The sequence below is a fragment of the Acinetobacter sp. P37 genome, from assembly GCF_057480965.1.
Genome location: NZ_JBLIYY010000003.1, coordinates 57,672 through 173,014, shown reverse-complemented (window position 1 = coordinate 173,014; position 115,343 = coordinate 57,672). Strand labels below are relative to the sequence as shown.

101 protein-coding genes, 1 tRNA gene and 1 pseudogene (1 of these 103 only partly in view) are annotated in these 115,343 nt (G+C 39.8%); 57 read left to right on the top strand and 46 right to left on the bottom strand.

All coding sequences use genetic code 11. From position 1 onward, the window contains the following. From AC25JC_RS04225 to AC25JC_RS04205, 5 genes are all read left to right on the top strand, one after another. A protein-coding gene (locus tag AC25JC_RS04225; protein WP_486923537.1) for an AAA family ATPase crosses the window boundary here: on the top strand, positions 1-143 show its 3' end. The gene continues 781 nt to the left of window position 1, outside the view; only the last 143 of its 924 coding nucleotides appear in the window; the start codon falls outside the window, past its left edge; its stop codon occupies positions 141-143. A 12-nt stretch (positions 144-155) separates the two neighbouring features. Further along, positions 156-1,061 carry a DUF58 domain-containing protein gene (locus tag AC25JC_RS04220; protein WP_486923514.1) on the top strand — a complete coding sequence of 302 codons (906 nt, stop codon included), beginning with the start codon at positions 156-158 and terminating at the stop codon, positions 1,059-1,061. A 3-nt stretch (positions 1,062-1,064) separates the two neighbouring features. After that, positions 1,065-3,077 (top strand): transglutaminase TgpA family protein, encoded by a 2,013-nt coding sequence (locus AC25JC_RS04215; protein ID WP_486923513.1) that lies wholly within the window; start codon positions 1,065-1,067, stop codon positions 3,075-3,077. Positions 3,078-3,109: 32 nt separating this feature from the next. Next, positions 3,110-3,186 (top strand) — tRNA-Val (locus AC25JC_RS04210). Between the two features lie 216 nt (positions 3,187-3,402). Beyond that, complete coding sequence (locus AC25JC_RS04205) at positions 3,403-4,368, top strand: DUF3644 domain-containing protein (RefSeq protein ID WP_078191825.1); 966 nt, start codon at positions 3,403-3,405, stop codon at positions 4,366-4,368. A gap of 429 nt (positions 4,369-4,797) precedes the next feature. Here the strand turns inward: AC25JC_RS04205 and AC25JC_RS04200 are convergent, their stop codons facing one another. From AC25JC_RS04200 to AC25JC_RS04175, 6 genes are all read right to left on the bottom strand, one after another. Further along, positions 4,798-5,091: a hypothetical protein gene (locus tag AC25JC_RS04200; protein WP_078191824.1), complete on the bottom strand. Its 294-nt coding sequence runs from the start codon at positions 5,089-5,091 to the stop codon at positions 4,798-4,800. Between the two features lie 115 nt (positions 5,092-5,206). Beyond that, entirely contained in the window at positions 5,207-6,229 is a 1,023-nt protein-coding gene (locus tag AC25JC_RS04195; RefSeq protein ID WP_078188633.1) for a fimbrial protein, read from the bottom strand. Beyond that, positions 6,226-8,805 carry a fimbria/pilus outer membrane usher protein gene (locus AC25JC_RS04190; protein WP_486923512.1) on the bottom strand — a complete coding sequence of 860 codons (2,580 nt, stop codon included), beginning with the start codon at positions 8,803-8,805 and terminating at the stop codon, positions 6,226-6,228. The genes AC25JC_RS04195 and AC25JC_RS04190 overlap by 4 nt, the downstream gene beginning before the upstream one ends. A gap of 65 nt (positions 8,806-8,870) precedes the next feature. Continuing rightward, positions 8,871-9,602 (bottom strand): fimbrial biogenesis chaperone, encoded by a 732-nt coding sequence (locus AC25JC_RS04185; RefSeq protein ID WP_078191821.1) that lies wholly within the window; start codon positions 9,600-9,602, stop codon positions 8,871-8,873. Positions 9,603-9,677: 75 nt separating this feature from the next. Then, positions 9,678-10,211 carry a fimbrial protein gene (locus tag AC25JC_RS04180; RefSeq protein ID WP_078189196.1) on the bottom strand — a complete coding sequence of 178 codons (534 nt, stop codon included), beginning with the start codon at positions 10,209-10,211 and terminating at the stop codon, positions 9,678-9,680. Between the two features lie 642 nt (positions 10,212-10,853). Beyond that, on the bottom strand, positions 10,854-11,282 hold the full coding sequence (locus AC25JC_RS04175; RefSeq protein WP_078191820.1) for an OsmC family protein: 429 nt from the start codon (positions 11,280-11,282) through the stop codon (positions 10,854-10,856). A 148-nt stretch (positions 11,283-11,430) separates the two neighbouring features. Between AC25JC_RS04175 and crp the strand changes: the two genes are divergently transcribed. From crp to AC25JC_RS04135, 8 genes are all read left to right on the top strand, one after another. After that, complete coding sequence (gene crp / locus AC25JC_RS04170) at positions 11,431-12,141, top strand: cAMP-activated global transcriptional regulator CRP (protein WP_180040591.1); 711 nt, start codon at positions 11,431-11,433, stop codon at positions 12,139-12,141. Between the two features lie 203 nt (positions 12,142-12,344). After that, the gene (locus AC25JC_RS04165; RefSeq protein ID WP_486923511.1) at positions 12,345-13,394 is read left to right on the top strand and encodes an NADP(H)-dependent aldo-keto reductase; all 1,050 of its coding nucleotides are present in this window, start codon (positions 12,345-12,347) and stop codon (positions 13,392-13,394) included. Positions 13,395-13,741: 347 nt separating this feature from the next. Then, entirely contained in the window at positions 13,742-16,321 is a 2,580-nt protein-coding gene (gene clpB / locus AC25JC_RS04160; protein WP_078191817.1) for an ATP-dependent chaperone ClpB, read from the top strand. A 231-nt stretch (positions 16,322-16,552) separates the two neighbouring features. Further along, a complete protein-coding gene (locus AC25JC_RS04155) occupies positions 16,553-17,383 on the top strand; it encodes a hypothetical protein (RefSeq protein ID WP_486923510.1) in 831 nt (276 codons plus the stop codon). After that, a complete protein-coding gene (locus AC25JC_RS04150; RefSeq protein ID WP_486923509.1) occupies positions 17,383-18,933 on the top strand; it encodes a GH3 family acyl-acid amido synthetase in 1,551 nt (516 codons plus the stop codon). The genes AC25JC_RS04155 and AC25JC_RS04150 overlap by 1 nt, the downstream gene beginning before the upstream one ends. A gap of 1 nt (position 18,934) precedes the next feature. After that, positions 18,935-20,101, top strand: coding sequence for a GNAT family N-acetyltransferase (locus tag AC25JC_RS04145; RefSeq protein ID WP_486923508.1), 1,167 nt, complete (start codon positions 18,935-18,937; stop codon positions 20,099-20,101). A 128-nt stretch (positions 20,102-20,229) separates the two neighbouring features. Continuing rightward, entirely contained in the window at positions 20,230-21,531 is a 1,302-nt protein-coding gene (locus AC25JC_RS04140) for a DUF945 family protein (protein ID WP_486923507.1), read from the top strand. 234 nt (positions 21,532-21,765) lie between these two features. Then, a complete protein-coding gene (locus tag AC25JC_RS04135; protein ID WP_180115114.1) occupies positions 21,766-22,188 on the top strand; it encodes a hypothetical protein in 423 nt (140 codons plus the stop codon). A 41-nt stretch (positions 22,189-22,229) separates the two neighbouring features. Here the strand turns inward: AC25JC_RS04135 and rlmKL are convergent, their stop codons facing one another. Then, positions 22,230-24,434 (bottom strand): bifunctional 23S rRNA (guanine(2069)-N(7))-methyltransferase RlmK/23S rRNA (guanine(2445)-N(2))-methyltransferase RlmL, encoded by a 2,205-nt coding sequence (gene rlmKL, locus AC25JC_RS04130; protein WP_486923506.1) that lies wholly within the window; start codon positions 24,432-24,434, stop codon positions 22,230-22,232. Positions 24,435-24,654: 220 nt separating this feature from the next. Between rlmKL and AC25JC_RS04125 the strand changes: the two genes are divergently transcribed. The 5 genes from AC25JC_RS04125 (at position 24,655) to AC25JC_RS04105 (ending at position 30,491) form a co-directional block, all read left to right on the top strand. Then, positions 24,655-25,011: a hypothetical protein gene (locus tag AC25JC_RS04125; protein ID WP_111884255.1), complete on the top strand. Its 357-nt coding sequence runs from the start codon at positions 24,655-24,657 to the stop codon at positions 25,009-25,011. A 369-nt stretch (positions 25,012-25,380) separates the two neighbouring features. Beyond that, on the top strand, positions 25,381-26,397 hold the full coding sequence (locus tag AC25JC_RS04120) for an aspartate carbamoyltransferase catalytic subunit (RefSeq protein WP_486923505.1): 1,017 nt from the start codon (positions 25,381-25,383) through the stop codon (positions 26,395-26,397). Between the two features lie 9 nt (positions 26,398-26,406). Next, the gene (locus AC25JC_RS04115) at positions 26,407-27,642 is read left to right on the top strand and encodes a dihydroorotase (protein ID WP_111884257.1); all 1,236 of its coding nucleotides are present in this window, start codon (positions 26,407-26,409) and stop codon (positions 27,640-27,642) included. A gap of 221 nt (positions 27,643-27,863) precedes the next feature. After that, positions 27,864-29,339 (top strand): OmpA family protein, encoded by a 1,476-nt coding sequence (locus AC25JC_RS04110; RefSeq protein WP_486923504.1) that lies wholly within the window; start codon positions 27,864-27,866, stop codon positions 29,337-29,339. Between the two features lie 123 nt (positions 29,340-29,462). Continuing rightward, positions 29,463-30,491, top strand: coding sequence for a DUF1311 domain-containing protein (locus AC25JC_RS04105; RefSeq protein WP_180172161.1), 1,029 nt, complete (start codon positions 29,463-29,465; stop codon positions 30,489-30,491). Between the two features lie 49 nt (positions 30,492-30,540). Here the strand turns inward: AC25JC_RS04105 and AC25JC_RS04100 are convergent, their stop codons facing one another. After that, complete coding sequence (locus AC25JC_RS04100) at positions 30,541-30,987, bottom strand: universal stress protein (protein ID WP_486923503.1); 447 nt, start codon at positions 30,985-30,987, stop codon at positions 30,541-30,543. 141 nt (positions 30,988-31,128) lie between these two features. Beyond that, positions 31,129-31,572, bottom strand: a complete 444-nt coding sequence (locus tag AC25JC_RS04095) for a universal stress protein (protein ID WP_078191806.1) — start codon at positions 31,570-31,572, stop codon at positions 31,129-31,131. Positions 31,573-31,883: 311 nt separating this feature from the next. Between AC25JC_RS04095 and AC25JC_RS04090 the strand changes: the two genes are divergently transcribed. The 3 genes from AC25JC_RS04090 (at position 31,884) to AC25JC_RS04080 (ending at position 33,879) form a co-directional block, all read left to right on the top strand. Beyond that, positions 31,884-32,891 (top strand): alpha/beta hydrolase, encoded by a 1,008-nt coding sequence (locus tag AC25JC_RS04090; protein WP_486923502.1) that lies wholly within the window; start codon positions 31,884-31,886, stop codon positions 32,889-32,891. Between the two features lie 81 nt (positions 32,892-32,972). Next, on the top strand, positions 32,973-33,317 hold the full coding sequence (locus tag AC25JC_RS04085) for an SMR family transporter (RefSeq protein ID WP_078188613.1): 345 nt from the start codon (positions 32,973-32,975) through the stop codon (positions 33,315-33,317). 1 nt (position 33,318) lies between these two features. Further along, entirely contained in the window at positions 33,319-33,879 is a 561-nt protein-coding gene (locus AC25JC_RS04080) for a TetR/AcrR family transcriptional regulator (RefSeq protein WP_168377764.1), read from the top strand. Positions 33,880-34,183: 304 nt separating this feature from the next. Here AC25JC_RS04080 and AC25JC_RS04075 read toward each other — a convergent pair whose 3' ends face one another. The 4 genes from AC25JC_RS04075 to aceR all read right to left on the bottom strand — a co-directional run bounded on the left by AC25JC_RS04075 (position 34,184) and on the right by aceR (position 38,303). Beyond that, positions 34,184-35,353 carry a benzoate/H(+) symporter BenE family transporter gene (locus tag AC25JC_RS04075; protein ID WP_472584734.1) on the bottom strand — a complete coding sequence of 390 codons (1,170 nt, stop codon included), beginning with the start codon at positions 35,351-35,353 and terminating at the stop codon, positions 34,184-34,186. 256 nt (positions 35,354-35,609) lie between these two features. Continuing rightward, the gene (gene leuE / locus AC25JC_RS04070) at positions 35,610-36,260 is read right to left on the bottom strand and encodes a leucine efflux protein LeuE (protein ID WP_486923536.1); all 651 of its coding nucleotides are present in this window, start codon (positions 36,258-36,260) and stop codon (positions 35,610-35,612) included. A 73-nt stretch (positions 36,261-36,333) separates the two neighbouring features. Next, positions 36,334-37,323 (bottom strand): transaldolase, encoded by a 990-nt coding sequence (gene tal, locus AC25JC_RS04065; RefSeq protein ID WP_180145372.1) that lies wholly within the window; start codon positions 37,321-37,323, stop codon positions 36,334-36,336. Positions 37,324-37,412: 89 nt separating this feature from the next. Then, entirely contained in the window at positions 37,413-38,303 is an 891-nt protein-coding gene (gene aceR, locus AC25JC_RS04060) for an HTH-type transcriptional regulator AceR (RefSeq protein WP_427988526.1), read from the bottom strand. 117 nt (positions 38,304-38,420) lie between these two features. On the opposite strand from aceR, the gene aceI reads away from it, so the two are divergent. The 4 genes from aceI to AC25JC_RS04040 all read left to right on the top strand — a co-directional run bounded on the left by aceI (position 38,421) and on the right by AC25JC_RS04040 (position 42,779). Next, entirely contained in the window at positions 38,421-38,846 is a 426-nt protein-coding gene (aceI, locus tag AC25JC_RS04055; protein ID WP_078191799.1) for a chlorhexidine efflux PACE transporter AceI, read from the top strand. Between the two features lie 204 nt (positions 38,847-39,050). Next, the gene (locus AC25JC_RS04050) at positions 39,051-40,151 is read left to right on the top strand and encodes an OmpW/AlkL family protein (RefSeq protein ID WP_180023488.1); all 1,101 of its coding nucleotides are present in this window, start codon (positions 39,051-39,053) and stop codon (positions 40,149-40,151) included. 595 nt (positions 40,152-40,746) lie between these two features. Continuing rightward, entirely contained in the window at positions 40,747-41,058 is a 312-nt protein-coding gene (locus tag AC25JC_RS04045; protein WP_486923501.1) for a hypothetical protein, read from the top strand. A 38-nt stretch (positions 41,059-41,096) separates the two neighbouring features. Then, positions 41,097-42,779 carry a hypothetical protein gene (locus AC25JC_RS04040; protein ID WP_486923500.1) on the top strand — a complete coding sequence of 561 codons (1,683 nt, stop codon included), beginning with the start codon at positions 41,097-41,099 and terminating at the stop codon, positions 42,777-42,779. A gap of 63 nt (positions 42,780-42,842) precedes the next feature. Here the strand turns inward: AC25JC_RS04040 and AC25JC_RS04035 are convergent, their stop codons facing one another. Then, the gene (locus AC25JC_RS04035; RefSeq protein ID WP_486923499.1) at positions 42,843-44,363 is read right to left on the bottom strand and encodes an acetyl-CoA C-acetyltransferase; all 1,521 of its coding nucleotides are present in this window, start codon (positions 44,361-44,363) and stop codon (positions 42,843-42,845) included. A 241-nt stretch (positions 44,364-44,604) separates the two neighbouring features. Between AC25JC_RS04035 and AC25JC_RS04030 the strand changes: the two genes are divergently transcribed. From AC25JC_RS04030 to dnaX, 6 genes are all read left to right on the top strand, one after another. Further along, positions 44,605-45,996, top strand: coding sequence for a 3-oxoacyl-ACP reductase (locus AC25JC_RS04030; protein WP_486923498.1), 1,392 nt, complete (start codon positions 44,605-44,607; stop codon positions 45,994-45,996). A gap of 167 nt (positions 45,997-46,163) precedes the next feature. Next, positions 46,164-47,018, top strand: a complete 855-nt coding sequence (locus AC25JC_RS04025) for a MaoC family dehydratase (protein ID WP_486923497.1) — start codon at positions 46,164-46,166, stop codon at positions 47,016-47,018. Positions 47,019-47,093: 75 nt separating this feature from the next. Further along, positions 47,094-48,380 (top strand): serine hydrolase domain-containing protein, encoded by a 1,287-nt coding sequence (locus AC25JC_RS04020; protein WP_486923496.1) that lies wholly within the window; start codon positions 47,094-47,096, stop codon positions 48,378-48,380. Positions 48,381-48,464: 84 nt separating this feature from the next. Beyond that, complete coding sequence (locus AC25JC_RS04015) at positions 48,465-48,917, top strand: copper resistance protein NlpE N-terminal domain-containing protein (protein WP_486923495.1); 453 nt, start codon at positions 48,465-48,467, stop codon at positions 48,915-48,917. A gap of 79 nt (positions 48,918-48,996) precedes the next feature. After that, entirely contained in the window at positions 48,997-49,728 is a 732-nt protein-coding gene (locus AC25JC_RS04010) for a hypothetical protein (RefSeq protein ID WP_180010374.1), read from the top strand. Positions 49,729-49,788: 60 nt separating this feature from the next. Then, positions 49,789-52,008 carry a DNA polymerase III subunit gamma/tau gene (gene dnaX, locus AC25JC_RS04005; protein WP_486923494.1) on the top strand — a complete coding sequence of 740 codons (2,220 nt, stop codon included), beginning with the start codon at positions 49,789-49,791 and terminating at the stop codon, positions 52,006-52,008. A 21-nt stretch (positions 52,009-52,029) separates the two neighbouring features. Here dnaX and AC25JC_RS04000 read toward each other — a convergent pair whose 3' ends face one another. Continuing rightward, a complete protein-coding gene (locus AC25JC_RS04000) occupies positions 52,030-52,461 on the bottom strand; it encodes an acyl-CoA thioesterase (RefSeq protein ID WP_180093557.1) in 432 nt (143 codons plus the stop codon). A gap of 36 nt (positions 52,462-52,497) precedes the next feature. Continuing rightward, on the bottom strand, positions 52,498-53,658 hold the full coding sequence (locus AC25JC_RS03995; RefSeq protein WP_486923493.1) for an iron-containing alcohol dehydrogenase: 1,161 nt from the start codon (positions 53,656-53,658) through the stop codon (positions 52,498-52,500). Between the two features lie 118 nt (positions 53,659-53,776). Between AC25JC_RS03995 and AC25JC_RS03990 the strand changes: the two genes are divergently transcribed. Genes AC25JC_RS03990 through AC25JC_RS03975 form a run of 4 tightly spaced genes read left to right on the top strand, consistent with a single transcriptional unit; the run spans position 53,777 to position 57,543 of the window. Then, a complete protein-coding gene (locus AC25JC_RS03990) occupies positions 53,777-54,292 on the top strand; it encodes a low molecular weight protein-tyrosine-phosphatase (RefSeq protein ID WP_111884272.1) in 516 nt (171 codons plus the stop codon). A 9-nt stretch (positions 54,293-54,301) separates the two neighbouring features. Further along, positions 54,302-55,339 (top strand): UDP-N-acetylmuramate dehydrogenase, encoded by a 1,038-nt coding sequence (murB, locus tag AC25JC_RS03985; RefSeq protein ID WP_486923492.1) that lies wholly within the window; start codon positions 54,302-54,304, stop codon positions 55,337-55,339. 21 nt (positions 55,340-55,360) lie between these two features. Continuing rightward, positions 55,361-56,500: a YdcF family protein gene (locus tag AC25JC_RS03980; RefSeq protein WP_486923491.1), complete on the top strand. Its 1,140-nt coding sequence runs from the start codon at positions 55,361-55,363 to the stop codon at positions 56,498-56,500. Continuing rightward, the gene (locus AC25JC_RS03975; RefSeq protein WP_111884274.1) at positions 56,500-57,543 is read left to right on the top strand and encodes an alpha/beta hydrolase; all 1,044 of its coding nucleotides are present in this window, start codon (positions 56,500-56,502) and stop codon (positions 57,541-57,543) included. Before AC25JC_RS03980 ends, AC25JC_RS03975 begins: the two co-directional genes overlap by 1 nt. Positions 57,544-57,996: 453 nt before the next feature. On the opposite strand, the gene AC25JC_RS03970 is transcribed toward AC25JC_RS03975, so the two are convergent. Further along, positions 57,997-59,667: an FMN-binding glutamate synthase family protein gene (locus AC25JC_RS03970; protein ID WP_078193977.1), complete on the bottom strand. Its 1,671-nt coding sequence runs from the start codon at positions 59,665-59,667 to the stop codon at positions 57,997-57,999. A gap of 565 nt (positions 59,668-60,232) precedes the next feature. Next, complete coding sequence (locus tag AC25JC_RS03965) at positions 60,233-61,231, bottom strand: helix-turn-helix transcriptional regulator (protein WP_078193976.1); 999 nt, start codon at positions 61,229-61,231, stop codon at positions 60,233-60,235. A gap of 374 nt (positions 61,232-61,605) precedes the next feature. Here AC25JC_RS03965 and AC25JC_RS03960 point away from each other — a divergent pair. The 4 genes and pseudogenes from AC25JC_RS03960 to AC25JC_RS03945 all read left to right on the top strand — a co-directional run. Further along, a pseudogene (locus AC25JC_RS03960) lies at positions 61,606-63,039 on the top strand (circularly permuted type 2 ATP-grasp protein); the annotation flags it as partial. A 22-nt stretch (positions 63,040-63,061) separates the two neighbouring features. Further along, complete coding sequence (locus AC25JC_RS03955; RefSeq protein WP_180035275.1) at positions 63,062-63,664, top strand: hypothetical protein; 603 nt, start codon at positions 63,062-63,064, stop codon at positions 63,662-63,664. Next, the gene (locus tag AC25JC_RS03950) at positions 63,661-64,440 is read left to right on the top strand and encodes a transglutaminase family protein (protein WP_180133136.1); all 780 of its coding nucleotides are present in this window, start codon (positions 63,661-63,663) and stop codon (positions 64,438-64,440) included. Before AC25JC_RS03955 ends, AC25JC_RS03950 begins: the two co-directional genes overlap by 4 nt. Positions 64,441-64,457: 17 nt before the next feature. Continuing rightward, positions 64,458-65,192, top strand: a complete 735-nt coding sequence (locus AC25JC_RS03945; protein WP_180023501.1) for a proteasome-type protease — start codon at positions 64,458-64,460, stop codon at positions 65,190-65,192. 94 nt (positions 65,193-65,286) lie between these two features. Here the strand turns inward: AC25JC_RS03945 and alr are convergent, their stop codons facing one another. The 12 genes from alr to ppsA all read right to left on the bottom strand — a co-directional run bounded on the left by alr (position 65,287) and on the right by ppsA (position 78,132). After that, positions 65,287-66,360 carry an alanine racemase gene (gene alr / locus AC25JC_RS03940; protein ID WP_180133137.1) on the bottom strand — a complete coding sequence of 358 codons (1,074 nt, stop codon included), beginning with the start codon at positions 66,358-66,360 and terminating at the stop codon, positions 65,287-65,289. A gap of 48 nt (positions 66,361-66,408) precedes the next feature. Next, positions 66,409-67,848, bottom strand: a complete 1,440-nt coding sequence (dnaB, locus tag AC25JC_RS03935) for a replicative DNA helicase (RefSeq protein WP_078188586.1) — start codon at positions 67,846-67,848, stop codon at positions 66,409-66,411. 238 nt (positions 67,849-68,086) lie between these two features. Further along, positions 68,087-68,533 (bottom strand): 50S ribosomal protein L9, encoded by a 447-nt coding sequence (rplI, locus tag AC25JC_RS03930; protein WP_078188585.1) that lies wholly within the window; start codon positions 68,531-68,533, stop codon positions 68,087-68,089. Positions 68,534-68,542: 9 nt separating this feature from the next. Next, positions 68,543-68,770, bottom strand: coding sequence for a 30S ribosomal protein S18 (gene rpsR / locus AC25JC_RS03925; protein WP_004278792.1), 228 nt, complete (start codon positions 68,768-68,770; stop codon positions 68,543-68,545). A gap of 12 nt (positions 68,771-68,782) precedes the next feature. Further along, positions 68,783-69,169: a 30S ribosomal protein S6 gene (gene rpsF / locus AC25JC_RS03920; protein ID WP_004696436.1), complete on the bottom strand. Its 387-nt coding sequence runs from the start codon at positions 69,167-69,169 to the stop codon at positions 68,783-68,785. Positions 69,170-69,687: 518 nt separating this feature from the next. Further along, positions 69,688-70,566 (bottom strand): heme o synthase, encoded by an 879-nt coding sequence (gene cyoE, locus AC25JC_RS03915; protein ID WP_180107476.1) that lies wholly within the window; start codon positions 70,564-70,566, stop codon positions 69,688-69,690. A 10-nt stretch (positions 70,567-70,576) separates the two neighbouring features. After that, entirely contained in the window at positions 70,577-70,903 is a 327-nt protein-coding gene (locus tag AC25JC_RS03910; protein WP_078188582.1) for a cytochrome o ubiquinol oxidase subunit IV, read from the bottom strand. Further along, complete coding sequence (cyoC, locus tag AC25JC_RS03905) at positions 70,903-71,523, bottom strand: cytochrome o ubiquinol oxidase subunit III (protein ID WP_078188581.1); 621 nt, start codon at positions 71,521-71,523, stop codon at positions 70,903-70,905. The genes AC25JC_RS03910 and cyoC overlap by 1 nt, the downstream gene beginning before the upstream one ends. Positions 71,524-71,527: 4 nt before the next feature. Beyond that, the gene (gene cyoB, locus AC25JC_RS03900; protein ID WP_078193968.1) at positions 71,528-73,516 is read right to left on the bottom strand and encodes a cytochrome o ubiquinol oxidase subunit I; all 1,989 of its coding nucleotides are present in this window, start codon (positions 73,514-73,516) and stop codon (positions 71,528-71,530) included. Positions 73,517-73,519: 3 nt separating this feature from the next. Next, the gene (cyoA, locus tag AC25JC_RS03895; RefSeq protein WP_486923490.1) at positions 73,520-74,587 is read right to left on the bottom strand and encodes a ubiquinol oxidase subunit II; all 1,068 of its coding nucleotides are present in this window, start codon (positions 74,585-74,587) and stop codon (positions 73,520-73,522) included. A gap of 301 nt (positions 74,588-74,888) precedes the next feature. Further along, positions 74,889-75,671 carry an RDD family protein gene (locus AC25JC_RS03890; protein ID WP_180093567.1) on the bottom strand — a complete coding sequence of 261 codons (783 nt, stop codon included), beginning with the start codon at positions 75,669-75,671 and terminating at the stop codon, positions 74,889-74,891. An 82-nt stretch (positions 75,672-75,753) separates the two neighbouring features. After that, positions 75,754-78,132 carry a phosphoenolpyruvate synthase gene (ppsA, locus tag AC25JC_RS03885; protein WP_111884281.1) on the bottom strand — a complete coding sequence of 793 codons (2,379 nt, stop codon included), beginning with the start codon at positions 78,130-78,132 and terminating at the stop codon, positions 75,754-75,756. Positions 78,133-78,285: 153 nt separating this feature from the next. Here ppsA and ppsR point away from each other — a divergent pair, with 153 nt between their 5' ends. Continuing rightward, on the top strand, positions 78,286-79,122 hold the full coding sequence (gene ppsR, locus AC25JC_RS03880) for a posphoenolpyruvate synthetase regulatory kinase/phosphorylase PpsR (protein ID WP_078193964.1): 837 nt from the start codon (positions 78,286-78,288) through the stop codon (positions 79,120-79,122). 981 nt (positions 79,123-80,103) lie between these two features. Here the strand turns inward: ppsR and AC25JC_RS03875 are convergent. The 5 genes from AC25JC_RS03875 to AC25JC_RS03855 form a co-directional block, all read right to left on the bottom strand. Further along, complete coding sequence (locus tag AC25JC_RS03875; protein ID WP_180115133.1) at positions 80,104-80,676, bottom strand: NAD(P)/FAD-dependent oxidoreductase; 573 nt, start codon at positions 80,674-80,676, stop codon at positions 80,104-80,106. Positions 80,677-80,939: 263 nt separating this feature from the next. Continuing rightward, the gene (gene yiaA / locus AC25JC_RS03870; RefSeq protein WP_180007913.1) at positions 80,940-81,416 is read right to left on the bottom strand and encodes an inner membrane protein YiaA; all 477 of its coding nucleotides are present in this window, start codon (positions 81,414-81,416) and stop codon (positions 80,940-80,942) included. A 233-nt stretch (positions 81,417-81,649) separates the two neighbouring features. Next, complete coding sequence (locus AC25JC_RS03865) at positions 81,650-82,657, bottom strand: LLM class flavin-dependent oxidoreductase (RefSeq protein ID WP_486923489.1); 1,008 nt, start codon at positions 82,655-82,657, stop codon at positions 81,650-81,652. 177 nt (positions 82,658-82,834) lie between these two features. After that, on the bottom strand, positions 82,835-83,362 hold the full coding sequence (locus AC25JC_RS03860) for a hypothetical protein (RefSeq protein WP_111884284.1): 528 nt from the start codon (positions 83,360-83,362) through the stop codon (positions 82,835-82,837). Between the two features lie 289 nt (positions 83,363-83,651). Next, positions 83,652-84,080 carry a glycine zipper domain-containing protein gene (locus tag AC25JC_RS03855; RefSeq protein ID WP_078193959.1) on the bottom strand — a complete coding sequence of 143 codons (429 nt, stop codon included), beginning with the start codon at positions 84,078-84,080 and terminating at the stop codon, positions 83,652-83,654. A 367-nt stretch (positions 84,081-84,447) separates the two neighbouring features. On the opposite strand from AC25JC_RS03855, the gene prfA reads away from it, so the two are divergent. Both prfA and prmC read left to right on the top strand, forming a co-directional pair. Continuing rightward, entirely contained in the window at positions 84,448-85,536 is a 1,089-nt protein-coding gene (gene prfA / locus AC25JC_RS03850; protein WP_486923488.1) for a peptide chain release factor 1, read from the top strand. Beyond that, positions 85,536-86,354, top strand: a complete 819-nt coding sequence (prmC, locus tag AC25JC_RS03845; RefSeq protein ID WP_111884285.1) for a peptide chain release factor N(5)-glutamine methyltransferase — start codon at positions 85,536-85,538, stop codon at positions 86,352-86,354. Before prfA ends, prmC begins: the two co-directional genes overlap by 1 nt. Before the next feature lie 113 nt (positions 86,355-86,467). Here the strand turns inward: prmC and AC25JC_RS03840 are convergent, their stop codons facing one another. The 4 genes from AC25JC_RS03840 to AC25JC_RS03825 all read right to left on the bottom strand — a co-directional run bounded on the left by AC25JC_RS03840 (position 86,468) and on the right by AC25JC_RS03825 (position 90,172). After that, entirely contained in the window at positions 86,468-87,298 is an 831-nt protein-coding gene (locus AC25JC_RS03840) for an ABC transporter permease (protein WP_486923487.1), read from the bottom strand. Position 87,299: 1 nt separating this feature from the next. Beyond that, positions 87,300-88,268, bottom strand: a complete 969-nt coding sequence (locus tag AC25JC_RS03835; protein ID WP_486923486.1) for an aliphatic sulfonate ABC transporter substrate-binding protein — start codon at positions 88,266-88,268, stop codon at positions 87,300-87,302. A gap of 315 nt (positions 88,269-88,583) precedes the next feature. Then, positions 88,584-88,937, bottom strand: coding sequence for a hypothetical protein (locus AC25JC_RS03830; protein ID WP_486923485.1), 354 nt, complete (start codon positions 88,935-88,937; stop codon positions 88,584-88,586). Positions 88,938-89,137: 200 nt separating this feature from the next. Continuing rightward, positions 89,138-90,172, bottom strand: a complete 1,035-nt coding sequence (locus AC25JC_RS03825; RefSeq protein WP_486923484.1) for an AraC family transcriptional regulator — start codon at positions 90,170-90,172, stop codon at positions 89,138-89,140. Between the two features lie 141 nt (positions 90,173-90,313). On the opposite strand from AC25JC_RS03825, the gene AC25JC_RS03820 reads away from it, so the two are divergent. The 3 genes from AC25JC_RS03820 to AC25JC_RS03810 all read left to right on the top strand — a co-directional run bounded on the left by AC25JC_RS03820 (position 90,314) and on the right by AC25JC_RS03810 (position 94,493). Beyond that, positions 90,314-91,084, top strand: coding sequence for a 3-hydroxyacyl-CoA dehydrogenase (locus AC25JC_RS03820; RefSeq protein WP_180133147.1), 771 nt, complete (start codon positions 90,314-90,316; stop codon positions 91,082-91,084). A gap of 318 nt (positions 91,085-91,402) precedes the next feature. After that, complete coding sequence (locus AC25JC_RS03815) at positions 91,403-92,539, top strand: acyl-CoA dehydrogenase family protein (protein WP_078193952.1); 1,137 nt, start codon at positions 91,403-91,405, stop codon at positions 92,537-92,539. 310 nt (positions 92,540-92,849) lie between these two features. Next, the gene (locus AC25JC_RS03810; RefSeq protein WP_180173440.1) at positions 92,850-94,493 is read left to right on the top strand and encodes an AMP-binding protein; all 1,644 of its coding nucleotides are present in this window, start codon (positions 92,850-92,852) and stop codon (positions 94,491-94,493) included. A gap of 162 nt (positions 94,494-94,655) precedes the next feature. Here AC25JC_RS03810 and AC25JC_RS03805 read toward each other — a convergent pair whose 3' ends face one another. Beyond that, entirely contained in the window at positions 94,656-95,171 is a 516-nt protein-coding gene (locus AC25JC_RS03805; protein WP_180023516.1) for a pyridoxamine 5'-phosphate oxidase family protein, read from the bottom strand. Positions 95,172-95,833: 662 nt separating this feature from the next. On the opposite strand from AC25JC_RS03805, the gene AC25JC_RS03800 reads away from it, so the two are divergent. The 7 genes from AC25JC_RS03800 (at position 95,834) to AC25JC_RS03770 (ending at position 100,288) form a co-directional block, all read left to right on the top strand. Beyond that, the gene (locus tag AC25JC_RS03800) at positions 95,834-96,562 is read left to right on the top strand and encodes a HesA/MoeB/ThiF family protein (protein ID WP_180172176.1); all 729 of its coding nucleotides are present in this window, start codon (positions 95,834-95,836) and stop codon (positions 96,560-96,562) included. Between the two features lie 58 nt (positions 96,563-96,620). Further along, positions 96,621-97,919: an ABC1 kinase family protein gene (locus tag AC25JC_RS03795; RefSeq protein WP_078193949.1), complete on the top strand. Its 1,299-nt coding sequence runs from the start codon at positions 96,621-96,623 to the stop codon at positions 97,917-97,919. Positions 97,920-98,002: 83 nt separating this feature from the next. Beyond that, on the top strand, positions 98,003-98,383 hold the full coding sequence (gene folB, locus AC25JC_RS03790) for a dihydroneopterin aldolase (protein WP_111884985.1): 381 nt from the start codon (positions 98,003-98,005) through the stop codon (positions 98,381-98,383). Beyond that, the gene (locus tag AC25JC_RS03785) at positions 98,340-98,789 is read left to right on the top strand and encodes a 2-amino-4-hydroxy-6-hydroxymethyldihydropteridine diphosphokinase (RefSeq protein ID WP_111884984.1); all 450 of its coding nucleotides are present in this window, start codon (positions 98,340-98,342) and stop codon (positions 98,787-98,789) included. Before folB ends, AC25JC_RS03785 begins: the two co-directional genes overlap by 44 nt. A 162-nt stretch (positions 98,790-98,951) precedes the next feature. Beyond that, positions 98,952-99,155 carry a DedA family protein gene (locus tag AC25JC_RS03780; RefSeq protein WP_257224238.1) on the top strand — a complete coding sequence of 68 codons (204 nt, stop codon included), beginning with the start codon at positions 98,952-98,954 and terminating at the stop codon, positions 99,153-99,155. A gap of 6 nt (positions 99,156-99,161) precedes the next feature. After that, the gene (locus AC25JC_RS03775) at positions 99,162-99,530 is read left to right on the top strand and encodes a DedA family protein (protein WP_486923535.1); all 369 of its coding nucleotides are present in this window, start codon (positions 99,162-99,164) and stop codon (positions 99,528-99,530) included. A 77-nt stretch (positions 99,531-99,607) separates the two neighbouring features. Next, positions 99,608-100,288, top strand: coding sequence for a hypothetical protein (locus AC25JC_RS03770; RefSeq protein ID WP_486923483.1), 681 nt, complete (start codon positions 99,608-99,610; stop codon positions 100,286-100,288). A gap of 69 nt (positions 100,289-100,357) precedes the next feature. Here AC25JC_RS03770 and coq7 read toward each other — a convergent pair whose 3' ends face one another. Together coq7 and AC25JC_RS03760 are read right to left on the bottom strand one after the other, a co-directional pair. After that, on the bottom strand, positions 100,358-100,993 hold the full coding sequence (gene coq7, locus AC25JC_RS03765) for a 2-polyprenyl-3-methyl-6-methoxy-1,4-benzoquinone monooxygenase (protein WP_180004953.1): 636 nt from the start codon (positions 100,991-100,993) through the stop codon (positions 100,358-100,360). 3 nt (positions 100,994-100,996) lie between these two features. Further along, entirely contained in the window at positions 100,997-102,316 is a 1,320-nt protein-coding gene (locus AC25JC_RS03760; RefSeq protein WP_486923482.1) for an MFS transporter, read from the bottom strand. A gap of 177 nt (positions 102,317-102,493) precedes the next feature. Here AC25JC_RS03760 and AC25JC_RS03755 point away from each other — a divergent pair, with 177 nt between their 5' ends. Continuing rightward, the gene (locus AC25JC_RS03755) at positions 102,494-105,235 is read left to right on the top strand and encodes an autotransporter assembly complex protein TamA (RefSeq protein WP_486923481.1); all 2,742 of its coding nucleotides are present in this window, start codon (positions 102,494-102,496) and stop codon (positions 105,233-105,235) included. A 21-nt stretch (positions 105,236-105,256) separates the two neighbouring features. Next, positions 105,257-109,777, top strand: coding sequence for a translocation/assembly module TamB domain-containing protein (locus tag AC25JC_RS03750; RefSeq protein WP_486923480.1), 4,521 nt, complete (start codon positions 105,257-105,259; stop codon positions 109,775-109,777). A 73-nt stretch (positions 109,778-109,850) separates the two neighbouring features. On the opposite strand, the gene xseB is transcribed toward AC25JC_RS03750, so the two are convergent. From xseB to AC25JC_RS03730, 4 genes are all read right to left on the bottom strand, one after another. Further along, the gene (xseB, locus tag AC25JC_RS03745) at positions 109,851-110,045 is read right to left on the bottom strand and encodes an exodeoxyribonuclease VII small subunit (RefSeq protein WP_078188551.1); all 195 of its coding nucleotides are present in this window, start codon (positions 110,043-110,045) and stop codon (positions 109,851-109,853) included. Further along, positions 110,035-111,315 carry an exodeoxyribonuclease VII large subunit gene (gene xseA, locus AC25JC_RS03740; RefSeq protein ID WP_486923479.1) on the bottom strand — a complete coding sequence of 427 codons (1,281 nt, stop codon included), beginning with the start codon at positions 111,313-111,315 and terminating at the stop codon, positions 110,035-110,037. Before xseA ends, xseB begins: the two co-directional genes overlap by 11 nt. A gap of 136 nt (positions 111,316-111,451) precedes the next feature. Then, positions 111,452-112,747 (bottom strand): Y-family DNA polymerase, encoded by a 1,296-nt coding sequence (locus AC25JC_RS03735; RefSeq protein ID WP_486923478.1) that lies wholly within the window; start codon positions 112,745-112,747, stop codon positions 111,452-111,454. A 15-nt stretch (positions 112,748-112,762) separates the two neighbouring features. Beyond that, positions 112,763-113,410 carry a LexA family protein gene (locus AC25JC_RS03730; protein WP_486923477.1) on the bottom strand — a complete coding sequence of 216 codons (648 nt, stop codon included), beginning with the start codon at positions 113,408-113,410 and terminating at the stop codon, positions 112,763-112,765. 298 nt (positions 113,411-113,708) lie between these two features. On the opposite strand from AC25JC_RS03730, the gene AC25JC_RS03725 reads away from it, so the two are divergent. The 3 genes from AC25JC_RS03725 to AC25JC_RS03715 all read left to right on the top strand — a co-directional run bounded on the left by AC25JC_RS03725 (position 113,709) and on the right by AC25JC_RS03715 (position 115,180). Beyond that, the gene (locus AC25JC_RS03725; protein ID WP_111884976.1) at positions 113,709-114,143 is read left to right on the top strand and encodes an I78 family peptidase inhibitor; all 435 of its coding nucleotides are present in this window, start codon (positions 113,709-113,711) and stop codon (positions 114,141-114,143) included. A 111-nt stretch (positions 114,144-114,254) separates the two neighbouring features. Beyond that, the gene (locus AC25JC_RS03720) at positions 114,255-114,614 is read left to right on the top strand and encodes a hypothetical protein (RefSeq protein ID WP_078193938.1); all 360 of its coding nucleotides are present in this window, start codon (positions 114,255-114,257) and stop codon (positions 114,612-114,614) included. A gap of 296 nt (positions 114,615-114,910) precedes the next feature. Beyond that, complete coding sequence (locus AC25JC_RS03715; RefSeq protein WP_078193937.1) at positions 114,911-115,180, top strand: hypothetical protein; 270 nt, start codon at positions 114,911-114,913, stop codon at positions 115,178-115,180. Positions 115,181-115,343: the final 163 nt, after the last annotated feature.

Sequence of the window (115,343 nt, the reverse complement as noted above, 5' to 3'; positions counted from 1 at the left end):
CGCAAGCCTATGCGCTGATTGAGCAGCGAAATTATGTGAATCCTGACGATGTGCAAGCGGTGTTTACAGCGGTAGTGTCTCATCGAATTGGGCTGTCAGATCTTGAAGCCTTTAAGCTTTTAGAACAAGTTTCGATTCAATAAAGGAGTTGAACCTTGGCTTCAATGTGGCAGCAATGGATTGAACGTCGATTTAAAATTGATCAGCATAAACAGCTGACCCAAAAAGACGTCTTGATCTTTATCTATCAGCAAGGCTACTTGTATTTGGTGTTAATTTTCATCACCTTTATTGCAGGTGTGAATTATGCCAATAATTTGATTCTAGGCTTTTGCTTTTTAATTAGTGCTGTACTGTGTATTAGTTTCTATATTACTTTTAAGCAGCTTCATGCGTTACAGATTCAAATAAATGTTGTTGATACACCGCAAGCAGGTGAATTACTTTCGGTCGATATTTACTTTAAACAAGAGAGCGAGCAGGCGCGATATTTGTGGATTAAAACGGAAAATCAGCTACATAAATTATTGTTCAATACGCAACAGCATGAGTTTCAATTAAATTTTATAACCAGTCAACGCGGTGCTTTTCAGATTCCACCTATACAAATTTATAGTGTTTATCCCTTTGGTTTGGTTCGGGCCTGGACGTATTTGTACGTACAGCAACCAGCGTGGGTTGCACCTCAAGCCAGTTGGCATTCCGTTGAAAATAAGCAACAACAGCAAAACTTTGAACCTGATCTTGATGAATTTCGCGAATTACGGAGTTTTCAGACGGGGGATTCACTTCATGCGGTGTCTTGGAAACAAGCAGCAAGAGGACAAGGCTTATATGTGAAAGTCTTTGAACAATATGAAGATCTAAAGAAATTGGAGATTCATTATCACTATATGCCAGCTCAAAGTCATGAAGAAAAACTTAGCCTTATGATGGGTTTGGTCGAGCAGGCTGAGCAAAATCACGATCAATATGCACTGTATTTACCTAATGCTGAGTTAGCATCAGGCACTGGAGCACTGCATTTTTCCGAAGCTAAACGGTTATTGGCGCAGGCTTGATTTATGATTGAAAATACCATACGCCGCTCCATACTACTCACTTTAGCTTTGGTGCTCATTGCGCAAATGCTTTATATACCAGTGGTGACATCATTAGTATTTTTAGTCATTTGGCTTTTTTTATTACTCAATACCCGCGCCAGTAAAAAACCATTTTCTAAAATTTTAACCTATGTGCTGACATTGATAGCTTTATTCAGCATTTACATAAGTCATAAAACATTTATTGGTGTTGATGCAGGGGTTACAGTACTTAGTACATTTTTATTTGCTAAATCTTTAGAAACAAAAACACGTCGTGATGTAATTATTTTATTTAACTTTGCGATGTTTGTGATTGCCAGTAGTTTTTTGTTTAGCCAGTCTTTTGCCATGGCATTGGTCATTTTGTTGGCGTTGTTGAGCTGCTTTATTGGATTATACCGTTTACAGACCTTTGGTTTTAGCCAAAACTCAGTCGGTGAAGTACAAGCGATTAAACAAGATATTGGGCATGTGGGAAAATTTATTGCCTTAGCTGTTCCATTCTTTATTTTACTGTTTCTCTTTTTTCCACGCCTGCCGCCGCTATGGCATATTCCTATTCCTGAAAATAAAGCCACAACAGGAATCAGTGACAGCATGTCTCCGGGCGATATTGCTGAGTTATCACAGTCGAGTAGCTTGGCATTTCGTATAATCGGTGATATTCAAGCCTTGCCACCTCGTACAGAGCTATATTGGCGGGCGATGGCTTTAGATGAATATGATGGTTCTAAATGGACAAGTCATTTTTTTAACCAGAACGTTATACAGCTGAATCCAGACGATTTAAAACCCAAGCGGACATTGAATTATCAATATTTGGCTGCCGACCCAACTGTGATGTGGATTATGTCGTTGGAGCAATCCGTTCCCAATGAAGCACGTTTTGCTTTAGGTCAAGATGGTCGAATTACACCCTACCGATTAACAGCACGTACAGAGCCGATTCAACTGAAATGGTTAGGAAGTGCAGAGCCGCCACAAATAAAAAATGTGGCTTTACTTGAAAAATTAAACACTCGCTATGTTGAAAACTTGGATGTTCAATCACAGCAATTGGCCCAAACTTTATGGCAGCGAAGTCATCAAAATCCTGAGCGTTATATTGCCGAAGTTTTGCAATGGTATAGACAAAATCGTTTTGCATATACCTTAAGCCCAGGTGTATTGGGGCAAAATCGGATAGATGATTTTTTATTTGGATCAAGACAGGGCTTTTGCGAACATTTTGCTTCGAGCTTTGCAATGTTGATGCGCTATGTGGGTGTTCCATCGCGTATTGTTGTGGGATATCAAGGTGGTCAATTAGCACCAGATGGAAAAAGTTGGGAAGTTCGTCAACTTGATGCACATGCGTGGACAGAGGTTTATGTCAATCAACATTGGCGTCGTATTGATCCGACGGCCATGATCGCACCGCAGCGTATCGATGGTGGGATGCAGGATTATATGGAACAAGATCGGACAATTTTTGGGAGCCAGCAGTCGACTTGGGCCTATCAACAATTTTCGATGTTGAAAAAAGTCCGTGTATGGAGTGATTATGCGAGTTACCAATGGCAAAGCAAGGTGGTGGGTTATAATGCTGAATCACAGCAACAATGGTTTAAAAAGCTCGGGGTAAATTCTGCTTATGCAGTTGTTTTAATTCTTATTTTGAGTATTGGTGGCATTGTAGCATTATATTTTATATGGATTTTGTGGAAAAAAAGAAAAAGTTTAAGCCCTCTTGAAAGAGAAATTACCAATTTCGCAAAGAATTTACCCTTGAGCCAGCAAAAATTGACTTCTGAAAGTTTTCGGCATTGGCTACAACGTTTGGCTGAAAATGTACCTGAACAGGAAAGGGCGGCATTTGAACAAGTTATAATGTTATTTGAGCAGGAAGTATATGTTGGTACTGCGCTAAGTTCTCAAGATATTCAATGTTTTAAGTTGTTGCTCAAAACTTGTACGCAAAGTTTAAAAAAGTCAGAAAAGAGCTTGTCATAAAAAATAAAAATGAATATGATTCTACGCATTCTAGGTTTATAGCTCAGTTGGTTAGAGCGCTACGTTGACATCGTAGAGGTCACCAGTTCGAATCTGGTTAAACCTACCAAGATATCAAGGACTTATAAGTAAATCAGATGCTTATAGGTCTTTTTTTATGCCTGTTTCTTACTAAACTTATAACTTAAAATTGGGAAAAACCTCCAAAAACGCCAATTTCCCAAAGAAATGCGTCAAAAAAACGCAAAATAACAATTTGTTGGATTAGTTTTTGAACTAGTGTTTAAATTAGAAAGATTGAATAATTTTAAATATTTAGAGAGTTATGACAAGATTAAGACAAATAGCCTCTGTAAAAGGGGAATTAGTTAAGAAATCAAGAGAAGCCGCTTTAGCCGCGGTACAAATATTCAATAATCCTAGTATGTCTTTTAAGGCAGAGTCTTACATAGTGTTAATGAATATTGCATGGACTTACTTATTACACGCATATTTCAGAGCCAATAAAATTGAATATCGTTATTTTGATAATGCTAGGGGCAGAAAAAGATTTCATAGAACCAATAAAGGCGCTTATAAATACTGGGAGTTGGAAAGATGCTTAAATTGTACCGAGAATCCAATCGATCAAGATACAGCAAATAACCTTAGGTTCTTAATTGGATTGAGACATGAAATTGAACATCAAATGACTAATAAAATTGATGATCTGCTTAGTGCTAGATTTCAGGCTTGTTGTTTAAATTATAATGAATATCTTAAAGACTTTTTTGGCAGAGAGTTGGGTATAGAAAACCATCTTTCATTTAGTTTGCAATTTTCATCAATTGATACAGAGCAAAAAGAAATGTTAATGGATCAAGATGGGCTACCAAAAAATATTGCTTCTTATATTATGGATTTCGATAAATCTTTAAATGATGATGAGTATGCGAATCCTAGATATGCATATAGGATACTTTTTATTCCTAAAACAGCGAATCGTCGTGGTCAGGCCGATAAGGTGATTGAATTCGTTAAATCAGATTCTCCATTAGCAGTTGGTCTTAATAAAGAGTATGCCGTTATTAAAGAAACAGAAAAGGCAAAGTTTCTACCCAGCCAAGTGGTCTGTAAGATGAAAGAAGAAGGTTTTGATAATTTCACAATGCATAGCCATACTCAGCTTGTTAAAAAATTTGATGCAAAAAACCCAGCAAATGGCTTTGGTACAATGGTTGCTGACAAGCACTGGCATTATTATGAGAAATGGATTCAATTAGTACGAACAGAGTTAAGTGCTAATCTATAATGCGACAAGTATGCGTCAAATTGATATTAAAATATTGATATAAATCAGTTAAATCTGACTTTGACATCGTAGAGGTCAGCAGTTCGAGTCTGCTCGTATTTATAAGTATATTCAAATTCTTACAATAAAGTAGACGTTTGTAAGCTTTTTACACATTAAATAAATATTAAAATTTATCGTTAGTTCTAATAGAAGGGGATACTGAGTTTAAGTATTTTTTTTGTTAGATAGCCTTAAATACTTATGATATATCTTATTAAATTAATTAAGCCAATTAACATGTCAGAGCACTATAAAATGAAAAAATAAAATTTAAAGTGATTTTTATATATATTATAAAATTGTTAATTATTTTAATTCAAAAGATTGGAATAGATATTGCAAAGCCCAAATCAATTATTCAGACTTTGCGAATTAAATTGAATCTGATCAATGATAATTAATAACCATTACTTTACGGTTTTGATTTTCTGTGTTCTCAATAGAAATATCCGCAGTCTTGGATGTTTGTTTGTTCAATGCAGAATTCGCACTAGAATCTTGTTGAATCTTCAGTTTTATAATTGCTTTATTCAAATCTAAACAAGCCTGTTCTGTCGACTGCTGTGCACAGGTAAATTCTGAAATTGTTCCGTTAAAATTGATTTGCTCAGCATGGCAAAGCGGGCCAACGCCACAAAATACAATTGAACCAATTAAAGTTATATATTTATTTAACTTCATCTCTTTTCCCCATTATTGAGATGTTTAGTTAAATAAATACACGTCTATATTGTTAATAACAAGAAAAATTCATTCAATGCATAAAAAAAACTTATAAAGAGTGATTTGCATCAAATTAATCATATTCAATTGTGACGGTTGCCATACCTCGAACTGTTCCAGGTGAAACAGTTGGCTCAGTTTGATAATAGCGCGCCTTCATTGGCACATTATATTGCAGCGTTTGATTAGAACTTAGTGTACCAAGCGCTAGTTTATCGCCTTTGGCAATGACCTTGTTTTGATTTTGATAATTCCAAAGTATTTGTGTACCGACACCGCGTGCACGGGTATTTGCAGGTGCATCATTATTAATGACTTGATTATTGGTATTTGCCGCAGCATTGTAATCAAAGCTTAAACTGATTTTATTGCTTTCTTCATATCCTGTTGGGTTTTTACCGCCATTGCACAGAATATTTAAATCAAATGCTTGTTCACCTTGAGTAGAACCTACACCTTTAAAGTCTGCTTTATTAACAGTAGGTAATTGGACCACTTTATTTATGTTGCCTTGGATTTCACATGAAGAAGAGGCAATGGTAATCGCATTACCATAAACTGTACTGGTCAGTAGTGGCTGGTTCGCATAGCCATTTACATAATAGCTGCTGTATTGACCAGGGACTAATGTGCCAGAACCTGTTGTAGGTGCAGTTTTTACAATTTCGACCACAAAATAGCCATTCGCTAAGTTGTAAGTAGTATTTCTAGACAAAGCGCGTGAATACGGATAGTAGCCTGAAAATCCTGAAGCACCTTCAGCTTCACGATAGAGCCGAATGCCAATGCCGGGAATATTAGTATTGTAAATAGAGTTGCCAGATGGACTGAGTGTAAAGCCCTGACTTAACACAGCATTGATTGTAGATGCAGTACCGCTATCACATCGGATGGTAGATCCATTTGAAGATATTGGAAAAGTGGCTTTTCTTAATATTGTACCCACCGCATCACTTGGACGAACAACAACTCGGCCGACAGACATACTGACATCTTGCGATCTGAATCCAGATTGTGGTGTACACGCAGCATAAGCTTCAGACAGACCAGCCGTTCCAGCGAGCAGCAATAGGGTATTAACAATTTTCATTTTCATTGGCATACACCTTCAGTCGTGATCATGGTGAGATTTTTATCTTCTGCTTGTTTTGTCACATCGTATTGAATGCGGCATTGCTCAGTATCTTCATCGCCCCATTTGATGGTGACAGTATCCGCTGTTTGGTTGGTACGCAAATAAACCATGCTACCTTGTGCAACCATGCCGACATTTTCACCTTGAGAGCTATATGCTTCAGCTGCAAATGGTAGGGTTTTACCTTCTGAGGTTAAACCATGAATATAAATAGCTTTACCGGATTTTGTTGCAAAGCTAACTTGTGAAATTGCACCAGCATACGGCGCGATACGTTGGCTGGTTTCTTCTAATTCTACATTGGTCGACATATTTTGTGGATCAAGCGTAATGTCATTTAAACGGTATGGTGTTACATATGGAATAACTGCATAGCCTGATTTATTGATACTTAATCCTGTTGCGTTATTTACTTTAGCACCTGCTGCTTCAGGTGCGTAAACCAAGACCATGGTTTGCCCTTGGTCTGGGCCAAACAGTACACCTTTAGAATGTGCAACTACATTACCGCGTGCAGAAAGCATTGCTTGCTGATACTGATCAGAAACACTGTATGAACCACCCACAGTAGCAAAGTTAGTGCGGTACTGAGCGTTGACGTTCATGCTCGGATTACTACCATAAGTATCTGAAACAGAAGTACCGTAATTGAATCTGTCACCGACCGTACCGCTCATGCCAATAGTTGTGCTGTCTTGTGTGGTAATTGAGTTGAAATTGACTGAATTTTTCTTAAATGTCCAAGGCAAGGACAGCGTCAACATATACTCTGTATCATTGGTAGTGCGCTTAGTTGCTGTATCTTCGACCACACGTTTAATCGCAGATAAGCCATAAGTTAAACTGCTATAAGTATTGCTGTAGCCAATTTGGTATTGGCGAGTTGTTTCCTGACGGTTCCAATAGTCTACCCAAGAGCCAGTGGCATAAACGTTGCCCCATTTGTCTGGCAAGCCTTGGTTTAAAGTAATTTGAAATTCACTTCGCTGCTTACCAACATGACTTGAACTGATACTTTTATCGTCCAAATCTTGGATCATTAAAGCATCGCGCAGTTTATAAAAGTTTTCAGTCGAGTAGCGGTAAGCGGCTAAAGTTAAGTTGGTATTCGTTGGCGTAATAAGTTTACTGTAACTTAAACGGTAACTTTGCCCACTTTCGCTATCACGTTTTTTGAAATCAGCTTGAGAATGGGTCACGTCCAGTGATATTGCACCAACAGGTGTAGCGAAGGCACTGCCCAAGGTCAGAGCAGTATAGTCTTCTGCACTTTGTACACCAGTAAAAGCCGTAATGTAGTTGTTTAAACCCCGCTGATATTTTGCCTGCACAATCCAAGGATCAAGATCAATGTCTTTATCACGGAATTGACCAGCAGTGATCGAATAACGGCTCATGCCCGGGCGCAGCATTTGTACAACAGATGCATAAGGAACGTTAAAACGCTGAATTTCACCGCTAGCTTCCAAGATAGCAACTTCAAGTTCACCGCCAAAACCTGTAGGGTAGAGGTCATTAATTTCAAAGTTGCCCGGCGCTACAGTTGTTTGGTAAATCAGCTGACCTTGCTGGCGTACTTCCACTTTTGCATTGGTTTTTGCATTGCCTCGAATACGCGGTGCATAGCCAATCATGCTGTTTGGCAGCATACGGTCATCACTGGAGATATCTACACCGCGATAACCGAATGAATCGAAAATTTCGCCATCGGTATAGCTGTCACCTAAAGTCAGTACGGCTCTATATTTAGGAAATGCGCGCTGTACATAAGTGCTGACAGCATCATAACTGCTTTGGCTTTCGGATGGATTTTCATTGTTACTTTGGTCGCCATCCTGCCATTGCCATTGTCCGTTATGTCGAAATTGCCAACCTGCAAGATTGGCGCCTGCATTTATAGAGGTAAACGCATTTGTGCGTTCTTGACGGCCTTGCATGCGGTCAAATGTTTTGTAAGCGCTGGCATTGTATGAAAGAAAAGCAGCATTGATTCCACGATCCCATACACTTGGATCTACATAACCTTGCGCATTTTTTTGCATGGCAATTTGTGGAATTGAAATATCAATACGCAGGCGAGAACTGTCATATTCATAATAGGCATCATCAATCCATTGCTCAATTTTTTGACATGGCGCTACATTCGGAAGTGCATCAGCTGTTTTTTTTAAAGCATCAGGCTTTACGCCATATTGAATCAGGCTATTTTCAGAGAAACAGGTAAAGGCAGTTTCTTTATTATCTAAGGCTTTAAATACGATACGATGCTTGCCAAACCAGTTTCCATTGACATAGACATCAAGATTATATTCGCCAGGCAAAATTGGATTGCCAAATTTAAAACGCTCAACATCGATTTTTTTTGCGTCGCCAATTAAAAAAGCTGAGTCAAACTCTGCTTCTTCAGCAACAGTTGGCTTTACTTCGGTTTCAGCTGCATGAACAAGAGCAGGCATGCTGAGTGTAATAACGCCGCAAGCAATATAATAGCTGATGTGACGTTTAACCCATTTTAGACTTTGTTTTTTTTTTTGCATGAAACTGTCCGCCTATTCATTGGAAATAGGTGCTTTTAAATGAATTTACTTTTGTTTATTTGAAGCTATTGCACTTTAATTGGTAATTCCACACGTCCACCGTAGTCATTAATACTGGTGAAAACCATTTTTGAAGTATTCGCTGTTTTTAGTGCTACATGGTCTTCAGAAAAAGGTTTAAGCATCAAGCCTTCATTAATTAAGTCAATACGTTTACCTGCATTGTCTTGATTAATTGAGGTCAGCGTAATATGAAATGGTGTCGGATTTTTCACATTTAGCTGATTACCTTGTACAGACCATTGAAGCTTAGATGGCGCAGTGCTTACATCATCTTTTAGCTCACTCGGACGGTAAAAGAACTTGATACGTGAACGGATTGCCAGTTGTAAAAAGTTTTCTGGTACATCATTTACATTTTTTGCAGTCGGTTTTGGTGGAATATCTAAAATATTCAACCAATATAAAGTTTCTTGGGTTTTACTTAAGCTGCCTGCTTTAGGTAAGGCAGAAATACGTAAAGTTTGCCCTTTTTGACTATCTACCCGTGAAATAGGTGGAGTAATCATAAAAGGAGCTTGTGATTGGTCAGGGGTACTTGAAGCATTTCCTTCATCAATCCAAGCCTGTACTAGCGACGGTTTGTTGCCATTGTTACTCACTTGCAAAGTAATTTCACGCGCATCTGAAGGGTAAATGACACGTGTGCCGTGAATAATAATTTCGGCATTTGCAGCAGTAAAAGGGAACAGCCCAGCTAAAAGTGCAGTTTTGAAAAGGGAAGGCTTAAAGCGCATAACTTATTCTCACAAAGGGTATTTAATGAGTGAGCTGATGCAGCGAACTGCATCGGCTCTCAGTTGCAATAACGATTATTGGTAAATAATGGTGTATTGAACAGAAGTTGTTACTTTACCAGCAGTAGAAGCGTCAGTTGCGTAGTATTCTGCATAGTAGTTCAAGTCAGCAGAACCTTGGTCAGCAACGTCAACCCATTGTGAGTTTGTTTGCGCGCCATTAGCACCAGCTGCAAGAACTGGAACGAATAGATTGTTTGAACCTAAAAGTTGTACTTGAACGTTTTTCGCGCCAGCAGCATCTTGGTTGTTTAAGCGGCCTGAAGCAAAATCAACAGTTGCACCTGGTTCAAAATAAGTAGCAACTTTACCTTCTGAACAGTTTGCTAAGTTGATTGTGAACGGAGTACGGCCAGCAACATCACCTGCTTTAGCAAGAGTTTGCTTAGACACAGTAGGTAAAGTTACAGTGAAATCTTTACCTTGAGGGGTAACGATGTCACAAGTTTTATCTGTAACTAAACCATTGATAGTGATAGTGCCATCAGCAGCATTTGCAGCGCTGATACCTAGAATTGTTGTAGCAGCAATTAGAACGATCTTTTTCATTTTACTTTTCCCGAAAAAATAGGCTTTGTTTGTGATTGGTGGTGTACCGCTTTGGTAACAGAAGATTAACCGCTGATTTTAAAAATGTAAACCACGTCACATTAAATTTAAATTATGTGTTTTTATTGTTGAATTAAACTACAGTTGTATAGTTAGTTAATTTATAATTTATTATTATTTAAAATAAATGCTTATGAAGCCTTTTAATAAAAATTAAGAGTTTAATTAAGTGAAAAGTAATTTAAATATTTTTGTAAATTTACAGAGTGAATGGTCAAATCAACAAATTGATGACAGATTTATTAAAGTTTTAATTAATTAAAGTGTTATCGAGAATATGGTTGAATCAAATCTACTTATATGAAAGGTATTAACCGCGATCGTTTCCAATCGTAATTTAGCCTAATATAGACTCATAGGGGGAGAGTCGTAAATTCATCATGAGATGGAATTGGATGTAAATGCATCTATGTGCAAATACATCAATTTGGATATTGATTGTTTAAGTGATTAAGCCAAACTTCTTTGGCTCATATTTCTGCGTTTATGACTATATAGCAGTGCTTTATACAATGTATGCTATAGCGGATTATTTGAAACAAAAAAGCCGCATTCTATGCGGCTCTTAATTGAACAAATAAATTATGCATCTTCAGTTTCTAAAATTTCGAAGTCATGGGTAATTTCTACACCACCATCCATCAGCATTTTGCTCGCAGAACAGTATTTTTCAGCAGAAAGTTCAACCGCTTTTGCAACTTGCTTTTCCTTCACGCCATGACCAGTGACTACAAAGTGCAAATGAATTTTAGTGAATACAGCAGGAATAGTGTCGGCACGTTCTGCATTTAATTCACAACGAACATCAGTAATGTCTTGGCGTGCTTTCTTTAAAATCGTCACAATATCGAAAGATGCACAACCACCAAGTCCTGTTAAAATTAGTTCCATTGGGCGCGGACCACGGTTTTCACCGCCATATTCTTGTGATCCATCCATCATAACAGTGTGACCACTTTGAGTTTTTGCTTCAAAAGCAACATTCTCTAGCCAATGAACACTAGTTTGCATTGCAAGTCCCTAAAAAAAGCTATAAATTTACGCAGTACCTGTACACTAACATAAATTGAGTTGATAAGGAATTTCAACTCTTACGTGTGACAAGTTCACTTTAGGTCTTGTGCGATCTATAAATTATCCATATTCGGAAACTGTTAGCATGACTTCAAACTTTTCACAACTTAGCACAGATGCGCTATCTCCGGGGCAGTTACCTGAGTCGGTGAAGGCATTATTAAAACGTGCATATATTAATCGTTACCCAAAACGTACAACAATCGTTGATGCGGGCTCAGAATCTAAATCTTTGTATTTAATTCTTAAGGGTTCAGTATCTATCATTTTACGCGAAGATGATGAGCGTGAAATTGTGGTTGCGTACTTAAATGCGGGTGACTTTTTTGGGGAAATGGGTCTATTCGAAGCAAATGCACAGCGTACTGCAGAAGTGCGTACGCGTGATGTATGTGAAATTGCTGAGATTACCTATGAAAACTTTCATGAATTAAGCAAACAATACCCAGACTTAAGTTATGCGGTATTTGCACAGCTTGTACGCCGTCTTAAAAACACGACGCGTAAAGTAACTGACCTTGCGTTTATCGACGTATCAGGTCGTATTGCACGTTGCTTAATTGATTTATCTTCACAACCTGAAGCAATGATTTTGCCAAATGGTCGTCAGATTCGTATTACTCGTCAAGAGATTGGTCGTATTGTGGGTTGTTCCCGTGAAATGGTTGGTCGTGTTCTAAAAACACTTGAAGAGCAAGGCATGATCGAAACTGATGGTAAAGCGATTCTAATTTTTGATGCATCGCTTGAAGATAAAAGCCAATTGGCTTCTGACGATTTCGACGACGAAGAATAATCAGTCTTCCGAATCTAAAAAAAGCAAACTCAGGGGTTTGCTTTTTTTATGTCCATTCATTTCTCACTATTATAGCGGAAGCAACCTTTCTCACATTTTTTGACAAATAAACAGAAAATTATGATTTAAACAAAGCCGATATCTTATGTAAGCTACTTCATGACTTATATATTGATATTTAAAATAAAGAGGGAATTTGCGGCATGCAATTTAAACCATTGGCACATACAGGCATATTAGTTCCAGAAATTTGTTTAGGCACCATGACGTTTGGTGAACAAAACACCCAAGCAGAAGCTTTCGAGCAACTGGATTATGCTTTAGAGCGTGGTCTTAACTTTTGGGATACTGCAGAAATGTATCCTGTCCCACCGAAACCTGAAACCCAAGGTTCAACTGAAACTATTATTGGTAACTGGATTGCAGCTCGCGGTGGCCGCGATAAAATAATCTTAGCTTCAAAAATTGCAGGGCCGTCACAAGGCGGTAGTCATATTCGTGACGGGCAAACTAAATTTATTGCTTCGGAAATTGTGTCTGCTCTAGATCAATCTCTTCAACGCTTACAGACAGATTATCTTGACTTATACCAGCTGCATTGGCCACAACGTCCTACCAACTTTTTCGGTAAATTGGGTTATGGCAATGCCGAAGCGAACAGTACGCAAACTATTACCAATCTAGAAGAAACATTGGTTGCTTTAAGTCAGGAAGTGAAAAAAGGCCGAATTCGTTCTATTGGACTCTCCAATGAAACGCCATGGGGAACTTTAAAATTCCTACAACTTGCAGAAAAGCATGGTTTAGAAAAAATTGTCAGTGTGCAAAATCCATATAGTTTGTTGAATCGTACTTATGAAATAGGTTTATCTGAAATTGCACATTACGAAGGCGTGGGCTTATTGGCATATTCACCTTTAGCATTTGGTTATCTAACAGGTAAATTCCGTCATGGTGCACGTCCTGCCAATGCTCGAGTGACACTATTTTCACGCTTTAGCCGCTATTCAAATGCGGAGAGTGAATGGGCAACAGAACAATATGCACAATTGGCTGAACAGCATGGTTTAACGTTGACACAGTTAGCACTTGCATTTATTAAGCAGCAATTTTTTGTCACCAGTACAATTATTGGTGCGACAAATCTAGATCAGTTGAAAGAAAATATTGATGCGTTTGATGTGAATTTATCAGAAGACATTTTAAAAGGGATTGAAGATATTCATCGCCAGCAGCCAAATCCTGCGCCTTAAGCTGAACTTTTCAGTGGATTATGTAAAAGCCTGCATGTAAATGTGGGCTTTTTTGACATTTACGTGATTTAAGCTAGCGGAAAATTATTGAATTTTATTGTCAGAAAGTCAGTTGAGTTGACAAGAAAATTGCCTAAAAATACATATGTATTTAAACAACATAATAAAGTACTAAATTCTTCAATAAATGACTTGAAAAGTATTCTATTTATACCAATATTATAATTGAGATTTATCTTTATCTTAAATTTAACTCATTGAAAAATATTTAAAAAATGTATTTGAAATTTTAAATATGACTCCCATATATGCTTCAAGTACAGAATTTGTTGTGAGGAATAACAAGAATGCGATTCGAAAAATTCACAAACCGTTTGCAGCAAGCATTATCCGATGCCCAATCTTTAGCAATGGGGAAAGACCATACAGCCATTGAAGGAATCCATATTCTTTCGACATTGCTTGAAGAGCCGTCGAACCAAAACTTGTTACAACAGGCAGGTGCTAATCTTCCTGAGTTAAAAACCAAGCTTCAGCAAGCCCTACAGGATACTGCCACCATTGCTACGCCTACAGGGGACATCAACCTAAATCCTGAAGCAGTCAAGGCGCTGAATTTAGCCGACAGTTTCGCTCAAAAAGCGGGTGATGAGTTTCTATCTACAGATTGGGTGATTCTTGGCTTAGCTGAAACGGGTAAAACCAAAACCTTATTAAATAGTGTAGGCGTAACGACAGATAAATTACGTAGTGCAATTGAACAAATACGAGGCGGTGAACAAGTCATGAGTAATAACCACGAAGATCAACGTGATTCACTCAACAAATATACCTTAGACCTCAATGCACGTGCATTAGAAGGCAAGTTAGATCCAGTTATTGGTCGTGATGAAGAGATTCGCCGTACCATTCAGGTTTTATCACGTCGTAGTAAAAACAACCCGGTATTGATTGGTGAGCCTGGTGTGGGTAAAACAGCAATCGTTGAGGGCCTAGCACAGCGTATCGTCAATGGCGAAGTTCCTGAAAGTCTGAAAGGTAAACGTGTACTTTCACTCGACCTTGGTTCATTGCTTGCAGGTGCAAAATACCGTGGTGAATTTGAAGAACGTCTTAAAGCAGTTCTAAAAGATTTAGCCAAATATGATGGCGAGATTATTCTTTTCATTGACGAATTACATACGCTTGTTGGCGCAGGTAAAGGCGATGGTGCAATGGATGCAGGGAATATGCTTAAACCTGCATTAGCGCGTGGTGAGCTACGCTGTGTAGGTGCGACAACACTTGATGAATATCGTCAATATATCGAGAAAGATGCGGCTCTAGAGCGTCGTTTCCAAAAAGTGATCGTTGATGAACCGAGTGTGGAAGATACCATTGCGATTTTACGTGGTCTAAAAGACAAATATGCAACCCATCATGGTGTGCAAATTTTAGATTCTGCGATTATTGCTGCGGCAAAAATGTCGCATCGTTACATCACAGACCGTCAGTTGCCAGACAAAGCCATTGATTTGATTGATGAAGCTGCATCACGTATCAAAATGGAAATTGACTCAAAACCTGAGCCATTAGACCGTTTAGATCGTCGCCTAATTCAATTGAAAATGCAGTTAGAAGCGGTGAAAAAAGATGCAGATTCAGTCTCAAAAGCTGAAGTTGAGCACCTAGAGAAACAAATTGCTGAAGTTCAAAAAGAATATAGTGATTTGGAAGAAGTGTGGATTGCGGAAAAACGTTTGGTTGACGGCACGAATCAGGCTCAAATCGAGCTAGATAAAGCACGTACTGCCTTTGAAAAAGCACAACGTGAAGGTGATTTAGCAGAAGCCAGCCGCTTGCAATATGGTGTTATTCCTGAGTTGCAAAAACGCTTGAATGAAGAAGAAGTCGCCGAGGTGAACGAAGAACCGAAATTGATTCGTACTAAAGTCACAGAAAATGAAATCGCTGAAGTGGTAAGTGCGGCTACAGGTATTCCTGTTGCGAAAATGCTGCAAGGTGAACGTGAAAAACTCTTACACATGGAGGAGTTCTTACATAACCGTGTAGTTGGTCAAGATGAAGCTGTCGTAGCAGTGTCGAATGCGGTGCGTCGTTCTCGTGCAGGATTATCCGATCCAAACCGCCCAAGCGGTTCATTCTTATTCCTTGGGCCTACAGGTGTAGGTAAAACTGAGTTAACCAAAGCTTTAGGTAATTTCTTATTTGACAGTGATGATGCGATTATTCGTATCGACATGTCAGAGTTTATGGAAAAGCATTCTGTGAGCCGTTTAGTAGGTGCGCCTCCGGGCTATGTGGGTTATGAAGAAGGTGGTGTGTTAACCGAGGCTGTTCGTCGTAAACCTTATAGTGTAGTGTTGTTTGATGAGGTTGAAAAAGCACATCCAGACGTGTTTAACATCTTGCTTCAAGTGTTGGATGATGGTCGATTAACAGACTCACAAGGCCGTGTGATTGATTTCAAAAACACCGTGATCGTGATGACCTCGAACTTAGGTTCAACCGATGTTCGTGAATTAGGTGAAAACCCGTCGAAAGACGAAGTTCGCGCTGTGGTTATGGCTGCGGTATCTGAACATTTCCGACCTGAATTTGTGAACCGTATTGATGAGTTGGTGGTTTTCCACTCTTTACAAAAAGCGCAAATTCGTGGCATTGCGGATATTCAGTTGGATCGCTTACGTTCACGTTTGGCAGATAAAGATATGAGTTTGGCGGTTGAAGATAGTGCCTTTGAATTACTTATCGATGCTGGTTTTGACCCTGTGTATGGCGCACGTCCTCTGAAACGTGCTATCCAACAACAAGTTGAAAATACATTGGCACAGAAAATCTTATCAGGTGCTTTCCAACCGGGCGATACGATTGTCGTTCAAGCGGAAGGAGATCACCTAACTTTTGAAAAGTTAAAACTCAACTAAAAAGCACAAATCTGCTACATCTAGTTGTAAAAACAGAAACCCGGTTTAGGCCGGGTTTTTTAATTTTACGCTTGTCGTAATTTTCGTTTAAATACGTAAAGTTCATTGCATTTCATCATTTTCACCCACTAATATGACGTCCGCACACATCCAACGAGATGACTGTGTTCTGTAAAACAAAAACAATATCGCTCGTTCATCATGAATGAATGGCAACAGGGAATTATGATTATGATGGAATTTAAACTGCTTAGGCAGATCAAAAAAGAACCTTATAGTTTATATAAACGTACAGATGACATCACTGTTCAAGAACTCAAACGCATGTATGGTATTTACCAAAAGTATTATGCCAATACCCGTTATGAAATTTTTGAACGCGACTTCTTAGAAAAAACCGGTGTTTTTTTCATTATTGAACCGAAAAATAATCAAATTGTCGGATTCTCGACGGTTATGGAGCGTGACTTTATTGTTGATGGTAAAGCCCGACATGCTTTTTTCAGTGGTGATACCATTATTGAGAAAGAGTATTGGGGGAATCGTGCATTAACCCGAGCAATGTTCCGTTATATTATTAGTTTTAAATTTCGTCATCCAAGAACCCCTGTATATTGGATTTTAATCTCTAAAGGCTTTAAAACTTATCTGCTCTTAGCCAATAACTACTACAGCTACTATCCACATTATGGTGAGAAAAATGCCCATCTCAAAGACTTTGTCGAATCGTACTGTAAAGAATATTACTTAGAATACTATAACCATGAAACAGGTCTTCTGAATTTTGGCGAAGACTACCAGCCACTCAAAGCAGATGTTGCGCCAATCACCCATGAGATGCGCGAAAACAATACCAAGATTGCTTTCTTTGAAGACAAGAACCCAACGTGGGTCGATGGAACTGAACTACCGTGCATTGGTGAATTACGTTGGAGCGATTTATACCGTTATGTAAATCGATTCTTAACCAAGACCACCAGTGTGAGTAAACATGACAGCAAGTTACGTTATAAGTCTCGTACATTGCATATTGCGACAGGTTCAGACTCGAAGGTGGCCTAATGGGATTGCTTCTCACTACAGCACATCAAGTTTTGAATATTGCCTGCCGTAAAGCATTTCAACGCTATACACAGCAGGCAAATCAGCTGGAAAATGTGCAACGTAAAAAATTAAGTCATTTTTTAAAGCAGCACATTTCGCAAAATCTAAGCTATGAGCAATTTTCCAAAAAATATCCGCTTTCGCGTTATAGCAATTGGAAAAGCCAAATTGAACAATCCAGACAAAGTGGCAAAAATTGTTTGGGGCCTGAAAAAATTGTCCGTTTTCAACCGACCAGTGGGTCGAGTGAAGCAATTAAATTCATTCCCTATACTCAGGCTTTTTTAGATGAATTGGATGAAGCTATTGGGTTATGGCTCACCAATTTATACCGAACTCATCCACAACTTACAAATTCAACGCATTATTGGTCGGTTTCATGGTTGCCTGAAAGCCAGCGAAAGCTTTTAGAAAATAGTAATTTGAATGATGACAGTGCGCTGCTTAATCTGTCGAAGCGAGTGTTGAGTAAAATTACCCAGTCGGTACCGACTGAAATTGCGATGGCGAATTCAGCCGAAGATGCCATGTTTGCAACTGCGGTGTATCTCGTTGCAGATAAGCATTTAGGCATGATTTCGGTATGGAGTCCTACATTTGCTTTGCAATTGTTGGATATTATTCAAGAACATCAAGCTGAAATTGTGCAGGTCTTGAAAACTGGACAATGGCAACGTGAGGGATTGAGTTTTCTGCAAGTTCCTAAATCTTGTCAACAATGCTATCGCTTACAAGACTTGGATTTGACCCAAGCATCGGCGTGGAAAAAACTGTGGCCTAAACTCAGTCTGGTTTCGAGTTGGGATACAGCGAGCGCAGAGCAGTGGGCAGTACAACTCCAGCAACGAATTGCAGGTGTAGCATTTGAAGGTAAAGGTTTATGGGCAACTGAAGGCGTAGTAACGATTCCATTTGCAGAGCGTTTTACCTTAAGTTATCAGTCACATTTTTATGAATTTATTTTGCAAGACAGCCAAAAAGTGGTGCCATCGTGGCAACTGAAAGTAGGTGATATTGTTAGTCCTGTGATCACGACAGGTTCAGGATTAATTCGTTATGTGATTGATGATGAATTAGAAGTCACAGACTTTTATCAGCAAGTGCCATGTTTCAAATTTTTAGGTCGTAAAATGACGGTAGATTTGGTCGGAGAAAAGCTCGACCACAATGCTGCAGTTAAAGTGCTTGCAGAGTTTAAACAAGCGGATTATTTGCCGATTAGTATCTTGGGTATCGAACAATGTTCGGTTAAAAAACCGCACTATATTTTACTCAGTGAAGGCAATGTAGATAAACAACCATCCGCTCAAGCACTAGACCGTTTGCTTAAACATAATTTTCATTATGAATTGGCACGAGATCTAGGGCAGTTGGATGAACCTGAAGTGGTACATGTACAAGATGCTTGGGACTACTACAAAACACTAGCCATGAACAATGGCATGATTGAAGGGAATATTAAGCCTGAGCCGCTTAAGAAAATGAAAACAAAAATAATTGAGTATTGAGATGGATATCGATGTGTTAGATGCACCGTTCGATGAAACGGCGCTATATCATTCAAAGAATGAGACTAAGTTTGCGGTTCGAAATGCGACTGTCGAAGATGATGAGCAACTAATGAAAATTAGTGCTGAGACTGTGCCAAGTAATGGTATTACCTTATCTTATGAGCGTCACCCGAGTTATTTGGCTGCTAGCCATGCCCAATATAATCGACCAGATTTAAAAGTGGTTGTCCCTGTGGATGATCCATCTATTGTGATTGCGATGATGAATTTGGGATGGCGTTATTGTTATATCAATGGTCAGCCTGACCTAATGCGTTATGTTGCCGATTTAAGAATGAATCCAGCGTATCGTGGTGCTAAAGTCATGCGCTTATTAATGGACTATGTCCATGATGAAATCCCCCAAGATACGATTTTTGAAAGTGTAGTTTTAAACGCTAATACTGTTGCTGCTAGTATTTTACATCATGAAAGATCAGGTTTTCCGTTGCCATATTTTTATGACGAAATCCGAACCTTTACTGTTTCACAAGCAGTGAAACCAAAAGCTTTTAATCAATATCAATTTAAAATGCTGACTGCTGAACGTGTAGATGAAGCGAATGATTTCATTTTAAAAATGAAAGACCATTATAATTTTTTACCTAGCTATGATTTTAATGCGTTGGTTGATGGTCAAAATCCATTTTGGGGAGGCTTAAATCTGGACGATTTTTATTTGATTTATGATCAGCACAATCAGTTGGTTGGACTCTACGGATTATGGAATCAAAAGAGTTTTAAACAAACCCGCGTAATCGACTATTCGCGTCCATTAAAGTTGATGAAGCCTTTTTATAATGCCTACGCGAGTGTGCGTGGTGTGTTATCACTGCCAAAAATTCAGGGAACTTTTGATTATTTAATGTTGCATAGTCCACTATGTCATCCTGAACATCTGGATGTATTTGCAAGTTTGGTTTTTCATGCCAAGCAACAGACCAAGCGACGTGGCAAAGAAACCTATTGCATCACTTTGGCAGAGAAGGACCCGCGTATAGGATGGATGAAAAATACCACCTCTCACGTGTTAAAAGCCAAACACTATTTTCATAGTTTTAAAGGCAATCCATATGCAGCTTTTGATCGTAAACGTATAAGTTATTTTGAAGCTGGGCGTATATAGTTAAAGTGATAGTCATCAAAAAATCAATTAAAACTGCCAAATCAATCATTTAATATCATTCTAATTGTGTACTTATGTAACTGAGTTCTTCAGTATACTGCGCAAAGAATAATCAGAATGAGAAAGACATGTCAAAATTGATGTGGGGAATTGGCAGTTTAGCGGTGCTTTCAGCAGCTGTGGTGGGAGGAAATTTATATGCAGATAAATCTCTTGCCCAATTTTATACACAGAATAATTGGTCAGCAGCTGTACAAGATGTTGATGTAAAGTACAGCAATTATCAAATGGGTTTGATGGGTGGAACGGTCGATTGGGTATTAACCTTGAAAACAGACCCGTGTAAACCCAAAGAAGTGATCGTATTGAAGGGTACCGATCAGATTCAACGTGGGTTGAAAGGTTATAACATCAACTCGAACTTTAAGATTGTTCAACAACAAAGTACGTCCGAATATGCCAAGCTTTTTGGTACGGACTTAACGGCAAAAACTTTGGTCAATTGGATTGGTCAAAGTAAAACAGATCTACAGATTCCTGCATTTAAAACGACTGCACAAGGTGCAACGGTACAAGCTGATGCCAGCCAATTGCAAATTCGGATCAGTAGTCTACCGGGGCAAGCCACTAAGGTATCTGAGCTTTCAATCCATTTACCTGTGGTTCGGTTGAGTGAAGGTCCAATGCAAACCATGGTGCAAAATTTTTCGATGAAGACCAATCAAGGTTTAAATCAGAAAAATCTTGAAAATGGTTTTGTTGAAATTCAAGCGGGTTCTATCAAACGTTTAGATCAAAAGTTCTCAGGCGGTATGCGTGGTATGCAATTGCGTTGGGAGACCGAACTAAATAAACATGATGTGGACTTTGAAGGCTACTTAAAAGCTGATGAAATGGATTTCCCTGGTTCACCGGTCACTAAAGATTTCGCACTGAATTTGGCATTGCATAAAGTTAATTTAGATAAAGTTCGTGCATTTAGTGAACTTTTGCATCAGGTGGAAAATTCATGCGATGCAGTGGGTGAATCAAGTGAAGAAATGACTCAAGCATTCTTAGCAATCGCAAGCCAAGGTTTTGATTTTGAATCTAAAGATAACTCGATCAGTATTGGTGGAGGTAAAGCCTCTGCAAATGTCGTGGGGAAAGTCATGCCGGGTCACCATGCCTCAATGGAGTCTTTTATTAAAATGGTGCCGAGCTTACTAGATTTTCAAGCAGACTTAAGTTTTGATAAAAATATGATGACTGCAATCATGAATAACTTTTTGCAATTACAGGGCAAAAGTTTGTCAGGACAGGAAGCCGAAGCCATGTTTGCAGGCTTTGAAACATCAGGGCAAGGCAAGCGCGATGGCAATAATATGGTCATGAGTATGCAATATAAGTTTGGTCAAAAGCTTTTTGGTCAAGCTATACAAAAGAAATAAGCAACCAGTAGTGAGTAGTTAAGTTTAAAAAATATAAAACCGTCATAGATTGGCGGTTTTGTATTTTTGGCTACAGAATTATGATTTTCAGTTTATCGGAACACAGCGGCCTAGCCATTGTTGAATAGTTGAAAAGTTGCTAGCGTCAATGGGCAACTAGCCAATCAAAACAACAATAGGAAAGACACCATGTCACACGATTATTTTTTTAGACGGAAACTTATTCATTCATCCATGCCTAAATGTTCTTGGGTAAAACACAGTCTTATTAGTAGCATTTTTTTAATCGCTGTTCAGTCTATAGCTTTTGCGGGGACGTCAATTTCAGATCAACGTTTGTCGAATGAAACGCAAGGTAAAAAACAGTTTAGTGAAGAAACCTTAGATATTATTGAGAGTGAAGCAGCTAAACCCAAAGAAGAGCAGCAGAAAAATTCAAATCATAAATCTAATCGTAATAATAAGATCATTCAAGAAACCCAGCTTGAAGGCTCAACCATGAGTGATTATTTGCTTCAAAAGAAAAGGGCAGCGGATCAGGTCGGGTTAATACAATCTCCAGAAGTCGCACCGATTAACCGTATTGTGCTGCAAGAGCGACATGAAAATATTCGAGTAACGTATCCAGATGGAGTCGTGGTTGAAATGAAGCACTGACGTGCTTCATTTCATAGATCAGGAATTGCTAAAGTTAAACCTTAGATTTGTGGATGGGTGATTTTCCATGCACGATGAATTTTGCTGTTACGTTTAAAGTCTAGACCAATGGTTTCATTGCTGATTTCTTCAACATCAAACATTGCCATGATCACATCGTCCATCTCAAAACCACGGTAGTTGTTTGAGAAGTAAAGCGTACCGTCAGTGGTTAAACGGTTCATGGCACGTTTAAGTAAAGACATATGGTCGCGTTGGACATCAAACGTACCATAGAACTTTTTAGAGTTTGAGAAGGTTGGTGGGTCAATAAAGATCAGGTCATATTGCTCGTGACCTTCTTTTAACCATTCAAAACAGTCGCTAGAGAAGAACTGATGTTGTTCATCTGCATGATCTACAGTCAAACCATTCAGTACAAAGTTCTCTTTAGACCAGTTTAGGTAGGTATTTGACAAATCGACACTGGTCGTACTTGCTGCACCGCCAAGCGCTGCATGTAAGCTCGCTGTAGAGGTATAGCTATATAAGTTCAGGAAGTGTTTACCTTTGGCTTCTTTGGCAATACGTAGACGCATTTGACGATGGTCAAGGAACAAACCTGTATCGAGGTAGTCTGTTAGGTTCACCAAAATCTTAGCTTTACCTTCTTGAACGATAAAACGTTTAGACGCGGTACTTTGTTTGTTGTACTGATTTTTACCTTCTTGGCGGGCACGTGTTTTAATGAAAATCGCATCACGACCTAAGCCTGTCACTGCACGAATCGCTTGAAGTGCTAAGTTAAAGCGTTTTTTGGCTTTTTCAGGGTCAATTTTTTTCGGTGGTGCATATTCTTGTACGTGTAAACGATCACCATACAAATCTACCGCGACATTAAAGTCAGGCAAATCGGCATCATATAAACGTAGGCAGAAAATATTTTCTTTGACTGCCCATTTTTTAAGATTCTGCATGTTTTTTTGCAGACGGTTAGTAAAGTCTTCTGCACCTTCAATTTTTTCAAATTGTTGAGGTTCCCAATGCTCGAGGAAAGGCTTTTGAACTGCCGCAGGTTTGACTGTACCAAAACGGACGTAAATTGGTAGCTTACCATTCATCAAACGTAAAATTTGTGGATCATTAAAGGCAAGGACATCGGCCTGTTCAACTTGTGCTGCAATAATTGCAGCAGGCTGATTTGGGAAGTTCTTTTGTAATAATGCCGATAGACCTAAATATAGTGCGCGGTTAGAGGCTTTATCACCTAAACGCTCGCCGTATGGAGGATTAGTGACAACAAAGCTTTTCTTACCTGTTGCTTGGAATTCTGGCCAGTCTGCAAGTGTACGTTCTTCAATTTTAATTTGATCAAGTACAGATTCGAAACCTGCAGCAATAATATTTTGTTTGGTCGCTTTTACCGCTTCCCAGTCTGCATCAAATGCATAGAATTGTGGGAGAGGATTTTCAAGTGCAGCTTTATGACGCTCAGCCGCTTCGCCTTTAATTGACATCCAAAGTTCATGGTCATGACCATTCCAACCATTAAAACCAAAACGACGAACAAGGCCTGGCGCGCGGTCAGTCAAAATCATTAATGATTCAATGATAAAGGTCCCTGAACCACACATTGGGTCCAAGATAATATCGGGTTGATGTTGTTTAAGTTTTGCTTTCTGTAAGATAGCAGCCGCTAAGTTTTCTTTAATCGGTGCATCTGTCATGTAGCGACGGTAGCCGCGTTTATGCAGAGAGTCACCTGATAAATCTAAGCAATAAGTATGTTCAGTTTTGCCAGCTAATACATACAACGTAATTTCAGGTTGCTTAATGTCAATGCTAGGACGTTTGCCCACAGCTTCCATAAAGGAATCGACCACACCATCTTTAACACGTAAAGTTGCGAACTGAGAATTGACTTTAATGTCACGTTCGATGTGTAAACGCACGGCAAATGTACTTTGTGGTGCAAAAATAAGTGACCAATCAAAGTTTATTGCACCTTCATAGAGCTCTTCCGCTACATCACGTGCATCATGCGTGAACTCTAATTCATGTGTATGAATCGGGGTGAGTACACGTGAAGCCAAACGTGACCACATGCAAATACGGTATGCATCTTCAAGTGTGCCTTTGAATACAAGACGACCCGGGAACTGTTCAATATTTTGAACACCTAAACCTTCAATTTCCTCGCGGAGTAAGGTTTCCAGTCCATCTGCACAGGTAACCCAATATGTAGAAAGACGCGGTTTCGAATTCATGTAAATTTCCAAAGGCAAAAAGCAATCGCATATTTTAACGTATTTTCGGGGATTTGGGCGGACGATATTGCGCTGAAACGGGAGAAATATCGGTAGAATTGAAAGACTTTATCAAATTTATTCTGTGTACATTGTGAGAAATATCACTTAATGGTACAAAAATTGCTATAACCCTGATCAAAATTCGATCTTTATAATATTGATATCATTAGGGGTATTTATGACAGGGCTGGCAATCAATAGTCAATCAAACGCATTTTCAATCGCAACCTTAATCTATGCGCGTTTACGTCGTGTGTCAGGTCGGGTTATTGACGCATTATATGTAGTTGAAAATGTCGAATATGCACGCTTTGTTTCTAATTTGGCTTTGGCAACGGCTGATCCTGAATTATCTCGTTTAGTTGCACGTTTATATAGTGAGTTGAATTTGCATGAAGTTGCAGTTTCAGTACCAGAAGAATCAATGGTTAACTCAGTATCGCATGAAACAGCAGAAATTTTAATGAGCGAACCGACTGCGGAAGATATCTATAAAGCACAGGTTGCACATCGTTATATCGGCGCGTTGCGTTAATTCAATCCTGCTGTGAGCAGTAGGTATATTTTTCTTGCTGCGCACAGCCTGATGTATAAACCAACTTCCTTATTTCAAGAGTTCTTGAACTGCGCAGAAGGCGGCTGTTTACAGCTGAACTTTATCTGTTTGAAAGTATTCAATTCAATCAAAAATAAGGGTAGATGAAAGCCCTATTTGAAGGCTTTTTAAAAGGGGAAAGGTGAAGTTTAATTTAAAACGTTTAATTTATCTAATTGAAATGATAGATAGGAATTTGAAAATTCATTTTGAATAACATCATGCGTTTGCATTGAACGTTGAAAACTTCAACTGCCATTTGCCAAGATTCTCTGTATAATGCGTTAACTTAACGATAAGGAATCTCTCATGCACTTGGCGGCATTGCATACACCGAGCCAGATTCAACTCAACCAAGATGGTAACTTAAAACATTTCCTCACCATCGAAGGCCTTTCTAAAGAAACTCTCACAAAAATATTGGACACTGCACAGTCCTTTTTTAATGACCAAAATCAGCTGATTACCAACAACCTTTTAGAAGGTCGTACGGTAATGAACCTGTTTTTTGAAAATTCAACACGTACCCGTACCACTTTTGAAGCGGCAGCAAAACGTCTGTCTGCAAACGTATTGAACATTGATATTGCACGTTCAAGTACATCAAAAGGCGAGACACTGCGTGATACCTTGTGGAATTTAGAAGCGATGGCGACCGACATTTTTGTGGTTCGTCATTCATCGTCAGGCGCGCCGCACTTTATTGCCAAAGATGTTTGTCCGCATGTGGCAATCATCAATGCAGGCGATGGCCGTCATGCGCATCCTACGCAAGCCATGTTGGATATGTTGACGATTCGCCGTGAAACCAAAAAGAATTTTGAAGACATTTCCATTGCCATCATTGGCGATATTAAGCATTCGCGTGTTGCCCGTTCAGATGTCGCTGCATTACAAACATTGGGCTGTAAAGATATTCGTGTCATTGCGCCTAATACTTTGCTGCCTTACGGTTTTGATGATTATAGCGAAGGCATTCGTCTGTTCAACAACATGGAAGCCGGTATTCAAGACTGCGACGTGATTATTACTTTACGTATTCAAAACGAACGTATTGATTCTCCTGCGCTGTCATCTCAAGCCGAATTCTACAAAATGTATGGTTTGAATAAAGAGCGTCTGGCTTTGGCTAAACCTGACTGCATCGTGATGCATCCGGGACCAATGAACCGTGGTGTTGAAATTGACTCAAGTATTGCCGATGGCACTCAGTCAGTGATTTTACATCAGGTGACCAATGGTATTGCGGTACGTATGGCGGTACTGGCTTTGGCAATGCAAGGTCAGTTGCAAGATAAAGGTTTAATTGAAGCGATTGCGGTTTAAGGGATAGTCATGAGTATTGTTAAAGTTGAAAATGTACGTGTCTTAGATCCAATCAATCAAACTGACAGCGTACAGACAGTTTATATTGAAAATGGCCGATTGGTTGCCGAAAGCAATGCCGCTGAAACCATTGATGGTCAAGGCAAATGGCTGATGCCAAGTATGGTTGACCTTTGCGCGCGTTTACGAGAGCCGGGTCAGCAGCAGCACGGCACTTTAAAGTCAGAAGGTAAGGCTGCGCGTGCGAATGGTATTTTGCATGTGTTTACCCCGCCTGACTCTAAACCGATTGTGCAAGACAATGGTGCATTGATTCATGGTCTGGTGGAAAAAGCCATGCTAGATGGCGGCATTTATCTGCAGGTGATTGGTGCGCAAACTCAAGGCTTGTTAGGCAAGCAGCCGGCGAATATGGCAGGTTTGAAAAAAGGCGGCTGTACAGCAGTATCGAATGCCAATGCGCCATTTATGGACGATGATGTGGTGATTCGTACTTTGGAATATGCAGCGGGTCTGAACATGACCGTTGTGTTCTATGCCGAAGAACCGCAAATTGCCAAAGATGGTTGTGTGCATGAAGGCTTTGTCGCATCTCGTCAAGGTTTACCGATGATCCCTGCATTAGCGGAAACCGTAGCCATTGCAAAATATTTATTGATGATTGAAGCTACTAAAGTGCGTGCGCACTTTGGTCTGTTGTCATCAGGCGCATCTGTCGAATTAATTAAACATGCTAAAGCGAAAGGCTTGCCTGTGACTTGCGATGTAGCCATGCACCAATTACATTTAACTGATCAGTTGATTGATGGCTTTAACTCACTTGCACATGTTCGTCCGCCGCTGCGTTCTGAGCAAGATAAAGACTTGCTCCGCCAAGCAGTGAAAGACGGTGTGATTGATGCAATTTGTACGCATCATGAGCCGCTGAGCAGCTCAGCGAAAATGGCGCCATTTGCTGAAACACAGCCCGGTTTTACTGCATTTGATACCTATGTACCTTTTGGTATTCAATTGATTCAAGAAGGCCTATTAAGCCCACTGGAATGGGTTGAGAAAGTCACACTCGCACCTGCTAAAGTAGCCAATATGCAACAACGTTGGGCAGATGAAGCGGGTTGGGTACTAGTCGACCCAGAGCTTGAATGGACCATCAATAAAGACACGATTGTGTCAAATGGTAAGAACACACCATTAATTCAGCACACCGTTAAAGGTAAAGTGCTTCAAGCTTTTTATGCCGTTTAAGCTGAAGCTCAACATGGAAAATGTTGAGTCCTAGCATTTTAATTTGATATCTAAAAGTCAGCTTCGGCTGGCTTTTTTTATGAGGATTGAAATTAATAGATTGAAAATAGAAAAGAAATTAACGCGCTGACAAGTCCGAACAAATTATTACATTTGATCAAAAAATAAGCATATAAACTAAAGTACACATGAAAATAATGACAACCGCATGGAGTACAAATATGAATATAGACTTATTAGCGCTGATTAAGCAGCACGTCTCCTCGATTGTGCTGGACGGTGATACACAACACTTAACTGAAAAAAATTCAGCCATTAGCCAGTTTATTCCATTCCTGTTAAATATTTTTCGATCCAAACCTGAATTTATTGATACCTTTCAAAAACAGTTAAACCCTCGTATTAGTGATATATTTTCAGCAAATCCCACATTAAAAGATCAATTTTTGCAACATCTCGGTGGCGGTACGGCCCCAACGTCAGAAATAGAGCAAACCTTAAACCACTCTATAGCTCCAACTTTAGGGGCACTTGAAAATGAAGCGGGTTCATCTGATCCCGTCGCAATCACGCATTTACTTGATAATCATGCAGATAGCATTTTGGCGGCACTACCACAATGGGCAGTGCCTTTACTCGCAGGTTTAGGGGTAAACACTGCAGCTGGCCGTACATTACACCAAGCGCCTGTTGTTGAACCAACACCTGTTATCGTTGAAGAAAAACGCTCGAATTGGTTATTGCCAATTATTGCCCTGCTTATATTATTGGGTCTGATCGCATTTTTGTTTAAGTCTTGTACTAATAAAGAAGAACCAACCATCTCTGCAACAACGGTTGCACAGCCTGCTGCATCTCAGCCAGCACATTTGCAATTTAGCACCGGTACAGATGGGCAGTTAACCAACTGTCAAATTCAAACAGGCGATTCAAACTATCTTGAAATTTTGCAGCAACAAGTCAAACAGATCTTTAACTTTAATACGGGCTGTGGTGCTTCATCTGATGCCAGTTACCATACTCAATTTATTGATCAAGATACCATTCCAACGGTTCTGCAAAAACTTAAAGGTGTGCCAAATACCACTTTAACCTGGACAGAAAATCAGTTATCGATTTTGTCGCAAAATCCTGCGGATGCTCAAAGCCTTGCCAATCAAATTAAGCCTTTAGTAAAAAATATGACGGTATTGGTTCAAGAAGGTGTGAGTGAACAAACTGCAGTAGATAACAGTATTACTGATGCACAAAAAGCATTAGCGAGTATTAACCCTGAACAAGTTCGTGCTCTAGATGTTGCGACTGCGCTGAACTTACAAATTATTAATTTTGCGACAGGTTCATCTGATATTCCTGACGTGAATAAATCGATTTTGGATCAAGCGGCAGCGTTAATGCAGCGCGCAACACAGGTACATCTGACTGTACAAGGTCATACCGACGCTGTGGGTAATGCGGAAGCGAATAAAGCTTTATCGCAAGAGCGTGCACAAGCTGTGGTGGATTATTTGGTGTCGAAAGGCGTTGATCCTGCACAGCTTCAAGCGGTGGGTTATGGTCAAGAAAAACCGGTAGCAGAAAACAGCACCAAAGAAGGTCAATTCAAAAACCGTCGTATTGAGTTTGAAGTTTTAAATACCGAGAATGGTAAAGTACGAGATGTCACCAGCGAAGGCGTAACTGAAAAGACCAATTAAAACCGTACTAAATGAGATGATATATATAAAAAATCCCTGCACATGCGGGGATTTTTCTCGTCAAAGCGCTGTATTTTTGAGTAAAATACGCCCGAAGAATAAAATCATAATGGTACTTATACAATGAAAAAAATAGTCATCACGAGCCTCATGTTGTCTGCGGCATTGATATCCGGCTGTGATAATTTTAAAAATAAAAAAGATACTGAAGCCAAAACGGAAGCGCCTGCTTTGGAAGATTGGAGTTGTACTGCACAAGCCAATATTGACCAATTGCAAGATCATTTAAAAAAAGAATATCTCAAAGAATTAAACAAAGAAATACGTCAGTCAGATTATGAAGCCGATCAGCAACTCATGGATCTGATTGTAAAAAATCTAAAATTTAACATTCAAAATGTCACGACTTTAACTGAAGACCCTAATAAAGCCAAAACATTGGAATGTAGCAGTCAATTGTTGGTGGTTTTCCCGAAAGGATTACAAAAGCGTGCTGAAAACGCCTATGCTGAACGACCATGTAACGAAGGCTGTGAAGAACGTGGTAATTATACTTTGAATGATTCACTCGAAGATGGTGAGTCAGGCTTAAGCATGGACAATGATCAGCTTAAAGGGAACTTTAGCTATAGCATCACTAAAACGGACAAAGATGGTTTAAGTTTAAGTGTCCCAAGTCAAAATGACGTAATTGATAGCGTTGTAACAGTGACACGTCATGCGGTGCTATATGCGGCATATAGTGCTCAAAATAAGCGAGACGAAGAATCCTATCAGCAAGGGATGGAGAGTCAATCTCAACAAATGAGCCTTGCACAAAAGGCGATGGATATTCGTAAGAAAGAGCTAGATCAGGATAATGCCAAAGTGGTGGATCGTCTCAATCAGACTTGGGATCGTTTTAGTGATGAACAAAAGGCGCAGTTACAGCAAGATCAAGCAGACTGGTTTGAAAAGCGTGATATCGACTGTAAAGTGCTTGCACAAAAAAGTGTTTATTCATTAAATGAAAGTGAAAAAGAGACTTATCAAAAGCATTCGCAATACTGGGATGATGCGATGAATACGCAAAATCAAGAGTTGCAATATACCAAATGCTTTAATCAGAAAACTACAGAACGAATTGTGTATTTAAATAACGTGTTTAATTGATCTAAAAGAAGAAAAGCCCTCAATTGAGGGCTTTTTTATGAATCTTAGTTTACTGCTTGATGATCAAAACAGGAATTGGGCACTGCGTTAAAATATTTTGTGCTACGCTGCCCAGCATGGCTTTTTTTAAACCTGTGCGTCCATGTGAACCCATGATGATTAAATCCGCAGAGATTTCATCAGCCACTTGTAAAATCCCTTCAGTTGGCGATACACCATGAATCAAACGGGTTTTAACTTCGATACCATCACGTACAAAGTTTTGTTTGATATCTTCTAAACGCAGCTGAGCACTTTTTTCAGCTTGCATAAAATATTCAGTGATTGCAGGTGCAACAGCATAGAAATCGACACCAACGAATGGATCAACAGCAACAACACTAACAATGGTCACTTGTGCATTTTGACTTTTAGCCAAGCTGAGCGCATGTTCAACAGCAGAATATGAAATTGGAGATTCATCCACAGGGACTAAAATTTGTTGATATTGACTCATATCTGCTTCCTTAATATTTTAAATGTTATCAATCTAATCTTGCTCTATTCACGATATTGTATGAATGAGACAAAAGGGTAAGCCTATGGGTGAAGGGTGTGCTGAATAGAAAAAAGCCCACATGATGTGGGCTTAGTCATCTTAAGCTTTTACAACCAACACGGGTAATTCAGTATTGCTGAGTACATCTTGTGCGAAACTACCGAGTAGCATTTTCTTAAATCCTTTGCGACCATGTGAACCCATCACGATCAAATCAGCTTTGACTTCATTGGCTGCTTCTACTACACCTTCAGCAGAAACTTGGCCTTTAATAATTTTACTTTGTGCTTCTACACCCACTTCAGTTGTAATTTGCACAGCTTCTTTCAAAGCAGATTCTGCATTTGCATAAGCTTGTACAAAATATTCTTTCATGATTGATGAAGAATAATAGAAGTCTGCATCAGTAAATGGGTCTTCAGCAACAAGGCTGATTAAAGTGAGTTGGCTGTTAAACGCCTTGGCAATAATTGCAGCTTTTTTAACTGCAGAAAACGAGATTTCTGAACCATCGACAGGTACTAAAATGTTTTGATATGACATGGAACAATCTCCTGTAATTTTGCTTTTAAACCCTATAGATTATTGATAACACATTGTCGTGCATGGTTCAATTTATTAATCTAAAAAATATTGTAAATTCATAAAATTACATAAATTAATGTCGATAAGTCGTCAAATAAATCTGAGTGGAAAACTCGGACTTTGCTCAAAAAATATTAAAATAAAATCGACTAATTTTCTCGGATTTTGAGCTTAAAAGATCAATTTGAACTTTATAAAAATAAGCCTAAACTATATACAGTTTTAAATCTAAGATTTATAACAGAATTGATGCGATTGGATAGTTAGATATGTCATATAAATTAGGGTTGGTTGCACTCAGTATTTGTGCAGTGTTGCATTTGTCTGGTTGTCAAAACACGCAAAGCAGTACCAAAGTGATTGCAGGCGCATTTAACTTATCGACACAAGTTCAAAAGACATTTATCAACTTACATGCACCTGACAATGTTATTGTGCAGTCAAATATTCAATATCTCCAAAATCCAAATTTAAGCTTGGATATCTATCAACCTGAAACTAGTACGGTTATTGCACCAAGACCAACGATTGTTTGGATCCACGGGGGCGGTTGGGTCTCTGGCTCAAAAGAACATGCAGGTGGATATTTTAAACGGCTCGCAGCCCAAGGTTATAATGTGGTTTCTGTTCAATATCAGTTTGCACCTGAAGCCATTTATCCTGCACAGCTCAACCAAATAGATGCAGCATTGACGTTTTTGAATCTACATGCGGCACAATATGGCATTGATTCGCAAAATATGTATTTGGCTGGGGATTCTGCAGGTGCAAATATGGCCAGTCATTATGCCGCCTTGGTTACGAATCCAAATTTTGCGCAAGCGTCAAAGATTCAACCTGTATTAAAGCCTTCACAGCTTAAAGGGCTGATTTTACATTGTGGTATTTATGATTTAAACAGCTTTGTAAATACTGCACCCGACGAGATTGGCCTGATCGAGTGGGGCGTCTATAACTTGGTTCAAGCGTATACCGGAGACAAAAAAGATGATGCCGAGTTTTTAACGCGTATTTCAACAGCCTCAAATATTAATGCAAATTATCCGCCTGTATTTATCAGCGGTGGCAATAAAGATTTTTTAACCAAAACGCAATCTGAGCCTTTTGTAGAAAAATTGCTGGCAAATAATGTACCTGTGACGGCGGTATTTTATCCAGATTCGAAAGAATATTTGGTACATGAATATCAATTTATGATGAGTAAAAAGGCCAGTCAGCAGACCTTTTATCGCACTTTAGAATTTTTGAAACAACACGTACAGTCCGTTAAAAATTAAAAATAGGCTTAAAATGCTTGCAGAATAATCCCTAACTTAATAACATACCTACCAGTTGGTATGTTTATTTTGGAATGATTAATGAATTCGGTAACATTGGCCTATGGCTTACTGTCATTGGCGATTATCTCAGAAGTAATTGGTTCGACATTTTTGGTGAAGTCAGAAGGCTTTACCAAACTTGCGCCTTCATTGGCTGTCGCAGTTTTATTCTGTTTGGCATTTTATTTATTGTCTCAGGTGATTAAAGTCATACCACTTGGTATTGCTTATGCCATTTGGGCAGGTGTTGGTATTGTTTTAACTGCACTAATTGGCTACTTTATCTTTCGTCAAAGTTTAGACCTCCCAGCCATGTTAGGGATAGGCCTGATTGTTTCAGGTGTGGTCGTGATCAACCTGTTTTCAACTTCAGCTGGACACTAATATGGATAATCCGCATCAGCGTAAGAAAGAGCCTCAACTGATACGCCAAAGTATTTTGCAGCATGCAATCCGTCTTGCTGCAGATAAAGGTGTTAATGGGGTGTCGATTCAAGCCGTTGCGGATTTAGTTGGGGTTACAAAAGGTGGTGTATTTCATCATTTTTCAAATAAGCAAAAGCTCTTAGAGTCCATGATTGTGATGCTTTTGGCTCAATTAGACGAGGTCGTTGACCGATTAATTGACGAAGACCCTGAGCCATACGGTCGTTTTACCCGAGCCTATATTGAAATTACTTTAGAAAAACAAATCATGGGTTTGCAACAGTCTTGGTCCGCGATTTCGATGACCATGCTGACCGATAAAACATTTAATGAATATTGGATCGAATGGATGAACTCACGTTTAGAGCGTCATCATCAGACCGATTCGGATATCGAACTGAAAATTGTTCGTTATGCAGCCGATGGTATTTGGCTCACCGCTTTTACAGAAGTGGAAGATGAGAGCGAAACCCAATTATTAAAACAAGAACTGATCGCCAGAACGTATCGAGCGAAATAGATTAAATAACTGATTTTACATACGTAAAAGTAATTATGCATTTTTAAAATGATTTTTAAGTCTATTCGACAGAGTCTTACATCTAGGGATTGAATAAAGGGATTAACCTTCGGCTGGAGGTACTCTTGAAATGTTGTTTCTCATTCGGCAAAATGAGAAGCGTGCTACGTAAGGAAACCATCTTGCGGAGCATTGCTCCTCACCGCAAAAACATTTTTGATTATAAATAGTCCTATCTCAAACACATGCGGATGACGTTACCGCGTATCATTCTTTATTTGAAGCAAATTATTTAACTGAGGGCTTAATTTCTTTTATATTTGAAAATAGCATGCACGACTAAACCAAAGACCAAACCCCAAAATGCAGAGCCAATACCAAAAAACTGTACGCCCGATGCACTAAACAAGAAGGTGAGTAGAGCGGCGTCACGTTCACTCGCTTCTTGGAAAGCAATGACGATGTTGTGTCCAATGGTGCCTAGTAGGGCAATGCCTGCTAAAGCGGTAATAAACACCAATGGGAAAGCGGTTAAGAAACTCACCAAAGTGGCTGCAAACAGGCCCATCAAAATATAAAAGAAGCCACAGGTCATACCTGCGATATAGCGCTTTTTCTCATCGGGGTGGGCTTGGTCATCTAGACTGATTGCCGCACTAATCGCAGCAATATTGACACTAAAACATCCAAATGGCGCGAGTAGCGTTTGGGCTGTCCCAGTCCAACCAATCAGTTGATTGACGTGGGGTTGATAACCATAACTTTTAATCATGGCTAAACCTGGTAAGTACTGAGAGGCCATATTGATTACAAAGAGTGGTAGCGCCAAACCCAGTATTGCTGAGATCGAAAATTCAGGTGTGACCCAAACTGGCTGTGCGAGTTCTAAATTAAGCGCCGGTAATTGAAAACCAAGTAACAATGGACAAAGCATGATGCCAATGATTACTGTAATGACAATGCTATAACGTGGTAACAGTCGTTTACTGAGGACATAGGCAGCCAGTAAACCAAGAACGAATGCCCATTCATTTTGTAAACTGACAAATAGCTCAATACCAAATTTAAGGAGTACACCCGCCAACATTGCACTGGTGAGACTTTGCGGGATATAGCGCAGTATTTTTTCAAAAATGCCTAAAAATCCGAGTACTGCTGTCAATAGGCCACAGACCAAGAAAGCACCTAGGGCGGCATTCATGCTGTAACCATTTGCAGTCGCTAAAATCAGTGCCAGTCCTGCAGTGGACCATGAAGTCGCAACGGGATATTTAAATTTCCAAGACAGAATCAGCCCGCTTAAGCCGATACCCAAACCTAGAGCCCAAAACCAAGAGGTGATTTCTGCAGTGTTGGCACCGAGCAGTTGTGCAGATTGGATCACCAAAACAGCCGAGACACTGATCCCGACTAAGAACGTAATAAAACCTGCAAAAGCAGCTGGAATGGAAAAGTCTTGGAGTAGTTTTTGCATACTGATCGAGCTATGACTATTGTTGGCGCAGATTTAAGATGACATTTTTCAGGATGATACGCTCAAGTCCTGTACAGTAAAAGTGCTCATCGAGATATTATGGAAATACTTTATTTATTCACAAACGACACTTTAACAAACAGCACTTTAATAGTACGAACCGAAAACCTGGATTGTGGATGTTTCATCCATTCAAAATTTAAAAGCATTGTAGATTTTTATGATTTAAAAAATTGAACTATGTCTCACATGTCATTTACAACGTAGATGTCGCAAGCTTTAGACCAAATCCACAAAATAGAAGACCAACCGCTGCCACGCAGCATGCCGTAAATTTATAACGATGGCTAAAATAGGTGGCCAGTTTTGCACCCGAAAAGATCAAAATCGTTAAATAGCTCATACTGATAATTTGCAGCACGATCGCGAGTGTGGTGAATGTAATCGCAGGATATGGATATGCAGGATCGACGAATTGTACAAAGAACGATAAGTAAAAAAGAATGGCTTTAGGGTTTAAAATACTGATGGTTAATGCAGTCTTAAACGGTTTCAGTTCGCTCAAACTCAGTTGTTTGGTGTCGAGTTGTTCTGGCGTTTGAACGGCATTCCAAGTTTGGTAGGCAGCCTTGAAAAGTTTGATACCTAAATAACTTAAATACAGCGCACCCACAATTTTTAATAATAAGAATAACCAAGGGAAGGCATGAAGTAAGGATGCAGCGCCGAGAGCAGTGAGTAAGATTAAGATCAAATCGCCAGTATAAACGCCAAAAGCGCCTAAATAGCCGACCTTAATGCCATAGCGAGAAGCAACAGACATGACATAAAGTGAATTTGGCCCGGGTAAAATCACAATTAATATCGTACCAATAATAAAGGTCGTTAAGTCTGTGATTCCAAACACTGAAGACACTCAAATAAAAAACCGAAGCTGTAGTATACAACTTCGGTTCTAGATGAAACTGAAAATTTCTAATTTATGCTTTTATTTCAGCATCTAAGCCAAAAGTTTGACGCAGTAAGCTACTTAATTGCTCACGGGCTTTAATAAAACCATCAATACCGCCTTGTAATAGTTGGAAAGACATTAAGTCTTTTTCAACTTCAGCTTTGAAAGTTTGCTTGTCGAGCACTTGTATGTCGTGTTGACAGTGTGCATGTGCATGATGATTAGACAGTTGCACTTCAACGGTACGCTGATCTTTTTCCAGTTCTGCCAATAAATTTGGTGAAACTGTCAATAAATCACATCCTGCTAAGCCGAGCACTTGATCAATACTACGGAAGCTAGCACCCATAATTTCAGTTTTGATGTCATGTTGTTTATAGTAGTGGTAAATCTGCTTCACTGATAACACGCCCGGATCTTTCTCAATCGGGTAGCTATCCACATTTTCAGCTTTTTTGTACCAATCTAAAATACGACCAACAAATGGCGAAATCAGTGTGACTTGAGCATCTGCACAGGCTTGAGCTTGATGTAAGCCAAACAATAGCGTCAGATTACAGTGAATGCCTTCAGCTTCAAGGGCTTTAGCGGCTTGAATACCTTCCCACGTTGAGGCAATTTTAATTAAGATACGATTTTGATCGATACCATACTGTGCATATAAAGCCAGTAACTCTTTAGCTTTTGCAATGGTGGCATCAGTATCATAAGACAAGGCTGCATCGACTTCTGTAGATACACGTCCTTCGATCAATTTTAAGATTTCTACACCAAATTTGACCGTAAGAATATCGATGGTGCGCTCAACCAGCTCATCGTTTTGATAACCTTCTTTACGCGCTTGTTCAAAAGCACTTTCAATCAGTTCTTTATTTTCAGGTTGATTTGCCGCTGCTGTAATTAAAGATGGATTTGTGGTCGCATCCAATGGACGGAATGTATTAATCGCAGCTAAATCACTGCTGTCAGCAACAATCGTTGTTAGGCTTTTTAATTGGTTTAACGCATTTTGAGTCATTTGAAATCTAGTTCTTAATGTTCTTGGTGTACATACTTTTATAACACAATCTGTTTAGAACCCAACCAAAAAACGCCCAATTAGGCAGTCTAAATCGTAGTTTTTCGTGAATTTCGGATGTGATTAATCAAAAAATGAGCAGCCGAGCCGAGAGGTTTTTCACGGTTCCAGACCAAGTCGACGAAATATTCAAATTTGGGTGTGAAATCTTGAAAGCTTAAAATTTTGAGTTGATCTTTGAGCGTCGGATTTTCATTAAACATCTCGAGGGGAAGCACACCCCAACCCAGACCTTGAATAATCATAGAACAGGCAGAGTGGTGATTATCTGTACGCCAACTGTGTTTGGAAAATAACAACTCTGGTTTGATGCTTTTATCACGACTCGCGACCACGATTTGTCGACTTTGCAAAATTTGCTCAAAACTGACTTGCTTAAATTTCGACAGGGCATGTTTTGTCGCAGCAACAGGAACCAATGCTTCACGCTTCAATTCGACAAATTGTTCATAGCTCTCAAGCTGTTCACGTTCAAACATTAGAGCAAGCTGCGCTTGACCTTGTAATAGCATCTTTTGGGCATCTTCTTGAGGCGCAGAAAAAATATTGATTTGCAAAGATGGAAAATGAGTTTCTAGCAAAGAGATATAGTCGGTCCACTGCGTATGAAGCAGTTCTGATACCACCACGATATTCAGTGAAGATTCTAAACCATGACTCAGCGCAATCGCATGCTGTTTCCACTGATTGATTTCTATCAATAATTGTTCAGTTTTTTCATACAGGTTAAGCGCTTGAGCGGTGGGCACAGGCTCACGACCAACGCGCTCAAACAGTTTAAGGTTGAGATCAATTTCGAAATTCGCAATGGACATGCTGACAGCCGAAGGTACTTTGCCGAGTTGTCTGGCAGCTGCGGAAAATGATCCTGTTTCCATGACTATTTTAAAAATCATCAGTTGTTCTTGATTAATATTCATGTGCATACAGAAAAAATAAAGGAATACAACCTTTCAATAATATTGAAAGAACCTAACTCGATTAATCAATAATATAAAAATAAAATAAGTTTTTTACAAATAATAGAGTGTTTCAAAATGACGATTTCCAAGAGAAGGATTATTCATGCGCTAAGCTATGAGATCATCCTATTGGTGATCATTGCTATTGCTTTAAGTTTTATTTTTAAAGTTCCGATGGAGGTGACAGGTACGCTCGGTATTGCAATGGCGGTCACTTCTGTGATTTGGAACATGATTTTTAATCATTATTTTGAAAAATTTGAAGCAAAAAGAAAGTTAAAAAGAACCTTTGGTGTACGTGTTTTACATGCAATTGGATTTGAGGGCGGTTTAATGCTTGCAACCATCCCAATGGTGGCTTATGCCATGCATATGACCTTATGGCAGGCGATTTTGCTCGATTTTAGTATGACCATGTGTATTTTAGTCTACACATTTATTTTCCAATGGTGCTATGACCAGATCGAAGCGTACCTAGGTTACCAACCACAATATCGTTAAATTTCAATAAGAAAATCACATTGGCCTGTATTGATAAGTACAGGCCTTTTTTGCATTAAAATAGTGCAAAAATTTACAAATAACAATATATAAAAACATAATATAACTATAAAAAATTATACTAATTACATAACTTTTAAATATAAGAACAAAGAATGTTTTTAGGATTTAATTAAAAAAATATGCAAGACAAGGAGTTAGCATATGAAATTGATAAAAATTGTCACACCTGTTGTTTTACTTGGGCTTACACAATTTACATTTGCAGATGGTAACTTTAAACGTTTTTCTGTATCTGCGGGTTGGATGCATGTGATGCCGCAAGGTAAGGCGAATCCTTTTAATATTAATACCGCTGTGGCAAATGGCACACAGGCTAAAGTAGGCACAATTAGTGCTGAAGGTTTTCTAAAAGCGATTGATCCGAATGCAATTTATAATGAAGGGAGTAATTCTGCGAATCTTAAGGACACTTTAACCGACCTTGTGAATGGCCCTTTGGGAGGATTAATTAAAGATAAGGATGGCAACATCAAGTCAGAGATTGCAGGGATCGCAACGATCAATGGACTAGATAATTGGTCAGCTGAAGGCACGGGGCTTGAAGCAGAAGATGTCGATACTTTAGGTTTAACATTTAACTACCATATTAATGATAATGTTTCTTTGCAAGTAATTGGCGGTATCCCACCTAAGGTGGACATTAAAGGTAAGGGTATGATTACCGCGCCATTATCTGGTCTTGCAGAGCCAGGTGGTCTGGGCGGTATGTTATTCCCAGATGGTTTACCACTAGATTACGCAGTACCCATTACGGATCTATCATCTTATGGTAAAGCGGCGAGTGCAAGAGCTTGGACGCCGGTATTTCAGGCACAGTACCAATTTGGTCAGTCGGGTGTAAATAAGTTTAGACCTTATGTGGGTGCAGGGATCATGTATGCTTATTTTAATGATATTGAACTCAATAAAGGAATTGAATCTGACTTAATTGCTGCAGGTCATATGATTCAAAACATTAAAGATAATAATGCGGGTGCAGCACTCGATGGTAAAGAATCATCAGGAAAAATGGTGGTCGATGTCGATGCGGATGATGCGATTGCTCCAATTGTCACACTTGGATTTACTTATGACTTCAACCCAAGTTGGTTTACGGTTGCTTCGGTGTCTTATGCAAAGTTAAATAATAAAACCAAGATTGATGTGATTAACCAAACGACGGGTGAACAATTAATTCATGCAACGACCAAGATCGATATTGATCCTATCATTACTTACTTAGGCGTAGGGTATCGTTTCTAAAAAATGATTGAATCGTAAAAACCCGCTCTTAAGAGCGGTTTTTTTCTTTAAGTATTTATTATTTAATCATCCTTGTTCGTCCATGACCATCAGCAATACAGATCAAGATGTGTATGCGGCCAGAACCTTTTATAAGTTCTGCTTTGGACTGAGGTACAGCAACCTATGTCGGAAAGGTTAAAAAATCTTTTAGTCTTTGTTTTTCAGTGGGTGTATTACTTCCATTGAGGAATTATTTCTATTTAAGTTTAATTATCGGGAAAATAAATAGAATTTTACCTATAAAAAATGTATTACATGACCATCTCTGCGTTGTTAATGTGAAAAATATAATAATAACATCACTTAATATTGATGCTGATTCCAGTTTAATGATTAGGTGAATATTCTTTTTTGAATTATAAGATATTGATTATTTGTATTTTATTTTTTAGCGGTGTTTGGATGAAATTACGTGCATTAGCAGTAGTGGTTGCACTCATAATGACGGGGGTGTGGTGGAGGTGGTGGTGAGTCTGGACAATCAACTGCTCTAACAGAATCTACACAGAATCAAGGTCAAATTAATTTAGCTAACGGCATCCGTTTAGCTGATGTGGCTTCAGAGTTAAATGCTTCAACATTTTCTTTAGCATCATGGAGTCCAACAGCCATTCAGCGCGGCGGCGACATTTTATATATTGCAAACAATCAGCCGACAGTAGAAATTCTGCGTTATGATTTAAAAAATAAGACAGTGCTCAGTTCAATTTCCGCAGCAAGTGCTTTTGGCAATACAGGAAAATTATGGGCGGATATTAGCGATTATACATCGCAGGCAATCGTCTTTATGTATCGTCATCAGGCAGCCATCGCGCAGATATTTTTGATATTTCAGGAACTGCACCTGCCTATTTTGGGTCTTTAGGTACTGGGTCTACAAACGGTGGTCAGCCGTTTTATGCGATGACTAATCCAAGTGCAGTCATCGCAAATGATCAATATGTTTTTGTCGCGGATAACTTAAACCGTATCAATGTCTGGTCTCAGGAAACGGTGAATGGCAAATCCAGTGCTGCTTTAAGAAAGTTTAGCCGCCTTGCATTGCCAAGCTGTGGCTCTGGTTGTGTACCGCGTTTAGAAATTATTGGTGATCAGCTATATGCTACAACAACGAATGGTCACACCTATGTCTATAACTTTAAAAATATTCATGAAACCTTAGATACAGAATCATTTGTTCAGCCAGATAAAACGCAAAACTCAGTCGCAACCGTGGTACATAGTGCAACGGACAACTTGCTCTATGCTGCGCAGCCGAGTGGAAAAATTGTCAGCTATTCAAAAAATAATCTAGCAAGCTTGACGACTGCGTTGCCAAGTAGCGTAGTAGATAATGTACAGCAGTACCGTTTGGCGGGACAGAATGGTCAAAATTTACCTAAATCTTTAGATTTAACGGTATATGGCGATGTTATTTATACGCTGTCTAATCAAAAAATAATTGCATTGCCGCTGCGTAAAATTAAGCAAGTAATTTCAGATACACCAGTCGTATCAACTAACTTGCTCGAGTCGAAAGCGACTGAACAAACCCGTATGCTGCAAGATGGAGAAAGCTGGGCAACATTAACCAATACCACGTTGCGTAATATCCCTGTCAATAAAATATTATCGGCTTCCTTTACCGGCAGCAGTATTAGTTTGCAAAGCTACAGTGCAGCAGAAGTGAATAATTTAAAAATTGTTGGCAAGCTGCGTCAAAGTGAGCAATGGGTTGAAATTGCGACGCTAGATCGTTTGACACCGTATTCTACAAGCAAGCTCAATTTGACCATCGATAAAAATGTCGGATTTAATTTGGTTAATAAAATTGGTTCGGCACGTATTGAAGGTCTAAGCAATTTTAGTGAAGTGCCTATTGAACTCTTTGAAGAAGTTAAAATCACCTCAGATTCAGATACGCACGTTCAGAAGTTAAATACGATTAAAGCGCAGTGGAAACTGACTTTTGGTACGTACAATCCTGAAAGCGATTCGAAGTGGTGCCGTATTACACCATTGTATGCGCGTGAATGGGTCATTATGATGACTAACTTTGCCTATATGATCAGTACGCCTGAGTTTGAGACACTGTGGTTTAATCATAAGGCTGCAATTGGGCATGACTTCTTTGGTAATGCAGGGCGTGTAGAAGGGGGCAATGGTTTCTTCAAAGCTGAAGATTTTAAAAATATTTATAATAGTATTTTAAACCGTGGGCAGATTAGCCTCGGTGTTACCAACATGGGTGGTGGGCTTGGCGGTGGTCAGGTACTTGGTGTAGATGGATGGATTTACTACGGTCATTATAGACAATCTGGCTATCGAATTGTTGCACATGAATTCGGGCATCATTGGGGCGGTCATAATAGCGCTTGGGCAATGGAAGGCTGGGGCTTTGAAGCAATGATGGATAATTTAAATTTCTATTTCCAGCGTCAGCCAGGTTCTTTACCTTATATGGATCCGAATTTAAACAGCTTCCATACACGTCCAGATTCAGAGTTATGCCAAGGGATTAGCCAAAACATTTTAAATGGTGTTGCTTCAAAAACACCTTGGAATAAAGTGGATGAATACTTTAAAAATAATCCATTACCGAAATAATGTTTAGCATTTAAGCATTAAAAAAGCACCTCATTTGAGGTGCTTTTTTTAAATCTGAGAAACTTATTTTTCAATAATCGCTGTTACGCCTTGACCACCCGCAGCACAGATCGATACAAGTACACGGCCTGAACCTTTTTGGTTCAATAGTTTTGCAGCAGTTGCGATAATACGACCGCCAGTTGCAGCAAATGGGTGACCCGCAGCAAGTGAAGAACCTTTCACGTTTAATTTAGCACGGTCAATTGAACCTAGTGGTGCATCTAGACCTAAACGTTCTTTACAGAACTTCGGATCTTCCCATGCTTTAAGTGTAGACAATACTTGAGATGCAAACGCTTCATGAATTTCATAGTAATCGAAATCTTGCAGCTTAAGACCTGCGCGTTCAAGCATACGAGGCACTGCATACGCAGGCGCCATCAATAAGCCTTCTTTTTTCTCTACAAAGTCAACCGCCGCTGTTTCTTGGAAGGTTAAATAAGCAAGCACTTCGTGACCGTTTGCTTTCGCCCATTCTTCAGAGGCAAGAAGGACACATGACGCACCATCAGTCAGTGGAGTCGAGTTACCCGCAGTCATCGTACGCGCATCGCCTTTACCAAACGCTGGTTTTAACTTCGCAAGTTTTTCTACAGAAGAGTCTGCACGTAAGTTGTTGTCACGTTCTAAACCTAGGAATGGCGTAATCAGGTCATCGAAGAAACCTTCTTCATATGCAGCTGCCATTTTTTGATGTGAAGATGCAGCAAGTTCATCTTGCGCTTCACGAGAGATACCCCATTCAAGTGTCGTAATGGCTTGATGGTCACCCATAGAAAGACCTGTACGTGGTTCACCGTTCTTCGGTGCATCCATCAAATCTTTAACATTAATTTTAGTTAATGCTTTTAGGCGGTCTTTACCCGTTTTAGCAATGTTCAATTCAAGTAAAGCTTTACGTAAACCATCACCAAAAGCGATCGGTGCATCAGAGGTTGTATCTACACCGCCAGCAACACCCACTTCGATTTGACCCAAAGCAATTTTATTAGCAACCAAGAAAGCTGCTTGTAAACCTGTACCACATGCTTGTTGAATATCGTAAGCAGGTGTTTCAGGAGCAAGTTCGGTATTGAGTACACACTCACGGGTCATGTTAAAGTCACGACTATGTTTTAACACGGCACCAGCAACAACTTCACCAAGGCGTTGACCTTGAAGGTTGAAACGTTCAACAAGACCATTTAATGCAGCTGTGAACATATCGCTGTTCGATGCAGTGAAGTAAGCGCCGTTAGAACGAGCGAAAGGAATACGATTACCACCGATAATAGCAACGCGGCGAACTGTGTTTTGACTCATGGTATTATCCTGTTGAACAGACGTTTGAGTTGTTGATTTTGAAGCTGTTTTAGGGTTTGAAGCGGGTGTCTTATTACGTGTAGATGCACGACGAGGACGGCTCGTTTTAGCGGCATCACTTGTAGACTTGGTTGCTGTGCCCGTACTTTTAGCGGTACGTGGTGTACTCTTTGATGTATTTGACACAGTTTCCGTGGTCGGAGTTTCGACTGCTGGATTTTCTTGAGTTGTTTTGCTCATAAGGCTTTTCCAAGCATGTGGATGATCTTCTTGTTGGGTACATTAGCATATTCACCAAAGGGGTAAATTGACTAAAATGACATTCGCTAAAGCATTCAGGTCAAGCCATCTGCGTTTTAACTCAAGTATGATTCCATGGAAACTGATGGAACTATTGAAATATAAGTATCTGACATCATCTTGAAGTTAAAGGGATATCTTCAGATCCATCAAAAATTAATCTGTATGAGAGATAATAAACATGACTGATCAATACCAAACATTTGCAAAATCTCCTATTGGTAAATTTGTCATCAAAAATTTAGGTTTACCATCACCGACTTTTTTAGAGCGTTTTGAGTCTGCAACACCTGTAGTTAAAGGTGCGGTTTTATTCGGTGCAGCGCCTGCTTCAACATTATCTGGTGCTATTGCACAAGTCTTGGCAAATATTCATGCCAATAGCTATGCAGGCAATAATGCTGAATTACAACAAGCTGCGGCAAAATCAGGTCTAAACTTAAGCGCATTCAACGAAGGCGATAAAGAGTCTAAGTTTAAAGTTGTGGTGTTTGATGCTTCAGGTATTCAAAACTCAGAACAACTGCATGCCTTATATGCATTTTTTAACCCAATCGCGCGTCAAATTCAGGCGTCTGGTCGTGTTGTGGTTGTGGGTACAACACCAGAGACTGCGAAAACTGTGAAACAAGCCATTGCACAACGTGCATTAGAAGGTTTTGTAAAATCAGTGGGTAAAGAGTTTAAGAAAGGGATTGCTGCACAGTTAGTCTATGTGGATGAAGGCGCTGAAGCAAACTTAGAATCTGCATTACGTTTTGTGATTTCACCACGTTCAGCTTATGTATCGGGTCAGGTGATTCGTGTATCTAAAGCAGATGTTGTGGATGTTGACTGGAATAAACCGCTTGCAGGCAAAACAGCTGTAGTAACAGGTGCAAGCCGTGGTATCGGTGAAGCAATTGCGCATGTATTGTCACGTGATGGCGCGCATGTGATTTGTTTGGACGTTCCACAGCAGCAAGCGGACCTTGACCGTGTTGCAGGTAAAATTGGTGGTTCAACACTGGCAATTGATATTACTGCAAGCGATGCAGGTGAAAAAATCAAAGCTGCTGCAGCGGCACAAGGTGGTTTGGATATCATCGTGCACAATGCCGGAATTACCCGTGACAAAACTTTGGCCAATATGAAGCCTGAACTTTGGGATTTGGTAATTAACATTAACTTATCTGCAATTGAGCGTGTAAATGATTACCTTCTTGAAAATGATGGCTTCAATGCAAATGGTCGTATTGTTTGCGTGTCTTCTATTTCAGGTATTGCAGGTAACTTAGGTCAAACCAACTATGCTGCTTCTAAAGCAGGTGTAATTGGTGTGGTTAAATTTACTGCTCCATTATTGAAAAATGGCGTAACCATTAATGCTGTTGCTCCAGGCTTTATTGAAACGCAAATGACTGCTGCGATTCCATTTGCAATCCGTGAAGCAGGTCGTCGCATGAACTCGATGAGTCAAGGTGGTTTACCTGTAGACGTTGCAGAAACGATTGCGATGTTTGCTTCAACTGCATCGACAGGCTTGAACGGTAACGTGGTACGTGTGTGTGGTCAAAGCTTGTTAGGGGCTTAATACATTCCTCTTAAAATTCCCTCTCCTTTTAGGAGAGGGCTAGGGAGAGGTAAAAATTTGCTATAAATGAATGGGTCTAACCTCATTCTAGCCTTCTCCTTGAGCTATATATGGCGCAAGAGAAGATGCTTTTAAAACATTGAAATAAAAACTTCCAAAGGTTTAGTATGAATACTCGCCATTTTAGTCAACTTCCAAAACCTTATTTAGCCTATCCAAAAGTGATTCAAGGCTTGATTTTAAAAAAGCCTAAAGCTGAAAAAGTGCTGCCGCAAGTTGAATATGTGGTGGATTCATTTAAGGTCGATCAAAAACATTTAAAAGCTTATAACGAAGTCTGTGGCTTTAAAAACAATGGTTATATCCCAGCGATTTATTTGGCTGTGCTTTCTCAAAGTTTGCAAATGCATATGATGACTACGGAAGCTTTTCCATTTGCGATCTTAGGTTTGGTACATATTCGTAACCAAGTGAAGCAATATCGCAAAGTTGGTGTAAATGAAACACTGTCATTGTCATGCAAATTTGGTGAATTACAGCCACATGATAAAGGCGTGCAATTTGACTTTATTACCACTGCAAAAGTGGGCGATGAAGTGGTTGTAGAATCATTAACCACGTATTTAGCACGTCAAAAAACAGAGAACAAAGCTGCGGCAAAATCTACCGAAACAAAGTCAGCTGAGTTGCAAGTTCAAGCTGAATGGAATGTTTCTGAAAATACCGGTCGCCGTTATGCGTTGACTTCTGGTGACTTTAACTTGATTCATATTCATGCTGTAACCGCTAAAGCGTTTGGTTTTAAACAAGCCATTGCACATGGTATGTGGAGTAAAGCTAAAGCTTTGTCGAGTTTAACTTTGCCAGATGCCTATGAAGCAGATGTCTGGTTTAAACTGCCGATGTATCTCCCATCACAAGTTGAGTTTTTAACGGCTCAAACTGGACAAGATACCGAGTTTGCAATTCGAAATAGCAAAAACAAAAAACCGCATGTCGCGGGAAGTGTGAAAGCACTGTAAGACTTAAGCCTAAATCGATATCGGTTTAGGCTTTTTTGTTTTAATCTCAAGCGATTCATATTCAAAGGAATGATGATGCAGGCGCTCAAAGAATATCTATTTGCACAGAAGAATAATTATCAAGGTACGGTTGACGCGGCGTTTCAAGATTTGGCGGCGCAATTTAGCCGTATGCAGGATGCTCGAACCCACTTAGGCGGAGCCGCCTTAGTGGTGTATTTTAAAGGTCAAAAAGTCGTGGATATTTGGACCGGTAAAAAGTCAGCCGAAGAAGCTTGGCAGTCCAATACGCCCTCGGTCTGTTATTCCACGGGTAAAGGTGTACTTGCAACGCTTGCACATATCTTAGTGAGCGAAGGCTTTCTAGATTACGATACTCCCGTTGCCGTATATTGGCCGGAGTTTGCTCAAAATGGTAAGTCGGATATCACATTAAGGCACATGCTGAGTCATCAGAGTGGTTTATACGATATTCGTAATATCATTCAAACAGCATCTGAAATGGCTGATTGGTCACATATGCTTAAAGTCATCGAACAAGCTAAGCCACGTTTTGAGCCATCAACTGATGCAGCATATCAACCGTTAACCTTCGGTTGGCAAGTCGGTGGTGTACTTGAAAAGGCCACAGGTCGACCGCTTACAGAATTGATGCAACAGTATTTGGTTGAACCTTTAGCATTGGATCATGCTTTTTTTGGTGTACCAGAGCATCAACTTGGTAAGGTTGCACGCTTGATTCCGAAAAAGAAAAAAGAAGAACGCACTATAGATGCTTCTGTTCAAGAAAATACCCAAGCGCAGACAACGAAAAAAAAGACCGAGACACGAAAACCGTCAATCTTTGATCAGCTCCTGCAAATTTCAGGACAAAATTTGCAAGACTTTCAAGATGGTATGATTCCAAAAGGGATGCGCAAGTTTTCATTTTTTAGTGATGAGGGTTTGCAAGCCATTATTCCTGCGGCAACAGGCGTATTTAGTGCCAATAGTTTAGCGAAAATCTATGCAATGCTAGCCAATCATGGCCAGTGGCAAGGACAGACCTTAATCACACCACAAGTTTTTGAATCTTTAAGTAAAATTCAATATAAAAAACGTGATCGTATTATGCCTTTACCAATGAATTGGCGTTTGGGTTATCACCGCATTTTAACTTTAGGCAAATCTAGTCAAGGTTTTGGACATATAGGTTTTAATGGTTCTGGGGCCTGGTGTGATCCGCAGCGTGATTTAAGTTTTGCGTATACACATAACTTTGCGACGGGTTCGATCACGGGCGATTATCGTTTATGGGGCCTAACTCAAGAAACCTTACGCTGTGCAGATAAAGTATTAAAAGGGCGTAAAGGCTGGATTTAAGATACTTCGGAATAGAACAGAAATTGGGGAAATGTGAAAAATATGCTATTTTCCCTCGCAGTTTTAGACTGCTGTGATATCCCTATGAAAAAAGTTGTTTTGATTCCCTTAGTAGCAACGTCGGCAATGTTGGGTTGTCAGGATTCAACTCAAACGAAAGCAAAAGAGATAGAAGCGATTACTGCTGAAAAACAGCATGCAGCATGGGTCGGTAATTTTAAAGGCACAACACCTTGTATGGGCTGTCTTTCTCGTTGTGAAGATTGTCCCGGTATGGCTGTGGCTCTTGAGCTACATGAAGACCAAACCTATACACTCACTCGTGAAAGTCTAAGTGGTCATAACGACGTTGAAGTGCTAAAAGGTGTAATTCGTTTTAAAGATGAATCAAAGCAGCAGCTAGAACTTATGAATGTGCAAACGCGTAATCTTTTGTATGTTGATTTGGATCAGCAATTACTTGAAATTCGTGAAGACCAAACGGCGAAACGCTATCAAATGCAGAGTGATTTTTTGCTTAAGCGGGCAGAGACTTAATTATAATTAAATCGTTCTTTCTTTACGTAGTTTGTCAGTCATGATAAAAAACCACTTTATAGTCTAATTTTTATAAATAATGATAAAAAAAGAATTATCAATTACGGAGTTATTTGGAATTTTATCCATAGCAGCCCTCACAATTTCTGTTATTTCGAATGCATTTTTCTATTACTCTTTAGATGCTATATGGATAATGTCTGTTTTATCTCCATCATTTTATATTTTTGAAATTATTAAGGTATTAGTCTTAAGTTGTTCAGTCATAGCCGTAGTTGGTGTTCTATTAGATTTCTATAAATTTTTATTTAAACAATATTGCAAAAGTAAGCCTAAAAAGAAAATTTTAGTTTCTAATCATATTACGGAAGCAGAGCTGAAAGAAAAAATCGAACAGTTTTTAAAAAAGCATAAGCTGCTACAAGCTATATTTGTCATTATTGTATGTGTTAGTGGGCTAATTACGCTCTATGTAAATAACTTTATTGGTCAAACTTCAATGCTATGGGGTGCTGTTCTAATTGGTATAACTCTCAATATTTTTACCGATGATGAAGTGCGCAGAGATAAACCACTTAAATTTTTGGTGTTAACCATTCTTGCCATATTTGCTACCTGTTTTTCTGCACAGTTAAAATTAAATGATATAAAGAAGTCGCCTGTAGCTACATTGAAAATCAAAGACGTAAATAAATGGTATGTTCTGGACAGTTTTCAAGGTAATGTAATCTTGTTTAATGATTCAGAAAATAAATCAAATATTAAAGTCGTTAAATTCGAAGATATTGATCGAATTAGTTCCACTGACTAAGAACTTCATTCACTCTTAGACAAAAAAACAGTATGCTTACACCTGTAAAAAGGAGCATACATGTATCAAGTACTTGCACGAAAATACCGTCCACGAAATTTCATTGAACTCGTGGGACAAAACCATGTGTCACGCGCACTTACCAGTGCCTTAGAACGTGGTCGGTTACATCATGCGTATTTATTTACAGGTACTCGAGGTGTGGGTAAAACCACTATTGCCCGTATTTTGGCAAAATGTCTGAACTGTGAAACAGGTGTAACCTCAACGCCGTGTGAAGTCTGCCCAACGTGTAAAGCGGTAAATGAAGGTCGTTTTATTGATTTAATTGAAATCGATGCGGCATCACGGACCAAAGTTGAAGATACCCGAGAACTACTCGATAACGTTCCTTATGCACCAACCCAAGGTCGCTTCAAGGTTTATCTGATCGATGAAGTGCATATGCTCTCTACGCATTCATTTAACGCGTTATTAAAGACTCTCGAAGAACCGCCAGAGCATGTGAAATTCTTATTTGCTACTACAGATCCACAAAAATTACCGATTACTGTAATTTCACGTTGCTTGCAATTTACTTTGCGTCCTTTAGCGGTGGATGAAATCACATCGCATTTGACAGATATCTTACAAAAAGAACAAATTCAAGCGGAGCAAGATGCGATTTGGCAAATTGCTGAATCGGCTCAAGGTTCACTGCGTGATGCATTGTCACTAACTGATCAAGCAATTGCCTATGGTCAGGGTTCAATTCAGCACCAAGATGTTAAAGACATGTTGGGCCTAATTGACCGTACGATCATTTATGATTTGATTTTAGCCATTCATCAAAATCAGCGTGAACGCGTGAGTGCTTTACTCATGCAATTCCGTCAACAAGCGCTGGATGTTTCGCTGGTATTAGATCAGTTGATTTCAACGTTACATGAACTGGCATTATTACAATACTTGCCAGACTTAGCGTTGAAATATAGCGCTGAGATCAATCAAAAAATTATGCAATTGTCGCAGTTGATTTCAGCTCAAGATTTGCAGTTGTATTATCAAGTTGCATGCAAAGGTCGGGCAGACTTGCAGTTGGCAGTGACACAAGAGCAAGGTTTTGAGATGTGTGTGCTACGTTTATTGGCATTCCGTCCTTTACAGCCAAACGAAATGTTGGTTTTTGCCGTACAGCATGAATCAGCCACACAGCCACAGCTTGCTCAAAATCAGGCCAGCACAGTTGAGTCGACTCAAACACAGTCTTTGCAGCAACCCAATACCGTTGTTGAGTCTGCTGCACAGGTTGCCACTGTTGAGCAGCCTGAAGCTGTACCCGCTGTAGACACATCGCCAGCTTTCGATGATTTTGATGATTCACATTATGATGACGATGATGGCTATGTTTCTGCACCCGCAGCCGACGAACCTTCATCTGATGATTTTTTAGATGATCCTGAAGAAGACGCAATAAGCCAAACTTCTACAGCATCTACAGCAAATGGCACTCTAGATACGCAAGAGGTTGCACCGGTTGAGTCTGTATCGACACAGCAAAATGACACGCTTGTTATGGATGCCGTGGCAGAAGATACATTATTTGATTTAGATCCGATGCCGAGTACTGAAACTGAAGAAGTTGATGTGAGCGCTATAAATTTTGAAGATATTGCACCTTTAGAACCAACAGCTTTAGAGTCAAAAAGTGTAGAGCCTGAAACAGCTCAGCCACATTTGATAAATGCCATTGAACCACAACATGTGGTGAATGAATCAGTTTCGGGTGCTCAAGGCGACAATGGTTTTGATCTAACATCACCACAAGTTACGCAAAGTTCCGTTTCTTCGGATGCTGTTCAAACGGGTTCATCTTCTACCTTGATGCCACAAGATATTTTGACTTTACAGCCTCAAACCCTTGAAGGTGAGTGGACGGTCGAAAAGTGGGAGTATTGGTTCCGAAATAGTCAACTTTCACCTGCGGTACAAGAGTTGGCTCAGCATGGCATTATGCGAGGTACGATTGACGGTGAATCGACTTTCCATATTCCAAAGCGATACGAAGCTTTAGTGACTCAATTGCAGCATGTATTTGAACAAGCCATTCATGCACAATGGTCAAAATGTCGTTTCCATATCAGCTTTGAAGATGTCGAAGAAACCACACCGTATGCTTTACAACATGTCCGCAAGGAAAAGGCCTTTGCACGTGCAAATGAGTTATTACATGCAGAGCCTGTTGTTAAAGATTTGCTCAAAAGCTTTGATGGTGAGTTGCAAAATATCCAGCTCAAATAAGTTTCAAGCTGGATATAAAAATTAAAGTAAAAATTGAGTTAAAGCATCTCGCATATCATCAGGTATCGAGGTGCTTTTTCGTGTTTGGCGGTCAACAAATACATGAACGAAATGTCCTTGAGCTGCAGCCTCATTTTGTCCTTGTTTAAAAATGGCTAAGTCATAGCGCAGTGAAGAATTACCAATTTTTTCAATCGCAACTCCAACTTCAATGATTTCTGGATAGGACAGTTCTTGTAAAAAGCTGCAGGCTGAATCGACCACTAAACCAATGATCGGGGTATTTCGCAAATCAAAACCGGCATGTTGAATCAATAGCGCATTTGCAGCGGTATCAAAATAGCTGTAATAAGTGACATTATTGACATGGCCATACATATCGTTGTCTGCCCAACGCGTTTGGATTGGAAATAAAAAACGATAGTTTTGGCGGCGTTTAGTTTCAGGTTTCATCGTTGGTATTTTCTTTATTTCAAAAATGAGTGAACTTTAGGCATAAATTGATTGGTAAATCTGGCGAGCGTCTTCAAACTGCAGTTCTCGCGGATTATTTTGTAATAGTCGTGTTTGTAATAGCGCATCTTCTGCTAAACGATCGAGCATATTTTCAGGCACATTGAGTTGACTGAGTTTAAGCACCAAACCGCTCTGATCTAAATGATTTTGCATATGATCAATAAATAAATCACATAAACCATCGGTACAGCCCGTACTGTATGGGTCTAGCCAACACATAAGTTCTGCATAATGCTGCTTGGCCTGAGGTGCATTAAACTTTAACACTTCAGCGAGAACCAGTGCATTGGTATGACCATGCGAGAGATGAAAGTGTCCACCGAGTGGATAGGCGAGTGCATGCACCGCTGCAACTGGTGCATTAGCAAAGGCCTGACCTGCAAGCATTGAACCGACCAGCATGTGCTGACGCGCTTCGAGGTTATGTCCATCTTGTAAAACCAGTGCTAAGTTTTTATTTAATAAACGCAAAGCTTGTTTGGCGAGCATATCCGCATACGGATTTTTTTTAATTTTTGACGTATAGGCTTCAATGGCATGCACCATGGCATCGATACCGGTTGCTGCGGTAATGTGTGCGGGAAGATTTAATGTAAAGTTCGCATCGAGGATACAGACGTCGGCGTACAGTACAGGGGAGACAATACCTGTCTTGGTGGTTTCACCTGTAGTGACGATAGAGATTGGTGTGACTTCAGAGCCGGTCCCTGCCGTTGTCGGAATCAAAATGAGTGGCAAGCGTGGTCGTTTTGCATTAGCTACACCATATAAATCACTGATCTGCTGTGTTTGCTTAGGATGAGCCAAGATCGCAATAATTTTAGCCACATCCATTGAACTTCCACCGCCAAAACCAATAATCAAATCTACTTTTTCATTTTTGGCAAATTGAACTGCATCTAAAACTATATGTTCTGCAGGGTCAGCTTGAATACTGGAATAAATCACATAGTCTTGATGGATACTTTCTAAAATATCCAAAATGGGTAAATGTAATTGTTGTTGCAACATACCGGGGTCGGTTACAAGCATGACACGTTTGGCTTGAAAGTCGCCTAGGACCTCTCTCAGTTGGGAAATAGAGCCTAAGCCTGAAATAATATTGCTGACGGTTTGAAACTGAAATTGACTCATTGGCTTATCCCTAATTTTTTATATCTAAATAAACATTATTCTTGAGTGTTGATATAGGATTCATCCTGTAAATAACTTAACATAAGACGCTTGAAATAAAAGTAGTCTTGAGGTTGTTATGTCATCCAGCACGCCATATAAGGTGTTGTGTGTTTGTTTAGGAAATATTTGCCGTTCACCTACGGCTGAAGTGGTTCTCAGACATTTTTGTGATGAAGCGCAACTCAATATTCACGTCGACTCTGCGGGTACGAGCAATTATCATCCGGGCAAAGCGCCTGATCTTCGTAGCCAACAGCATGCAAAATTACGAGGCTATAACTTATCTGCATTACGCGCACGTCAGTTAACGGTTCATGATTTTATTGAATTTGATTTGATTTTGGCCATGGACTACGAAAATTTAGACAATATTCAAAACCTCATGCAAAAGGCGCAGCAACAATTCGGTCAACTACGTGCCCAAGTGTCTTTGATGAGTCAACATGATCACCAATATCCGCAACAAGAAGTACCAGATCCGTACTATGGTGGTGATGCAGGGTTTGAACATGTATTAGATCAATGCGAATCTAGCAGTCAGGCTTGGGTCAATTATTTAAAAACTCAGTTACAAGCACAGCAAAAAAATTAAGGTTTAAGAATGCAAATTCAAACTCAGGTTCAGCTTAAGCCATTTAATACATTAAGCCTCGATGCTGTAGCATCTCATTATGTAAGTGTTCAATCGGTAGAAGAAATTAAAGCAGCGCTCGACTTTGCCAAAGCTGAGCAATTAAATGTATTGGTACTTTCAGGAGGCAGTAATATGCTGTTGCCTGAGCACATACATGCTTTAGTGATGCACATGGATATTCAAGGTATTGAATATGTACAAGACGATGCCGATACACAGACTTTAAAAGTGGGTGCAGGGCAAGTGTGGCATGACTTTGTGCTATGGACGACGGCACACCAGTTTTATGGCTTACAAAATTTAGCATTGATACCCGGTTTAGTCGGTGCTTCACCTGTGCAAAATATTGGAGCTTATGGTGTTGAAGCAGGTGAGTTTATTGAATCTGTACAGGTCTATGACCGAGTAACAGAACAGCAAAGTAGTATTAGCGCTGCCGATTGTCATTTTTCATATCGCCATAGTATTTTTAAAGATGAGCCAGAGCGTTTTATTATTACGCATGTCACGTTTAAACTTTTAAAACATGCAGATTTAAAATTAAATTATGGTGATTTAAAGCAGGCGGTAGGTGAAGACTTAAGTGCAGAAAACCTACAACAACAAGTCATTCATATTCGTCAAACCAAACTCCCAGATCCGAAAGAATTTCCAAATGTCGGAAGTTTCTTTAAAAATCCTGTGATTAGCCAGCAAGCCTTTGACCAAATTGCGCTGCAATTTCCCAATTTACCCCATTACCCACAACCGAATAATGCGGTAAAACTGGCAGCGGGCTGGTTGATTGACCAAGCAGGTTGGAAAGGGAAATCTGTGGGTTCAGTGGGTATGTTCCATAAGCAAGCTTTGGTGTTGGTCAATTATCAGGACGCCACGCTGCAAGATGTACGTACAACATACAAAGCTGTACAACATGATGTTTTTGAAAAATTTAATATTGAACTACATCCTGAGCCTGTATTATTTGATACAAATGGCTTGATTCGATCTCACGCAGATCAATAAAAACACATAGGTTTTAGATTTATGCATAAAACACATTGGATGGTTCGCTTAGTACAAATTGCCGCAGTGCTATTTGTACTTTTGGGCTGTCTAATGATTTTTATCTATACGCCGTTTTATTCTAAATTGATCGTTAAAAGTTTAAATTATTTCGTTCCTGTAGAAGTCAATCAGCTCGCAGCGCAAAGTCAAAAACTCGGCGCTTTAAGTGATGATGATAACTATGAGCCGGGTTCTGACTTATGGATAGCGCGTCAAGCGTATTTAAAACTCATGGAGCAAGCCATACAGTCTGATGAGCCTCAAGATTTAACCCTTATACAAGCACGTTATAAGGCGTTACAGCAGCTCATTGAAGAAGAACATGAAAAGGAGAAGAATGATAGTCAAAAGGATACACCGAAAGTACCTCTGCTGAATCCTTCTGCGTCCGAGGCGGCTTCTTCTGAAGCATTGGCGGAAAATCCTGCTCAAAAAATGAAAGAGCTGCTTGAGCTCAATAGTGCGGAAAATAAAGGACTGATGACTCAATATACCGAGTTCTTAAAAACCCATGAAATTGAGCAAGCGGCTTCAGAAGCAGAACCGATCGATGATGAAACATATCTTGATCTTGCCAAAATGAAAGATAAAACCCTGAAGCAGCCAACCGCAGAGCCGTATGCGATCGTGGTGTTAGGTGGTGGTTTAACCTTAGATAAAAATGATAAAGATATCGTAGTGAATGACTACACACGACTTCGACTGGAAAAAACACTCGATGTCGAACGAGCCAATAAGTTACCGATTGTACTGAGTGGTGTAGAAGCACCGTATATGCAAGCATGGTTGAAGCAATATGATGTCGATGCGAAATTGCTTGAAGACCGCAGTATGAATACTTGCGAAAATTCGCGTTTTAGTTCGTTGCTTTTACAGAAAAAAGGTGGGGCACCGACGGTTATTTTAATCACTGACCAATATCATATGCCTCGAACACGTCGTTTATTTGCATTAAATGGTATCGAAACCATTCCTGTTGTTGCACCTATGCCAACAACATTAACCACATGGCGACCAAGTGAAAAAAATTATGACCATAGTCGTCGTGCCAATTATGAATTATTAGCCACCTTACGTGATGTTTGGTTTGGCTCAAGTGACTGTCGGGAGGTCCCATAATGTCAGATATCCCATTTCTTAATCCTTCGATCCTTAAACAATTAGATCTTCCTGTTCCAAGTCGAGAATTAACCCCACAAGTATTAGAACCACTGAATTTAAATCGACCTTTTGAGCCTAGTGTTGAAATACAGTCTTATCGACGACTTTATGGTTTAGATGCCTTGAACTGCGAACATTGGCAAGGCTATGTAGAAATGCCTTTGTTCAAATTACACGTACAAGTGTTTCAACCGAAACTGAAAACTGAAACGGATGTCATTAAAGGCACTGTATTTTTATTGCATGGTTATTTAGAGCATAGTGGAATATATCAGCCGATTATTCGTGAACTCTTAGATCAAGGTTTTAGTGTTTTAACCTATGATTTACCGGGGCATGGTCTAAGCAATGGCTCGCCAGCCAGTATTCAAAACTTTGATCATTACCAACAAGTTTTGGAAGCGGTATATCGTTATGTTAAACATGCGGCGCAACTACCAACACCGTGGTTAGGGATTGGGCAGAGTACGGGTGGTGCGATTTGGCTGCATCATCTGTTAGATTTTGCTGAACATCGCAAAAACCCTTATGTCGAACGGGTTTTATTATTATCTCCGCTGATTCGCCCTGCAAAAACGGCATGGTGGCATAACTCGGTTGGATTAGGCATTATTCGTCGTATTAAACGTGAAGTGCCACGTCATTTTAGACGGAATAATCATAATCCTGAGTTTTTACGTTTTGTCCGCTTAAAAGATCCTCTACAACCACGAATGATGGGGATGGATTGGATTTTGGCCATGTCAAAATGGATGCAGGAGATGGAGGAACGCCCAGCGTGTCGTATTCCGGTGTGGTTAGCGCAAGGCGCACAGGATCAAACTGTAGATTGGCGTTATAACATTGAGTTTATACGTCGTAAATTTCGTTTACAGACGCTTCTCATGCTTGAAGAAGGTTCGCATCAGCTGATTAATGAACGTGCCGATATTCGTGCTGCATTAACAGGTTTGATCCCGGCATTCTTGCATGCTCAATCGAATAGCAAGTCTTATTACTAACTGATGTTACGCACGTAAAAGTAATTACGCATTTTTAAAATGATTTTTTAATTTTATTCGACGGAGTCTTACATCTAGAGATTAAATAAAAGGATTAGCCTTCGGCTGGAGGTACTCTTACGAAACATTGTTTCTCATTAGGCAAAATGAGAAGCAAAGCTTCGCAAGGAAACCATCTTGCGGTGCAATGCACCTCACCGACAAAACTCGTTCACTAGCATCTACTTATTTAAACTATCGCAAAAACTTTTTTGATTAGATGTCGTCCTGCCTCAAACACTTGCGGATGACGTTGCCGCGTATCGTACTTTTATTTGAATCAAATTGCGCTTCTGGTGTTACTGCGTAACATCAGTTACTAATTGACGATTGAGCACAGCTTACCTTAATCAGTGTGATGGATCTAGACGAAAAAAAAGAGGCGTAGTCGCCTCTTTTTTTTGGGTGGAGGAATCAGAACTTTTCTAGATGAGCCATATTCCACATACGGAAATAGAAGTTTTCCTCATCTTTATTTTCACAGCTGAGTAACTCCCCATCTTTTAACCAAAAATGTAGCTGTGCATAGTTTTTAATTTCACGGTTATTAATCCGCTGCGCTAGATGGTGCGCACGGATATCGGATGGATGTTGTAAACCTGCTGAGGCAATAAGTTCAGATAAGCCATGCAAGGTATTTTTGTGGAAATTAAAAACACGTTCTGCTTTGGTCGGAACATGGATGGCTTTTTGACGGTCTTTGTCTTGTGTCGCAACGCCAACTGGACATTGGTTGGTATGACAGCTTTGAGCTTGAATACACCCAACTGCAAACATAAAGCCACGAGCTGAGTTGACCCAATCTGCGCCAATTGCCATGGTACTGGCAATATCAAAAGCACTAATAATTTTACCACTGGCACCGACTTTAATTTTTGAACGTAAGCCTGCACCAATCAGGGTGTTATTAACAAAGAGTAGGCCTTCACGCAGTGGCGTACCCATATTATCGATCAATTCAATTGGCGCTGCGCCAGTCCCACCTTCAGAACCATCCACTACGATAAAATCAGGTGTAATCCCTGTATGTAACATGGCTTTTACGATACTCATAAATTGCCATGGTTGCCCGATACACAGTTTAAAACCCACAGGTTTGCCTTCTGACAGTTCGCGCAATTGCTGAATAAATTGCATCATTTCAATAGGGGTGCTAAAGGCAGGATGGCTAGATGGAGAGATACAGTCATGTTCACGGCTGACACCACGGATTTGAGCAATCTCTTCGGAAATTTTGTCTTTAGGTAAAATGCCACCATGGCCTGGTTTTGCACCTTGAGATAATTTGATCTCAATCATTTTGACTTGAGGGTGCTTGGCTTGTTCAGCAAAACGTACAGGGTCGAATTGACCATCAATCGTACGACAACCGAAATAACCACTACCGAGTTCCCAAACAATATCGCCACCATTTTCCAAATGATACGGACTAATACTGCCTTCACCGGTGTCATGGTAGAACTTGCCCATTTTTGCGCCTAAGTTTAAGGCACGAATGGCATTGGCACTTAAGCTACCAAAGCTCATCGCAGAGATGTTTAATATCGATGCGCTATACGGTTGCTTACATTGCTCATTGCCGATGTTAATACGGAATGTTTCAGGAATGGCAGGAATGCAAGGTGACAAGGAGTGATTGATAAAGCGGTAATCATTTTGGTAAACATCAACAATTGAACCAAATGGTTTATCTGCATTTTGGTTTTTTGCACGTTGATAGACCAAGCTACGTTGCATACGAGAAAAGGGCAGTGCATCTTGATCAGATTCAATAAAATATTGGCGAATTTCAGGTCGAAATTCTTCAAATAGAAAACGAAAGTGCCCCATGATGGGGTAATTTTTTAAGATCGAATGTTTGTTTTGTATGACGTCATACAAACCCAATAAGCTTAAAAGCCCAGTAATGACCCAGATACTATTCAATAAGGTTTGTGGAATAAAATATTGAATATAACGAGGGGAATAACCTAAATGAAAACTCGAAATGAGTAGGAAGATAAAAATACAAGCAAACCAAATTGAATGCCGAGAAAAAAAAGTATTTAGTAGCTTGTGGCGAATAGTTTGCGCTGGACTGGCCATATTTTGAAAAATCTTATTCAGCTCATTTGCTCATAATTTGCCGAGTTTATGCACAATGCTCAAGCTTTAATTTGTTGATTCAGTGTAGCATTTATAAAAAACAACATTGAAGTTGGATGAATTTTTCATTTAAAGCCAAATCAGATAAGAAAAGCAGGAATCTTCTTTAAGAAAATTTGTGAAAAGCAGCGCGGTTCTTGTTATTTCACAGTACGCAAAATGGAGGTTAAAGTGATTTTACTTTCTAAACACGAGGTGCTGAATATGACTATGAAATCTATTCGTTATAATAATGCCGACCTAGCCTGCCTATGTCAGTAATTGATTATAGCCATGAGAAATTAGCGCTATGGTATAAGGTATTCAGCAGATACTTATGCTGTAGTTCCTTTGACCTAAACGACTAAAATTACAAAAATATTCTAAGAAATTATCCAGTCCCAGCGTTGGGACTTTTTTATGTGTTGAAAATCTAAGCAAAAAATTAAGTGCTAAATATTTATTATGAAATAAAAGTTGCTACCTCAAATTTAATATTTCAGTTAGCAGAAAGTCTGAGATCGGTTTAGTCATTGCGTTGTTGTACAACCATAGCGACTTCTTCAGGTTCAATTTTCTGAATCTTTTTACCAAAACTACGCAGCCACCATGTTAACTGAGAGGTAAAAGGTACTGTTGCACTAACTTCCACCCAGCCATCTTCGGTTTTTTGAATCACTTGATCTTTACTTAGCTGACTTTCTTCAAAATAAACAGCCTCTGCTTCAGACATGGTTAATTTGAGCTGAATCATTTCTGTAGGTTTATTAAAGTCTACACGGAAGCCAAGCGCTCCAGAGTCAATATAGGCATCAATATCAAAATCGACAGGGTGTAATGCACGTGAATTTAAGACCGTAGCAGATTTAAAACGATGTAAAGCAAAGGTTTGGATGTCTGTTTTGTCATGACGTGTGCACACCAAATAAATAATTGCACCTTTTTGGACCAAAGCGAGTGGATTTAAAATATAGGTCTTTTCTTCGCTTTGTTGTCCACGACCTTGATACAGACATTCAAGTTGTTTGTCTTGTAGTAAGCCTTCATAAATCGATTGTTGTGCGGCTTTTTCAACTACAGGAGGAATCAATGGCTGAGTAGCTGGCACGATTCGCACGCGGTTAATCCACTGACGGACATTATTTTGCGACGACAGACTTCGACGTGCGAGGTCAAACCAAGGATTCATTTCTTCAATTAAGCTTGGTGGAAGCAAATGTTTTAGGTGTTCCTCAACCATCATAAAGGTGACCGCCTGCGAGCTGGTCATATGTGGCAAGCTTTGAATCGGTGCATCGGAACGCCAACGCCAGCCTTGTGGCGTTGTTTTACTGCTCTCAATTGGGAAACGTAGAGAAATTTGATTTAAGTCACGCTGAATGGTGCGTAGGCTGATATCAATGCCTTCACGGTTCAGTATTTCTTGTAATTCACGAGTACCCATCCACTTACCTGTGGACAGTCGTGAAAGAATTTGCCACTGACGATAGAGGCTGTTTGACGTTTCTTTTTCTTGTGAAGACATAATCTAGTGCTTGAACTTGAACTGAAATAAATAAAATGATGCTGTGGGACACAATAAGAAATCTTCCTGCGTTAAGCAAGTCTTCATCTAAAAAAACTAAGATGATTTTAATAACGCAATTTGACACAACTTGAGCAGTTACATGCTGTACCACTTTGCAAAAATGATGCATAAATAATCAAAGAGAAGCAGCATATGTATTGATGGCATATATATTGCTTTATCTGATTTACAAAACATGACAAAAACATGGAGTTGCTATGCTGAAAGAAAATCGTAATACAACTTCAAATGGAATTGAGGGTTATGAGGCAAAGTTGGTTAATACTTCTGTCTCTACATTAAAAACTTTACCACTTGCTCGAGGATATGCGCTGTTTAATCAATTTAATTCGGATTTTTTTAATGAAATGCGCGACTGCAAAACGGTAGCTAAAGAATCATGCCAACGGATAGAGCAGTGGTTATCACAGCATACACTTGATGAATTAAAACAACTAAATCAGGTGGCAAAACAACATTTTATCTATGAGGGTATTACCTTTACAGTGTATGGCGAAGATGAGGGCATTGAACGCACTATTCCTTATGATCTTATTCCTCGTGTGATTGCACGAAAGGAATGGAATAATTTATCACTGGGCTGTGCACAGCGCGTGAAAGCTCTCAATCTGTTTTTACATGATGTCTACCATCAACAAGATATTTTAAAAGCAGGAATTATTCCTGAACTGCAAGTCTTAACGCATGAAGCCTATTTGCCACAAATGTATATGCATGGGCTAAAAGGTAAAATTTATAGCCAAATCAGTGGCATTGATATCATACGTGATCAATCAGGCGAATTTTACGTCCTTGAGGATAATCTTAGAACACCGTCGGGTGTGTCATATATGCTAGAAAGCCGTAAGATCAGTCAAAAACTGATGCCTGAACTTTGCCAGCAAAGCAACATTATGGGGATTGAGCAGTATCCGCAGCTTTTACGTGAAATTCTTGCAGAAAATGCCTACGTCGATAACCCGTTTATCGTGGTTTTAACCCCAGGGCGTTTTAACAGTGCGTATTATGAACATGCCTTTTTGGCAAGGGAGATGGATGTACCCTTAGTGACATCGCGTGACCTTTATGTAGAAAACGATAAGGTTTATGTGAAAACCATCAAAGGTCGACAACAGGTTGATGTAATTTATCGTCGTGTGGATGATGCTTTCCTCGATCCATTATGTTTCAAACCTGACAGTACTTTGGGTGTAGCAGGGCTCATGTCAGCGTATATGCAACATAATGTGGTCATTGCAAATGCACCGGGAACAGGCGTAGCAGATGATAAATCGATTTATCCTTATGTGGATAAAATGATTCATTTCTACTTAGGCGAACAAGCGATTCTGAAAAATGTGCCGACCTATCAATGTCGTGAGCAGAACGACTTAGACTATGTGCTGTCGAATATCGAAAAATTGGTGGTAAAAGAAGCACAGGGTTCAGGTGGATACGGCATGTTGATCGGTCCGCAAGCCTCTTTACAAGAATTAAATAGTTTTAAAGATAAGGTGGCCGCAGCACCACATTTATATATTGCACAGCCGACTTTAAATTTATCTGTTAGCCCCACCCTAAGTGAGGCAAGTGTTTCGGAACGCCATATTGATCTGCGTCCATTTGTATTGAGCTCTCCATATCGAACTGAAATTGTACCGGGTGGCTTAACTCGTGTCGCGATGCAAGCAGGTTCATTGGTAGTGAATTCTTCGCAAGGCGGCGGTATTAAAGATACGTGGGTAGTAGATGATTTACGCTCATAGCACTTCAGTGAAGGAGCAAAACATGATTTTATTAAACAGTAATGCAGAACATATTTTTTGGTTGGGACGTTATTTAGCACGCACTCAATATTTATGCAGTATTTTTCCATTTCAAGATGTCGATATGGCATTGAACTATGCACATGCTTTTTGTTTACCAGCCTTCGATGTCGACTCAATGAATGAATTGGTTTTAAATGCAGAGCAACCGGCGTCATTTTACAGCCAATTTAAATATGCGCAAAGTAATATACAGGACTTAAGGGGTGTACTTTCAGCAAAAAGTTATGCAGAACTCAGCCGTTTAATTCGTAATGCGAGTGATAACCCGGGTTATATCTGTGACGTGGTAACAGATTGCCAAGATGTTTTAGAGTCCGAATCTGAAGATGTATTTTTATTTTTTAGCTTAGGACAAGCCATAGAGCAGCTTGATCGCCAGTTACGCATGCAGCAGGACATTCAACACACCATTGCGAAGATTGAACATATCGTAATCGCTTTAGTTCAGTTTGGCTGGGAAAGCGTGCAAGAGGCATGGCAGGCACTAAAGCAACAACCGAATAGCCAAAATTTTTACCATTTCAGTGATCATATCCAAAATATGTTTGAGGTGGCTGTATGAGGCTCATGATCAACCATCAGACCCATTATGTTTACACTGATGTGGTTAGCAGAAGCATTCAATATATCAAAATGACCCCATCCACTAATGCGCATCAACAGGTGCAAAATTGGGATGTGAGTGTGCCGGGGCAACGTGATATGCAATTGGATACTTTTGGTAATGTGTGGTTGACCACAACGCAGAGCGAACCTTATCTTCAAATGACCATTATGGCGCAGGGCATCGTAGAGATGAATTTGAGTTCAAATGATTCAAATGCGGATGATTTAAACCCGAAATTATTTTTACAGCCAACGCCGAGTACGCAATGCGACATTTACATGAAAAGTTTTGCCGATTGTTATGTCCCTCGTATCAATCGTGTCAATCTAATTCGTTTGGCTGAAACGATCTTGGCGCATATTCCCTATGTTTCGAATCAGACATCTGTACATACTTCTGCAATAGATGCTTTTCATTATAAGCAGGGGGTATGTCAGGATCATACTCATGTCATGATCGCAATGTGTCGCTATTTGGGTATTCCTGCACGATATATTTCTGGGTATTTATTTGTACCGAATAGTAGCCATCTTGCTAGTCACGCTTGGGTAGAAGTCTATATCGAAAATAAATGGTATTGTTTTGATGTCAGTAATCAGCTATTTACACCACAATCACATATTTATGTCGCGATTGGGCGGGATTACTGGGATGTAGCTCCTGTTCGAGGTGTTCGTGATAAAGGTGGTATTGAGTCTATGAGCTCAATTGTACAAGTGTTGAGTTGTTAATCATTTGAGGGATAAAAATGACCTATTGTTGTGCATTACGATTAAAAGATGGCATGGTATTTGTCAGTGATACACGTACAAATGCAGGAGTTGACCATATTTCAGTTTTTCGTAAACTTTATACCTTTGGTATTGCGGGTGAGCGATTTATTACCATCCAAACCTCTGGGAATTTAGCTACTACACAAGCGGTCATCGGGCATTTACAAAATCAGCTAGAGGTCAAACAAGAGCCGAATTTATATAGTGTAAATACGATGTTCGAAGTGGCTGAATTGGTCGGGCATACCTTAAAAAAAGTTATCTCTGATGTCACCTCTGATATTTTAGAACAAAGTAATTATTACTGTAGTTTATTAGTAGGTGGTCAAATTGGTAGCGCTGATATGCAGCTATATAATATCTATCCGCAAGGTAATTTTATTTGTGCGACACCGGATACCCCATATTTTCAAATTGGAGAAAGTAAATATGGTAAGCCGATACTTGACCGAACTTTGCGTTACGATATGCCACTCGATGAAGCAATGCGTTGTAGCTTAATTTCTTTTGATTCAACGATACGTTCGAATGTGTCTGTAGGTATGCCTTTAGATGCTTTGGTTTATAAAAAGGACAGTTTAGAAATACCAAATGGTAAGCGCATTTATGAAGAAGACCCATACTTCACCATGATCAGTAAAGGCTGGTCAGAAGCATTGCGTCAGGGCTTAATAGAATTGGCAAAACCAACAGCTGACTATTTTCAATAACGATTTGATCAACGAATAGATCAATTTAAAAAGCGAATAAAAAAAGCGAGATAAAAAAAGCCCAGATTTGATCTGGGCTTTTTGATTTGGCTAATTAAGCTAATTTACGTACAGGGCGCGCGCTCATACGGCATAATAATTCATAGCCAATGGTTCCGTTCGCTTCTGCAACGTCATCAACTAAACGGTCTTTACCCCAAAGCTCAACTTCAGTGCCTATTGGTGCATTCATACCAGTGATATCAATCGCAATCATATCCATGGCAACACGGCCAATTACACGCGTTTTCTGACCGTGGATCGATACATAGTTTTGTTTAGGGAAGGCACGTGGGTATCCGTCCCCATAACCAATCGACACAATCGCAAGATCCATTTCTTGTTCTGCAACGAAAGTCGATCCATAACCCACAGATTCACCAGCTTGAATGGTATTTAGAGCTATGACTTCAGCGGTAAACGTCATCACCGGTTTAAGATCTAACACTTCTACAGAACGATCTGAAAAAGGTGTTGCGCCATATAGCATGATGCCTGGGCGAACAAAATCAAAATTCAGTTCTGGCCATTTGAAAATTGCAGCTGAGTTACAGCACGAACCCATGATTGGCGCACAGGCTTCTTTTACGTGTAAAAATTGTTCACGTTGTTGGTCATTTAGTGGATGATTTTCTGCGTCAGCATTGGCAAAATGCATAGTCAGTACGCAAGTAAAACCTTCCGCCTTTAATGCATTGATGACATCAATAATTTCAGACACTTTAAAGCCTAAACGGTTCATACCGCTGTTGAGTTTGACCCAAACTTTTAGACCTTGAGCGATATAGGCATCTTTATGCGCACGTAACCAATCTAGTTGTTGCTGATGATGCACCACACATTCAATTTTTTTATCGATGATAATTTGCATTTCATCATCAGAGAAAATGCCTTCAATCAAGGTAATGGGTTGTTCATAACCCAGTTCACGAATTTCTAAGGCTTCTTCTAGGCAGGCAACACCGAAGGCATCGCTGTCTTTTAAGGCTGCTAAGCAGTCTTTAACTCCATGTCCATAAGCATTGGCTTTCACCATGCTTACAATTTTAGCGGTTGGGGCAAGTTGTTTGACACGGTTTAAATTATATTGAAGTGCTTGTTGATCAATATAAACTGTAGCTTGGCGCACCCTAAATACTCCTACAGGGTCGATGAATTAATGGATGATAAAGAGTCTTTACTCTTCATCATCATACTGAGCATAAAACTCAGGGGAGAGGTTACTAAATTTGGTGTATTGACCTTCGAAGGCAAGACGCACAGTACCAATTGGACCGTTACGCTGTTTACCAATAATAATTTCTGCAGTACCTGCTTCTTTAGACTCTTTGTTATAAACCTCGTCGCGGTAAATAAACATGATCAAATCGGCATCCTGCTCGATCGCACCCGATTCACGTAAGTCAGACATCACTGGGCGTTTATTGGGACGGTTTTCCAGTGATCGGTTCAACTGTGACAGTGCAATAACAGGGCAATGCATTTCTTTAGCCAGTGCCTTTAAGCTTCTGGAAATTTCCGAGATCTCGCCAACACGGTTATCGCCCATACCGGGTACTTTCATAAGCTGCAAGTAATCGACCATGATACACCCGAGTTTACCGCCATGCATTTTTGCAATTCGGCGCGCACGGGCACGTACTTCCGTTGGCGGTAGTGCAGATGAGTCATCGATATACAAATTCTTTTCTTGGAGATGCACAATGGTACTGGTGACTTTTGACCATTCATCAGCATCCATTTTACCTGCACGTAAATGCCCTTGGTGTACACGACCGAATGATGAAATCAAACGCATCGCAATCGAATCCGCGGGCATCTCCATAGAGTAAACTAGAGCGGGCAGGTTATTATTAAACAGCACACTTTCAACCAAGTTCATGGCGAAAGTGGTTTTACCCATCGATGGACGGGCCGCTACAATAATCAAATCGCCTGCTTGCATACCTGAGGTTTTATTATCAAGTTCTACAAATCCAGTGGTTAAACCCGTGATACTGCCTTCAGTTTGTGAAAGTTCATTCAACTTATCAAAAACACTAGCAACGACAGAGTTAATAGCTTTAGGGCCTTGTGCTTTGGCGTTGTTGTTGTGTTGCTCGGCAATCGAGAAAATATTGGTTTCTGCGAGATCTAAAATTTCACTGACCGTACGACCTTTGGTGTCATAGGCATTTTGTAAAATTTCTGAGCTGACTTTAATCATGCTGCGTAAAGTGGAAAATTCTTTAATTTTTGCAGCATAAGTTTCAAGGTTATAGAAACTTGAAGGTGAATCTGACATGAGTTGCATCAGATATTCTTCACCACCTGCAGCATCGAGCAAGTTTTGTTTAATCAGCCAGTCATTGACCAAGACCGCATCATAAGGTGAGCTATCTTTTGATAGCTGGTCGATGGCACGGAAAATATATTTATGACGGGTCGCATAAAAATCAGCTTCAGTCAGTACATCACCCACTTGCTCAAATGATTCTGCAACGGTCATCAGTGCAGCAAGCACAGCTTGTTCAATCGCAAGGTTATGGGGTGGGGTACGAAACTCTTTCAACGAACTTTGTTCTGTGGTTTTTGCTGTTGGCGTAGAGTTTGGCTTGCTGGCATTCGCCTGTGACATAAAAATCCCTGATGCTGAAACCATTTAATGTGATGGAAATGGGTGCTAATTACAGTTTTTTCAACTCTTCATTGAACTGAAATGATAGGCGTTTTCTACAGAAATGCGAACAAGTATTTCCGATTAATTCGTCACACATTGAATTGAATGAAGAGTTGAAAATGTAAAAAAGTTGGAGCACTATTTTTTACAGATAAAAAAAGAGCATGCGTAAGCATGCTCTTTTCTTTGCAAGAAATTACTCAGCTACGATAGTAACTAGAACTTCTGCAACAACATCATGATGCAATTGGATTGCGATGTTGAATTCACCAGTGTTGCGAAGCGCACCATTTGGTAAACGAACTTCTGCGCGGTCTACAACAAGACCAGCATTAGTTAACGCGTCAGCGATGTCACGAGTACCGATAGAACCGAATAGTTTACCTTCGTCACCAGCTTTAGCAGTGATCACGATGTTAACTTCGTTCAATTGGTCAGCACGTGCTTGAGCAGCAGCTAATACTTCAGCTTCTTGTTTCTCAAGTTCAGCACGACGAGCTTCAAATGCAGCAGTGTTAGCTTCAGTAGCAGCAACTGCTTTACCTTGAGGGATAAGGAAGTTACGGCCGTAACCAGCTTTAACTGAAACTTTATCGCCTAATTTACCAAGGTTTTTAATGCGTTGTAATAAGATAATATCCACAGCTCAACCTCACTTATGATTGTCAGTGTAAGGGATCAAAGACAAGTAGCGAGCTTGTTTAATAGCTAGCGCTAATTGACGTTGGTAACGAGCTTTAGTACCTGTAATACGGCTAGGAACAATCTTGCCGTTTTCAGTGATGTACTGTTTTAAAGTGTCGATATCTTTGTAGTCGATGTACGTAACGTTCTCAGCTGTAAAGCGGCAGAACTTGCGACGACGGTAAAAACGTGCCATGTTATGTTCTCCTTATGCTTCAGCAGAGTCTTGAGCTTGTTGTGCTTCTTCACGTTGAGCTTTACGCGCACGTTTTTCTTCAGCACTCTTAGCCAATAGTGACTCTTCAGTGATAGCGTTTTCACGACGGATGATAAGGCTACGAATGATTGCATCGTTATAACGGAACAATTCTTCTAGCTCATCAAGAGTAGTTTGACCACACTCAACATTCATAAGAATGTAGTGAGCTTTGTGGATCTTGTTGATTGGGTAAGCCAATTGACGACGGCCCCAGTCTTCAAGACGGTGGATTTGACCTTCAGCTTCTTTGATGTGAGTTAGGTAACGTTCTACCATACCCACAACTTGATCGCTTTGGTCTGGATGTACCAATAGTACGATTTCGTAGTGACGCATTGTCAGCTCCTTACGGTTTAGGCAGCCCCAATCATTAATTGATTGAAGCAAGGAGTCACAACTAAAGTTGTGTCGCAAAGTTTGCGAAGCGTGAATTTTAGAGCGTTTAGGTTTGAAATACAAGGCATACACCTAAAAAGGCTTAATTATTTTGTGGTTTAATGACTATCTTTAATACACAGCTAGAATCGGATGCAGATTGTAAAATAGGAGATATGTTTTTAATTGCGGGGAGCTTATCTTGTATTTGATGAGTTACGATCATATAGACGTTGTAATGATATAAATTTGATTTAAATTAAAGATCTTTTGTCATATTTGATTGTAGATATCGATTTGAATGCTAATACAAATATGAAATATTTTTGTACTTGTCTGAAATCTATTGTACATGGGTAGATATTGGGAGAATCAGCGTTAAAACAGTTTTAGTGTGTATAGTAGTATTTCGATCTAAATTTTAGCTTTGCATTGAAGATGCCTAGAAATAAAAAAAGATAGAGTAAAACTCTATCTTTTTAAAAAAATACAATTGGCTTTAGAGGAGCAGTGGAAGTGAAACTAAAAATTAAACTAATCACTGTGATCAATTTGACTGAAAACATGAAATATTGTTTTGCCCAAATTTGATCATCTTCAGCTTTGAATCCTTGAATGGTCAGATAAATCCAATACAGACTTAAGGCATTTAGGACAATCATATAAATCCAATTCGCATAACCAAAAAAGAATAAACCGTTCATGGTGATGCAGAACAAAATCACGTAAACCAAAGATTCAACCTTGGTACGGTGAATTGAACGTGCTACAGGTAAAATTGGAATTCCTGCATTTTTGTAGTCATCAAATCGGTAAACTGCAATTCCCCAAGAATGAGGCATTTGCCAAAATGCATAACCAATAAAAATCAGCAATGCACCTAAATCAAACTGGTTTGCAACAGCCGTATACCCGATTACAGGTGGCGCTGCGCCAGAAAGACTGCCGATAATGGTTTGATGAATTGTTGTTCGTTTTGTCCATAAGCTGTAAAAACCAACGTATACGACAAAACCAATAACAGCAAAAAGAAAAGCGTAAGCATTTACCCAGAACCATAAAATGCTAAAACCAAATACACCTAAAACTAAAGCAAAAACTAAAGCAACAGGAATCGAGATTGATTTTTTAACCATCGCACGATTTTGTGTGCGTTGCATTTTTGAGTCGATGTCTTGGTCAATAACGTTATTGACAACACATCCAGAAGCGACCACAAAGAGGGTGCCTAAGAGGGTAAGAAGCAACAGAAGGAAATCTACAGAACCTTGGGCAGCTACAAAGTAGCCACCCAAAGCGGTAACAAAGTTACCAAAGAGAATTCCTGGTTTAGTCAGGAATAAATACTTTTTCAGCATGACGACCAGTTTAGATCATCATGTTGAAGTGAAGGTAGTTCATAATCCACACAGAACCTACTAAAAGGATAGCAATTGTGAGGATTGTATAAACAAATGCAATCACGTTCCAGCGTTGCTCTGAAGAAGAGTTCATATGCAGGAAGTAAACTAACTGAATAAGAACCTGAGCAACCGCAGTAATCGCGATTACGGCAACCAATAGACCACGGCTAAAACCACCTGCCATTACCATACCGAATGGAATTACGGTAAGTAGAACAGAAAGGATAAAACCGATTGTATATTGTTTAACGTTACCGTGAGCTGCACCAGCAGAGTTATGATCGTGACTCATTAGATAACTCCCATCAAGTAAACAACGCTGAATACACAGATCCAAACGATGTCAAGGAAGTGCCAGAACAAGCTTAGGCAAGCAAGACGACGAGTGTTTGGAAGTGTCAAACCATATTTCTTGATTTGGAACATCAACACAAGCATCCATACCAAACCAGAAGTTACGTGAATACCGTGCGTACCAACTAAAGTAAAGAACGCAGATAAGAACGCACTTGTGCTTGGGCCATGACCAGCATGAACTAAATGATTGAACTCATAAAGTTCCATGCCAATGAAGGCTGCACCAAATACCCAAGTAACTGCTAACCAAGTTAAAACTTGACCAACATTTTTCTTGTATGCTGCAAGAACAGCAAAACCAAAAGTTACAGAAGAGATAAGAAGGGCGAAAGTTTCAGTTAAAACGAAACCTAAAGATTCACCAAACAGCTCTTGTGCACTTGGCGTACCCACTGGAACGTGGCTACTTAATACAGCGAACGCGATGAAGAGTGTCCCGAAAAGAACCAAGTCACTCATCAAGTAAGTCCAGAAACCAAAGACAGTGATGTCAGTATCATCGTGATGATGATGTTCGTCATGTCCGTGGTTGTCGTGATGAAGTACTTCAGCCATTGTCTTAGTCCTTCTTCAAATGTTTTTCAAGAAGCGCGTAGCGTTCATTTTCAATACGTTCAACTTCTGCAGCTGGAACATAGTAGTCAACTTTCTTAGTGAAAGAAGAAACGATGAAGCTGATAATTGAAGCAATGAAAGTTACAACGACTAACCACCAGATATGCCAGATTAATGCGAAGCCCATAACTGTAATAAACATTGCAATTACGAAACCTGCCGCACGGTTTGTAGGCATATGGATGTCTTCGTATGTAGTTGGCTTAGCGTAAGCAACACCATTTTCTTTGTCAGTCCAGAAAGTATCAATACCATTGATCTTTGGAAGATAAGCAAAGTTATAGAATGGTGAAGGAGATGAAGTAGCCCACTCAAGAGTACGACCATCCCAGATATCGCCAGTAACGTCCATGTTGTCTTTGCGTTGAAGGAAACCAACAACGATTTGCATAACAAAACAGAAGATACCGATAGCAACCAATACAGAACCAAATAAAGCGATCGCTAAGTACGGATCCCATTCAGGGTTGTCATATGTATTCAAACGACGAGTCATACCCATGAAACCAAGGATATAAAGTGGCATGAATGCAAAGTAGAAACCGAAGAACCAGAACCAGAACGCTGCTTTACCCCAAGTTTCATTCAATTTCCAACCAAACATTTTTGGCCAGTAGAAAATGATACCCGCGAACATCGCGAACACTACACCACCAATAATTACGTTATGGAAGTGAGCGATAAGGAATAAAGAGTTGTGTACTAAGAAGTCCGCTGGTGGAACTGCCATTAATACGCCTGTTAAACCACCAATACCGAAAGTCACAAGGAAGCCAAGTGTCCAAAGCATTGGAGTTGTATAGGTGATGCGGCCCTTGTACATGGTGAATAACCAAGAGAAGATTTTCACACCAGTAGGGATCGCAATGATCATGGTCATGATACCGAAGAACGCGTTAACGTTGGCACCAGCACCCATTGTAAAGAAGTGGTGAACCCATACAACTAGTGAAAGAACACCAATTGCTACAGTTGCGTACACCATAGATTTGTAGCCGAACAACGCTTTGCGTGAGAACACAGCAGTAACTTCTGAGTAAATACCAAAAGCTGGTAATACCAAGATGTAAACTTCCGGGTGACCCCAAGTCCAAATCAAGTTTACATACAACATTGGGCTACCACCCATGTCATTTGTAAAGAAATGGAAGCCGAAGTAACGGTCAAGTGAAAGCATTGCAATAGTCGCAGTCAAAACTGGGAATGTTGCAACGATAAGCACTACAGTAACTAATGCAGTCCAAGTGAAAATAGGCATGTCCATAAGTTTCATGCCAGGCGCACGCATTTTGATGATGGTAACGAAGAAGTTAACACCAGTAAGAAGCGTACCTAGACCAGAAACCTGAAGTGCCCAGATATAGTAGTCTACACCTACACCTGGAGAGTATTCGATGCCAGAAAGTGGAGGGTAAGCCATCCAACCTGTTGCAGCGAATTCACCAATTGCAAGAGAAGCCATCATCAAGCCCGCAGCGCCGGCGAATAACCAGAAGCTAAGAGAGTTTAATAATGGGAATGCTACGTCACGTGCACCAATTTGAAGTGGTACAGCAACGTTCATTAAACCAACAACTAGACCCATTGCTACGAAGAAGATCATGATTACGCCATGGGCAGTAAAGATCTGGTCATAGTGTTCTGGGTGTAAGTAACCTTCACCGCCACCTTTTGCAAGGAACAGTTGAAGACGCATCATAATCGCATCGGCAAAACCACGCACAAGCATGACAATTGACACGAGGATATACATGATACCAATTTTTTTATGGTCTACAGATGTGAACCATTCGTTCCACAAGTAGCCCCATTTTTTAAAGTAGGTGATACCAGCAACAATTGCGATACCGCCAAGGATCATCATTGCAACAGTAACCAACACGATTGGGTCGTGTGGAATTGCATCTGGTCCTAACTTACCTAATAAGCTCATGTCTTATTCCCCTGCAACAGTCGCATGTTCAACGCCTGCATGAGCTTCAGAAGCAGCAGCTTCGTGTCCAACAGTAGCTGTATGATCAGCACCGTGGTAGTTGCTCATGTATTTGTTAATCACTGATTCGAACAATTTAGGTTCAACTGAAGAATAGTAAGTCACTGGGTGTGGCTTAGTAGGGTAAGGCTTCATTGCTTCAGCTAGAGCCTTCTCTTCAGGAGTAGTTGCTTTGGCAACTAAAACTTCGATCTGGTGTTTAGAACGGTTGCCGTCACGTAAGGTTGCAAATTCAGCTTGGTCTAAAACAGTTTTTTGAACCGCTTCAGGATTAACTGAAGAACCATTACCAGCTTTAACAGCAGAAACCCATTCAGCAAACTGAGCATCAGTCACAGCATGTGCACGGAAGCGCATTTGTGAGAAGCCATAACCTGAATAGTTAGAAGAGAAACCACGGAAGCCTTCAGTAGGACTAGTTTCATCAGCTAATAAGTTCAAGTGAGTTTGCATACCTGCCATAGCATAAATCTGACCACCTAACGCCGGAATGAAAAATGAGTTCATTGTGAAGTTAGATGTTAAACGAAGGCTTACAGGAGTTTTCTCAGGGAAGCGGATCTCGTTTACAGTCGCGATGCCTTGTTCAGGGTAGATGAAGATCCATTTAAATTGTTCAGCAATAACTTGAACAGTTAAAGGAGCTTTATCTGACTCGAGTGGACGGTAAGGGTCATACTTGTGGGAACCCCACCAAGTTAACCAAGCTAAAATAGCGATAATAATTACGGGAATACCCCAAACTACAACTTCAATTGCAGTCGAGTGTGCCCAAGTAGGTGCATAGTCTGCATCTTTATTTGACGCGCGATATTTCCAACCAAACCAAAGAGCCATAAGTGCTGATGGAATAACTACCAACAACATTAGGTAGATCGCAGTAAGCATGAGGTTTGACTGACCTTCAGCAACTGGACCTTTTGAGTTTAGAAGTACCATATCACCACCACACCCAGTTAAGAGTGCAGCGATCGCAGATAAAGACAATACAGCTAAAATTGTTTGTCTCATTTTACAACCTCGGTGAAGAGTCCCATTCCCTAATTTTTAAAATTGGGATAGCGAATAAAGTGTCGCATGATTGTGATTTTTCAGATATGAAAAAAAGTTCACAATGATGTGACACCGCTACGTTGTAGGGCATTATGCCTGATATCGGCAAACTAAGCTATACATAAAGATGCTTTAAATGACTGTATTAAAACCCTATTTTGTTGGTCGGGATTGTGTTTTTTTTATCTGAATTTTATTTTAATTTCAATGTAATGCACAAAAAAGGGATGAAAAATTCATCCCTCAATAAAAGTGAAAGTTATTGGTTTATTACCTTGGTTTTTGCTAACTTGTCATGCAAAGTTTGACGCTTTTTACCGAAAATAAAAACGGAATCAATGATTGCGCTTAAAGGCATCGATAAAAAGTTCAAAAAAATAAATAAAACACTACGTAAAGTGAAGCCACGCATGAGGTTTACAGGTTGGCTGGTTTCGGCATCTACGATTTTAATTTTGGTGATTTTTTTACCAATACTTTGACCAGATTTAGCAATCAAATACGCTTGAATGAAAAGCATAATGAAGAGGTAAGCAAACATTGCAATCCAAGCTTGGTTGGGAAACATCTCAACCATTTGTGTTTGTAGTGCTTGTAAAACATTAGGGTCAGCATTTGGGGTCATCACAGCTTGCATAAACTGTTCATTTAGATTGGCAAATTGTGTCTTTTCACTTGGATTAAAAAATGCCGTTAAGATAAAAGTTGCCGGTATCCAAAGCAGTAAATCAACAATCTTAGCCAAAACACGTTTAGGAATACTGGCTAGGCTAGTTTGCAATTGTACCGCTTGAGGCTGTGCGTAGGTGTTCGATGGCGTAGTTGCAGTTTGATTTGATTCGAATGCTGTCGGTGCTATATAACCTGCAGGCATATAAACCAACTGACCTTGAGTGAGTTCACCCAAAGCTTTCCATTCGGTCATACCTTGGTGCCAAACCAAGTCCGTGAGTAACACTTGTTGGCTCGCGAGCATTTGGTTAAGTTGTTCTAAGGTATAGGGACCAGCTTGTTGGTTATTTCGTGCCAAGTAAATCTGCATAAAACTAAAATCTCAAAAAACGTCTGTAAAAGTATAAATAAAAAAAAAGACCCACATGTGGGTCTTTTTTTAACACAGTTTATTAAGCTTGTTGAGCTTTTTCTTCAGAAAGGAAGAACCAAGTGTCTAATACTGAGTCTGGGTTAAGCGAAACAGACTCAATGCCTTGTTCCATTAACCATTTAGCTAGGTCAGGGTGATCTGAAGGGCCTTGACCACAAATACCTACGTATTTGCCAGCTTTACGACAAGCATGGATTGCCATAGAAAGAAGTGCTTTAACGGCTGGATCACGTTCATCAAATAGGTGAGAAACGATACCAGAGTCACGGTCTAGACCGAGTGTTAACTGAGTTAAGTCGTTAGAACCGATAGAGAAACCGTCGAAGTGTTCAAGGAACTGTTCAGCCAATAATGCGTTAGTTGGAAGTTCACACATCATGATCACTTTAAGACCGTTTTCACCACGTTTGAGGCCGTTAAGTGCTAACAATTCAATAACACGTTTCGCTTCAGCAACAGTACGTACGAAAGGAATCATGATTTGAATGTTAGTTAAGCCCATTTCGTCACGTGCTTTTTTCAGTGCGCGGCATTCAAGTTCGAAGCAGTCACGGAAATTGTCAGACACATAACGGCTTGCACCACGGAAGCCAAGCATTGGGTTTTCTTCTTCAGGTTCGTATAACTTACCACCGATTAAGTTTGCATATTCGTTTGACTTAAAGTCAGACATACGAACAATCACTGGTTTGTCAGCAAACGCTGCAGCAAGTGTAGAAATACCTTCAACTAGTTTTTCAACATAGAATTCGATAGGAGATGCATAACCCGCAGTACGTGACATTACAGCAGCACGAGTTTCACGTGGTAGGCTGTCAATATTAAGCAATGCTTTAGGATGTACGCCGATCATACGGTTGATGATGAACTCAAGACGAGCAAGACCAACACCTTCGTTAGGAATTTGAGCAAAGTCAAATGCGCGGTCAGGGTTACCTACGTTCATCATAATTTTGAACGGAAGTTTAGGCATAGATTCGATAGAATTACGTTGGATTTCAAAGTCCAAAGCACCTTCGTAAATAAAGCCTGTGTCACCTTCAGCACAAGAAACAGTCACTTCTTGACCGTCAGTCAATACTTCAGTCGCATTACCACAACCTACGATTGCAGGAACACCAAGCTCACGTGCAATAATCGCAGCGTGACAAGTACGGCCACCACGGTTAGTGACAATCGCAGCTGCACGTTTCATTACTGGTTCCCAATCTGGGTCAGTCATGTCAGATACAAGTACGTCGCCGTCTTGAACTTTGTCCATTTCTTTGATTGAAGTCACAATACGAACGCGACCAGAACCAATGCGTTGACCGATTGAACGGCCTTCACAAATCACATTACCTTTTTGCTTAAGCAGGTAACGCTCCATTGTGCCTACGTTTTGGCGGCTCTTCACAGTTTCAGGACGTGCTTGAACGATATAGATTTGGCCATCATCGCCATCTTTCGCCCATTCGATGTCCATTGCTGAACCGTAATGGTTTTCAATGATCAATGCTTGTTTAGCAAGTTCTTGAAGTTCGTGGTCATTTAAAGCGAATTGTTGACGATCTGCTTTTTCAACGTCTACAACAACCACTGATTTACCAGCAGCGCCTTCTTCACCATAAATCATTTTTTGGTGTTTAGAACCAAGGTTACGACGTAATACAGCGTGTTTGCCTGCATTTAAAAGTGGTTTAGATACATAGAATTCGTCAGGGTTTACAGCACCTTGTACAACCATTTCACCCAAGCCATAAGAAGCTGTGATGAAAACTGCGTCGCGGAAACCAGATTCTGTATCTAGTGTAAACATTACACCAGCTGCACCTGTTTCAGAGCGAACCATGCGTTGAACACCTGCAGATAACGCAACGACGTCATGTGCGAAGTTTTGGTGTACACGGTAAGAGATTGCGCGGTCGTTATAAAGTGAAGCAAATACTTCTTTAATCGCAATAAGGACGTTGTCGATACCACGGATGTTCAAGAAAGTTTCTTGTTGTCCAGCAAATGAAGCATCTGGTAAGTCTTCTGCTGTTGCAGATGAGCGAACGGCAACCGCAATATCAGGGTTGCCGTTTGAAAGAGCTGTGAAAGCCTCACGAATTTCTGTTTCAAGTTCAGCTGTAAGCGGAGTGTCTACAATCCATTGACGGATTTTTGCACCAGTTTCAGCAAGTGCATTTACATCGTCAACATTGAGTGCAGCAAGTTCAGCGTTAATTTTAGCGTTTAGGCCACTTTGCTCGAGGAATTCACGATATGCTTGAGCTGTAGTAGCAAAACCACCAGGAACAGATACACCAGCATTTGCTAGATGGCTGATCATTTCACCTAATGATGAGTTTTTACCACCCACGAGTTCTACGTCGTGTTTCCCTAATTTTTCTAGACCAATTACGCGCGCTTCCAAAGTTGTTACTCCACTTTTGCAGTATTAATCACTATCTTGGCATGAAATTATAACAAATTACTTAGCATTCTAAATTTACTAAGTGACAGTCATGTAAGATGGTTTACTATAAAGATTATATAGCACTAAGACAAATTTTGGAGGAGAATTTTAATGTCAGAAGGTAAACAGATTCAGCGTAGTGTTTTCTTTGTTTCGGATGGTACCGCGATTACCGCAGAAACCCTTGGACACTCACTGTTAGCCCAGTTCCCTCATGTGGATTTTGACATTCATATTATTCCATATATTACCTCTGAAGAAGCTGCTACAAATGTGGTTGCAGAGATCAATCTTAGAGCGCAGCAAGACGGTCAAAAGCCTTTGGTGTTTGATACCCTTGTAGACCCGTATGTACGTGACATTATTAATACTGCAAATGCGATAAATCTTGATGTTTTTGAGGGGCTTATTAGTAAATTGTCGGACGAGTTGGGTACAGCACCTACGACTTTAGTCGGTCAGACCCATGCAGTAACAGATTCTGAGTCTTATAAAGCACGTATTGATGCGGTGCATTTTGCTTTAGATAACGATGATGGGGCACGTACTCGTCATTATGATAAAGCTGATTTGATTTTAATCGGGGTATCACGTTCGGGTAAAACACCAACTTCAATCTATCTCTCTTTACAATTTGGTATTCGTGTAGCGAACTATCCTTTGACAGAAGAAGATTTGGATGACAATCGTTTACCTGCAGTTTTACGTGAGCACAAACATAAGTTGTTTGGCTTGATGATTGATGCAGAGCGCCTTGTAGCAATTCGTTCAGAGCGTAAGGCCAATAGTCGTTATGCAAGTTTTAGTCAGTGCCAAATGGAACTACGTGCGATTGAAGGTATTTATATTTCTGAAGGAATCAAATACTTAAACGTGTCAGAAATGTCGATTGAAGAAATTTCAACACGTGTTTTACAAATGACCGGACTGAAGCGTCGCATTGGTTAAGTGTAAATTGAGCCACTTTGGTGGCTCTTCTGATAATAATAAATTACCGTATAAATTATATAAAAATAGTATTAATTTCTGGTTTGTCATACTTTTAATGAATGATAAATATTTAAGATATTGATGAAAATTTTCCTCAATATTTAGACTTAAATTTTAAGCAATTTTTGCATTCATTTGTGTACCAATTCGATAAATTTCTTTGGATGAAAATTTATAAAATATCGCCAAATTGACAGCATGAATCTTTTAAAAGAATCCGTGTTTTGTTGTATTTTTATCTATGAATTAAGCCTGAATAATCCACTTGATATGAGTTGTGTAAATACAAGATTTAGCTGATTTAGTTTAATATTTAATCAACTTTTCAAAAAATACTGATTTAACTGCTAAAAAAATATGCAAAAAATAGAATAAAAAATAATCAAACAGTTGCTTTTGGATACTAAATATAAAGAAATGGCACCATTTATTTAATTGATGTGGGTGAAAAATAGTCAAATTAATAACATTCAGGCTCTAAACTCCGATATAAATTGATATTTAAACTGGATTTCAATCTGTTATTTTCCTATTAAATATAGATAACAATATAGGTAAATATCGGTTGAACATAAGCATCAATATAAATTTTTCAACTTACAGTTAAAGAGTAAATAGAGCTGTGTAAAAAAATAAGCACTGAAAAAATTATTGGTTTGACTAATCTTCTTATAGCTATATTGATCATAATTATTTCAAAGTTACACCTCTATAAACTCGCTCTATCTACAGGCGTAATGCTGATGCATGATTTATGCAATAGAGCTGATAAAGCTATTTTTCATTTATGAGTTTATAAGAATTTTTAGCCTTATCGAATTGAAGTATCCAATATAGTAGGGGAGCTACCAAAAGCCGCCAGAGATGGCTTTTGGTATTGTGATTTTTGATCAATCACAAAAATTTAATAGATGTCATGTGAAAATAATTGCAATGTCATTACTTTTCTTTGGATTGGTTAGATTCACTGCGAACAATGACATCACACTCAAACGCATGTTCATCTAAAGCCGTGATTGAATTACTCTGAATTTTAGCAATCGGCCAAGTGTTTAAGATGCAGTTGGGCTGCTGTAATGCAGCATAATAATGATCAGATTTTAGAAAAGTTTTATTTTGAATTGCGGTATTTGGACTGAGTAAATGTCTTAACCAATGGTTCGGCACTTGATCTTCTAAAAAGCGAATCGCCAAAATACTCTTAATACGATTGCTAAATAAACGTCGATTTTTTGCAATCAGTGGGTGCTGGATTAATTTATTCAGTAGACGTTCGGTGCGTGGTAAGACAAATTGCGGTTTGATTTGATAGACCATGATGTTATCTGCAACCTGACATAGATGATGTAGTTCAGAGACCACATGCTGATCTATCCCAATAATTGCGATTTTTTGCTTCTTAAAGTCATAATCTTTGATCTGTTCTGAACTGATGATCGTTCCACGAAAGTGTTCAAAATCCTCTAGATGATTATTAAAAATATGGTGGGTTGCATCCTGCTTGTTGGCCATATTTATTCCTTGTCTTTTGTTTTTTTAGTTGAGTCTTAGATAGGAATATATTCTGTGATGGGCCAGTCGGGGTAAAGCGTTTTTTCAGTCTGATGAGTCATACAATTTGTCTAGAATTGATTTGCTTGGCCCTTGTCATTTATACATTTCTAGGAGTGAACTGATTTTTTTATGCGTTGTAGTTCATTAACCGCTCAAGCAGATCGATAAAACAATGAGCGACCTGCATGAACAGCTTTTGAGATCTATAAATTTTGTGAGTTTTAAAGTGGTTCATCATCTGATGAGTTATAGTCAAGCTGACTCGTGGTTGAATGTTTAAGTTCGGGTTGGTCGGTATGTGTACGTAAATAGTCCATATCACGAATATTTTTTTGTACAGCAACTGCACCAAACAGACTCATTAGGAAAGCCATCATGTAAAAACCTTTTTCACTTAATGCCAGTTCAGCATTCCATAGACCAATGGCAAGAAGTACGAGGCAAATAATGACGGATGCCCAGCACAGTCCAAAGTAGATTGCAGTGACATGCATTCCTTCTAAACGGTCACGAATGATTTTTTGTAGTGAAACCGATGAAAATAATCCATAAAGCAATAAAATGAGATAAAAGCCTTTTTCATTCAACATCATATTTGCATTGAATAAACCTATGCAAAACACCACAGCGCCTAAGATCAGTGCACACCAACTTGCTGCGATAAATGCGGGTGTGGGTTTATTAATATATTGGCTCATCTGCTTATTTTTCTCTTTGTTTTGCTTATGTTTAATATTTATACAGCAATAAAAATGAGTAAAGCAATTATTTCGTTGAGGCAATGATGGTTTTTAAGTACAGGTTTGGTCGTTGTTAGCCAAAACCATATTATCTGTTGACTGCTATCCGTCTAAAGAGCCACAAAAAATGTAGTCACAATTCTACCTTTAGACGGATTAAACGCTTGGATTAAATCATTAAGCTTAGAGTCTTAAGCTAGATCATTTTTGATTTGCATTAAACGTTCGAAATTTTCAATGCGCTTATCGGTATCGTAAATGTCGCAGGTGAAAATAAATTCATCAACGTCATATTTGGTGAGTAGGTTTTCTAAACCCGCTCGAACGGTTGCATTTGAACCGACTTGTCCCATAGCGTAGAAATTATCAACAGACATCTTCTCTGCAGCAGACCATAAGCCTTGCATACTGTCGACTGGAGCTTTGAGTTTTAAACTTTGACCGCGCATTAAACCTAAAACCCGTTGGTAAGCACTCGTTGCCAGATATTCTGCTTCTTCATCTGTTTCAGCAACAACCGTTGGTACGCCCATAGAGACATAAGGTTGATCTAAATATTCGGATGCTTGGAAATTCTCACGATAGAGCTGAATCGCTTGTCCAAGCATGCGTGGTGCGAAATGAGAAGCAAAAGAATAGGGTAGACCTAAACGTGCAGCGAGTTGTGCACTGAATAAACTTGAACCTAGCAGCCATACGGGAACATGTGTATTTTGTCCCGGTGTGGCAATGATGCGCTGCTGTGGCTCAGGTGCTTTAAAGTATTGCAATATCTCAAGGACATCCTGTGGAAATTGATCTTCGGTTTCCTGACGGCCACGGCGTAGTGCGCGCATGGTGGTTTGGTCGGTACCTGGTGCCCGACCTAAGCCGAGTTCAATACGTCCAGGATATAACGTTTCAAGTGTGCCAAATTGTTCAGCGACAACTAAAGGCGCATGGTTGGGCAACATAATCCCGCCTGAACCGAGCTTGATGGATTGTGTATTTGCTAAGAGATAACCGAGTAAAACCGCAGTTGCAGAACTTGCGATGCCGTCCATATTGTGGTGTTCGGCTAACCATAGACGGTCATAGCCAAGTTGTTCTGCTTTCTGTGCTAACTGGAGTGCATGTTTGAGCGAAAATTCGATGGTTTTATCATCTCGAACAGGTGCGAGTTCAAGTATTGAAAATTTTGTATCGGCTAGAGTACGCATGTTTTCTCTCAGAGATCTTTATATCGAAATAATACGATATAAAAAGCCTAATGTATATCGAATAAACTCGATATGGTCGTGGGGCGGTGTGAAAAGACAACTTTAGATATATCTAAACTTTTTTATATACAAAAAAAGCACCCGAAGGTGCTGATTTTTTTCATTGAAATATATCGATTAACGTTTACCGTTTTTGTACCAACCTAAGTGACGACCATTGTCTCCACGGTAGCCTCGGTCGTGGTAGCTATAATTATTGGTACGATAGCCACGGTTGTTATAACGACGGTCATAGCGATCATCATAACGACCATTATAACGGTCATCATAGCGACGGTCTTCAGACACTTTTTTACCTAGTGCAGAACCACCAGCTGAACCAAGTGCAGCACCGATATAACCACCGTTTGTGCCGCCCATGTTTTTACCTACGGTATAACCACCCGCGCCACCAAGTGCGCCACCAATGATGGCACCATTACGGTCACGTTTGTTTGCCGATGCTGCTGCACCTGCACCGCCACCAATTGCTGAACCAATCATTGCGCCAGTTTGGCCGCCAACTTGGTTACCGATTGCTGCACCAACAACACCACCTAAAGCAGATGTTAATGCAGTATTGGTGCTATTACCTGCATGTGTTGCAGTCATAGTAAGTGCTGAAGCGGCAATTGCTGCACTGAATAGAATTTTATTAATTTTCATTTTTAAACTCCTTACGAAGCATGATGTTTATCTGTTGATATCAATATATAAAAACACATAGCGAATATTTGGAGCGTGATGTGAAATAAAATACGTGTTCCGTTGCTGCAATGTAAATTTTGCACTTTATTTCTACATGATTGATGGCTTGGTTGGAGAGAAGGTAAATCTACATATGTATGAGGTGCAATAAATAAAGTTGTATTTATCATTTGAAAAAAGGCGATACATAAAAAAAGCACCCGAAGGTGCTATTTTCACTATTCAATAAGGACTCACTAATTTTGAATTAGTGACGACGACGGTAACGTTTTTTGTATTTACGTTCTTGGTGTTTGTCGTAAGCTTTATCTTTAGAGATTTTATTACCTAGAGCAGCACCACCAGCAGCACCTAGTGCAGAGCCGATGTAACCACCGTTTGTACCGCCCATGCTTTTACCAACAGTATAACCTGTACCACCACCTAAAGCACCGCCGATAGCAGATTCTGTACGGTTGCGTTTATTACTTGCTACCGCAGCACCACCAGCACCACCAAGAGCGGCACCAATTGTAGCGCCGGTATTACCGCCCATGTTTTTACCAATTGCAGTACCTGCAACACTACCTAATGCACTAGCTGCAGCAACGCGTGTTGTACTATCTGCATTTGCAGACACAGTGAACATAGAAGCAGTTGCTAGAGTGGCTGTCATTAAAAGAGTATTCAGTTTCATAGTTCACTCCATGTCCTTCATAAACGCGAGGACTTTTCTTAATCATTTCGATGGCAGTAAATGTAACAAAACTATTCGCTATAAATATGGAGAGCTTTCTCTTTATTTGGTGATTTGAGTGTCTAGTTTGTATAAGTTTTATTAATATTGTGAAAAAAATGGTCGAATGCAGAAAATCTGTACGACTTTGTGGAGAAAGGTAGGAGTGATGAAGTTCACACTTTGATATTTAGGGTCATTGATAGGCCAGAAAACAATATATATGTCATTTCAGACCCATTATCGGTACACTAGCGCCATTATTTTGAATTTTGGCATATCCGTGAAAGTTTAGCGGTAGAGCCTGTGTATTGAGATTTTTTGAAAAATGAAAGAATCGTTACGTTTACGATTAGATCAGCTCTCTGACCGTCACGAAGAATTAAATGCATTACTCGCAGATGTAGAAGTCATTTCAGACAACAAACGTTTCCGTCAGTTGTCACGTGAGCATAGTGATTTATCTGAAATCACTGAAGTTTGGAAAAAATACCGTCAAGCTGAAGAAGATATTGAGACTGCTGAAGTAATGATGACGGATCCAGATTTTAAAGAGATGGCCGTTGAGGAAATCAAAGAAAATAAAGCTTTGATCGGTCAGCTTGAAGCAGACTTAAACATTCTGATGATTCCAAAAGATCCGAATGATGCGAACTCTGCTTATTTAGAAATCCGTGCCGGAACAGGTGGTGACGAAGCTGCAATTTTCTCGGGTGACTTGTATCGCATGTACAGTAAATATGCTGAATCACAAGGTTGGCGTATTGAAGTGTTGTCTGAAAATGACGGCGAACACGGCGGTTATAAAGAAGTGATTTGCCTCATCAATGGTGAAGGTGTATATGGTCGCTTAAAATTTGAAAGTGGCGCGCATCGTGTACAGCGTGTGCCTGCAACTGAGTCACAAGGTCGTGTTCATACTTCGGCATGTACTGTTGCGATTTTGCCGGAAGTTGATGTAGACACTAGTGTTGAAATTAATCCTTCAGAATTACGTATCGATACCTATCGTGCATCTGGTGCGGGTGGTCAGCACATTAACAAAACTGACTCTGCTGTGCGTATTACCCATATTCCAACGGGTACAGTTGTAGAATGTCAGGATGAACGTTCACAGCATAAAAACAAAGCCAAAGCGATGGCGCTGTTGGTTTCTCGTTTAGAAAATGCCAAACGCGCAGCGGCAGATGCAGCGACATCTGAAATGCGTCGTGACTTAGTAGGTTCTGGTGACCGTTCTGAGCGTATTCGTACCTATAACTATCCACAAGGCCGTATGACTGATCATCGTATTAATTTAACTATGTATAAGTTAGATGCTGTGATGGAAGGTGATTTGACTGAATTGCTAGATAGTTTGCATCGTGAATATCAAGCCGATCAGTTGGCGTTATTAGCACAGCAGAATGGTGGCTAATGAATATTGCACAGGCTTTGGCCTATCGTGGTGAACCTGAGAGTTATGAACGTCAGGAAAATGCGTGGTTGTTAGAGCATATCACCAAGATTGATTCTTTTGATTTAATCATGAAAAAGGATCAAGAATTAACAGCTGAGCAAGAACAACTCTATGTTGAAAGTCTTGCACGTATTACCGCAGGTGAGCCTTTGGCTTACGTCACAGGTTCTCAGCCATTTTGGACGCTAGACTTAAAAGTGACTAAAGATACTTTGGTACCACGTCCTGATACGGAAGTACTTGTTGAAACTGTACTGCGTTTAGAACTTCCTGAAGATGCTCGTGTGGTCGATTTAGGAACGGGAACTGGTGCTGTAGCGTTATCATTAGCCAGTGAACGTCCAGATTGGTCAATTGTGGCTTCGGATATTTACGAACCTACATTGGAAGTTGCTGAATTTAATGCCAAAAAGCATGATCTTGAACATGTGCAGTTTGTCTTAGGTTCTTGGTTGAAACCCTTTGGTCGTGCTTTCTTTGATGTAATTGTGTCAAATCCGCCGTATATCGATGCTGATGATGTACACATGAAGGATTTGGCGACAGAGCCTGAACGTGCTTTGGTTGCAGACAATCATGGGCTTGCAGATCTTGAGCAAATCATTCTTCAAGCCAAAAAACATTTAACCGTGAATGGTTGGGTGGTGCTCGAACATGGTTATGACCAAGGTGAAGCGGTCAGACATTTGTTCTTACAAGCTGGGTATCGAAATGTTCGGACTGTAAAAGATTATGGTGGCAATGACCGTGTCAGCTTAGGTCAGTGGCAACATTGATTTGGTATTAGAGATAGTCAGAAATAAAGCGCATTGAATGCGCTTTATTTTTTTGTTTTTCAATGCATATGTGAGCGTTTGTATGTGTGCATTTGCAAGTGTAGAAAATAGGTTTACTTCACCACATCTCGCCAACGCAATAGATATTGTTCTAGATATTTCATCAGGCTATCGGTGATTTTCCCTAAGAGCGCCAATAGAATAATGGCAATAATTACGATATCTGGACGTGAGGTTTCACGACCATCACTGAGCAAATAGCCAATACCTTGCGTGGCTGCAATCAACTCTGCTGCAATCATAAACATCCACGCCAAACTTAAACTATTGCGTAAGCCTGTAAGTATACCCGGTGATGCTGCAGGTAAAATAATCTCACGAATCTGTCTCAAATATTTCAAACGATAAACTTGAGCAACTTCAATGAGTTTTCGGTCTACGCCTTGAATTGCTGCAACGGTATTGGTATAGGTCGGGAAAAAAGCACCTATGGCAATGAGGGTGATTTTTGAGGATTCATCAATACCTAACCATAAGAGCAGTAAGGGAATCCATGCCAAACTGGGGATAGATTTAATTGCTGAAAATGTAGGTTCCAAAAATGCTTCGACTTGTTTGTTCAAACCGACTAAGAGTGCAAAAATCAGAGCAAGTCCGCTACCAATAAAAAAGCCTAAAAATACCCGCCAAGTACTGGTCCAGATATGCTGCCAAAGTTCACCTTCAGATAACTCTATAAATGACTGCCAAAGGCTACTCGGAGCAGGGAGTAGATACGGTTCGATAACACCATTTTTGACCAAGATTTCACATAGCAGCAATAAAACCACAGGTAGAGCAAGACCTTTTGAAATCAAGATCAACTTGGGTTTTATATGGTTTGATGAATCGGAAGCGGTCGAAACAGCTGTATCGATTTTGGGTTGAGTCATTGATGATGACATGTTATTTCACAACCTTTTTCGCATAACGTGCATCAAAAAGTTGGTCAATGACTTGATTGACATTGGTTCCTTTACGAACTAAATCTTCCTCAGTCAAAATTGTGCCAGATTTCTTTAAAGCAGCAATATGTTTAGCTGTAGGGATATTTTGCTCAAAGTTGGTACGACTTAACTGCAGCTTGGCAACAGCCAATGGAAGCTTGGACTCACGTGCCAATAATTGGGCTAATTTATCTGGATTGGCTTTGGCCCATTGTCGTGCTTGTTCATAGGCTTTAATCACAGCTTCAACAGCTTCAGGACTTTGCTGGCTAAATTGTTGTTTGGTACTTAAAACGCTATAGCTGTTAAAACCAACATTTCGATAAAGCAAACGCGCGCCTGATTGTACTTGTGCCGATGCCATGAGTGGATCTAATCCCGCCCATGCATCGACTTGACCACGTTCTAAAGCTGTTTTTCCATCAGGATGTTGTAAATGTACCAATTGCACATCACGTTTATTGAGGCCGACTGTTTCCAAAGACTGCAAAGTAAACATGAATGGATCGGTTCCTTTGGTCGCTGCAATTTTTTTGCCTTTGAGGTCTTTCAGACTTTTAATCGGAGAGTTTTTTGCCACAAGCAATGCCGTCCATTCAGGCTGTGACTGGATGTATACAGTTTTAATCGGACTGCCATTGGCACGACTCAAAACGGCTGCAAGTCCTGCCGTTGAGGCAAAATCCACACTGCCACTATTGAGATATTCAAGTGAGCGATTACTGCCTTGGCTAAAGACCCATTTAATTTGTGTCTTGGGTAAAGCTTTTTCTAAGAGTTTTTGTTCCTTCACCACTAAACTGGTCGGTGCATAGTAGGCATAATCCAGTTTGAGTGTCGAAGGAATAGCAGCAAAGATAGAGCTACTGAATAGGCTGAATGTCAGCGTAGAAAAAATTAGTTTTGAGCTTTTAAATAGGGAAGTCATATCGTTCACAATCAAGTGTTGAATTATGAGCACATAGATACGACGGAAATATTTCAGAAACAAAACAGAATAAATGCTAAGAATAATAGTAATCGAGATAAGCGTATAAATCAAATATAGGTATTTGATTTAAAATACTTTATTGGATTTAATTGTGTTGAAATGATGTTATATAAATTAATGTGTAAGCTTGCATGAAAAATGCTTAGATATTTTAGTGTAAAGAATATTCAAAAAATTATAGTGAATTACAGACTTAAAATAACTTTTCCAATAAAAAAGCAGCTTTCGCTGCTTTTTATATGTGATCAATACTTACATTGGGTAGTCTTGTAAGCTATCGAAAACTTCAACTTGTTCTAAAGCTGATGTTTCTACTGCAAGACAGTAAGCAATAATTTTTGCAGTTGCACTCACTAAATGTTCATCTTTTAGATTTGCACCCGCTTGAATTGCTTCAATGTCATCCGCTTGAATATCCAGCGCATGAGCAACTTCAACTGCATTTTCAGTGCTAAAAAATTGTGAGATTAAATTTTGCAAATCGATATCTGCGACAGTTTTAAGCTGTTCATGAAACAGGTCATCAATTGCGTCAATCTGAGTGAAAAGAGAATCTGAAAAGTTTTGAACAAGTTGTTGTTCAAGAACATCAATCATCTTAAGCATAGGAAAGCCTTTCAAGGAGATGCAGGAGAATTGGAAAATAAATAAGCAAATCGCTTTAAATTGAGTGAAAAATAACCTAATTAGACTAAAGTAGCAATCGTTCAAGGATGAATGGTTAGTCTATTTATTGAATATTTTTAAGTTATTGATTTTCTATTAATTAGATGAATATTCAATTTATAAATAGCGAATATCAAATTTTAGGCCTTGAATTCAGGCGCATTATTTTGTCGATATGCACCAGGACTGACACCTGTCCATTTTTTAAAAGCCCGATGAAAAGCACTCGGATCATGAAAATTTAGTTCTTCACTGATATCTTGTAAGCTTTTATCGGTATGGGTTAAAAAATCGATGGCGGTATCTCGTCGGATATCATTTTTGAGTTGTTGATAACTCACACCTTCACTTTTAAGACGGCGATGCATCGTGGCTTCCGACATATTCATTTTGACCGCCAACTCATAAAACTCTAACCATTCGGCAGGAGGAACGTCTAACAGTTGTTTACGAATTTGGCTGCTGAGCGCATACGGGTTTTTAAAGCGTACCAAAAGGTTTTCAGGTGTTTGTTGTAAGAATTGATACCACGAACGTGTGTTTTGCTTGATTGGTAGACTTAAATAACTGGCATCGAGCTGTATGTAGTTTTGACTGGCTTGGTAATGAATATTTTCACAGAAGCGAACTTTGTAGTCGTGATCATCAATAGGTGCATCACATTTAAATTGGATTTGGTTTAATAAAATCCGTTGTCCACTCAACCAGCACAGTAGCGTATGGATGAGCATTAAATATGTGGCATAGCTGAACATGCGTTTAGGCGCATGTTGGTCATAGATCACGATATAAGCAAAGTGATCTTCAATGATTAAATCACTATGCAAGTCATCTAAAACCAGATTTAAAAATTGTAAGATTTGCTTAAGTGCATCCCCCAAGGTACTGTTGTGCATGACCATTTTCGACAGTAGCTTAAAACTGCCACGTCGCATGGCATGCCGATCCATGCCAAAAAATTCATCATCCATCACATCTGCAAGATGAGTCCATAAAGCCGCATATTGAGAAACAGAAACTCTAGTTTTACGCGATAGCAGTAACTCTGAGGGTATACCAGACTTATGCAAAATAGCAGAAATATCAAAGTGCTTTTTTTGCGCATCGTGTAATGCTTCATGCACCAAGTCGATAGAAATCGTCCCTTTACTGTATTCGAGTCCATGCTTCGGCATATGTTCGGATAGGTCCTTGTTCAGAATTGTCCAAATACATCAGAAAAGATGCAACATTTGGAAATTGTACTGAATAAATTCTCTGTTTACTCTGCATCTTAAGTCGAATTTAAAACAAGACATCATAAATAGGGAAATGCTATGGACATTAAAGGAAAAGTTTTCGTCGTGACCGGTGGTGCATCGGGTTTAGGCGCTGCGACAGCAACACATCTGATTGGCTTGGGTGCCAAAGTGATTATTGTGGATATGAATCATGAGCATGGCGAAGCAATGCAACGTCAACTGGGTGATCATGCGAAATTTGTTCAATTGGATGTTACCGATGAACAAGCGGTCGGCGCTTTCTTTGCACAAGTTGAAGTGGAATTTGGTCAACTTAATGGCTTAGTGAACTGCGCAGGTATCGCACCCTCTGCAAAAGTTTTAGGTCGTGACGGATTACATGATTTGGCGATGTTCCAAAAAGTATTAAATATAAATGTTTCAGGTACATTCAATATGCTGCGCTATGCGGCACAACTGATTGCTAAATATGAATTAAAAGCGGGTGAAGAAGAGCGTGGGGTGATTGTGAATACGGCGTCGGTTGCGGCTTTCGATGGTCAAATTGGTCAGTCGGCTTATGCAGCATCCAAAGGGGCAGTGGTTGCAATGACATTACCTCTTGCACGTGAGCTTGCACGTGAATCAATCCGTGTGATGACCATTGCTCCGGGTATTATGGAAACGCCGATGCTCAAAGGCTTAGCACAAAATGTACAAGATGCTTTGGGGCAAATGGTGCCTTTCCCTCCACGTTTAGCAAAACCGCAAGAGTTTGCAAAATTAGTGACGCATATTTTTGAAAATGCTTATCTCAATGGTGAAGTGATACGTCTTGATGGCGCGATCCGTATGCAGCCTAAATAGTTATTTATTAAAACTGCTTATTCAGGCTTCTACGACGGAGTCTGATCGAGAATAACTTCGTTGACAGTAGCTTATCTCGTTACTTTTGTTTCGGCAAAAGTAACCAAAACCATAGTCATTTGTAAAACTCGTCATCAAGTATTTATTGATTTACAGATTACAGAAACATTAGAGATTAATGGCGTCCTGCCTCAGACAGTTGCAAATGACGTCGTCGTGTATCTAACTTTGCTTTATACAGCCAAAGTATTTTTAATTCCGCAGTTATCCAAAATTTAAAGCTATACGCGCTATAAAAGATTTAGAAAAGGAAGTCTCATGATTTTAAATGATGAACAAAAAATGGTTCAGGACATGATGCGAAGCTATTCGCAAGAAAAACTGAAACCAACGGCTGCAGAGCGTGATAAAACGGCAGCATTTCCTGCACAAGAACTTAAGGAACTGGGTGAGCTAGGTGCTTTAGGCATGACGGTTTCGGATGAATGGGGGGGTGCAGGTTTAGACTATGTGTCTTTGGTTGTTGCCTTAGAAGAAATTGCTGCTGGCGATGGTGCGATTTCCACAATTGTTAGCGTACAAAACTCACTACCTTGTGGCATTACGCAGCGTTATGGTACAGAAGCACAAAAAGAAAAATACTTAAAAAAATTAGCCACTGGCGAATGGTTAGGTTGTTTTTGCCTAACAGAACCACAAGTGGGTTCAGATGCGAGCGCATTGGAATGTAAAGCGGAGCGTGATGGTGATGAGTGGGTGTTAAATGGCACCAAGCAATTTATTACCACAGGAAAACATGCCCAAGTAGCCTTGGTTTTTGCGGTAACGGATAAGTCTGCAGGTAAAAAAGGGATTTCGTGCTTTTTAGTACCAACGGATGCGCCGGGTTATATCGTATCGCGATTAGAAGACAAAATGGGTCAGCATTGTTCCGATACAGCAACTATAGTTTTAGATGACTGTCGGATACCTGCCGATAGTCTTTTAGGCCAAGAGGGTGAAGGCTATAAAATTGCCTTATCAAACCTAGAGTCAGGTCGAATTGGCATTGCAGCGCAGTCTGTGGGTATGGCACGAGCAGCATTAGATGCAGCCGTTGAATATGCCAATGAACGAAAGGCATTTGGGGTGGAGATTGTACAGCATCAGGCCGTGGCATTTCGCCTCGCGGATATGGCTACCCAAATTGAGGCAGCACGCCAGTTAATTTTCCATGCAGCAACGTTAAAAGATGCAGGTTTTCCATGTTTAAAAGAAGCCTCGATGGCGAAACTTTTTGCATCGACGATGGCTGAACGGGTGTGTTCAGATGCGATTCAGATCCATGGGGGCTATGGTTATGTATCTGATTTTCCAGTAGAACGAATTTATCGTGATGTGCGTGTCAGTCAGATCTATGAAGGTGCATCGGACATTCAGCGGCTGGTGATTGCACGTGAAGTCACCAAAGGGTGAAAGGTAAAAAAATAGACTTTAGTCGATGTTCAAACCCTGCAATGGCGTTGATGGTTATGGAAATTGCAGGGCACATCCAAACATGGTTATCTAGGTATAGACAGTCTAAGAATAGGTAATTTACGAATAGATTGTCGAAGAGTATAAGTTTCAAAACTAAAAAACCGACATTGCAATCGGTGTATAGAAAAGTAGTAAAAGCGGATGTGGCAAAGGAATCGTCACTAGTACGCAGCGGTACAACAACAAGATCAATAAACCTCAAAGTCTTGCACTTTGAATCATAGAGAACAGGATAGGAATTGTCGTCATGAAGACACTAGAACAAGCATATCGTGATTTTAATTTTGAAAAAATGGTTGCAGAACAATTGGTCGGTACGCCAAGTTCAATCAATGCTTATGATGAATGTTGTGGGCGCTATGTTGGGCAAAATCGAACTGCACTGATCTGGGAAGGTAAAAATGGTGAATCTGAACAATGGACTTTTGAGCAATTAGATTTAGCTTCTGCACAATTGGCGAATTATTATCAGCGCATTGGGCTAAAAGCAGGTGATTGCATTGCAGGTCTATTACCCCGTACTGCAGAGTTATTGATTACAATTTTTGCAACATGGCGTATAGGGGCAATTTATCAGCCTTTGTTTACGGCATTTGAGTCCAAAGCGATTGAGCATCGGGTGCAAACTGCGGGAACAAAGCTGATTGTAACCAACACTGAGCAACGATCAAAACTCAATCACATTGATTTACCGCATATTTTAACCGTGCATGCCGATCAAGCAATTCAGACAGATCCTGACTTTTGGTCAGAGCTGCAACTTCATGACACCACATATAACTCAATACCACGTTCATTTGACGATGAATTTTTAATGATGTTTACATCGGGAACGACCGGTTTGGCCAAGTCTGTACCTGTGCCACACAAAGCGTTATTGGCATTTAAAGGGTATATGACACATGCGGTTGATTTGCGTGATGAAGATTCATTTTGGAATTTGGCAGATCCGGGTTGGGCTTATGGTTTGTACTATGGAATTGCAGGGCCATTAAGTTTAGGACACAGCATTATTATGGATGAACGTGCTTTTAGTGTTGATCATGCACTTCAAGTCATCAAAAAATATAAAGTCAGTAATTTGACCGGTTCACCAACGGCATTTCGTATGTTCTTTGGTTTTAAAGAAAAATTTGATGAATCCCTAAAATCACATTTACGGGTTGTGAGTAGTGCAGGAGAGCCACTAACGCCCGAAGTGATTCAATGGTTTAATCACGATTTAAACGTCAATATTTATGACCAATATGGGCAAACAGAACTCGGTATGGTGATTGCAAATCATCATGCTTTAGAACACTACAAAAAAGTGGGTTCAGCCGGTTTTGCTATACCGGGCCATCGTTTCGCGGTGCTTAATAAAGACTATCAAGAAATTGAACGTGGTGGCATTGGAACATTGGCATTAGACTGGTCGCAATCTCCACTCATGTGGTTCACAGGCTATGGTGGCAATAACCGTAAAGCCTTTGTCGGGAACTACTATTTAACCGGTGATACCGTTCGTTTAAACGAAGAAGGCGGCATTGATTTTGTAGGTCGTGCAGACGATGTCATTACAACGTCAGGCTATCGTGTAGGGCCTTTCGATGTGGAAAGCACATTATTAGAATGTGAAGAGGTTTTAGAGTCGGCAGTTGTTGGTAAGCCTGATCCTGAGCGAACTGAATTGGTCAAAGCTTTTGTGGTATTGAAACCACAATATCAAGCAAGTTCAGAACTCATGGATAAGCTACAAGCCTATGTAAGATCTCGTTTATCCAAGCATGCTTATCCAAAAGAAATTGAATTTGTGGATGGGTTGCCTAAAACATCGAGTGGAAAAATCCAACGTAACTTATTAAAGCAACAAGAAGTGGCCAAAGCGCAATTAATTCAAAAGGTAAGTTGAATCAATTTATATACGCAAAAAAGGCTGCTTGATGCAGCCTTTTTTAAATTGATGTTTGAGCTGGTGAAACCATTCATTCGAGATCATATATGCACTTGACTAACTGTGGGACAATCCAAATTAACCTAAAATTAAAGCATTAATTCAAATCAATAAAATCATTTATTTTAAGTTCAGGGTATTATGTTCAGTATCAAGTTCTTGAGTTTTACCCGTTAAATTGCCCTTCAAAACTTTGAATAAATGGGTGACTTTATTGTCTTTGACATTCCAGAATTCTGCACTAATAGCATTAGCTATCAAAACGCGAACAGTAGGATCAGTCTTGCCATCGAACCAGTTTTCAGCCCAAGGATTCCATAATTTATCGATTAGGGCCGCATCTGTACTGATTTCTCCATGAGCACTAATTGATACATAAATATCGTCTGAAGGTTTAGCGAATGCTAATCCAAGATGATTACGACCTGCATTGACTGCCTCTACAAGGTCATTGTTTTCTTTCATAAGAAAATAGATATTTTCATGCTCATTCATCTTATCAGAATTAAGCATAGTCATAGGTTGAGAATGAATTTCTTGCTTGTCAGTGACATGGCTAATCATGGTGAAACGCACGTCTTTAATGAGTTCCCATAATTTTTGTCGCTGATCTTGTTCAACGTATTCTTGTGACATTTTTATTCTCCACTTTTAAGTAATCACTTTGGGGTAAAGGGGTAAATATGACTGAGCACAAAGTATTTGAATAATGTGTGTTAGCTCATAAGTTTATCGAACATATTATGTCAGCAATTTAATTCTCACTGAATTCATACATATACCTACGGATTAAATCTCTTTGCATACATAAACGCTTAAAATATCTTGGATTAAGTTTTATTTTCTGAGGCTAAGGTAGAAAAGAATCATTAAAATTAACCTAATATAAGCAGCTCTAGTGCAACTAAATATGTTTAAAAATATAACTATATTTTTTATTTATTATTTTTAAAACATGTATAGGCTATACCTCGATGATGTTCCTACATACTAAGGTGTTTGAGATACTGTTTTTTAAATAGTGTAATTGAAGATACGCTAACTGAGAAAAATGTCATGTCTACAGAGCATTTATTCTAACTTTAAGCTGTATATTGTCTTGCTCAAATAGCCGGGTGTTTTTACACTGTTTCGGGTTTGTAGCCGAATAACATTTGATGGATATCGGTTTTTTTAATCTTTTGCCTGCGATATAAACTCGCCCATTTTTTATGCTTGACGAATTTTAATAAGGAAATACTTTGTCTACGTTTAAATCGAATGAATCAACATCTGAATTTGAATTAAGTGATGATGAAATGCATTTATACAGCCGTCAAATATTGCTTGATGGATGGGACATCGATGCACAAGAGAAGCTAAAACTTGCCAATGTACTCATCGTAGGGTGTGGTGGAATTGGGTGTACCACAGCCGAATTATTGGCACGTGCAGGCGTCGGACAAATTACTTTAATCGATGCAGATCGAATTGAAATCAGTAATTTGCAACGACAAATCGCATATACCAAAAATGACGTAGGTTTTTATAAATCGGAAATTTTGGCTAAACGCTTACAAGCGATTAACCCGCATATCCGAGTGCAAAGCTATACCAAAAAATTAGATGAAAGCAACGCAAAGGCATTGATTTCACAGCAAGATTTGGTTCTCGATGGTTGTGATAATTTCAGCACGCGTTATTTGGTCAATGTGAGCTGCGTAGAAAATAATGTGGCGCTGATTAGTGCTTCAGCGATTGGTTTCCAAGGGCAACTGTTTATGGTCGAAGGAAACGCGGCATGTTATGAATGTCTATTTCCAAAAGAACAACAAGCCAATGAAAGTTTGCGCTGTGCAGACTCGGGTGTGCTTGCAACCACACCAAATGTTATGGCAAGTTTGCAAGCTCATCATGCTTTACTTTATTTGGGTTTAGGAAAGACAGTATTGAAACAAAAACTTTTGTTGTGGGATGGTCTGTCAATGAAACAAAAAATTCTCGCTTTTGAAAAAGATCCAGATTGTCCAATCTGTCAGGCAAGATAAAGCAGCAAGCCCTTATTTTTTTGCTACACTCATGTTAATTATTTTTTTCTAAGACATTATGAAAAACAATATCTGGTTAGATGGAATTCGCTCGGTTGCCCGAATGGGTGAGACCGCAGTGGTCGCGGCTAAAGCCGGTTTTAAATACGCGACAGAAAAACCAAGTAACGCAAAACTCATGCGTGAAACTTTTGAATCACTGGGTTCAACCTATATTAAATTAGGTCAATTTATTGCAAGTACACCTTCTTTATTTCCACGTGAATATGTCGAAGAGTTCCAAGGCTGTTTAGATCAGACACCTTCATTGCCGTTTAGTTATGTGCAGCAGGTATTGGCTTCAGAATTTGCTGGTCGTAATTTAGATGAAATATTTGCTTCAATTGATGAAAAGCCTTTGGCTTCTGCATCGATAGCACAGGTACACGCTGCTAAATTGGTCAGTGGTGAAAATGTTGTTATCAAGGTGCAAAAGCCGGGTGTCGAGACGATTCTCTATACAGATTTAAACGTTTTACATTGGGCAACCAAACTGGTTGAAAAAGCTGTACCTAAAGTCAAATTTGCTTCACTTGCAGATATCGTTGAAGAAATTAAAGTTCGCATGGTACGTGAGGTGGACTTTATTGAAGAAGCTCAAAATCTTGACGACTTTGTGAATTATCTGAATGTGACTCAAAACAAAGCCGCAACAGCACCAAAAGTTTATCACCAATATTCAACGCGTCGAGTCTTAACGATGGAACGTTTATACGGCGTACCATTGACTGATTTTGATGTGGTCAAGAAAGTCGCTAAAGATCCATCGCAAGTTTTGGTAACAGCGATGAATACATGGTTTGGCAGCTTGATGTTATGTAATAGTTTCCATGCAGACTTACATGCAGGCAACCTGATGCTGCTAGAAGATGGTCGAGTTGGCTTCATCGATTTTGGTATCGTGGGCCAGTTGAAACCTGAAGTGTGGACAGCATGTATTGCGTTTATGGATGCCCTACAAAAAACTGACTACAACTTGATGGCTGAAAACATGCTGAAAATGGGCATGACGGCTGTCAAAATTGATACACAAGTTTTAGCTGCTGATTTAGAGCGCTTATTTAGCGGTGTGCTTTTGGCTGATCCACAGGAATTATTAACTTCAAATCCTGCCGATTTGAATGACATTATGATGGATATGGTACAAGTCGGAGAGCGTCATGGTATTCGCTTCCCACGTGACTTCGCTTTATTATTCAAACAAATGTTGTACTTCGATCGCTTTATGCGCATCCTTGCGCCATATACCGATATTTATGCAGACCAGCGTATTCAAATGGTGCAGACTATGGACCCTAATTTATTGTTGAAGCAATAATTTAGCCGCAAGATATAAATAAAATCCTCTTGCTTAAACAGGAGGATTTTATTGATGTTTAAGATTTTATTTTGAGTGTAAGAATGGACGCAATTATCATTGAAGGTTTGAAAGTTGAGACTGTCGTCGGCTGTTTCAATTGGGAGCGTCAGATTATTCAGCCTTTGATGCTCGACCTCAATATTCAAACCAGTTTAGCGCAGGCGGCTCAGTCAGATGAGCTTGAAGATACCTTGAATTATGCTGAAATTTGCGAAATATCAGCCAAAGTCATTCAAACTGCTCAACCTAAATTGATCGAACATGCAGCAAAACTGGTGATTGATGCACTTTTTGCTACCTATGACAGCATTGAATCTATTATGATTACCATCCGGAAGCCTGCCATTATCGCGCAAGCCAATTCTGTAGGAATTCGTCTTGAACGCCACCGAAACGATTTTCGCCCTAGCTCTGGCGAGTAATTTCAATCCTAAACCGCATTTTCAACTGGCTTTACGTCAAATTCAGGCTTTGGGTCATGCTGAATTTTCCAAAATTTATGTGATTCCTTGTCGTGATGGCATTGGGGCGGATTATTGGAATGCAGCTTGTTTGGTGAAAAGCAGTTTATCTGTAGATGAAATCAGCACCTTACTGAAAAAAATGGAAGCAGACTCAGGTCGTGTTCGTCCGTCTCATAATATCGCTTTGGATCTGGATCTGATCGCGTGGGGCGAAGGCTTAGCGCACATGCAATTTAATCCGAAAAAACTGCCTTTAGCACTCGATGTTAAAATACCAATGTTCGACATTTGGAAAAATGAAATGTTTGAACATCCAGCACATCAATTTCCTATGGTGAGTTGCCAAAAGGTTTTAGTGGATTGAGCGAATGAAACGCAATGCTTTCAAAACTCATGACGTATATTTCAAATGTCCCTAAATATCCCAAGTAGACAATAACAAAAAATGTTCAAATCCTGTCATGGTATGCGCTAGCGTATAGGCTGTCGCAGGATTACATTATCTTTTTAGCTTCCAAATAATGATATGAACTGGACGGATCTGATTCAGCACTATGGCTATATTGCGATTTTTATTGGCACATTGTTTGAAGGAGAAACAGTGCTGATGATTGGCGCCTATGCCGTACATCAACACATACTTCATTTTCCAATGTTGATTGCAGTGGCGATGCTAGGCAGTTTTATTGGCGATCAGTTTTATTATCAAATGGGCGCTCGCTATGGGTAAAAACTTATCCAATCAAATGCGGAATTTGCACAAAAATTCGATCGTGCGAGCCAGTTTATTGAACGTTATCCTATTTTGACCATTTTATTTATGCGCTTTGCTTGGGGCTTTAGAACCATTTTACCTATTGTTGTAGGTGTGCGTGCTTATCCTGTTTGGAAATATGTGCTGATTAATCTGGTCGCCTGTTTTATTTGGGCGATGTTGGTCGCTACGATTGGCTTTCAAATGAGTCATTATTTACATCTGTTTTGGGCGAAAATGTTGTCTTATCATCAAGATATTTACATCGTTATTGCCGTTGTATTATGTATCGTATTTTTACGTGTGCTCTATACGGTGTTGAAGTGGTGGCGTAAGCATCATCAACATTGATAAAGTGAACGTGGCTGATCTGATAAAATCGTCAAAACATAATCAAAAGATTTAAAAGGATATTCAGTGAGAGCAATATGGGTTTAGGTTATGGTGCGGGTGCGGGAGGTTTTCTTATTATTTGCTTTGCGATTTTGGTGCTATTTATTGTCATTGCCATTTGGTTGAGTTGGAATAATTGGTATAAAAAGCAAAAAAATCGACCATATAAAGTAAATGCGGTACTTAAAATTGGTTTATCTGGCGTATTGTTTTTCCCTTTATTTGTTGCAGTAACGCTTGGATTGTTTGTGATTTCAGATCTTAGTTCTGACTATGCAGAGTGGCAGCATCAAAAGAAAATTCATATACAGTTGCAGGAACCCTTAAACTTTGGAGAGGTTGTATTGCCTGAAGGCACGTGGATTAACCGATCATTTGAAACCAACTATTCTCTTGAACAGATGACTGATATTCGTCAAGGTCTGACTTCGGCTCGTTTTCCAGAGCTTATTCAAATAGCTGGATTTGATGTTATTGCATTTGAGCTGGATCGTCATTTATTGCTGGAATTGGCAAATGATCATTCTGTTGTGATTAATAACCAAAAGGAAATTTGTCAGGCAGGATGGCTGCTTGAATTAGGTGGATCAGGTTATCCGTCCACTGAGCAACTTTATAGTTTGAATTTTGATTGGTTTACACCAAGTCGATGGCAGCCTATAAACTGTTTTGATGGCGAAGGAATTATTGTATTAGAGTCAAAACATTACTTATGAAAAAGCCTGCATCATTGCAGGCTTTTTGTTCACTATTTATAAAACTTAGCGACAATCATTAGAAAATCATTAAATGTAATAACTGGTTTTGGTCATCAGCTTAGAAATACCAGTCATGGCAATACGAACTGGAACAGGAAGGTCTACACCACCTGCATTGAGTGCTGTATCACGGTGATGCAGCTCATCTTCATTCATTTGCACTAAGATTTTACGTGAACGTTCGTCTTGTTCAGGAAGTTGGCGGATGTGGTCTTCTAAATGCAGGCTCACTTGACGCTCAGTTTCAGCGACAAAACCTAAGCTATATTTATCACCGGCAATACCTGCCAATGCACCCATCCCAAAAGAAAGGCCGTACCAAACAGGGTTGAGCAGACTGGTATGGCTGTCTAATTCTTTTAAGCGGTCTTCACACCAAGCCAAATGATCTTGTTCTTCAATCGCAGCGTGTTCCATTTCACGGCGGACATTTGGCAGTTTAGCGGTGAGTGCTTGGCCATGATAAAGCGCTTGGGCACAAACTTCACCACTATGGTTTACCCGCATTAGACCTGCCACATGGCGTGCTTCGCTGACTGCAAGTTGAGTCTTTTCAGCAACAGACGGATTTTCACGATGTGCAGCCGTTGCTCCGGGAACTAAACTACGTAAGGCCTGATCAAATGAGTGAATAAGTTTGTCGACACCTGTAAATTGACGCATGGATTAATCCTCCAGAGAGACTTGCGTAGTTTGAAGCAAAGGTTTGATTCGTTTTAACAGCCAAATACAGAAAATGGCGCTAAGTACAGCAGTCGTGCAGAAAAGTATTTTAATATCAATCTGTAATATGCTCAAAATAATAATACAGAATAAAGCAGAAGATACCATAAATACCGCATTTAAGATGTTATTAGCGGCAACCACTCGTGCACGATGTGAGCGAGGCGAATAGGCTTGCATCATGGCATATAGTGGAACAATGTAAAAACCACCGCTAATCCCCAATAAAGTCACTGCGATCATTACATGGTAATAGCTCCACCCTTGGTGAAATACTTCTGAAAGGGTAATAAGTGGGCCAGTTTGAGTCGGGACGAGGGTCAAACTAAACGCTAAATACAGTGCAAATACCGTTAAACCGACAGCACCGATGGGAACCATCTTAATATTGACTTGAGTGCCGCCCAATTTACGACAAAGCAATGAACCTACGCCCACACCGACAGAGAAAAAGGTCAATAGCAAGCTAACGACATTTTCAGAGGCATGTAGATTTTGCTGAGTCATTTGTGGAATTTGGGTGAGGTAGGTTGCACCATAAAACCAATACCATGAATTACCGAGTAAAATTGTGAAGACTAAAGGCAAGCTTTTAGCGTATTTGATGGTTTGATAACTTGTTCGAAAAAAATTCCAGTCGATCTTTAAATCTGGGGCAGTCACATTTTGCTTAAGGATAAAACGACTTGAGATATAACCCAAAATAGCAATGCTTAAGACTGTCAGGCTGATCCAAGTGAGATTGCCATTTGAAGATGCAATGACAGTTCCACCTAAAATCATACCGATCAAAATCGCCATGGATGTCGCAGATTGGAACAGCGCATTGCCTGACATCAGCTCATTGGGTTTTAAAATTTCAGGCAAAATCGCATATTTGATTGGACCAAAAAATGTCGAATGGGTTCCCATCAAAAATAGAGCCACCAATAATAACCATAAATGACCGGTCAGAAAGCCAATACTGCCGATGATCATGATGATAATTTCTAAAATTTTGATACCACGGACAAGTTGTGAACGTTCAAACTTATCTGCGATCTGTCCCGCTGTCGCTGAAAAAATAAAGTAGGGTAAAATAAACAATAATGCAGCTAGATTGTTTAGCGTGCTGATGGGTAATGCCTGTTGTTGGATTAATCCATAGGTGATGACCAACAATAAAGCCTGTTTATAGACATTGTCATTGAGCGCCCCAAAAAATTGGGTCAAAAACATAGGCAGGAAACGGCGTGTACCTAGCAGATGTTCGTTGTTATTCATAAGCGTCTTGCTACATTAAGTTTTATTAAGAAATGTGAGTGATTGGTAAAATCTCTAAAAAAATCATGTAATATGTTTTTGAGTTTGGAGATGGCGAAAAACCAATAGATATAAGATCTTTAGCTCTACATCTGATTGACTAAGTCCATTACATAATGAAATTTGTTAGAGTTTGCTATGCCTGCAAAAATCAAGTTTAAAAAAACAATGCTTCATCACAGTATGGCTCACTGCATACGACAGCATCATAGCAATAAAAGTCTATATATGAGCATCTTTTTGACCTTGTGTGCTCAGCATAGTTTCGCCCAAACTCCCGCGGAAACTGTTCCAACCTCTGCAGATACAAAAGCAGAGATTGTTGCTGAAATCAAGGATGAGGCTGTAAAGCAAGGGCTGTCGACGCCTGAAGCAATTGAAAAAATTGAAAATATAAATGAGCCGAAAGAATCTGTTGATAGTATGAAAATGCTGCAAGAACAGCAGCAAGCAGGAACACAACTACAAGAATTTAAACCCATTGAGTTCGAAGATTTAGAAAACTTACCCGTGACACCTGTTGATCAAAACATGGCGAATGAAATCTTCCAAGTTGCTGAAGAGGCCAAACGTCAGGCGCAGGAGTACCGTGCGACACAGCAAACAGAAGTTGCTGTAGCGGATATTACCCAAAAAGAGTTAACGGAAATTAACCAAGCGCCAGTCAATATTGATCAGCTCATGAGTGAAATTCGCTCTGATAATGAAATTATTGCGACACAAAATGAAAATGCCAGTACGCTGCAAGAGCTGAATAATCCAACCGTGGAAGATGATGCAGAGCCGGGTATTTTTAAGCGCTTATTATATAAAGTACGTCCGCCACGTCAGATGAATACGGCAAAAGTGCCACGAATTAGTGCGGATGTTGAAATTACCTCAGCACATAATACCAGTCAGACTTCGAGTAAGGCTTACGGTGCGGCGCTGGAAGATCTCAAAGCCAATATTAAAGGCAAGCTTTCAAGTTTTACTCAAGAGTCTTTTAGCGATTTTCCATCGGCTTTGCCTCAATTACGCAGCTTGTCCAATCAAGCTGCACAAGCTGTAGGTTTTTATCAGTCAGAATTCAAATTTGAAAAAGTGTCTGATAGTAAAGTTCGTGTATTGGTTACACCAAATACGCCTGTGCAAATTCAAAAGCAAAATATTGAATTTTCAGGGGCTGGAGCAAATCAAGCTCAGTTTCAGGTGATTGGTGTTTTACCAGATCAGGAAGAAGGTGACATTCTTAATCATGGTGAATACGAAACGACGAAAGGCCGAATTAATGATGCAGCAACTAATAACGGTTATTTCGACTCGTACTGGCGTTTGCACGATGTAAGAGTGGCTCAACCACAAAATACAGCCGATATCAATTTGCGATTTGAAACGGGTGAGCGTTATAAGCTTGGGGAAGTCGAATTTCGAATGAGTGATCCTAATGCAGAGTTTCCATTGGATCGCGATATTTTAGAAAGCTTAGTGACGTGGAAAGATGGTGCTGATTATACTTTCTGGCGTGTAAATGGTTTAGCCAATAACCTGACCAACTCTCGCTATTTTAACTACACCTTAGTTGATGCGATTCGTCCAGACCCAATTGAAAAGCCGCTTGAACTGCCACCAGATATTCAGACCTTGGTCGATCAAAATCAGTTGTCTGAAAGTTCACAAGTAGTGAAAGACAAAACGGAAGTGATGTCGAATAAGGAAGTCACGCAAAAAGTGGTTGATGAAGACCAATTTGCGGGGGTGAATGATGCAGAGCAATCCTCTAAATTACGCAGGTTGCAAGATACGCAAGATGCCAAACAAGCAGAACAAGAACGTTTAAAAGCGCAAGCACGTGAAGATAAAAAAGTCCCTGTGATCGTGACACTAAATGCAGATAAGTTGAATAGTGCAGAAATTGGTGCTGGTTTTGGTACCGACACCGGTACACGTGTTCGTGGCCAGTATCGTCGTGCCATTGTAAACAAACGTGGTCATTCTTTTGACGCCAACATGGAAGTATCCAAAATCCGTCAATCGATTGATGGTCGCTATAACATTCCATATAACCATCCATTAAATGACTATGTCAGTTTGGTTGGTGGTTATGAGCGTGAAGAACGTGATGATGTCGGTCAAGGCGTCAATCTTTCGATTGAATCTGCTGTAGCTGGGGTTGACCGGATTATTAAAAACCCACGTGGTAGTTGGCAGCATACCTTTGGTTTACGTTACCGTTTGGACCGTATTACCGATGACGGCCTAAGTCCTAGTGATGACATTCCAGATGCGTTCTTGGTAAATACCAACAATGAACAGCAGTCTTTGATGTTTGGCTATGAAATTTCTCGAACCGACTCTGATAAACGTGTGAATCCGAGTAAAGGGATCAAGCAAACCTATAAAGTTGAAGTCGGAAGTGAAAGCTTACTTTCAGATGCTGACATGGCGATCTTGAATGCGGGCTGGCGCTTTATTTATTCATTGGGTGAAAATGATAATCACCAGTTCGTGGGGCGCAGTGATTTAGGTTATATTCTGACAGAGAACTTTGATAAAGTTCCTTATAACTTACGCTACTTTACCGGTGGTGACCAAACCATTCGCGGCTTTGACTATAAGAGTTTAGCGGCCGAAGAAAATGGCTATAAAATTGGTGGTCAAGTCTTGGCAACGGGTTCATTAGAATATAACTACCAATTTAAAGAAGGCTGGCGTGCTGCGGTCTTTAGTGACTTTGGTAATGCGTACGATAAAGACTTTAATACACCGACTGCATATAGCGCAGGTGTGGGGATTCGTTGGGCTTCTCCAATTGGTCCAATTCGTTTAGATGTCGCTACTGGACTTTCTGACGACAGCAAACCAATTCGTTTACATTTCTTTATTGGTTCACAATTATAATTTTTAGGTGATGTGTTTTTTATGACTGAACAAGAACAGCAAGAACCAGAAAACGAAACGCCGGTAGAGCAACTGCCAAAGAAGCGTCGTATTCTTCGAAGTGTCATTTTGACCTTCGTGTTCGTGCTTATCTTTTTGGTGGCTGCATTGGCGGTCATGTTCTCTACAGACAAAGGCAGTAAGTTTTTACTTGACCGTGTTCTGGAACGTCAGCAAATCATTCACTATGAATATGAAGGTGGTAACCTGTGGCGGGGCATTATTTTACGAAATGTCCTCGTTACGCTAAAACCTGTCGATGTAAAAATTGACCGTGCCGATATTACACTCGGTTGGCGTGCCATTATTAATAAAGAAATTCACTTAAATAAGGCAGATGTTAAAAATCTGCAAATTATTACCAAGACCCCACCTAGCGATAAACCTTTTGCATTTAGTGAAATCCGTCTGCCGTTCGTACTTCGTGTCGATCATGCAGATTTAGATCATATGTTGATTAAAACGCATAGTTCAGGTGTGGATTTTTATGACATTGAATTAAATGAAGCGCTTTGGTCAGGGACGGAATTAAAATTCGAAGATACCCGTATGGATATGGGGTATTTGTCTGTGCGCCAAGCGTCTGGGAATATGAAGTTTGAAGACAAGTATCCGCTAAATGCTGTGGGTATAGTCAACTTACCTTCACTACGTGAAAGCTTGAATATTCATGATATTCAAGTGGTGGCTAAAGGATCGTTGGATACAATTCAAGCCGGTGTGGCAACACATACCCCAGATCTTTTAACTGGTTGGGCTGTGGTCCATCCGATGCGTCCACATGTCCCGATGTTTGGTGCGCTCAAATTTAAAAACTATCATTTACCGTTACTGACTGAGCAAAAGCTCTTTGCTAAAAATGGTCTGGCAAAATTCAATGGGGATATTCAGCGTCTCAATTTAGATTTAGACACGGACCTGAGCGGGGCCAATATTCCTGAAGGTAAATATACTGCGCTCATGAGTACGGACTTGGTCAATCAACTTGATATTACTAACCTAAATGGTCAAGTGATGGGCGGCGCTGTCAATTTGGGCGGCGTGGTGAGTTGGAAAGATCAGGTCACTTGGGATGTAAGCGGTCGTTTAGATAAAATTAATCCAAAACATAAGTTGATTCCGCAGGTGGTTCAAGATTTTCTACCTGTGAGTTTAAATAGTAAGATTGCTTCTAAAGGGACCCTTGAAAAAGGCATGCACCTGACGGCGTTGGTGGATTTTGATCAATATGAAACTTGGAATTTAAAACTCGATCAAGCGCCTGCTAAAAATAATAAAGCTCAGCCGATGCTGATGGATGTGTCTTGGAAAAATATAGACCGTGCAGTGCCATATGTTGGATGGTTGAGTAGTGATTCGGGCAATGTGCAATTGGCGCTTACAGAAGGTCAGCAAAACATTAATGTGGCGACCACCGTGTCACGACATGAAAAAGGTGCTCTGCCTGCTGGACAATATCAAGCCAAACTGAATCTGAAAAATAACAATCTCAATGTCCCTGCCTTTAGTTATGTGGCCGACAAAGGTCAGCTCAAAGGTAACGCAGTTGTAGAATTGCCTGATGAAAAACGTATGCTGAAATGGCAAGCCAATGTACAAGCACAGCAGTTCAATCCACAAACCATCGTGGCTGCTGCGCCTGTCGATCAAATTACAGGGTCATTAAAAGCCAATGGTTATGCAAAACCAAATCAACAGATTATTCAGCTGAATAATATTGATTTGTTAGGCCGACTAGCACAGCAAAATGAAACAGTTCATTTAACAGGTCAATCTACTGCTGCGCTGACTTTCCATGATGAGAAACAAGGTGGAGGCTTTAAAGCTTTTGCTGTGAATTATGATGGTGGCCTCAATGCAAGCCAAGTTGCCGCAAGTAAAGGCAGTTTGATTTTCAAAGTATCGGGTACACCTGAATTAATTAAAATAGCCGAACTGCGTCATGATGGCGTGGCAGGTAAGATTTCAGCCAATGGACAGGTTTTGCTGCAAAAAGCCATTGGTTGGGATATCAATGCATCACTAGTGCATTTTAAGCCGCATTATTTTGCCTCAAATGTACGGGGTGAATTATCTGGAAATTTAAAAACCAATGGTGTGTGGTCAGATGCGCTAAAACGTATTCAAATTGAACGCCTGAATTTGGCAGGTATGATCAATAACAAACCTGTCCGTGGTCAAGGTAACTTGGCGATGGTGATTAATTCAAATCAATCCGGCTTTATGCCAAAACAGTTTGAAGCGAATAATTTGCTGTTGGCTTATGCCAATAACCAAATTCAAGCCACTGGTAATGCACAAAATTTACAATTGAAAATTAATGCACCAGCGTTATATGAAGTTTATGCAGGCCTACGTGGACGTGCTTATGGCTACTTAAATGTTCAAGCACAGCCACGACTGCAAGCATCTGCCAATATCGCAATAGATGATTTTGCATTTAATAATTTATTCAGTGTGAAAAAAATACGGGTGCAAGGCGAGTTGCCAACTTCTGCGACTTCACCAAGTTTATTAACGGCAACGATGGATAATTTACGCAGTAACAACCGTGAGATTGTGAAAGGTCAAATTTCACTGGCCGGTACACGTAATGCGCATTTATTAAAAGTCAGTGCTGAAAATAAATTATCAAAATTTTATGTGCAGTTAGCTGGTGGTTTCAACGCACAAAATAATTGGCTCGGTCAGATTCAAAAAGGCGATTTTGACTCCTTGCGTACACGTCTTGTGCAGCGTCAAAATGCATCAATTATTTACAACACTGCACAGTCTGACTTATTTGTTGGCGCGCATTGTTGGATGAGTCAGCAAAGTGAATTATGTTTTGATCAGCCGATTCGTGTGAATAAAAACCGCGGCAATGTATCTTTTGTGACAAAAAACCTAGACCTAAACGACTTCGCAGCATTTATGCCTGAAGGCCTGGCGATTACGGGTAAAGTGAATGGTTATGCGAAAGCGTCTTGGGCGAAAGGTGCAAAACCTAAAATTGATGCACGATTAGTGACTCGTGACGGTTTACTCGGTTTAGCAGCGGAAGACCCACAGTATTTAGCATCCACTTTAAAATATGATGAAGTAGGTTTGATTGCGAAAAGTGTCGCTGAAGGGCTACAAATTCGACTCGATACCAAAGCTCCTGATATTGGTACAGGTTATGCCAATATTATTATTGATCCGTATAAAGCCAATAAACCGATCCGCGGTGAAGTGGCCTTTAACCAAGTTCAATTGAAAATCTTAAAACCATTTATACAAGATGTCCGTTCAATGGGCGGTACGTTGTCTTATGCGGCAAAAATTACTGGAACATTGTCTCAGCCTTTAATGGATGGTGAGATTCGAGTGAAAAATGGCTCGATTAGCATGATTTCATTACCTGTGAACTTGACCAATATTCAGTTGTATTCTGCTGTACGTCAAAACCACGCGACGATTGATGGTGCATTTAATAGTGGTCGTGGTGTGGGCAAATTAAACGGAAATATTGACTGGAAAAATGATCCACGTATCCAGTTGAATTTAACGGGTAATGAAATGTTGGTCCGTCAAGCGCCATTGATCACTGCTGTTGTAACGCCTGATTTATCTTTAGATGTGCTGCCTTTTAGTAAGAAATTAACCCTAAAAGGTAAAATTGATGTGCCGCGCGCATTAATTTCGATGCCAGAATCGTCTGCAACAGTGGTTGGGGTATCTTCAGATGTGCGTGTGGTACATGAAGGTGATAACCAACTTGAAATCTTAAAATCGGCACGTCCTTGGGATATTCGCGCTGACGTACAGGTAAATATTGGTAATCAAGTTATTTTCCAAGGTTTTGATAGCCGAATTCCGTTGATTGGTCGTTTGAATTTGACACAACGTGGATTAGAAACAGCAATGCGTGCCAATGGTGCAATCGGTGTTTCTCAGCGTGTGAAAATTGAAGCTTATGGTCAAAGTCTGGACTTGAACCGTGCGATTGCCCGTTTTAATGGACCATTGGCGAACCCTACTTTAGATATCGATGCCAATAAAGCCGTGCAAGGCAGTACTGTTGGTGTTCGTGTGACAGGTACAGCATCAAGCCCTGCAATTCAGGTGTATAACGATGCAGGTCTATCTGAACAAGAAGCCTTAAATGCCTTAATTACAGGTCGTATCAATGAAGGAAGTTCAGGTTTAAGTCAGGCGGAAGGTTTCCGTTCTGATGTGAACAACACGATTGCTGCAGCCGGTATTAGTATGGGCTTGGGTGGTACACGTGCATTGACCAATCAAATTGGTCGTACATTTGGTCTGAGTGGTTTGGCATTAGATGCTCAAGGAACAGGGGATGATACTCAGGTTTCTGTGACGGGTTATATCACACCTGACTTATTCATTCGTTATGGCGTCGGGGTATTTACACCAGTGAATAAACTGACCTTACGTTATCAAATGAATCAACGTTTGTACTTGGAAGCGAGTCAGTCTTTAGAGCGTGCAATTGACTTATTCTATAACTGGCGCTTCTAAGAGAAGTCAAAATTTGAATATAAAAAAACGCAGCTTAGGCTGCGTTTTTTTATGCAAATAATGAATTGAGAAATCAATCTTTAAACGTATCATTCAGTGCCTGTTGTACTGCTTCAACACGGGTCTTGCAGGCTTTATAGGCTTGCATCGATTCTTCAACGATTTTCATAAGATTATCAATATCGGGTTCTTGCTGAGATTCGAGTAATTCAGCATTACGTTTTAAAACTTCATAGCCTTCTTTAAAACTTAGAGTATCAGTCGTCATGATTTTTTACCTGTATATGTTGAATGTCAGCCGTAATGACACCGTCTTGCATTTCAATTTCAATCGGTGAATGCGTTGAAGGCTGAAGATTTTTCGTTGCACGAATGGCGTGACCTTGCTGCCGGACGATGGCATAACCTTTGGAGAGAACATGTGCAGGGTTTTGCAGCAAAGTCTCACGCATGAGTATTTCAATATTCTGTGCAGCTGTTTTAAGTTGTAACTGAGCAAAATAAGCAGTGTTATCTTGGTATTGTTGTAATAGCCGAGTTGAGTCATTGATTTGACTCTGAGCCAAGGTCTTTATGACTTGTAGTAACTGATCATTTTGACTTTGATACAGAGCAATTTGATGTTGTGAGTGTAGTTGAATGCTTTGTAATGCCTCTAAAACGTCCTGAGTTCGCTCAACAATATAATTACGAATTCCCCCAATCACTTTACTCGGGGTATCGAAAGAGCGATGTACAATTTCATCTAAGATTGTACGGTCTTTTTCATGGCCGATACCGACCCAAATCGGTACGCTACGCTTAGATAGAAGGGCAGCCAAATCATAATCATTCAGATAAGCAAGATCATTAACGGCACCGCCACCACGGATTATCACGATCAAATCTGGCGCAGTTTGAAAGTCATTGGCCCATTGTCTTAAACCCAGTGCTAAAGCATCTCGGATACTTTGTGCTGCGGTATTTCCTTGAAAGGTGGCAGCATGATAGACAAATTCACACACGCCAGCATGTTGTAGTGCATCTGCATCTTTTTTAAAGTCACCTAAGCCAGCCGCATTTTCAGGCGCAATAACCAAGACATGCTGAATATCAAATGGCGCAGGCAAGTTTCGATTTTTATGAATCAGACCTTCGCCGGTGAGTTTTTCTAAAATTTGTTGATAACGTCGAGCCAGATCACCCAAAGTAAAACTCGAATCAATTTCTTCGATATTGACTGAAAAGCCGTACTGCGGTTCAAATTTGGCACGCACTTTAACCAAGACATTTAAGTCACGACTGAGCTCAATGCCGCTTTCACGTTCAAATTTTCCGACAACTTTATTTGCAGTAAATTTCCAAATTGTGGCCTTACAACTGGCAATGACTTTATCGCTTTCTTGTTCTTTTTCAGCCAATTCTAGATAGTAATGTCCACCTTTGATGTTTAAATTTCGAATCTCGGCTTTGACCCACACGGCATCATCAAAAGCCAATTGAATGACTTCTTTGACCGCAGATAGGTATTCGCTCAGCGTTAATTGAACATCAGACATAATTTAAAATAGGAGAATATAAAAATGAATATTCATTTAAATACTAAATAAATATTCAGCAATTGCAAATGATCATTTCGGTTAACACAGCAGACATTAACAGCGCCACTACAGCGTAGCGTTTCAATCAAACGTTTTATTTCACACGGAGCAGTTCATTCCAATTACTCAGGTAAGCGGGGGAACACAGATTTTTTTTCATCCGCCATGTTGCAGCATCGTCCTGCGCTAAGCCGATCGAGACAAAATGATGCCCAAATTTTTTTTGAATATCGTCGATGGTGTCGGACAGTTTCAAACGGCTTTGTCTTAACGCCATATCGCAAAACAAATCTGGGGTAAAGTTTTGTTTTGGAATGATTTCTAATAACACCACACCGGCTTTTTTATATTTAAATCCCGCTTTAAAGATTTTTTCGGCGGCACGCGTTGCTGCTTGGGTGATACTAATTAAGTCATCGGTATGCTCATTCAGTGTAATGGCCAGATAAGGTGCGTATTTTTCAGTAGAATTAAAGCGACTCGTTTGAATAAACACTCCCACCATACGACATAGAGAATGATCTGCTCTTAAACGTGTGACGGCTCGCGCGATATATACACGAATAGAGGCTTTAATATCTTCCAGTTCGTAGACTGGCTGACCATAGGAACGACTACTGATAATTTGCTGTTTGCTCGGTGCTTCTTCTTCAATAGACAGACAAGATAGACCTTGCAGTTCCAAGACGGTTTTTTCCATCACCACACTAAATTTTTTTCGAATATCTTTAGGCTGTGCATTGATCAGATCTAAAACATAATGAATGCCAAGCTGATTCAGGGCTTTTGTATGATTGCGACCGACGCCCCAAACTTCATTGACTGGTGTCTGCGCAAGGAGTTGCTCTGAGGAACAGGGGTCCATTTCAACTAAATTGCACACACCGTTCAAATAAGCATTTTTTTTGGCAAAATGGTTGGCCATTTTGGCTTCCGTTTTAGAGCGACCAATCCCGATACAGCAGGTTAAACCTAGCCATTTTAGGATCGTATCTCGTATTTCTTTGGCATATAGGCTCAAATCAAACAGTTCTTGATAGGCAGTAAAATCTAAAAAACACTCATCGATCGAGTAAATTTCACGGTCTTCGGGGCCGACATACATGCCTAAAATATTCATAAATCGATTAGACATTTCGGTGTAGAGGGCATAGTGACTCGACAACACCTGAACATGATGCTGTTGGATTAAATCTTGAATTTGATAGACCGGCACAGCCATTTTAATCCCGAGGTCTTTGGCTTCCTGACTTCGAGATACAACACAGCCATCGTTATTGGACAGCACGACGACAGGGACATTATTGAGCTTTGGGTTAAAGACACGCTCACAACTGACGTAGCAGTTGTTAAGGTCAACTAACGCAAATATTTTATTTGAAGCTTTCATGGTGAATTCTTGTGTTTAGGTGTGTGATGAGCGCTTATAAAATTGCTTTAAATTAAAGGTCACAACACCCTGAACAACGATAGATTCGCTATCTGAAGGGATAATATGCGCATAGGCTGGATTTTCTGCTTTTAGCCAAATTTGGGGTAAGACTTTATTGGGGTCACCAAAAATGTCGGCAATTTCTTCTTTTGACATTTTTGCGGTGATCATCAATCGCTTTAAGGTGATTTCACGATTATCAATCAGTGCAACCACGATATCGCCATGTTTGGCTTCTAAGCTACGATCGACTAAAAAAGTATCATTAATTTCAAAGCCGGCATTGAGTAAAGACTCGCTATCGACATGCGCAATAAATGTAGCGAGCGGGTTAATTACCAAATAATCATTTAGGTCTAAGACTTTTTCAAAAACATCTTTATTGGCGAAAGCTGGGCCAGCAGGAATACGTTCCAAGGCAACGGGAAGTTCAATATGGGTATTTTTCTGAACAGGCTGAACATTGAGCGAAGAATCCAAAAATGGATCCATAGATAGTTCTTGAGATTGCTGTTCAAGCAGGGCATTGATGGTGGGACTGGGTTTGCCATCTGCGCCCATGAGCTGTTGCAAAGACGACCAAGCTTCGTCCGAAAAATAAATCGGCAGTTTTTTTGACATATTTTGCTCCTACGCAACGTGGCGTGTTTGAAGAAAAGTACTTTTTTAGCATACGCGTTGAGCAGGTCATTTTTCAAATTTATAAAACCTTTAAAATCAAAGCTGCGACAAGTTTAGTCGTTTTAAATATTGCAAAAATCATCATCAGTTCAAAGAAAATGACGTTCTGTATTTTGAACATAAGGCACATTGCTGCCTAATTACAGAAAGTGGAATGACAACTAAAAATTTCAATAAACAACTCGTTTATTTGGCACAAACTTGGTAAGTTAAATTTTTATATTCAGAAATAGACTTGATGAAAAATATATGGATTTTAGCTGCACTGACAGCATTTATGGCGGGTTGTAGCACAACACAGCAAACTGAAACGACACCAGAAAAAATTGGTATGGCAAATCCAGCCAGCCAGTATTGTGTAGAACAAAAAGGTAAACTTGAAATTCGTGATGAAGCAAATGCTCAGGTCGGGTATTGCCATCTGCCAAACGGACAAGTGGTTGAAGAGTGGGCATTATTCCGTAGTAGCCAAACTGAATGTGTAGCTGATAAGGCTAAGACGCTGATTGGTCAAGCAAAATTGACTGAAGATCAGATCAAGGCGATTAGCCAAGCTCAAATTGTCCGTTTAGTAAAACCTGGGCAGCCAGTAACAATGGATTATCGTGTAGAGCGCGTCACCGTCACTGTAAATCCAATCAATCAAAAGATTATTCAAGCAACTTGTGGTTAATTTAAACGCATAAAAAAGGCCCGAAAGGGCTTTTTTGTTTGTTCGGTTGCGACTAATTTAAATGACAAATCCATTACGATCTTTTATATTGCCCCTCGTAAGGAGAAGTTCATGAAAAAGTTATTTGCTTTATCCGTTATGGTGGCTTTGGTCGGCTGTGCTGAAAAAAAACCATTAACCCCTGAAGAGCAGTGGCAGGGTTACTGCCGCAGTGTAGGTAATGCTGCACGTACGATTATGTTAGATCGTCAAAATGCAATTGAAAAAGACAAAGCAGTTGAGCATGCCAACAAAATTGAGGATGAAACCACCAAAGGATTTATCCTGAACATCATTGATGAAGTTTATGCCTTGCCGCAAGCTGAGATTAATACTGATGTTGAAAAAGCACGTGAAAAAATTCGTGCTGAGTTTACTGAAAAATGTATCGCAACACCGCATACCGAAATGCCAGATTATAAACCGTTCTAAGGAACGGTTTTTTATGCGAGAAAGCGCGTAAAGCAAAACCTAAAGGCTCTATTCAGCAGTGAGTAGTTACAACGGGGCAACTATCCGTTGTTTAGCCATATGATGGAGTTCATGCTTATTTTGCGAATGCATATTTATCTTCGGGTTACTTTGAATATGAGATGCTTAAAGATTTTTAAATAGCCTAAGCAGAGAGAAACACAAATTGTGACAACTTGCTAAATCATAAATATAGAAAAGCAAATCTTTTTAATGAATAATGAAATGGAGAATAAAAAACAGTAGAGGAGCAGAATATGGACGTTATAGGTTATATGCATCACTCAGATCTACTCCTAGAAGATGAACAAGGCGTAGCAATTATCGGTGGTGGGAACTACGTGCTCAGCATTGGAGATAAAGTCACATTACGCCAAAAAATAGATGAATTTTCTCAGCGTTATTTGGTCGATATCAGCTTTGCAAGTAATCAACATCAAACCACATGTCAGGACGAATGGTGCCTCAGATTTACAGGCGATCGAGCAGAACTTCAGCAATATATCACTGCAACCACTGTACACTAAGGTGGAATATCCAATACTGATAAAAACAGGCAACATTTAGTTGCCTTTTTTTGATGGTTAATTTTAGTCAAAAGTTAATATGCGCAAGAAAAGCGTGTTCTAATTATTGATTTTGCTTAATGTATAAACGATATGAGGATCATTTATTTATAAAATAACGGGC

Coding starts and splice junctions, on each gene's coding strand:
- AC25JC_RS04215 (WP_486923513.1), top strand. CDS start 1,065: ATGATTGAAAATACCATACGCCGCTCCATACTACTCACTTTAGCTTTG.
- AC25JC_RS04205 (WP_078191825.1), top strand. CDS start 3,403: ATGACAAGATTAAGACAAATAGCCTCTGTAAAAGGGGAATTAGTTAAG.
- AC25JC_RS04200 (WP_078191824.1), bottom strand. CDS start 5,091: ATGAAGTTAAATAAATATATAACTTTAATTGGTTCAATTGTATTTTGT.
- AC25JC_RS04195 (WP_078188633.1), bottom strand. CDS start 6,229: ATGAAAATGAAAATTGTTAATACCCTATTGCTGCTCGCTGGAACGGCT.
- AC25JC_RS04190 (WP_486923512.1), bottom strand. CDS start 8,805: ATGCAAAAAAAAAAACAAAGTCTAAAATGGGTTAAACGTCACATCAGC.
- AC25JC_RS04185 (WP_078191821.1), bottom strand. CDS start 9,602: ATGCGCTTTAAGCCTTCCCTTTTCAAAACTGCACTTTTAGCTGGGCTG.
- AC25JC_RS04180 (WP_078189196.1), bottom strand. CDS start 10,211: ATGAAAAAGATCGTTCTAATTGCTGCTACAACAATTCTAGGTATCAGC.
- AC25JC_RS04175 (WP_078191820.1), bottom strand. CDS start 11,282: ATGCAAACTAGTGTTCATTGGCTAGAGAATGTTGCTTTTGAAGCAAAA.
- crp (WP_180040591.1), top strand. CDS start 11,431: ATGACTTCAAACTTTTCACAACTTAGCACAGATGCGCTATCTCCGGGG.
- AC25JC_RS04165 (WP_486923511.1), top strand. CDS start 12,345: ATGCAATTTAAACCATTGGCACATACAGGCATATTAGTTCCAGAAATT.
- clpB (WP_078191817.1), top strand. CDS start 13,742: ATGCGATTCGAAAAATTCACAAACCGTTTGCAGCAAGCATTATCCGAT.
- AC25JC_RS04155 (WP_486923510.1), top strand. CDS start 16,553: ATGATGGAATTTAAACTGCTTAGGCAGATCAAAAAAGAACCTTATAGT.
- AC25JC_RS04150 (WP_486923509.1), top strand. CDS start 17,383: ATGGGATTGCTTCTCACTACAGCACATCAAGTTTTGAATATTGCCTGC.
- AC25JC_RS04145 (WP_486923508.1), top strand. CDS start 18,935: ATGGATATCGATGTGTTAGATGCACCGTTCGATGAAACGGCGCTATAT.
- AC25JC_RS04140 (WP_486923507.1), top strand. CDS start 20,230: ATGTCAAAATTGATGTGGGGAATTGGCAGTTTAGCGGTGCTTTCAGCA.
- AC25JC_RS04135 (WP_180115114.1), top strand. CDS start 21,766: ATGCCTAAATGTTCTTGGGTAAAACACAGTCTTATTAGTAGCATTTTT.
- rlmKL (WP_486923506.1), bottom strand. CDS start 24,434: ATGAATTCGAAACCGCGTCTTTCTACATATTGGGTTACCTGTGCAGAT.
- AC25JC_RS04125 (WP_111884255.1), top strand. CDS start 24,655: ATGACAGGGCTGGCAATCAATAGTCAATCAAACGCATTTTCAATCGCA.
- AC25JC_RS04120 (WP_486923505.1), top strand. CDS start 25,381: ATGCACTTGGCGGCATTGCATACACCGAGCCAGATTCAACTCAACCAA.
- AC25JC_RS04115 (WP_111884257.1), top strand. CDS start 26,407: ATGAGTATTGTTAAAGTTGAAAATGTACGTGTCTTAGATCCAATCAAT.
- AC25JC_RS04110 (WP_486923504.1), top strand. CDS start 27,864: ATGAATATAGACTTATTAGCGCTGATTAAGCAGCACGTCTCCTCGATT.
- AC25JC_RS04105 (WP_180172161.1), top strand. CDS start 29,463: ATGAAAAAAATAGTCATCACGAGCCTCATGTTGTCTGCGGCATTGATA.
- AC25JC_RS04100 (WP_486923503.1), bottom strand. CDS start 30,987: ATGAGTCAATATCAACAAATTTTAGTCCCTGTGGATGAATCTCCAATT.
- AC25JC_RS04095 (WP_078191806.1), bottom strand. CDS start 31,572: ATGTCATATCAAAACATTTTAGTACCTGTCGATGGTTCAGAAATCTCG.
- AC25JC_RS04090 (WP_486923502.1), top strand. CDS start 31,884: ATGTCATATAAATTAGGGTTGGTTGCACTCAGTATTTGTGCAGTGTTG.
- AC25JC_RS04085 (WP_078188613.1), top strand. CDS start 32,973: ATGAATTCGGTAACATTGGCCTATGGCTTACTGTCATTGGCGATTATC.
- AC25JC_RS04080 (WP_168377764.1), top strand. CDS start 33,319: ATGGATAATCCGCATCAGCGTAAGAAAGAGCCTCAACTGATACGCCAA.
- AC25JC_RS04075 (WP_472584734.1), bottom strand. CDS start 35,353: ATGCAAAAACTACTCCAAGACTTTTCCATTCCAGCTGCTTTTGCAGGT.
- tal (WP_180145372.1), bottom strand. CDS start 37,323: ATGACTCAAAATGCGTTAAACCAATTAAAAAGCCTAACAACGATTGTT.
- aceR (WP_427988526.1), bottom strand. CDS start 38,303: ATGAATATTAATCAAGAACAACTGATGATTTTTAAAATAGTCATGGAA.
- aceI (WP_078191799.1), top strand. CDS start 38,421: ATGACGATTTCCAAGAGAAGGATTATTCATGCGCTAAGCTATGAGATC.
- AC25JC_RS04050 (WP_180023488.1), top strand. CDS start 39,051: ATGAAATTGATAAAAATTGTCACACCTGTTGTTTTACTTGGGCTTACA.
- AC25JC_RS04040 (WP_486923500.1), top strand. CDS start 41,097: ATGACTAATCCAAGTGCAGTCATCGCAAATGATCAATATGTTTTTGTC.
- AC25JC_RS04035 (WP_486923499.1), bottom strand. CDS start 44,363: ATGAGCAAAACAACTCAAGAAAATCCAGCAGTCGAAACTCCGACCACG.
- AC25JC_RS04030 (WP_486923498.1), top strand. CDS start 44,605: ATGACTGATCAATACCAAACATTTGCAAAATCTCCTATTGGTAAATTT.
- AC25JC_RS04025 (WP_486923497.1), top strand. CDS start 46,164: ATGAATACTCGCCATTTTAGTCAACTTCCAAAACCTTATTTAGCCTAT.
- AC25JC_RS04020 (WP_486923496.1), top strand. CDS start 47,094: ATGCAGGCGCTCAAAGAATATCTATTTGCACAGAAGAATAATTATCAA.
- AC25JC_RS04015 (WP_486923495.1), top strand. CDS start 48,465: ATGAAAAAAGTTGTTTTGATTCCCTTAGTAGCAACGTCGGCAATGTTG.
- AC25JC_RS04010 (WP_180010374.1), top strand. CDS start 48,997: ATGATAAAAAAAGAATTATCAATTACGGAGTTATTTGGAATTTTATCC.
- dnaX (WP_486923494.1), top strand. CDS start 49,789: ATGTATCAAGTACTTGCACGAAAATACCGTCCACGAAATTTCATTGAA.
- AC25JC_RS04000 (WP_180093557.1), bottom strand. CDS start 52,461: ATGAAACCTGAAACTAAACGCCGCCAAAACTATCGTTTTTTATTTCCA.
- AC25JC_RS03995 (WP_486923493.1), bottom strand. CDS start 53,658: ATGAGTCAATTTCAGTTTCAAACCGTCAGCAATATTATTTCAGGCTTA.
- AC25JC_RS03990 (WP_111884272.1), top strand. CDS start 53,777: ATGTCATCCAGCACGCCATATAAGGTGTTGTGTGTTTGTTTAGGAAAT.
- murB (WP_486923492.1), top strand. CDS start 54,302: ATGCAAATTCAAACTCAGGTTCAGCTTAAGCCATTTAATACATTAAGC.
- AC25JC_RS03980 (WP_486923491.1), top strand. CDS start 55,361: ATGCATAAAACACATTGGATGGTTCGCTTAGTACAAATTGCCGCAGTG.
- AC25JC_RS03975 (WP_111884274.1), top strand. CDS start 56,500: ATGTCAGATATCCCATTTCTTAATCCTTCGATCCTTAAACAATTAGAT.
- AC25JC_RS03970 (WP_078193977.1), bottom strand. CDS start 59,667: ATGGCCAGTCCAGCGCAAACTATTCGCCACAAGCTACTAAATACTTTT.
- AC25JC_RS03965 (WP_078193976.1), bottom strand. CDS start 61,231: ATGTCTTCACAAGAAAAAGAAACGTCAAACAGCCTCTATCGTCAGTGG.
- AC25JC_RS03955 (WP_180035275.1), top strand. CDS start 63,062: ATGATTTTATTAAACAGTAATGCAGAACATATTTTTTGGTTGGGACGT.
- AC25JC_RS03950 (WP_180133136.1), top strand. CDS start 63,661: ATGAGGCTCATGATCAACCATCAGACCCATTATGTTTACACTGATGTG.
- AC25JC_RS03945 (WP_180023501.1), top strand. CDS start 64,458: ATGACCTATTGTTGTGCATTACGATTAAAAGATGGCATGGTATTTGTC.
- dnaB (WP_078188586.1), bottom strand. CDS start 67,848: ATGTCACAGGCGAATGCCAGCAAGCCAAACTCTACGCCAACAGCAAAA.
- rpsR (WP_004278792.1), bottom strand. CDS start 68,770: ATGGCACGTTTTTACCGTCGTCGCAAGTTCTGCCGCTTTACAGCTGAG.
- rpsF (WP_004696436.1), bottom strand. CDS start 69,169: ATGCGTCACTACGAAATCGTACTATTGGTACATCCAGACCAAAGCGAT.
- cyoE (WP_180107476.1), bottom strand. CDS start 70,566: ATGCTGAAAAAGTATTTATTCCTGACTAAACCAGGAATTCTCTTTGGT.
- AC25JC_RS03910 (WP_078188582.1), bottom strand. CDS start 70,903: ATGAGTCACGATCATAACTCTGCTGGTGCAGCTCACGGTAACGTTAAA.
- cyoC (WP_078188581.1), bottom strand. CDS start 71,523: ATGGCTGAAGTACTTCATCACGACAACCACGGACATGACGAACATCAT.
- cyoB (WP_078193968.1), bottom strand. CDS start 73,516: ATGAGCTTATTAGGTAAGTTAGGACCAGATGCAATTCCACACGACCCA.
- cyoA (WP_486923490.1), bottom strand. CDS start 74,587: ATGAGACAAACAATTTTAGCTGTATTGTCTTTATCTGCGATCGCTGCA.
- AC25JC_RS03890 (WP_180093567.1), bottom strand. CDS start 75,671: ATGCAGATTTACTTGGCACGAAATAACCAACAAGCTGGTCCCTATACC.
- ppsR (WP_078193964.1), top strand. CDS start 78,286: ATGTCAGAAGGTAAACAGATTCAGCGTAGTGTTTTCTTTGTTTCGGAT.
- AC25JC_RS03875 (WP_180115133.1), bottom strand. CDS start 80,676: ATGGCCAACAAGCAGGATGCAACCCACCATATTTTTAATAATCATCTA.
- yiaA (WP_180007913.1), bottom strand. CDS start 81,416: ATGAGCCAATATATTAATAAACCCACACCCGCATTTATCGCAGCAAGT.
- AC25JC_RS03865 (WP_486923489.1), bottom strand. CDS start 82,657: ATGCGTACTCTAGCCGATACAAAATTTTCAATACTTGAACTCGCACCT.
- AC25JC_RS03860 (WP_111884284.1), bottom strand. CDS start 83,362: ATGAAAATTAATAAAATTCTATTCAGTGCAGCAATTGCCGCTTCAGCA.
- AC25JC_RS03855 (WP_078193959.1), bottom strand. CDS start 84,080: ATGAAACTGAATACTCTTTTAATGACAGCCACTCTAGCAACTGCTTCT.
- prfA (WP_486923488.1), top strand. CDS start 84,448: ATGAAAGAATCGTTACGTTTACGATTAGATCAGCTCTCTGACCGTCAC.
- prmC (WP_111884285.1), top strand. CDS start 85,536: ATGAATATTGCACAGGCTTTGGCCTATCGTGGTGAACCTGAGAGTTAT.
- AC25JC_RS03840 (WP_486923487.1), bottom strand. CDS start 87,298: ATGTCATCATCAATGACTCAACCCAAAATCGATACAGCTGTTTCGACC.
- AC25JC_RS03835 (WP_486923486.1), bottom strand. CDS start 88,268: ATGACTTCCCTATTTAAAAGCTCAAAACTAATTTTTTCTACGCTGACA.
- AC25JC_RS03830 (WP_486923485.1), bottom strand. CDS start 88,937: ATGCTTAAGATGATTGATGTTCTTGAACAACAACTTGTTCAAAACTTT.
- AC25JC_RS03825 (WP_486923484.1), bottom strand. CDS start 90,172: ATGCCGAAGCATGGACTCGAATACAGTAAAGGGACGATTTCTATCGAC.
- AC25JC_RS03820 (WP_180133147.1), top strand. CDS start 90,314: ATGGACATTAAAGGAAAAGTTTTCGTCGTGACCGGTGGTGCATCGGGT.
- AC25JC_RS03815 (WP_078193952.1), top strand. CDS start 91,403: ATGATTTTAAATGATGAACAAAAAATGGTTCAGGACATGATGCGAAGC.
- AC25JC_RS03810 (WP_180173440.1), top strand. CDS start 92,850: ATGAAGACACTAGAACAAGCATATCGTGATTTTAATTTTGAAAAAATG.
- AC25JC_RS03805 (WP_180023516.1), bottom strand. CDS start 95,171: ATGTCACAAGAATACGTTGAACAAGATCAGCGACAAAAATTATGGGAA.
- AC25JC_RS03800 (WP_180172176.1), top strand. CDS start 95,834: ATGCATTTATACAGCCGTCAAATATTGCTTGATGGATGGGACATCGAT.
- AC25JC_RS03795 (WP_078193949.1), top strand. CDS start 96,621: ATGAAAAACAATATCTGGTTAGATGGAATTCGCTCGGTTGCCCGAATG.
- folB (WP_111884985.1), top strand. CDS start 98,003: ATGGACGCAATTATCATTGAAGGTTTGAAAGTTGAGACTGTCGTCGGC.
- AC25JC_RS03780 (WP_257224238.1), top strand. CDS start 98,952: ATGAACTGGACGGATCTGATTCAGCACTATGGCTATATTGCGATTTTT.
- AC25JC_RS03770 (WP_486923483.1), top strand. CDS start 99,608: ATGGGTTTAGGTTATGGTGCGGGTGCGGGAGGTTTTCTTATTATTTGC.
- coq7 (WP_180004953.1), bottom strand. CDS start 100,993: ATGCGTCAATTTACAGGTGTCGACAAACTTATTCACTCATTTGATCAG.
- AC25JC_RS03760 (WP_486923482.1), bottom strand. CDS start 102,316: ATGAATAACAACGAACATCTGCTAGGTACACGCCGTTTCCTGCCTATG.
- AC25JC_RS03755 (WP_486923481.1), top strand. CDS start 102,494: ATGCCTGCAAAAATCAAGTTTAAAAAAACAATGCTTCATCACAGTATG.
- AC25JC_RS03750 (WP_486923480.1), top strand. CDS start 105,257: ATGACTGAACAAGAACAGCAAGAACCAGAAAACGAAACGCCGGTAGAG.
- xseB (WP_078188551.1), bottom strand. CDS start 110,045: ATGACGACTGATACTCTAAGTTTTAAAGAAGGCTATGAAGTTTTAAAA.
- xseA (WP_486923479.1), bottom strand. CDS start 111,315: ATGTCTGATGTTCAATTAACGCTGAGCGAATACCTATCTGCGGTCAAA.
- AC25JC_RS03735 (WP_486923478.1), bottom strand. CDS start 112,747: ATGAAAGCTTCAAATAAAATATTTGCGTTAGTTGACCTTAACAACTGC.
- AC25JC_RS03730 (WP_486923477.1), bottom strand. CDS start 113,410: ATGTCAAAAAAACTGCCGATTTATTTTTCGGACGAAGCTTGGTCGTCT.
- AC25JC_RS03725 (WP_111884976.1), top strand. CDS start 113,709: ATGAAAAATATATGGATTTTAGCTGCACTGACAGCATTTATGGCGGGT.
- AC25JC_RS03720 (WP_078193938.1), top strand. CDS start 114,255: ATGAAAAAGTTATTTGCTTTATCCGTTATGGTGGCTTTGGTCGGCTGT.
- AC25JC_RS03715 (WP_078193937.1), top strand. CDS start 114,911: ATGGACGTTATAGGTTATATGCATCACTCAGATCTACTCCTAGAAGAT.